The 113545-nt window shown below is 63.8% G+C and carries 110 protein-coding genes, 3 tRNA genes, 2 pseudogenes and 2 riboswitches (1 of these 117 only partly in view); of the genes and pseudogenes, 53 read left to right on the top strand and 62 right to left on the bottom strand.

Annotated elements, in window-relative coordinates:
• Positions 1–150 precede the first annotated feature (150 nt).
• Positions 151–1020 (top strand): LysR substrate-binding domain-containing protein, encoded by an 870-nt coding sequence (locus tag NY023_RS10910; RefSeq protein WP_013972053.1) that lies wholly within the window; start codon positions 151–153, stop codon positions 1018–1020.
• A 200-nt stretch (positions 1021–1220) separates the two neighbouring features.
• Complete coding sequence (locus NY023_RS10905; RefSeq protein WP_038409294.1) at positions 1221–1592, top strand: DUF2784 domain-containing protein; 372 nt, start codon at positions 1221–1223, stop codon at positions 1590–1592.
• On the opposite strand, the gene tam is transcribed toward NY023_RS10905, so the two are convergent.
• The 3 genes from tam to NY023_RS10890 all read right to left on the bottom strand — a co-directional run bounded on the left by tam (position 1582) and on the right by NY023_RS10890 (position 4022).
• A complete protein-coding gene (gene tam / locus NY023_RS10900) occupies positions 1582–2358 on the bottom strand; it encodes a trans-aconitate 2-methyltransferase (RefSeq protein ID WP_038409292.1) in 777 nt (258 codons plus the stop codon). The genes NY023_RS10905 and tam overlap by 11 nt on opposite strands.
• A gap of 129 nt (positions 2359–2487) precedes the next feature.
• Positions 2488–3897: an amino acid permease gene (locus tag NY023_RS10895; RefSeq protein WP_013972050.1), complete on the bottom strand. Its 1410-nt coding sequence runs from the start codon at positions 3895–3897 to the stop codon at positions 2488–2490.
• Positions 3897–4022, bottom strand: a complete 126-nt coding sequence (locus NY023_RS10890) for a hypothetical protein (protein ID WP_023661944.1) — start codon at positions 4020–4022, stop codon at positions 3897–3899. The genes NY023_RS10895 and NY023_RS10890 overlap by 1 nt, the downstream gene beginning before the upstream one ends.
• A 197-nt stretch (positions 4023–4219) precedes the next feature.
• On the opposite strand from NY023_RS10890, the gene NY023_RS10885 reads away from it, so the two are divergent.
• Positions 4220–5644, top strand: coding sequence for a PLP-dependent aminotransferase family protein (locus NY023_RS10885; RefSeq protein ID WP_013972049.1), 1425 nt, complete (start codon positions 4220–4222; stop codon positions 5642–5644).
• A gap of 178 nt (positions 5645–5822) precedes the next feature.
• Here the strand turns inward: NY023_RS10885 and NY023_RS10880 are convergent, their stop codons facing one another.
• The 4 genes from NY023_RS10880 to NY023_RS10865 all read right to left on the bottom strand — a co-directional run bounded on the left by NY023_RS10880 (position 5823) and on the right by NY023_RS10865 (position 9999).
• Positions 5823–6155 (bottom strand): EF-hand domain-containing protein, encoded by a 333-nt coding sequence (locus NY023_RS10880; protein ID WP_038409291.1) that lies wholly within the window; start codon positions 6153–6155, stop codon positions 5823–5825.
• A 245-nt stretch (positions 6156–6400) separates the two neighbouring features.
• Positions 6401–7423, bottom strand: a complete 1023-nt coding sequence (locus NY023_RS10875) for a histone deacetylase family protein (protein WP_013972048.1) — start codon at positions 7421–7423, stop codon at positions 6401–6403.
• The gene (locus NY023_RS10870; protein WP_013972047.1) at positions 7423–8664 is read right to left on the bottom strand and encodes a Zn-dependent hydrolase; all 1242 of its coding nucleotides are present in this window, start codon (positions 8662–8664) and stop codon (positions 7423–7425) included. Before NY023_RS10870 ends, NY023_RS10875 begins: the two co-directional genes overlap by 1 nt.
• A 30-nt stretch (positions 8665–8694) precedes the next feature.
• Positions 8695–9999: an MFS transporter gene (locus NY023_RS10865; protein ID WP_013972046.1), complete on the bottom strand. Its 1305-nt coding sequence runs from the start codon at positions 9997–9999 to the stop codon at positions 8695–8697.
• A gap of 291 nt (positions 10000–10290) precedes the next feature.
• Between NY023_RS10865 and NY023_RS10860 the strand changes: the two genes are divergently transcribed.
• Together NY023_RS10860 and NY023_RS10855 are read left to right on the top strand one after the other, a co-directional pair.
• On the top strand, positions 10291–11199 hold the full coding sequence (locus NY023_RS10860) for a LysR family transcriptional regulator (RefSeq protein WP_013972045.1): 909 nt from the start codon (positions 10291–10293) through the stop codon (positions 11197–11199).
• Positions 11200–11287: 88 nt separating this feature from the next.
• Entirely contained in the window at positions 11288–11683 is a 396-nt protein-coding gene (locus NY023_RS10855; RefSeq protein ID WP_023662326.1) for a hypothetical protein, read from the top strand.
• Positions 11684–11721: 38 nt separating this feature from the next.
• On the opposite strand, the gene NY023_RS10850 is transcribed toward NY023_RS10855, so the two are convergent.
• From NY023_RS10850 to NY023_RS10835, 4 genes are all read right to left on the bottom strand, one after another.
• Positions 11722–12003, bottom strand: coding sequence for a type II toxin-antitoxin system RelE family toxin (locus NY023_RS10850; protein WP_003259987.1), 282 nt, complete (start codon positions 12001–12003; stop codon positions 11722–11724).
• Positions 11993–12238: a type II toxin-antitoxin system Phd/YefM family antitoxin gene (locus tag NY023_RS10845; RefSeq protein ID WP_013972043.1), complete on the bottom strand. Its 246-nt coding sequence runs from the start codon at positions 12236–12238 to the stop codon at positions 11993–11995. Before NY023_RS10845 ends, NY023_RS10850 begins: the two co-directional genes overlap by 11 nt.
• 243 nt (positions 12239–12481) lie before the next feature.
• Positions 12482–13588, bottom strand: coding sequence for an alkene reductase (locus NY023_RS10840; protein ID WP_031325095.1), 1107 nt, complete (start codon positions 13586–13588; stop codon positions 12482–12484).
• Between the two features lie 30 nt (positions 13589–13618).
• Complete coding sequence (locus tag NY023_RS10835; RefSeq protein WP_013972041.1) at positions 13619–14812, bottom strand: MFS transporter; 1194 nt, start codon at positions 14810–14812, stop codon at positions 13619–13621.
• 362 nt (positions 14813–15174) lie between these two features.
• Between NY023_RS10835 and NY023_RS10830 the strand changes: the two genes are divergently transcribed.
• The gene (locus NY023_RS10830) at positions 15175–16161 is read left to right on the top strand and encodes a zinc-binding dehydrogenase (protein WP_013972040.1); all 987 of its coding nucleotides are present in this window, start codon (positions 15175–15177) and stop codon (positions 16159–16161) included.
• A 107-nt stretch (positions 16162–16268) separates the two neighbouring features.
• Entirely contained in the window at positions 16269–16811 is a 543-nt protein-coding gene (locus NY023_RS10825) for a WYL domain-containing protein (protein ID WP_013972039.1), read from the top strand.
• Between the two features lie 82 nt (positions 16812–16893).
• Here NY023_RS10825 and NY023_RS10820 read toward each other — a convergent pair whose 3' ends face one another.
• From NY023_RS10820 to NY023_RS10810, 3 genes are read right to left on the bottom strand one after another with little or no spacing between them, the layout of a single operon-like run.
• Complete coding sequence (locus tag NY023_RS10820) at positions 16894–17670, bottom strand: SDR family oxidoreductase (protein ID WP_013972038.1); 777 nt, start codon at positions 17668–17670, stop codon at positions 16894–16896.
• 33 nt (positions 17671–17703) lie between these two features.
• Positions 17704–18018, bottom strand: a complete 315-nt coding sequence (locus tag NY023_RS10815; RefSeq protein ID WP_013972037.1) for an NIPSNAP family protein — start codon at positions 18016–18018, stop codon at positions 17704–17706.
• A gap of 21 nt (positions 18019–18039) precedes the next feature.
• On the bottom strand, positions 18040–19203 hold the full coding sequence (locus NY023_RS10810; RefSeq protein WP_013972036.1) for an iron-containing alcohol dehydrogenase: 1164 nt from the start codon (positions 19201–19203) through the stop codon (positions 18040–18042).
• A 265-nt stretch (positions 19204–19468) separates the two neighbouring features.
• On the opposite strand from NY023_RS10810, the gene NY023_RS10805 reads away from it, so the two are divergent.
• The gene (locus NY023_RS10805) at positions 19469–20773 is read left to right on the top strand and encodes an MFS transporter (RefSeq protein ID WP_013972035.1); all 1305 of its coding nucleotides are present in this window, start codon (positions 19469–19471) and stop codon (positions 20771–20773) included.
• 948 nt (positions 20774–21721) lie between these two features.
• Here NY023_RS10805 and NY023_RS10800 read toward each other — a convergent pair.
• The 3 genes from NY023_RS10800 to NY023_RS10790 all read right to left on the bottom strand — a co-directional run bounded on the left by NY023_RS10800 (position 21722) and on the right by NY023_RS10790 (position 23857).
• A complete protein-coding gene (locus NY023_RS10800) occupies positions 21722–22642 on the bottom strand; it encodes a LysR family transcriptional regulator (RefSeq protein ID WP_013972034.1) in 921 nt (306 codons plus the stop codon).
• A 111-nt stretch (positions 22643–22753) separates the two neighbouring features.
• Positions 22754–23476 carry a hypothetical protein gene (locus NY023_RS10795; RefSeq protein ID WP_023662503.1) on the bottom strand — a complete coding sequence of 241 codons (723 nt, stop codon included), beginning with the start codon at positions 23474–23476 and terminating at the stop codon, positions 22754–22756.
• Positions 23477–23554: 78 nt separating this feature from the next.
• Positions 23555–23857 carry a DUF3077 domain-containing protein gene (locus NY023_RS10790; RefSeq protein ID WP_044046961.1) on the bottom strand — a complete coding sequence of 101 codons (303 nt, stop codon included), beginning with the start codon at positions 23855–23857 and terminating at the stop codon, positions 23555–23557.
• 197 nt (positions 23858–24054) lie between these two features.
• Between NY023_RS10790 and NY023_RS10785 the strand changes: the two genes are divergently transcribed.
• Positions 24055–24678 carry a glutathione S-transferase family protein gene (locus NY023_RS10785; protein WP_023662501.1) on the top strand — a complete coding sequence of 208 codons (624 nt, stop codon included), beginning with the start codon at positions 24055–24057 and terminating at the stop codon, positions 24676–24678.
• Positions 24679–24831: 153 nt separating this feature from the next.
• On the opposite strand, the gene NY023_RS10780 is transcribed toward NY023_RS10785, so the two are convergent.
• The gene (locus tag NY023_RS10780; protein WP_013972030.1) at positions 24832–26007 is read right to left on the bottom strand and encodes an MFS transporter; all 1176 of its coding nucleotides are present in this window, start codon (positions 26005–26007) and stop codon (positions 24832–24834) included.
• A 94-nt stretch (positions 26008–26101) separates the two neighbouring features.
• Between NY023_RS10780 and NY023_RS10775 the strand changes: the two genes are divergently transcribed.
• The 3 genes from NY023_RS10775 to NY023_RS10765 all read left to right on the top strand — a co-directional run bounded on the left by NY023_RS10775 (position 26102) and on the right by NY023_RS10765 (position 28793).
• On the top strand, positions 26102–27016 hold the full coding sequence (locus tag NY023_RS10775) for a LysR substrate-binding domain-containing protein (protein ID WP_024086760.1): 915 nt from the start codon (positions 26102–26104) through the stop codon (positions 27014–27016).
• Positions 27017–27230: 214 nt separating this feature from the next.
• Positions 27231–27722 carry a DUF1543 domain-containing protein gene (locus tag NY023_RS10770; RefSeq protein ID WP_013972028.1) on the top strand — a complete coding sequence of 164 codons (492 nt, stop codon included), beginning with the start codon at positions 27231–27233 and terminating at the stop codon, positions 27720–27722.
• Between the two features lie 84 nt (positions 27723–27806).
• Positions 27807–28793: a 5'-nucleotidase gene (locus tag NY023_RS10765; protein ID WP_013972027.1), complete on the top strand. Its 987-nt coding sequence runs from the start codon at positions 27807–27809 to the stop codon at positions 28791–28793.
• 116 nt (positions 28794–28909) lie between these two features.
• On the opposite strand, the gene NY023_RS10760 is transcribed toward NY023_RS10765, so the two are convergent.
• Positions 28910–29551 carry an HD domain-containing protein gene (locus NY023_RS10760; RefSeq protein WP_013972026.1) on the bottom strand — a complete coding sequence of 214 codons (642 nt, stop codon included), beginning with the start codon at positions 29549–29551 and terminating at the stop codon, positions 28910–28912.
• A gap of 130 nt (positions 29552–29681) precedes the next feature.
• Here NY023_RS10760 and NY023_RS10755 point away from each other — a divergent pair, with 130 nt between their 5' ends.
• Entirely contained in the window at positions 29682–30653 is a 972-nt protein-coding gene (locus NY023_RS10755) for a GlxA family transcriptional regulator (RefSeq protein WP_044046960.1), read from the top strand.
• An 80-nt stretch (positions 30654–30733) separates the two neighbouring features.
• On the opposite strand, the gene NY023_RS10750 is transcribed toward NY023_RS10755, so the two are convergent.
• Together NY023_RS10750 and NY023_RS10745 are read right to left on the bottom strand one after the other, a co-directional pair.
• Positions 30734–30895, bottom strand: coding sequence for a hypothetical protein (locus NY023_RS10750; protein ID WP_024086757.1), 162 nt, complete (start codon positions 30893–30895; stop codon positions 30734–30736).
• Positions 30896–31067: 172 nt separating this feature from the next.
• The gene (locus NY023_RS10745; RefSeq protein WP_015269926.1) at positions 31068–31514 is read right to left on the bottom strand and encodes a hypothetical protein; all 447 of its coding nucleotides are present in this window, start codon (positions 31512–31514) and stop codon (positions 31068–31070) included.
• A 166-nt stretch (positions 31515–31680) separates the two neighbouring features.
• Here NY023_RS10745 and NY023_RS10740 point away from each other — a divergent pair, with 166 nt between their 5' ends.
• From NY023_RS10740 to NY023_RS10730, 3 genes are all read left to right on the top strand, one after another.
• Positions 31681–33438 (top strand): OPT family oligopeptide transporter, encoded by a 1758-nt coding sequence (locus NY023_RS10740; RefSeq protein ID WP_024086756.1) that lies wholly within the window; start codon positions 31681–31683, stop codon positions 33436–33438.
• Between the two features lie 169 nt (positions 33439–33607).
• Positions 33608–34885 carry a bifunctional O-acetylhomoserine aminocarboxypropyltransferase/cysteine synthase gene (locus tag NY023_RS10735; RefSeq protein ID WP_013972022.1) on the top strand — a complete coding sequence of 426 codons (1278 nt, stop codon included), beginning with the start codon at positions 33608–33610 and terminating at the stop codon, positions 34883–34885.
• 64 nt (positions 34886–34949) lie between these two features.
• Positions 34950–35714: a hypothetical protein gene (locus tag NY023_RS10730; protein ID WP_038409274.1), complete on the top strand. Its 765-nt coding sequence runs from the start codon at positions 34950–34952 to the stop codon at positions 35712–35714.
• Between the two features lie 349 nt (positions 35715–36063).
• Here NY023_RS10730 and NY023_RS10725 read toward each other — a convergent pair whose 3' ends face one another.
• Together NY023_RS10725 and NY023_RS10720 are read right to left on the bottom strand one after the other, a co-directional pair.
• A complete protein-coding gene (locus tag NY023_RS10725; protein WP_169775263.1) occupies positions 36064–36243 on the bottom strand; it encodes a hypothetical protein in 180 nt (59 codons plus the stop codon).
• Positions 36244–36339: 96 nt separating this feature from the next.
• Positions 36340–36507 carry a hypothetical protein gene (locus tag NY023_RS10720; protein ID WP_023660823.1) on the bottom strand — a complete coding sequence of 56 codons (168 nt, stop codon included), beginning with the start codon at positions 36505–36507 and terminating at the stop codon, positions 36340–36342.
• 245 nt (positions 36508–36752) lie between these two features.
• Here NY023_RS10720 and NY023_RS10715 point away from each other — a divergent pair, with 245 nt between their 5' ends.
• The 5 genes from NY023_RS10715 (at position 36753) to NY023_RS10695 (ending at position 43235) form a co-directional block, all read left to right on the top strand.
• Complete coding sequence (locus tag NY023_RS10715) at positions 36753–39971, top strand: T6SS effector BTH_I2691 family protein (RefSeq protein WP_041506094.1); 3219 nt, start codon at positions 36753–36755, stop codon at positions 39969–39971.
• Entirely contained in the window at positions 39968–40768 is an 801-nt protein-coding gene (locus tag NY023_RS10710) for a DUF6708 domain-containing protein (protein ID WP_023660822.1), read from the top strand. Before NY023_RS10715 ends, NY023_RS10710 begins: the two co-directional genes overlap by 4 nt.
• A gap of 163 nt (positions 40769–40931) precedes the next feature.
• On the top strand, positions 40932–41732 hold the full coding sequence (locus tag NY023_RS10705; protein WP_235208035.1) for a DUF6708 domain-containing protein: 801 nt from the start codon (positions 40932–40934) through the stop codon (positions 41730–41732).
• A 122-nt stretch (positions 41733–41854) separates the two neighbouring features.
• The gene (locus tag NY023_RS10700; protein ID WP_013972018.1) at positions 41855–42490 is read left to right on the top strand and encodes a DUF1326 domain-containing protein; all 636 of its coding nucleotides are present in this window, start codon (positions 41855–41857) and stop codon (positions 42488–42490) included.
• A complete protein-coding gene (locus NY023_RS10695) occupies positions 42471–43235 on the top strand; it encodes a DUF2182 domain-containing protein (RefSeq protein WP_044046959.1) in 765 nt (254 codons plus the stop codon). The genes NY023_RS10700 and NY023_RS10695 overlap by 20 nt, the downstream gene beginning before the upstream one ends.
• 58 nt (positions 43236–43293) lie before the next feature.
• On the opposite strand, the gene NY023_RS10690 is transcribed toward NY023_RS10695, so the two are convergent.
• The 3 genes from NY023_RS10690 to NY023_RS10680 form a co-directional block, all read right to left on the bottom strand.
• The gene (locus tag NY023_RS10690; protein ID WP_013972016.1) at positions 43294–44868 is read right to left on the bottom strand and encodes an aldehyde dehydrogenase (NADP(+)); all 1575 of its coding nucleotides are present in this window, start codon (positions 44866–44868) and stop codon (positions 43294–43296) included.
• Positions 44869–45077: 209 nt separating this feature from the next.
• Positions 45078–46067: an AraD1 family protein gene (gene araD1 / locus NY023_RS10685; RefSeq protein WP_013972015.1), complete on the bottom strand. Its 990-nt coding sequence runs from the start codon at positions 46065–46067 to the stop codon at positions 45078–45080.
• A gap of 28 nt (positions 46068–46095) precedes the next feature.
• A complete protein-coding gene (locus NY023_RS10680; protein ID WP_013972014.1) occupies positions 46096–47403 on the bottom strand; it encodes an MFS transporter in 1308 nt (435 codons plus the stop codon).
• A gap of 184 nt (positions 47404–47587) precedes the next feature.
• Between NY023_RS10680 and NY023_RS10675 the strand changes: the two genes are divergently transcribed.
• Entirely contained in the window at positions 47588–49321 is a 1734-nt protein-coding gene (locus NY023_RS10675) for an IlvD/Edd family dehydratase (protein WP_013972013.1), read from the top strand.
• 1022 nt (positions 49322–50343) lie between these two features.
• Positions 50344–51066 (top strand): FadR/GntR family transcriptional regulator, encoded by a 723-nt coding sequence (locus NY023_RS10670; protein WP_024086746.1) that lies wholly within the window; start codon positions 50344–50346, stop codon positions 51064–51066.
• A gap of 39 nt (positions 51067–51105) precedes the next feature.
• On the opposite strand, the gene glsB is transcribed toward NY023_RS10670, so the two are convergent.
• Complete coding sequence (glsB, locus tag NY023_RS10665; protein WP_013972011.1) at positions 51106–52014, bottom strand: glutaminase B; 909 nt, start codon at positions 52012–52014, stop codon at positions 51106–51108.
• Between the two features lie 200 nt (positions 52015–52214).
• Between glsB and NY023_RS10660 the strand changes: the two genes are divergently transcribed.
• The 4 genes from NY023_RS10660 to NY023_RS10645 all read left to right on the top strand — a co-directional run bounded on the left by NY023_RS10660 (position 52215) and on the right by NY023_RS10645 (position 56026).
• The gene (locus NY023_RS10660) at positions 52215–53252 is read left to right on the top strand and encodes a sensor domain-containing diguanylate cyclase (RefSeq protein ID WP_316927896.1); all 1038 of its coding nucleotides are present in this window, start codon (positions 52215–52217) and stop codon (positions 53250–53252) included.
• Positions 53253–53422: 170 nt separating this feature from the next.
• On the top strand, positions 53423–54922 hold the full coding sequence (gene istA, locus NY023_RS10655) for an IS21 family transposase (RefSeq protein ID WP_169725187.1): 1500 nt from the start codon (positions 53423–53425) through the stop codon (positions 54920–54922).
• Entirely contained in the window at positions 54915–55715 is an 801-nt protein-coding gene (gene istB / locus NY023_RS10650; protein WP_013970780.1) for an IS21-like element helper ATPase IstB, read from the top strand. Before istA ends, istB begins: the two co-directional genes overlap by 8 nt.
• 182 nt (positions 55716–55897) lie before the next feature.
• Entirely contained in the window at positions 55898–56026 is a 129-nt protein-coding gene (locus tag NY023_RS10645) for a hypothetical protein (RefSeq protein WP_274378287.1), read from the top strand.
• Positions 56027–56083: 57 nt separating this feature from the next.
• Here the strand turns inward: NY023_RS10645 and NY023_RS10640 are convergent.
• The 10 genes and pseudogenes from NY023_RS10640 to thrS form a co-directional block, all read right to left on the bottom strand.
• Positions 56084–56361 (bottom strand): annotated as a pseudogene (locus NY023_RS10640) (hypothetical protein); the annotation flags it as partial.
• Between the two features lie 292 nt (positions 56362–56653).
• A tRNA-Pro gene (locus NY023_RS10635) sits at positions 56654–56730 on the bottom strand.
• 114 nt (positions 56731–56844) lie between these two features.
• Positions 56845–57201 (bottom strand): MerR family transcriptional regulator, encoded by a 357-nt coding sequence (locus tag NY023_RS10630; RefSeq protein ID WP_044046958.1) that lies wholly within the window; start codon positions 57199–57201, stop codon positions 56845–56847.
• Positions 57182–57484 carry an integration host factor subunit alpha gene (gene ihfA / locus NY023_RS10625; protein ID WP_003250679.1) on the bottom strand — a complete coding sequence of 101 codons (303 nt, stop codon included), beginning with the start codon at positions 57482–57484 and terminating at the stop codon, positions 57182–57184. The genes NY023_RS10630 and ihfA overlap by 20 nt, the downstream gene beginning before the upstream one ends.
• A gap of 4 nt (positions 57485–57488) precedes the next feature.
• A complete protein-coding gene (pheT, locus tag NY023_RS10620) occupies positions 57489–59870 on the bottom strand; it encodes a phenylalanine--tRNA ligase subunit beta (RefSeq protein ID WP_013972007.1) in 2382 nt (793 codons plus the stop codon).
• Positions 59871–59901: 31 nt separating this feature from the next.
• Positions 59902–60918: a phenylalanine--tRNA ligase subunit alpha gene (gene pheS / locus NY023_RS10615; RefSeq protein WP_013972006.1), complete on the bottom strand. Its 1017-nt coding sequence runs from the start codon at positions 60916–60918 to the stop codon at positions 59902–59904.
• Positions 60919–61027: 109 nt separating this feature from the next.
• Positions 61028–61384 (bottom strand): 50S ribosomal protein L20, encoded by a 357-nt coding sequence (gene rplT / locus NY023_RS10610; RefSeq protein ID WP_003250671.1) that lies wholly within the window; start codon positions 61382–61384, stop codon positions 61028–61030.
• Between the two features lie 27 nt (positions 61385–61411).
• Positions 61412–61606, bottom strand: a complete 195-nt coding sequence (gene rpmI / locus NY023_RS10605; protein ID WP_003250667.1) for a 50S ribosomal protein L35 — start codon at positions 61604–61606, stop codon at positions 61412–61414.
• 61 nt (positions 61607–61667) lie between these two features.
• On the bottom strand, positions 61668–62219 hold the full coding sequence (infC, locus tag NY023_RS10600; protein ID WP_013972005.1) for a translation initiation factor IF-3: 552 nt from the start codon (positions 62217–62219) through the stop codon (positions 61668–61670).
• Positions 62219–64141, bottom strand: coding sequence for a threonine--tRNA ligase (gene thrS / locus NY023_RS10595; protein WP_013972004.1), 1923 nt, complete (start codon positions 64139–64141; stop codon positions 62219–62221). The genes infC and thrS overlap by 1 nt, the downstream gene beginning before the upstream one ends.
• Before the next feature lie 338 nt (positions 64142–64479).
• Between thrS and NY023_RS10590 the strand changes: the two genes are divergently transcribed.
• Together NY023_RS10590 and NY023_RS10585 are read left to right on the top strand one after the other, a co-directional pair.
• On the top strand, positions 64480–64785 hold the full coding sequence (locus NY023_RS10590; RefSeq protein ID WP_013972003.1) for a hypothetical protein: 306 nt from the start codon (positions 64480–64482) through the stop codon (positions 64783–64785).
• Between the two features lie 162 nt (positions 64786–64947).
• Complete coding sequence (locus NY023_RS10585; RefSeq protein WP_003250656.1) at positions 64948–65160, top strand: cold-shock protein; 213 nt, start codon at positions 64948–64950, stop codon at positions 65158–65160.
• Between the two features lie 223 nt (positions 65161–65383).
• Here NY023_RS10585 and NY023_RS10580 read toward each other — a convergent pair whose 3' ends face one another.
• Entirely contained in the window at positions 65384–65704 is a 321-nt protein-coding gene (locus NY023_RS10580; protein ID WP_003260961.1) for an I78 family peptidase inhibitor, read from the bottom strand.
• A gap of 276 nt (positions 65705–65980) precedes the next feature.
• Between NY023_RS10580 and NY023_RS10575 the strand changes: the two genes are divergently transcribed.
• Positions 65981–66193, top strand: a complete 213-nt coding sequence (locus NY023_RS10575) for a hypothetical protein (protein WP_003260960.1) — start codon at positions 65981–65983, stop codon at positions 66191–66193.
• On the opposite strand, the gene NY023_RS10570 is transcribed toward NY023_RS10575, so the two are convergent.
• From NY023_RS10570 to NY023_RS10540, 7 genes are all read right to left on the bottom strand, one after another.
• Complete coding sequence (locus NY023_RS10570; RefSeq protein ID WP_044046957.1) at positions 66165–67166, bottom strand: nucleoside hydrolase; 1002 nt, start codon at positions 67164–67166, stop codon at positions 66165–66167. The genes NY023_RS10575 and NY023_RS10570 overlap by 29 nt on opposite strands.
• Before the next feature lie 164 nt (positions 67167–67330).
• The gene (rbsD, locus tag NY023_RS10565) at positions 67331–67729 is read right to left on the bottom strand and encodes a D-ribose pyranase (protein WP_013972001.1); all 399 of its coding nucleotides are present in this window, start codon (positions 67727–67729) and stop codon (positions 67331–67333) included.
• A complete protein-coding gene (gene rbsK / locus NY023_RS10560; RefSeq protein ID WP_013972000.1) occupies positions 67726–68634 on the bottom strand; it encodes a ribokinase in 909 nt (302 codons plus the stop codon). Before rbsK ends, rbsD begins: the two co-directional genes overlap by 4 nt.
• 15 nt (positions 68635–68649) lie before the next feature.
• Positions 68650–69672, bottom strand: a complete 1023-nt coding sequence (locus NY023_RS10555) for a LacI family DNA-binding transcriptional regulator (protein WP_044046956.1) — start codon at positions 69670–69672, stop codon at positions 68650–68652.
• 4 nt (positions 69673–69676) lie between these two features.
• Entirely contained in the window at positions 69677–70672 is a 996-nt protein-coding gene (locus NY023_RS10550; protein WP_013971998.1) for an ABC transporter permease, read from the bottom strand.
• Positions 70669–72222: a sugar ABC transporter ATP-binding protein gene (locus NY023_RS10545; RefSeq protein ID WP_013971997.1), complete on the bottom strand. Its 1554-nt coding sequence runs from the start codon at positions 72220–72222 to the stop codon at positions 70669–70671. Before NY023_RS10545 ends, NY023_RS10550 begins: the two co-directional genes overlap by 4 nt.
• A gap of 21 nt (positions 72223–72243) precedes the next feature.
• Positions 72244–73200, bottom strand: a complete 957-nt coding sequence (locus tag NY023_RS10540; protein ID WP_013971996.1) for a sugar ABC transporter substrate-binding protein — start codon at positions 73198–73200, stop codon at positions 72244–72246.
• 406 nt (positions 73201–73606) lie between these two features.
• Here NY023_RS10540 and NY023_RS10535 point away from each other — a divergent pair, with 406 nt between their 5' ends.
• Together NY023_RS10535 and NY023_RS10530 are read left to right on the top strand one after the other, a co-directional pair.
• The gene (locus tag NY023_RS10535; protein ID WP_013971995.1) at positions 73607–74695 is read left to right on the top strand and encodes an asparaginase; all 1089 of its coding nucleotides are present in this window, start codon (positions 73607–73609) and stop codon (positions 74693–74695) included.
• 125 nt (positions 74696–74820) lie between these two features.
• Positions 74821–75063: a DUF1654 domain-containing protein gene (locus NY023_RS10530; protein WP_003260955.1), complete on the top strand. Its 243-nt coding sequence runs from the start codon at positions 74821–74823 to the stop codon at positions 75061–75063.
• A gap of 12 nt (positions 75064–75075) precedes the next feature.
• Here the strand turns inward: NY023_RS10530 and NY023_RS10525 are convergent, their stop codons facing one another.
• From NY023_RS10525 to NY023_RS10510, 4 genes are all read right to left on the bottom strand, one after another.
• Entirely contained in the window at positions 75076–75501 is a 426-nt protein-coding gene (locus tag NY023_RS10525; RefSeq protein WP_003260953.1) for an HD domain-containing protein, read from the bottom strand.
• 240 nt (positions 75502–75741) lie between these two features.
• Entirely contained in the window at positions 75742–76311 is a 570-nt protein-coding gene (locus NY023_RS10520; RefSeq protein ID WP_003260952.1) for an SPOR domain-containing protein, read from the bottom strand.
• Between the two features lie 131 nt (positions 76312–76442).
• A tRNA-Val gene (locus NY023_RS10515) sits at positions 76443–76519 on the bottom strand.
• Positions 76520–76685: 166 nt separating this feature from the next.
• Positions 76686–76762, bottom strand: a tRNA-Val gene (locus NY023_RS10510).
• Between the two features lie 203 nt (positions 76763–76965).
• Here NY023_RS10510 and NY023_RS10505 point away from each other — a divergent pair.
• Positions 76966–78249: an FAD-binding oxidoreductase gene (locus tag NY023_RS10505; protein ID WP_316927895.1), complete on the top strand. Its 1284-nt coding sequence runs from the start codon at positions 76966–76968 to the stop codon at positions 78247–78249.
• Between the two features lie 120 nt (positions 78250–78369).
• Here the strand turns inward: NY023_RS10505 and NY023_RS10500 are convergent, their stop codons facing one another.
• The gene (locus NY023_RS10500) at positions 78370–79104 is read right to left on the bottom strand and encodes a peptidase C39 family protein (protein WP_013971993.1); all 735 of its coding nucleotides are present in this window, start codon (positions 79102–79104) and stop codon (positions 78370–78372) included.
• A 165-nt stretch (positions 79105–79269) separates the two neighbouring features.
• Between NY023_RS10500 and NY023_RS10495 the strand changes: the two genes are divergently transcribed.
• A complete protein-coding gene (locus NY023_RS10495) occupies positions 79270–79446 on the top strand; it encodes a hypothetical protein (protein WP_015269782.1) in 177 nt (58 codons plus the stop codon).
• Positions 79447–79577: 131 nt separating this feature from the next.
• On the opposite strand, the gene NY023_RS10490 is transcribed toward NY023_RS10495, so the two are convergent.
• Entirely contained in the window at positions 79578–80330 is a 753-nt protein-coding gene (locus NY023_RS10490; RefSeq protein WP_003260907.1) for a TerC family protein, read from the bottom strand.
• Between the two features lie 29 nt (positions 80331–80359).
• Complete coding sequence (locus tag NY023_RS10485) at positions 80360–80599, bottom strand: hypothetical protein (protein ID WP_013971991.1); 240 nt, start codon at positions 80597–80599, stop codon at positions 80360–80362.
• A 134-nt stretch (positions 80600–80733) separates the two neighbouring features.
• Here NY023_RS10485 and nhaR point away from each other — a divergent pair, with 134 nt between their 5' ends.
• The 13 genes and pseudogenes from nhaR to NY023_RS10420 all read left to right on the top strand — a co-directional run bounded on the left by nhaR (position 80734) and on the right by NY023_RS10420 (position 97712).
• Positions 80734–81627, top strand: a complete 894-nt coding sequence (nhaR, locus tag NY023_RS10480) for a transcriptional activator NhaR (protein ID WP_013971990.1) — start codon at positions 80734–80736, stop codon at positions 81625–81627.
• A 35-nt stretch (positions 81628–81662) separates the two neighbouring features.
• A riboswitch (cobalamin riboswitch) is annotated at positions 81663–81871 on the top strand.
• A 108-nt stretch (positions 81872–81979) separates the two neighbouring features.
• The gene (locus NY023_RS10475; RefSeq protein WP_013971989.1) at positions 81980–84106 is read left to right on the top strand and encodes a TonB-dependent receptor; all 2127 of its coding nucleotides are present in this window, start codon (positions 81980–81982) and stop codon (positions 84104–84106) included.
• 203 nt (positions 84107–84309) lie between these two features.
• Positions 84310–85476, top strand: a complete 1167-nt coding sequence (locus NY023_RS10470) for a DUF1624 domain-containing protein (RefSeq protein ID WP_013971988.1) — start codon at positions 84310–84312, stop codon at positions 85474–85476.
• A 28-nt stretch (positions 85477–85504) separates the two neighbouring features.
• Positions 85505–85703: riboswitch (cobalamin riboswitch) on the top strand.
• 110 nt (positions 85704–85813) lie between these two features.
• Complete coding sequence (locus NY023_RS10465; protein WP_013971987.1) at positions 85814–86824, top strand: ABC transporter substrate-binding protein; 1011 nt, start codon at positions 85814–85816, stop codon at positions 86822–86824.
• Positions 86824–87840 carry a FecCD family ABC transporter permease gene (locus NY023_RS10460; protein WP_013971986.1) on the top strand — a complete coding sequence of 339 codons (1017 nt, stop codon included), beginning with the start codon at positions 86824–86826 and terminating at the stop codon, positions 87838–87840. Before NY023_RS10465 ends, NY023_RS10460 begins: the two co-directional genes overlap by 1 nt.
• Positions 87837–88625: an ABC transporter ATP-binding protein gene (locus tag NY023_RS10455; protein ID WP_013971985.1), complete on the top strand. Its 789-nt coding sequence runs from the start codon at positions 87837–87839 to the stop codon at positions 88623–88625. The genes NY023_RS10460 and NY023_RS10455 overlap by 4 nt, the downstream gene beginning before the upstream one ends.
• Positions 88626–88641: 16 nt before the next feature.
• On the top strand, positions 88642–89982 hold the full coding sequence (locus NY023_RS10450; protein WP_013971984.1) for an OprD family porin: 1341 nt from the start codon (positions 88642–88644) through the stop codon (positions 89980–89982).
• Positions 89983–90195: 213 nt separating this feature from the next.
• Entirely contained in the window at positions 90196–90675 is a 480-nt protein-coding gene (locus NY023_RS10445) for a hypothetical protein (RefSeq protein ID WP_023661090.1), read from the top strand.
• A 78-nt stretch (positions 90676–90753) separates the two neighbouring features.
• Entirely contained in the window at positions 90754–92325 is a 1572-nt protein-coding gene (locus NY023_RS10440; protein WP_038409256.1) for a sensor domain-containing diguanylate cyclase, read from the top strand.
• 228 nt (positions 92326–92553) lie between these two features.
• On the top strand, positions 92554–93330 hold the full coding sequence (locus NY023_RS10435; protein ID WP_039614116.1) for a ParA family protein: 777 nt from the start codon (positions 92554–92556) through the stop codon (positions 93328–93330).
• A gap of 83 nt (positions 93331–93413) precedes the next feature.
• Positions 93414–93824, top strand: coding sequence for a DUF2946 family protein (locus tag NY023_RS10430; protein ID WP_013971980.1), 411 nt, complete (start codon positions 93414–93416; stop codon positions 93822–93824).
• Positions 93825–93894: 70 nt separating this feature from the next.
• A pseudogene (locus NY023_RS10425) lies at positions 93895–96045 on the top strand (TonB-dependent receptor).
• A 329-nt stretch (positions 96046–96374) separates the two neighbouring features.
• Complete coding sequence (locus NY023_RS10420; RefSeq protein ID WP_013971979.1) at positions 96375–97712, top strand: MFS transporter; 1338 nt, start codon at positions 96375–96377, stop codon at positions 97710–97712.
• 161 nt (positions 97713–97873) lie between these two features.
• Here the strand turns inward: NY023_RS10420 and NY023_RS10415 are convergent, their stop codons facing one another.
• The 3 genes from NY023_RS10415 to NY023_RS10405 are packed head-to-tail and all read right to left on the bottom strand — an operon-like array spanning position 97874 to position 103482.
• On the bottom strand, positions 97874–101020 hold the full coding sequence (locus NY023_RS10415; protein WP_013971978.1) for an efflux RND transporter permease subunit: 3147 nt from the start codon (positions 101018–101020) through the stop codon (positions 97874–97876).
• 16 nt (positions 101021–101036) lie between these two features.
• A complete protein-coding gene (locus NY023_RS10410) occupies positions 101037–102236 on the bottom strand; it encodes an efflux RND transporter periplasmic adaptor subunit (RefSeq protein ID WP_013971977.1) in 1200 nt (399 codons plus the stop codon).
• Positions 102229–103482, bottom strand: coding sequence for a TolC family protein (locus NY023_RS10405; protein WP_013971976.1), 1254 nt, complete (start codon positions 103480–103482; stop codon positions 102229–102231). Before NY023_RS10405 ends, NY023_RS10410 begins: the two co-directional genes overlap by 8 nt.
• A gap of 216 nt (positions 103483–103698) precedes the next feature.
• On the opposite strand from NY023_RS10405, the gene aroQ reads away from it, so the two are divergent.
• Positions 103699–104148: a type II 3-dehydroquinate dehydratase gene (gene aroQ / locus NY023_RS10400; protein ID WP_013971975.1), complete on the top strand. Its 450-nt coding sequence runs from the start codon at positions 103699–103701 to the stop codon at positions 104146–104148.
• On the top strand, positions 104145–104993 hold the full coding sequence (locus NY023_RS10395; RefSeq protein ID WP_013971974.1) for a shikimate dehydrogenase: 849 nt from the start codon (positions 104145–104147) through the stop codon (positions 104991–104993). Before aroQ ends, NY023_RS10395 begins: the two co-directional genes overlap by 4 nt.
• 119 nt (positions 104994–105112) lie before the next feature.
• On the opposite strand, the gene NY023_RS10390 is transcribed toward NY023_RS10395, so the two are convergent.
• Both NY023_RS10390 and NY023_RS10385 read right to left on the bottom strand, forming a co-directional pair.
• A complete protein-coding gene (locus NY023_RS10390) occupies positions 105113–105649 on the bottom strand; it encodes a thioredoxin family protein (RefSeq protein WP_013971973.1) in 537 nt (178 codons plus the stop codon).
• Positions 105639–105914 (bottom strand): DUF2790 domain-containing protein, encoded by a 276-nt coding sequence (locus tag NY023_RS10385; protein ID WP_013971972.1) that lies wholly within the window; start codon positions 105912–105914, stop codon positions 105639–105641. Before NY023_RS10385 ends, NY023_RS10390 begins: the two co-directional genes overlap by 11 nt.
• A gap of 220 nt (positions 105915–106134) precedes the next feature.
• Between NY023_RS10385 and NY023_RS10380 the strand changes: the two genes are divergently transcribed.
• The 4 genes from NY023_RS10380 (at position 106135) to NY023_RS10365 (ending at position 109524) form a co-directional block, all read left to right on the top strand.
• Positions 106135–106875, top strand: a complete 741-nt coding sequence (locus NY023_RS10380; RefSeq protein ID WP_003250463.1) for a response regulator — start codon at positions 106135–106137, stop codon at positions 106873–106875.
• Positions 106872–108158 carry a sensor histidine kinase gene (locus NY023_RS10375; protein WP_013971971.1) on the top strand — a complete coding sequence of 429 codons (1287 nt, stop codon included), beginning with the start codon at positions 106872–106874 and terminating at the stop codon, positions 108156–108158. Before NY023_RS10380 ends, NY023_RS10375 begins: the two co-directional genes overlap by 4 nt.
• A gap of 245 nt (positions 108159–108403) precedes the next feature.
• Positions 108404–109021 carry a ferric reductase-like transmembrane domain-containing protein gene (locus NY023_RS10370; RefSeq protein ID WP_013971970.1) on the top strand — a complete coding sequence of 206 codons (618 nt, stop codon included), beginning with the start codon at positions 108404–108406 and terminating at the stop codon, positions 109019–109021.
• 14 nt (positions 109022–109035) lie between these two features.
• Positions 109036–109524: a DoxX family protein gene (locus tag NY023_RS10365; protein ID WP_013971969.1), complete on the top strand. Its 489-nt coding sequence runs from the start codon at positions 109036–109038 to the stop codon at positions 109522–109524.
• A 121-nt stretch (positions 109525–109645) separates the two neighbouring features.
• On the opposite strand, the gene NY023_RS10360 is transcribed toward NY023_RS10365, so the two are convergent.
• The 5 genes from NY023_RS10360 to NY023_RS10340 form a co-directional block, all read right to left on the bottom strand.
• On the bottom strand, positions 109646–110344 hold the full coding sequence (locus tag NY023_RS10360) for a DUF2063 domain-containing protein (protein ID WP_013971968.1): 699 nt from the start codon (positions 110342–110344) through the stop codon (positions 109646–109648).
• Positions 110337–111185, bottom strand: coding sequence for a DUF692 domain-containing protein (locus NY023_RS10355; protein WP_049798439.1), 849 nt, complete (start codon positions 111183–111185; stop codon positions 110337–110339). Before NY023_RS10355 ends, NY023_RS10360 begins: the two co-directional genes overlap by 8 nt.
• 76 nt (positions 111186–111261) lie before the next feature.
• On the bottom strand, positions 111262–111753 hold the full coding sequence (locus NY023_RS10350; protein ID WP_013971966.1) for a hypothetical protein: 492 nt from the start codon (positions 111751–111753) through the stop codon (positions 111262–111264).
• Positions 111754–111916: 163 nt separating this feature from the next.
• Entirely contained in the window at positions 111917–112480 is a 564-nt protein-coding gene (locus NY023_RS10345) for a DUF4174 domain-containing protein (RefSeq protein ID WP_024086659.1), read from the bottom strand.
• Between the two features lie 198 nt (positions 112481–112678).
• Positions 112679–113545: the end of an NEL-type E3 ubiquitin ligase domain-containing protein gene (locus NY023_RS10340; protein WP_238531261.1), read on the bottom strand. Its footprint extends 3597 nt past the window's final position; 867 of the gene's 4464 nt are visible here — the last part of the coding sequence; its start codon lies off the right edge, out of view; the stop codon is at positions 112679–112681.

Genomic DNA, 113545 nt, shown 5'->3' with positions numbered 1-113545 from the left:
GGGTCAGATGGCGCCGTTTGGGTGCCATGGCCCTGGTCGGCACTTGTGGTGCCAGCGTCGGGCTGACATGCATGGAAACAGTTGCGCTAAGATAAATAAAATCGATTTATCGTATTTCACACATAAGCCCAGCTTGTTACTGAGGTCGTCATGTCGGTTTCCCACGCACAACTCAAGGCCTTCCACGCCGTGGCGGTTCACGGCAGCTTTACCCGCGCCGCCGAAAAGCTGTTTCTTACCCAGCCCGCGGTGTCGGACCAGGTGCGCAAACTGGAGGAGCGCTTCGGCGTCTTGCTGTTCCACCGCAACAAGCGTTCGGTGCAGCTCACCGACCTCGGCGAACGCCTGCTGGGCATCAGCCAGCGCCTTTTCGCCTGCGAGGCCGAGGCCCATGAACTGCTGCAGGATTCGCGTGCGCTGCACACCGGCAGCCTGGTGCTGGCGGTGGACGCGCCGGTGCACGTGCTGCCGCAGATCGCCCGCTTCTGCCAGCGCTACCCGGGCATCCAGGTCAAGATCGAGACCGGCAACACCGACGAGTCGCTGGCCCGGCTGTTCAGCTACCAGGCCGACCTGGCCCTGCTGGGGCGGGACGTCGACGATGAGCGGCTGCACTGCCTGCCGCTGCGTCGCGACCCGATGGTGGCGTTTGTCTCGCACCAGCACCCCTGGGCCAGCCGCGGCGCGATCAGCCTGGCGGATCTGGACGATACGCCGCTGGTACTGCGCGAGCCCGGGTCGGTGACGCGGCAGACGCTGGAAGAAGAAATGCAACGGGCCGGGCTGCGGATTCGCCCGGCGATCCAGGTGGAAGGCCGGGAAGCGGCGCGGGAGGCGGTGGTGGTGGGGATTGGTGTGGGGGTGGTGTCGGCGGCTGAGTTTGGTGCGGATGCGCGGGTGTGCGCGTTGCCGATCGTCGATTGCCAGCGGCACCTGACCGAGACACTGGTGTGCCTGAGCGAGCAGCGCACGCGGCGGGTGGTGGCGACCTTCCTGCAGATGGTGGAGGAAGGGTTGTAAGCCTGTGCCGGCCTCTTCGCGGGTGAACCCGCTCCCACAGGGGCCGCACTAAGGCTCAGATTGGCACGGTACCTGTGGGAGACCAATGCAGGCAGCTCTCAAGCTCTGTGGAGTACCTGTGGGAGCGGGTTCACCCGCGAAGAGGCCAGCACAGGCAACCCAACTATGCTGGGATAACCTCAACCCTCGGCACACAACCCATGCTCTACCGCCTTGCCGCCGACACCCTGGTCCTGCTGCACCTGCTCTTCATCCTGCTGGTGCTGTTCGGCGGCCTGCTGGTACTGCGCTGGCGCCCTGCCCTGCTGCTGCACCTGCCGGCGATGGCCTGGGGCCTGGCGGTGGAATGCCTGCACCTGGGCTGCCCGCTGACCACCTGGGAAAACCGCATGCGCAGCGCGGCTGGTGACGCGGGCTATCAGGGCGGCTTCGTCGAGCACTACATCTGGCCGTTGATCTACCCCGCCGGGCTGACACCGCACATCCAGCTGCTGCTGGGCACGTTCGTGCTGCTGCTCAACCTCGGCGTCTACGGTTACGTGGCCTGGTGCTGGCGCCGTCCTAGCGGGTAGCGATCACGAACAGCCGCGGGAACGGCAACAGCACCTTGCCATCGGTGGCCGGCGGGTAGTCGCGCTGCATCGCTTGCAGGTACATCTGCAGGAAATCCGCCTGCTCCTGCTCCTCCAACCGCCCCAGGTACGGTCGCAAGGCCGAACCCTTGAACCATTCCACCACGGCTTCGGCACCGCCGGCCAAAGGGTGATGATAGGTGGTACGCCACACATCCACCCGCGCACACAACGGGCTGAGCAGATCGTAGTAGAACGCCGCGTTGTGCCGTGGCGGCAGCTGGAAATCGGCGAACTTCGCCGCCCAGGGGCCCTGGCTGGCGATTTCGCGCAGTTGCCGGTGGGCCGGCTCATCCAGGTTGTCCGGGGTCTGCACGGCCAGGCTGGCACCTTCGCTCAGCTGGCGCACCAGGTGCGGGTACAGCGAGGCGTGGTCGGGTACCCATTGCAGCGAGGCATTGGCCAGGATCAGGTCCTGCGGCTCGGGGGCGGACCAGCCGGCAATGTCAGCGATGACCGTGCGCACCCGGGGGATGCACAGCCGTTTACGCTCGCGGGCCTTGTCGATCATGTCCGGGTCGCTGTCCAGGGCCGTCACCTGGGCATCCGGGTAACGTTGCAGCAGCACCTCGGTGGAATTGCCAGGGCCACAGCCCAGGTCGGTGGCGTGGCGTACCGGGCGTGCCGGAACAGTGGCCAGCAGGTCACGCACCGCGCGGGTACGCTCGTCTTCGAATTGCGAATACTGGGTGGCGGACCAGGCCATGTGAAGCTCCTTTGGGCGGGCAATGTGTTCAGCATATGCCATGTAACAGGCGGCCATATACCCCTGGCCCAATAACGCAAAACGGCCGGGTCCCCGAGGGAGCCGGCCGTTTCGAGAAGCGAGTGACGCTTAGTGCTGCTTGCCAGTACGGATCTGGTGCACTACACCCATCGCCACCACGATTGCCGCGGCGATACCGGTGGAAATCACCAGGATCTGGTAGTCAGGCATGAAGGCCATGGTCACCAGAGCAGCCACGATGAACGCGATCACCAGGTAGGTCAGCCATGGGAACAGCCACATCTTCAGGCGTACTTCCTTGCCTTCGGCAACCAGCTTGCGGCGCATGCGCAGCTGCGAGAAAGCAATCACCAGGTACACCAGCAGGGCGATCATGCCGGTGGTGTTCATCAGGGTTTCCAGCACGTCTTTCGGGCGTAGGGTCTCGCTGAAGTTGATCAGCGCACACACCACGGCCACGGCGCACGAACCCATGATCGCGTACACCGGTACACCGGTGCCGGCGCGGGTGATCTTGAAGAACGACGGCGCGTCGCCACGCTGGGCCAGGGAGAACAGCATGCGCGAAGCAGTGTAGTGGCCCGAGATCAGGCAGCTGCTCACCGAGGTCAGCACCACGAAGTTCATCAGCAGCTCGGCATACGGCACGCCCAGCAGCTCCAGGGTGCGGCGGTAGGCGCCATAGCCGGAAACGCCCAGGTGCGGATCGTTCCACGGTACCAGGCAGACGATCAGGAAGATCGAACCCACGTAGAACAGGCACACACGCCAGACCACCGAGTTGGTCGCCTTGACGATCTGCGCAGCCGGGTCCTTGGCTTCGGAAGCGGCGATGGTGACGATTTCCGCACCGAGGAAGGCGAACATCACCCCGAGCAAGGCACCGATCACTGTAGTGATGCCATTGGGCATGAAGCCTTCGGCGGTGAGGTGGCTGATGCCACGCACTTCACCGAACTGCCAGATGTTCAGCACGGCAGCGGTACACACGATCAGGAAGCAGACAATCGCGATCACCTTGATCAAGGCGAACCAGAACTCGAACTCACCGTAGTGCTTGACGTTGAAGAAGTTGACGGTGATCAGCAACAGGGTCGTGGCCAGCACGAACACGTTGACGCTGACGTCGGGGAAGAAACCATGCAGGATCTTGCCCGCCACATAAGCTTCCCAGGCCATGAGGATGACCCAGTACCACCAGTACAGCCAGCCGATGGTGAAACCGGCCCAACGGCCGATGGCGCGATCGGCGTAGGTGGAGAACGAACCGGTGTCTGGCGAGGAAGTCGCCATTTCACCCAGCATGCGCATGATCAGTACCACCAGGATGCCGCCTGCCAGGTAGGCCAGCACAGCAGCTGGGCCGGCGCTGTGAATCACGCTGCCGGAACCGACGAACAAGGCGCCGCCGATAACCCCGGCGATCGACATCATCGTCAGGTGGCGCGACTTGAGCGAGGCACTGAGCTTGCTCTCATGCCCGCTTTTCGCGGTGGTGGTTGTGGATGTTGCGTCCATCAGTTGTGTACCCCGTGCTTCTTTTTATCCAAGGAAAACTGTGAAACCCCGATGGCTGGCGGTTTCACGTACATCAGTGCTAATGCGCGCAGGATGGTGTGAGCGAACACACGCAGGCCTTCCATGGCGGCCTGCTGACGCGCCCCAGGGCAGGCGCCTGGAGCGAACTGAACATGCTTTAGGTGGCGATATCTGACACCTAATGTAAAAATGTCCGACGCAGAGAGCCATGCACAGTGGCATGAAACTCGCACTGCACTGTACAGGTCGCCCTTGCAATACACCTTGCAAACGCCGGGCGATACGCAACCTGAAGGCCCAAATGTTCGAATTACATCCAGACTCCTCGACCCCGCTGGTGAACCAGATCATCGACGGGCTGCGCGAGCTGATCGACAACCAGACCCTCAAGCCAGGCGCCAAGGTCCCCTCGATCCGCGCCTTTGCCGCGAGCTATTCGGTGAGCACCTTCACCGTGGTCGAGGCCTACGACCGTCTGGTCGCCCAGGGCCTGCTGGTGAGCCGGGGCAATGCGGGGTTCTTCGTCAACCGCGCGGCGGGCGAATTGCTCGACCCGCACAACGCCGAGGCCGACACCAGTCGACCAACGTTCAACTCCGAGTGGTACCTGCAGCAGATCTTCGAAATCCGCCAATTGCCGTTCAAGCCCGGGTGCGGCTGGCTGCCCAACGACTGGATGTATGAAGACGGCCTGCGCCGCGGCCTGCGCCAGGTGGCCGGCAGCCCGCTGGAGCTGTCGGGCTACGGCGACCCCATGGGCCTGATGGAGCTGCGTGCACTGACCGCACAGAACCTGCAGCAGGAACTGTCGATCGTTGCCAACCCGGCGCAGCTGATGCTTACCCATGGCGCCAGCCAGGCCCTGGACCTGGCCGCGCGCACCCTGGTGCGCCCGGGCGACGTGGTGCTGGTGGACGACCCCGGCTACCCCAACCTGATGAGCATCCTGCGCACCCAGGGCGCGACCCTGGTCGGCGTGCCGCGCACACCGGCCGGCTACGACCTGAACCAGCTGGAACAGTTGCTCACCCACCACCGCCCCACTGCATTCTTCACCCAGCCGCACCTGCACAGCCCGACCTGCTCGCGCACGCCGCTACCGCAGCTGCACCGCCTGCTGCAACTGGCCAGCCAGCACGGCTTCCGCCTGGTGGAGAACAACCTGTACGCCGACATGGTCGCCGAACCGCAGCCGTGCCTGGCCAGCCTGGACCACCTGCAGCAGGTGGTATACGTGGGCAGCTACTCCAAGAGCATTTCGCCCAATGTGCGGGTCGGCTACATGCTGGCCAACCCCGAGCTGATGCAGAAGCTGCTGCACCTGAAGATGCGCTCTGGCCTGACCACTTCGCAGGTGATGGAGCGCGTGGTGTATGCCGCGATCATCGACGGGCGTTGGCGCAAGCACCTCAAGCGCCTGCGCCAGCGTTTGGCCGAGGCGCACCAGGAAGTTGGCCGGCATCTGCATCGGTTGGGCTTCGAGCTGTTCATCGAGTCGGATGAAGGGATGTATATCTGGACCCGCCACCCGGCGATTCCAGACAGTGCGGCGTTGCTGGATGATGCGCTGGAGAAAGGCATCATGCTCGGGCCTGGGCAGTTGTTCATGGTCGATGCCAAAGCGACCGGGTGGATGCGGTTCAACGTGGCGTTCAGTACCGAGCCGACGATGTGGGAGTTGCTGGAGAAAGTGTTGGTGAAGCATGTGCGGCGGGGTGGGGTGTAACGGATTGCGGGGTGTTCGCCACAACACCTTCAGCGCCTATGAGATTGAGCGCCGCCCGCGCGGCGCTTCGCAGCACAAGGCTGCTCCTACATCTGTTTCGGGCCAATCTCGCGAATGGGCTGCAAAGCAGCCCAGCGATATGCACAACCTCCTGTCAGGCTCGAAGCCTACCAGGCCTTTACTCCAACTCTACTGCAACAGGAATCTTCGACAGTGCGGCCTTGAACTCATCGAACGAAATATAGCCATCACGATTGGTATCATTAAAAGCCAAGCATTTTTTCTGTAAGTACGTGAACTTCTGGGCAACCTGCTTGAGCTTTTCCTCCAGCAGCCTGTGCTGCTCATCGAGGTAAGCGCGTTCAAAATGCAGGCGATCAAGCTGCCCTTTGAAATATTCCAACACCTCATCGTTGGAAACTTTGCCATCCCGATCTGAGTCCACCTCCGCATAATCCAGCAGGATCGGCAGGTCGAGCAAATTGGTGTTGGCGACTTTTACACTTCCCATGATCAATCTCCGAAAGAACAGTGAATTCCCTGTACTGCGGCGACAGACTCACACGCTCTCCGAAGCCGGACAACTGACAAAAATATCAGTTGCCCCGTGTCTTTATTCTGGACTAATGGCATTGCCCTCGGCTGCCCCGACCCGCTAACCGGTAAACAACCACTCGAAGGCGATGGCGTACCCGTGGGAGCGGGTTCACCCGCGAAGAGGCCGGCAGCCATTCCTCAGCTGCCGGCCCCTGGCACTTATCGCCAGTCCGCCTTGTCGGCAAAAAACGCCTGCGCGTTCGCCTCCAGGCTCTCCAGGTGATACCCCCCTTCCTGCACGATCAGGCACGGCAAGCGCATCGCCCGAATCCGCTCGCCCAATACCGCAAACCCTTCAGTCGTCACCGCCACCTTGCTCTGCGGGTCGAGTTCGTAGATATCGAACCCCAGCGACAACACCAGCACCTCGGCGCCAAAGTCCTTCACCGCCGCCAGCGCGATCTCCAGCTGGCCCATGAAGTCCGCTTCGCTAGCCCCATGCGCCATCGGCAAGTTGAGGTTGTACCCCTCCCCCGCACCGCTGCCACGCTCGTCCGCGAACCCGGCCACACCCGGGTAAAAGTTGGTGGGGTCGCCATGCACCGACACATACAGCACATCCCGGCGGTCGTAGAAGATTTCCTGAATCCCCTGCCCGTGGTGCATGTCGGTATCGAGGATGGCCACGCGGCTGTAGCGGCTGCGCAAGGCCTGGGCAGCGACAGCGGCGTTGTTGATGTAGCAGAAACCACCGGCCGCATCGAAGCGCGCATGGTGGCCTGGCGGCCGGCACAGGGCATAGGCCGCCGGCTCGCCGTCGAGAATGGCCTTGGCACCGGCCACTGCGCTTTGCGCAGACCAATAGGCCGAGCGCCAGGTGTGTTCGCCTACAGGGCAGCTGCCGTCAGCCAGGTAGCGCCCGGCCTGGGCGAGGATGCCGCGCAAGGCGTTGGGTTCACGCACGAAGATGTTGGACATGACCTCGTCGCCCCAGTCCTCGGGCACTTCCTTCCAGCGCGCATGGGCCTCTTCGAGGAAGGCCAGGTAGGCCTCGCCATGCACTGCCTTGAGCGGTTCGAGGCCGGCGTCCTCCGGCTGACGGATGTCGAAGCCCAGATCCTTGGCCGCCTGCAGCAGGCGCTGGGCGCGTTCGGGGACTTCCTGCGGGGTGCGCATGGCGCCGCGCGAGTAGTAGCTGCGTGGGTGGTGCAGCAGTTGTTCGGGGTGGAAGTAACAACGCATCAGGCATCTCCCTGTTCGATACGGCCCGCGCGGGCCAGCACGGCATTGAGCAGTACATCGGCACCCTGGCGGGCGTCGTCGGGCAACACGTCTTCGGCTTCGTTGTGGCTCAGGCCGCCGACACAGGGAATGAACACCATGGCGGTCGGGCAGTAGCGGGCCAGCAGGATGGCGTCGTGGCCGGCGCCGCTGACGATCGACTGCTGGGCATAGCCCAGGCCATCCACCGCCTGCTGCACGGCGGCTACGCAATCGGCATCGAATGGCGTGGCCGGGCTTGTCCAGTGGCGCTCGATACGCACCTGCAACCCGCGCTGATTGGCGATGGCTTGCAGCTTCAACCTCAGGTCGCGTTCCATCGCCTCGATGGCTTCATCCCGGTGATGACGCAGGTCGACGGTGAACTGCAGCAGCCCCGGAATGGTGTTGCGCGAGGACTTGGCAATGGACAGTTCACCCACCGTGGTCAGGCCTTCAGGGACAAAATCGGCAGCCAGTTGCTCGACCGCCTGGATCATCCGTGCGGTGCCGAACAGGGCATCCTTGCGCAGCGGCATCGGCGTGGTGCCGGCATGTGCGGCCATGCCTTCGACCGTGACGTCGAGCCATCGGAGAGCCTGCCCGCCGCTGACCACGCCAATGGCCTTGGCGTTGTCTTCAAGGATCGGACCTTGCTCGATATGCGCCTCGAAATAGGCATCGACCTGGCCGCCAAGCGAGCGCCGGCCGGCGTAACCAATGCGTTGCAGTTCGTCGGCGACGCTGATGCCATTGGCATCGCGAATGGCCAGCGCTTCGTCCAGTGCCAGGGTGCCGGTGAACACCGCCGAGCCGAACATGGCCGGGGTGAAGCGGGCGCCCTCCTCGTTGGTCCATACGGCGATTTCCAGCGGTTTGCGCGTCTGGATGTTCAGATCATTGAGCCGGCGCACCACTTCAAGGCCTGCCAGCACACCGTAAACGCCATCGAAACGGCCGCCCTCAGGTTGGGTGTCGAGGTGGCTGCCCATCATCACCGGCGCTGCATCGGGGTCGCTGCCAGCGCGGCGGGCGAACAGGTTGCCGATGGCATCCACAGTCAGCGTCAGGCCGGCTTCGCGGCACCAGTGGCTGAACAGTTCACGGCCAGCCTTGTCCTCGTCGCTCAGGGCCAGGCGGCAGCTGCCGCCACGGGCGGTAGCGCCGATTTCGGCCATGGCCATCAGGCTCGCCCACAGGCGTTCGCCATTGCTTTTCAACATGTGCGGGTACTCCAGAAAAAAGCGGTTCGATCAGGCCAGTTCCAGGCGCTGGCTGCGGGCGTACTGGCGCGCCAGGGCGAGCACGCAGACCAGCGAAATGGTTGCGATCAAGGTGTAGAACACCGCCATCGGCCACCATTGGCCGGTGAAGGTGTGGGCCAGCCACGTACCGATCAGCGGGGTCAGGCCGCCCGCGATGGCGCCGCAGATCTGGTAGGCCAGGGAAATGGCGGTGTAGCGCACGCGGGTGTCGAACATGCCGCTGACATAGCCGGCGATCACCGCGTAGAACGACGCCATGCACGCGGCTGCCAGGGCGATGCCGAGCACGATCAACGGGCCCTGGCCCGAGCTGACCAGCACGAACATCGGGTAAGGCGAGGCCATCGCCAGCAACGCGACCAGGGCCAGGAAGCGGGTAGCGCCGATTTTTTCCGATAGCCAGGCGGCCAACGGCTGCACGCAGAACTGGATGATCGCCACGAAGAACAGGCACTCCAGGATCAAGGAGCGCTCCAGGTGCAATTGCGTGGTGGTGTAGCTGATCATGAAGGTGTTGGTGAAGTAGACCCCGGCAATACCCAGGGTATTGGCACCGATGCACAGCAACAGCGGGCGCCAGGCCGTGCGCAACACTTCGAATACCGGGGCCTGCTCCTTGCGCCGGGCCTTTTCCGCCTGCTCGCGGCTGGCGATGAACTCGGGTGACTCATTCACCCCCAGGCGAATCGCCAGGCCCACCAGCAGCAACAGCGCGCTGGCCAGGAACGGCACGCGCCAGCCCCAGTTCATCAGGTCTTCTTCCGGCAGGCGGGTGACCGCGCCGAAGGCCAGCAGCGACAGGATCAGGCCCGCCGGGCTGCCCAGCTGGGCGAACGAAGCGAAGAAGTTGCGCCGGCCCTTGGGTGCATGCTCACCGGCCATCAGCACCGCCCCGCCCCACTCACCGCCCACGGCAATACCCTGGACGATGCGCAGCAGGATCAGCAGTACCGGCGCGGTGGCGCCGATTTGTGCGTAGGTCGGCAGCAGGCCGATGCCCACGGTGACGATGCCCATCATCAGCAAGGTGATGACCAGCGACTTCTTGCGGCCGATACGGTCGCCCACGTGGCCGAAAACGATGCCCCCCAGCGGCCGGGCGAAGAAGCCGACGGCGAAGGTACCGAACGCGGCCATGGTGCTGAACAGGCTGTTGTCGGAGGGGAAGAACAGCGCGCCGAACACCAGGGCGGCGGCGGTGGCGTAGATGTAGAAGTCGTACCACTCGATCATGGTACCGATGAACGCGGCGGCGGCGGCACGGCGTGGCTGGGGGGAAGCGGTGGGCTTCATGGGGGCTCCTTTGCTTGTTGTTCTGGCAGGAGTTGTCAGGGGCACGGGGGCGCTCTTGTGGCGCTTGGCCTGTTGGTCTGGTGTCAGCTTCTTCGCGGGTAAACCCGCTCCCACAGGGCTTGCACAAGGTCTGCAAGCGCTGCAGTACCTGTGGGAGCGGGTTTACCCGCGAAGAAGCCAACACCGATTCGGCAGGCCTCGATATCTGCGATTTATCGGCCCGGGGCTATGATTAGTCAATTTTCTATTTATTATTCGAAATATTAGCCTTGCTTATTATCGAGCCCTGCCATGCCCGACCGTCTGCTCAACGACCGCCTCGACTGGAACCTGCTGCGCACCTTCCGGGTCATCGGCCAGGAGCTGTCCATCAGCCGTGCTGCCGCCCGCCTGCACCTCACCCAGCCGGCAGTGAGCCAGGCGCTCAAGCGCCTTGAAGAACAGCTTGGCCGCCAACTGATCGCCCGCCGCGGGCCGCGCTTCGTGCTGACGGAAATGGGCGAGCAGCTGTTCCAGCTGGCTGGCGAGGTCTATGGGCAGATGTCGCAGATCGGCGGCTTGCTGGAGCAACCGGCGGACGAACTGGTGGGCAAGGTACGCCTGCTGATGATCAGCCGTATCGTCAACGAACACTTCGACGACTTCCTCGCCGACTTCCACCGCCAGCACCCGCGGGTGGAGCTGGAGATCGACGTGATGCGCAGCTCCGACATCGTTGCCGCCCTGCAGGAGAAAACCGCCACGGCGGGCCTCAGCCTTAACCGGCGTGCGCAGCCACGGCTGGAGCAACGGTTGTTCCTGCGCCAGCGCTATGCGTTCTTCTGTGGCAAGCACCATGCCCTGTTCGGCCAGGACGAAGGCGACCTGCAGCGGGAGAATTTCGTCAGTTTCACCAGTGACCAGATTGGCGGAATGCTGTCGCCACTGACCATTTTCCGCGACCAGCAGGGGTTTGCCGGGCGGATCGTGGCCTCGTCACCAAGCCTTGAGGAGGTACGCCGGCTGGTGATTGCCGGGTTTGGCATAGGTTGCCTGCCCGAGCATGTGGTAGCGCCGGATGTAGACGCCGGGTTGCTGTGGAAGCTGCCGCCGCAGGAAGGGATTGCCGATGTGGATATCCACCTGTTGTGGAACAGGGAGCAGCGCTTCAGCCGCGCGGAAGAGGTGTTTATCGAGGCGTTGCAGCACAGCCTTGACTGAACGCAGAGCTGGGGTCGACGAGCACTGGACACGATAGTGGCCAATTAGTAGCATCCAGCCCAACTGAACATTACGGACAATCTCAGTCATGGATCGAGCTACCGGGGTCATTCGACGCCCTATTCATCACCCCATCCGCCCCTTGATCACTTGGGAAGAAGCATGGAAGGGGCCCGACGAGGGCTTGATCCGCTGCTGGGAGATTGGCCGTGAGCGGGCTCTGGCCCAGCCAGAACTTGCCCGGCACTGCGCCGATGGCGCACTCCCGGTGCTAGGTTGGAAAGGTGGCCATGATCGCGCATTGAAGAAACCGATGAAGTACGGTTCGTTCAAGTACCTGGCGCAATGGCAGGGCCTTCGCGGCGAGGATCTGTTCATCGATACGCGAACAGAGCTCACCCTGACCTGTAATCACACCGGCATGCTGACAACGTTCACACCGGACCAGGAAAAATACGCCAACGCTGTGATGCTGATGGAATAGCAACGAGGAACAGAGGGATGGCTACACCGTGATGATGTTTACCGCTTCTGAGCGGATCGATACACCTCGCTACGCTCGCGTTTGCCAACCGATACCACCACTACAACGATCCGCTCGTCCTCGACTCGATAGACGAGGCGATATCCAGAGGCCTTGAGCTTGATTTTGTAGTGGTTCGGCAGGTCACGCAGCGCGTCGGCCTGTACCTTGGGTGACTGCAGGCGCTCGGCGAGTTTTTTCTTGATCTGTTCGCGCACGGTGTGGCCTAGCTTGCCCCACTCTTTCAGTGCCGAAGGCAGGAATTCGAGTTTATAGGTCATCCAGGGATACCGGTACGCCTTTTTCACCCAACCTCGACTTGGCCAGTTCGCTCAATTCGAGATCTTCCAAGCGTTCCATCATGGCCTCGTACAGTTCGGCCGGCACCATGTAACCCATCACGCGGTTGTGATTGAGCACGGCGACGGGCATACCCGCAGCGCCGGTCATCACCGCGGATGGGTTCTTTTTCAGTTCCGACACGCTTACGGCCACGTCAGCGAATATGTTTTGCATGTTTTCACCCTCAAAAGAGAGCCATATTTTGGTCCATATATAGGACACAAACAAGTCGTCACTGCTCAAGCACAGAGGTGAGACACGACAGGCGAAATGCCGTCTTTTTGGGAGATCGCCCAGCCCTCTGAATCCAACGCGGTGCATGGCACCGGCTGCGCCGGTGTTCGCGGCTAAAGCCGCTCCCACAGGGTCCCTGCTAACTCAATGAGTCATTTGCAGTTCCATGAGGAGCGATCGGGGTCAGGCTGTTGCCAGTGCCGGGTAGTCGGTCAGGCCATGGGCATCACCACCGAACAGCGTGGCCCGTTCGTGCTCGGCCAGGGGCGCATTCAGCTTCAGCCGCGCCGGCAGGTCCGGGTTGGCCACGAATGGCCGGCCGAAGCCGACCAGGTCAGCCCAGCCCTCCTCCAGCGCGCGCCGTGCACGTTCGCCGGTGTATTTGCCGGCATACACCATCACCCCGGGGAACACCGCCCGCAGCTGTTGCTTGAAGTCCACCGGCATGTCCGGCGCGTCATCCCAGTCGGCTTCGGCAATGTGCAGGTAGCCGATGCCGATTTCGCCCAGGCGCTTGGCCGCTGCGGTATAGGTGGTGACCGGGTCGGCGTCGACACAGCCATTGAGCGTGGTCAGCGGCGCCAGGCGTACGCCTACACGCTGGGCGTCGCCGGTACCTTCGACCAGCGCACGGGTGACCAGGTCGAGGAAACGCAGGCGGTTTTCCAGCGAACCGCCGAAGCGGTCGGTGCGGTCGTTGGCGCCGGAATCGAGGAACTGGTTGACCAGGTAACCGTTGGCCGCGTGCAACTCGACACCGTCAAAACCGGCGGCCATGGCGTTGCGCGCAGCCTGGCGGTATTGCTCGATGATCTCGGCAATTTCCGCTTCGCTCAACGCGCGCGGCTTGGAAGCCTGGACAAAGCCTGGCGTGCCGTCGGCATTGTCGATGAACACATTCACGCCTTCAGCCTGCATCGCCGAGGACGACACCGGTGCCTGGCCACCAAGCAGGCTGCTGTGGCTGAGGCGGCCGACGTGCCAGAGCTGGGCGAACATGCGCCCGCCCGCGGCATGCACAGCCTCGGTGACCAGGCGCCAGCCGTCGATCTGCGCCTGGGTGTGGATACCCGGGGTGCGGGCGTAACCCTTGCCCAGTGGCGAGATCCAGGTGCCTTCACTGACGATCAGCCCGGCACTGGCGCGTTGTGCGTAGTACTCGGCCATCAGCGCGGTCGGTACATCGCCAGGCTGGGCAGCGCGGGAGCGGGTCATCGGTGGCATCAGCACGCGGTTGGGCAGGTTGAGGGCGCCGAATTGCAGGGGTTGGAACAGTGGATCTTGAGCCATTGCGAGCATCTCCGTAAGGCGAATCAGGGGTCAGGCGCGGCTGACGACAGGTTGTGACTGGGCAGGTACGCGGCGGTCGAGGCGGCCGCTGTACAGGGTCAGGGCCAGGGCACCGAGGGTGACCAGCGCGGCAATCCATGGGGTGTGCCCGAGGCCGAGTTGTTGCACCACCTGGGCACCGCCCCAGGAGCCACCGGCCACACCCAGGTTGAAGGCGGCGATGTTGAAACCGGCCGCCACGTCGACTGCGTCGGGGGCGACCTTTTCCGCCTGCTGCACCACGTACACCTGCAGGCCCGGCACATTGCCGAAGGCCACCGCGCCCCAGGCCAGTACGGTGATTACCACCAGCACCGGATGCGGCGCGGTGAAGGTCAGCGCCAGCAGCACCACGGCCAGCAGCAGGAAGATGATCGACAGTGCCTTGACCGGGCCTTTGCGGTCGGCCAGGCGGCCGCCCCAGATGTTGCCCAGGGCAACCGAAACGCCGTAGGCGAGCAGCACCAGGGCGACGCTGTTGGCGCCGAAGCCGGCGATGTCCTGCAGGATCGGGGCAAGGAAGGTAAAGGCGATCAGCGAGCCGCCGTAACCCACGGCAGTCATGGCATACACCAGCAGCAGGCGCGGTTGCAGCATCACCCGCAGTTGGCGCAGCAGCGGTGCCGGCTGGCTGTGCTGGATGCGCTTGGGCACGAACAGCAGTGCGCCGAGCAGCGCTACCAGGCCGAAGGCAGCCACCACCAGGAAGGTCACGCGCCAGCCGAAGTGCTGGCCGATGAAGGTACCCAGCGGGATACCGGTGACGAAGGCCACGGTCATGCCACTGAACATGGTGGCGATGGCGCTGGCGGCTTTTTCTTTCGGCACCAGGCTGGTGGCGATGATCGAGCCGACCGAGAAGAACACCCCGTGGGCCAGGCCGGTGAGGATGCGCGCCATGATCAGCGATTCGTAGCTGGGCGCCTGCCAGGCCACCAGGTTACCGGCGGTGAACAGCGCCATCAGGCCGACCAGCAGCAGCTTGCGCGGGACGCGGCCGGTCATGGCGGTGAGCAAGGGCGCGCCGATGGCGACGCTGAGGGCGTAAAGGCTTACCAGCAGGCCGGCCGAAGGCAGTGTCACTGCCAGATCATTGGCGATGGTCGGGATGAGGCCGACGATCACGAACTCCGTGGTGCCGATGGCGAAAGCCGCCAGGGTCAGGGCTAACAAGGCGAGAGGCATTTGAGAATCACCTGTGGAAGGTTGGGATGGATGGATTCTCGGGGGGACGTGGGGACGGGAAAAAGATGGGCGCGGGACAATGAGTTTTGATCTGGAAGCAAAGGTTGCGATGGGGCTGTTGCGAAAGGGTCAATCTTTTGTGTTGCCTGACAGACGCATTCGCGGGCACGCCCGCTCCCACCGGAATTGCACAGGCTCCGGGCTGGTGCTGTACCTGTAGGAGCTGGCTTGCCTGCGATGGGCCGCCCAGCGGCCCCGCTTTTTTGTCCTCCAGTCAAAACACCTTGCCCTCACCGCACCTTTTTCCCACGCCCGATCCCCGCTAGCCTGCCGCCCACACCCGTCTCGTAAGGACCCGCACCATGCCAACCCATCATCAAGCCTGGGCCTGGACCCCGAACGCCGGCCTCGACGGCCTGCAACTGCTGCGTAAACCCCTGCCACAACCCGGCCCCGGTGAGGTGCTGGTGGCCAACCGCGCCATTGCCCTCAACCCGGTGGACTGGAAAATCTGCGAGTGGGGCCACCCGGCCTGGCAGCAGGGCACGGTCCCGGGCGTGGATGGCGCCGGTGTGGTAGTCGCCGTTGGCGCAGGCGTCGACATGCCGTTGGGCAGCCGCGTCGCCTACCACCAATCGCTGGCGCGTGACGGCAGTTTTGCCGAGCACTGCCTGCTCGATGCAAGCCTGGTCATGCACATCCCCAGCGCGCTCAGCGACACTGCCGCGGCCGCCGTGCCCTGCCCCGCCCTGACCGCCTGGCAGGCCCTGGCCAAGGTACCCGAAGGTGCCAGCCGCGACGTGCTGGTGATCGGCGCCGGTGGCGCGGTGGGCTTCTACCTCGCGCAGCTGGCCGCGCAGCGTGGCCTGCGCGTGTGGGCCAGTGCCGGCCAACACCACCACGCCTCGCTCAAGGCCCTCGGTGTGAGCGGGGTGTTCGACTACCACGACGCCGACTGGCAGAACCAACTGCAGGCCGCCCTGGGCGAGCGCCCGCTGCATGCCCTGTTCGACACCGTCAGCGGCGCCCATGCCGGCAGCCTGGCCCACCTGCTCGGCTACAACGGCCACCTCGTGTGCATCCAGGACCGCCAGGAAACCGCACCAACGCCCGCTTTCAGCACGGCGATCTCGCTGCATGAAGTGGCGCTCAACAGCATTCATGCCTACGGCCAATTGGCAGACCGCCAAGCCCTGCGCGTGGCCGGTGAAAAATTGCTGCAGGCCATTGCCGATGGTCGCCTGATCGCGCCACAGCGCCGCGAGTTCACCTTCTCGGCTTTGCCACAGGCTCTGCGGCAGCTGAAAGAGGGCCAAGGCACAGGCAAATGGGTGACGCGCCTGGACTGAACGCCAAATGCGAAAACTTGGATCCCATTCTGCTACAAGGTATGCTGAGCAATAGCTAAACGCCACTACTTAGGCAGGCTTCGTGCCTGCCTTCAAGGACGAGCCCTTTGCCCAGCCACCCTACCCGCCACACCATCGCCCGCCAGTGGCAGCTGCTAAAGCTGCTGCCAGGCCGTCACCCGGGGATGAGTTCCACCCAGTTGCAGGCCGCCCTGACCACCGTTGGCTATATCACCAGCAAACGCACGGTCGAACGCGACCTGGTCGAACTCGCGGCACTGTTCCCGCTGCAGTGCAACAGCAAAGGCATGCCCTACGGCTGGTACTGGCAAGCGGGCCTGAACCCTGGCGAAGCGCAACAGCTGCAGCCCGATGCGCTCTCACCTGCGGAACAGGTCGAGTTGCACGCCTGGGTCGATGATGCCCTTGCCCGGCGCCTTGAGGCGTCGCCACTGTCGGCAGATATGCAACTGACGCTGCAGGCGGAAGGTGGTGCCACCCTGGTAGCTACCGTCGACGACAACCGCTCGCTGATGGGCTGGCTGCTGTCCCAGGCCGGCTCGATCCGCGTGCAGGCGCCGCAGGCATTGCGACAGGCCATGCTCGTGCAGTTGCGCCAGAGCCTGGCGCTGCACGAGGGTGGTTGTTGACCGGCAAGAACACCAACCCCGTGGCGATTCACTGACTATCAGTGCCAATGGGCACTGACCTGTAGGAGCAGCGTTGGGGCCGTCAGAACGTGCCGGGGAACGCCCCGCCATCGATCAACAGGTTCTGCCCGGTGATGTAGCCGGCATGCGCACTGCACAGGAACGCGCAGTAAGCGCCGAACTCACCCGCGCCGCCAAAGCGTGCCGCCGGGATGGCCTTGCGCCGCGACTGGGCGGTGGCTTCCACATCGCCACCTGCCGCTTTCAGGGTCTTCTGCAGGCGCGCCGTGTCGAACGCCCCAGGCAGCAGGTTATTCAACGTCACGTTGCGGCCCGCCAGGCGCTGCTGACGGGCCAGGCCGGCGATGAAGCCGGTAAGGCCACTGCGCGCACCATTGGACAAGCCAAGAATATCGATCGGCGCCTTCACCGCACCGGAGGTGATGTTCACCACCCGGCCAAACCCGCGCTCGGCCATGCCATCGACCACCGCCTTGATCAGCTCGATGGGGGTAAGCATGTTGGCGTCCAGTGCCTTCAGCCAGTCCTCGCGGCCCCAGTCGCGGAAGTCGCCCGGGGGCGGGCCACCGGCATTGTTGACCAGGATATCCACCTGCGGGCAGGCTGCCAGCAGCGCCTGGCGCACCTCGGCGTCGGCGACATCACCGGCCACGGTGCGCACCTCGATGCCCGGGCAGGCCGCGCGCAACTCGGCGGCGGTCTGCTCCAGGGTGGCCTGGGTGCGGGCATTGATGACCAGGTTGACGCCTTCTTTGCCCAGCGCTTCGGCGCAGCCTTTGCCCAGACCCTGGCTGGCCGCGCAGACGATGGCCCAGCGGCCGGTAATGCCTAGATCCATTGGGTTGCTCCTTGATGCAATGCTGTTACAGGGTCACTGGATCGGCGAAAACGCGGCAGGCATCAACAGCTTCGATTCCATCCGCACCAGCATCGGGAAGGCCACCGGGATGAAGCGCTCCAGCCAGTCCGCATCGCGGTACAGGGCGGCGCGGCGCTCGATGCGGTCGTCAAGGCTCTCGTAGGCCCAGATGTGCACCACCTGGTTCAGTTCGCCGATCTCGGTGTACCACCAGCCCACCAGCTTGGCGTAGCGCGAGATCACCGGCAAGCCTTCCTTTTCGAAGTGCTCCAGGTATTGCTTCATCTTGCCGATGTGCAGGGTGTAGGTACGCATTTCATAGAACATGGTAGTGGTTCCGTTAAAGGTTCAGAGGCTGCCGTGGTAGGCATCGGTGATCAGGCGCTCGACATCGCGCGCGGTGGTCAGGCGTGGGTTGACCAGCACGTTGCCGCTGCGCATCGAGTCGCTGACCATCTGCGGCAGGAACTCCAGGTCCACGCCCAGTTCACGGATGGTCGCGGGAATGCCGATGGCCTGGTTCAGGGCCACCACCGCATCCACCGTGCGCGCCGCGGCCTGCTCCACGCTGAGCCCGGTCACATCGGCGCCCAGGGCAATGGCGATGTCACGGAAGCGCTCCGGGCAGGCCGGCAGGTTGAACTTGATCACGTAAGGCAGCAGGGCGGCGTTGGCGATGCCATGGGGAATGTTGAACACCCCGCCGAAGGTGTGGGAAATGGCATGCACGTTGCCCAGCTTGGATTGCGAGAACGCCACCCCGGCCAGGAACGAGCCCAGCAGCATCTGCTCACGGGCCGCCATGTCGGTGCCGACGAAGTAGGTTTTTTCCAGGCTGCCGGCAATCATGCGAATGGCTTGCAGGGCCATGGCCTGGCTGATCGGGTTGGCCTGGCGCGACACATACGACTCGATGGCGTGGGTCAGGGCGTCCATGCCGGTGGCGGCGGTAATGGCCGCAGGCAGCTTCAGGGTCAGTGCCGGGTCGAGGATGGCCAGGCGCGGGAACAGCCGCGGGCTGACAATCACCGTCTTGAACAGCGTGCGCTTGTTGGTGAACACGGTCGACGCGGTGCATTCGCTGCCGGTACCGGAGGTGGTCGGGATGGCGAAGATCGGCAGCGGCGGCTGGGTCAGTTTGTCGTAGCCCTCGTAGTCGAGGATGTTGCCAGGGTTGGTGGCCATCGCCGCCACGCCCTTGGCGGTGTCGATGCTGCTGCCGCCGCCCACGCCGATCACGGCGGTGCAGTCGCGCTCTTTCAGCAGCGCCACGGCAGCGTCCAGCACGTCGGTGCTGGGGTTGGCTTCAACGGCGCAGAACAGCTGGTAGTCGATGCCCGCCTGCTCCAGCGAGGCGAAGAAGCCGGCCAGGATGCCTGCATCGATCAGGCCCTGGTCGGTGACCACCAGCAGGGTGCCGTCCACGTACGGCTTGAGTAGCGCACCGGCCTGGTCGGCCAGGCCCGCGCCACATTTGGCAATGGTGGGGAAATGGAACTGGAATTGGCTCATGAGGGGTCCTCAGGCTACTGCGTTGTTCTTGTTGTGCCCGCCGTGACGCTGGCGGGCCGTGCCGAGCCAATCTAGAGCGCGGGCCAGGGCCGCCGATAATGAAAAGAGCTGATCCGCCAATAACCACTGCTTATCCCCCGCCGGGTAATAAGCAGGCGTTATTGGCGGATCAGCTCTTTTCATTACCTGCACTGCCGGCAGCGCTCCAACAATCGGCCTGCGTAGTTGCTACGCCTCCCGATAATCACAACAACGAGCTCCTGCGATGAAGACCATCCCCTCCCCGGCCGACCTGGCGCTGCCCGCTGCGGCCCCGATGACCACGGTGCGCTGGCGCATCTTCCTGATCCTGTTGCTGCTGACCGCAATCAACTACATCGACCGCGCCTCGCTGTCGGTGGCGCTGCCGCTGATCGCCCCTGAATTCAACCTGACGCCGGCCATGGAAGGGCTGATGCTCAGTGCGTTCTTCTGGTCCTATGCCTTGATGCAGATCCCAGGCGGCATGCTGCTGGACCGCTTCCACACCCGCGGCATCATTGGCGCGGCAACCGTGGCCTGGGGCCTGTTCCAGGCACTGGGCGCGGCCTCGCACAACTGGCTGGTACTGCTGCTGACGCGCATCGGCCTGGGCGTGGCCGAGTCGCCGATCATGCCCGCCGGGGCCAAGCTCAATGGCGCCTGGCTGACGCCTAACGAACGTGGCCGTGGCGCGGTGCTGGTGGATGGCGGAGCGCCGCTGGGCAGCGCCCTGGGGGCGATCCTGATTTCCGGGCTGATTGCCTGGCTGGGTTCGTGGCGGTTGGCCTTCGTGGTGGCAGGGGTCGGCACCGTATTGGCCGGCATCCTGGCGTGGAAGTACATCCGCAACCACCCCAGCGAGCATCCGGGGGTCAACGAGGCCGAACTGCGCCACATCACCGAAGGCAACGCCAGCGCCCACGCAGCGGCAGCCAAGGCCAGCCTGCCGCTGCGCGAGCTGCTCAAGGACCGTTCGATCTTTGCCATGTTCGCCGGCTACAGCTGCATCCTGGCGGTGTTCTACGGCCTGCTGACCTGGATGCCGAGCTACCTGCACAAGGCCCACGGTCTGAACATCTCGGCCATGGGCGGGGCGACCTTCCTGATCTTCATGTGCGGGTTTGTCGGCGAACTGATCGGCGGCTGGATCGGTGACCGCTGGCGGGCTAGCGGCGCCTCGCCGAACCTGGTGATGCGCACCATGTTCAGCGGTTCGGCTCTGGTGGCGGCGCTGTGCATCCTGGCGGCAGCCTATGTGGGCGAGACCGTCGCGGTGATCAGCCTGCTGTGCGTGGCGATGTTCTTCATCCGTTGGTGCGGGATGTACTGGTGCCTGCCGGCGATCATCGGCGGGCCGTCGCGCACCGGCGTGCTGGGTGGCACCATGAACTTCTGCGGCAACATGGCCGGGGTGCTGGTGCCGATCGTGATCGGGCTGATCGTGCAGTTCACCGGGGATTACTTCTTTGCGCTGATCTTCTTTGTGGTGGCTGCGGTGTTGATTGCGGTGTTTTCCAGTTTGATCGATTACCGCGAGCGGCAGTTCTGAGGCAGGGATTGCGAGATCCCTGTGGCAGCGGCTTCAGCCGCGAACACCGGCGCAGCCGGTGCCATCACCGCGTCGCCTGCTTCGCGGGTGAACCCGCTCCCACAGGGACGGCGCAGGCTTCGGGCTCGCGCTGTACCTGTGGGAGCGGCTTCAGCCGCGAACACCGGCGCAGCCGGTGCCATCCACTGCGTCGCCTGCTTCGCGGGCTTGCCCGCCCCCCACAGGTACAGCGCAGGCTTCGGGCTCGCGCTGTACCTGTGGGGGCGGCTTCAGCCGCGAACACCGGCGCAGCCGGTGCCATCCACCGCGTCGCCTGCTTCGCGGGCTTGCCCGCTCCCACAGGTACGGCGCAGGCTTCGGGCTCGCGCTGTACCTGTGGGAGCGGCTTCAGCCGCGAACACCGGCGCAGCCGGTGCCATCCACTGCGTCGCCTGCTTCGCGGGCTTGCCCGCCCCCCACAGGTACAGCGCAGGCTTCGGGCTCGCGCTGTACCTGTGGGAGCGGCCGTGGCCGCGAACACCGGCGTAGCCAGTGCCATCCACCGCGTCGCTTGCTTCGCGGGCTTGCCCGCTCCCACAGGTACGGCGCAGGCTTCGGGCTCGCGCTGTACCTGTGGGAGCGGCCGTGGCCGCGAACACCGGCGTAGCCGGTGCCATCTACCGCGTCGCTTGCTTCGCGGGCTTGCCCGCTCCCACAGGTACGGCGCAGGCTTCGGGTTCACGCTGTACCTGTGGGAGCGGCTTCAGCCGCGAACACCGGCGTAGCCGGTGCCATCCACCGCGTCGCCTGCTTCGCGGGCTTGCCCGCTCCCACAGGTACGGCGCAGGCTTCGGGCTCGCGCTGTACCTGTGGGAGCGGCCGTGGCCGCGAACACCGGCGTAGCCGGTGCCATCCACCGCGTCGCTTGCTTCGCTGGCTTGCCCGCTACCATAGGGGTCGCAACAGGGCTCAACCGGCCGTAAGTTCCTCCACCAGCAACCGCGCCGCCGGCGATAGCGGCGCTGCCACCCGGTGCACGATCCCGAACGGCTCGCTCAGTGCCCGCAGCTTCACTGCCAGCGACACCAGCAACCCGCGCTGCTCGGCAAAGGCCGCCACGGCGCTGGGGATCACCGCCACCAGTGTCGGGTCGCCTTCCAGCAGCATGAAGGTGGCAAAGGTGGAGAAGGTTTCCAGCGGGTAGCGTGGCACCTCCACCCCCGCCTCGCTCAACTCACGCTCCAGCGCCTGGCGCATGGGCATGTTGGCCGGGTAGACAATCCAGCGGTACTGGCTCAGGTCACCAACTTCCAGCGTCGCCGCCCCGGCCAGCGGGTGCTGCGGGTGCGCGACCACCGCCAGCGGCTCCTGGGCCAGTTCGACAAAGGCGTAGTCCGCCGCATTGCGGCCCAGCCCTGGCCGGCAGATGGCCAGGTCCAGGCGCCCTTCATCAAGCTGGGCCAGCAGGTTGGCACTGGTGTTCTCGGCGATCTCCACCGCCAGTTGCGGCTGCTTGCGGCGCAACCGCCCGAGGGCACCGACCAGGGTCGGCATGGCACCCATGATGCTACCCACCGCCAGCCGCCCACCCTGGCCCTGGACGATGCCCAGCACCTCCTCGCGCAAATGCCCCAGGTCACTGTGAATCAACCGCGCATATCGCACCACGCAACGGCCCACGTCATTGGCCACCAGGCCGCTGGGCAGGCGCTGGAACAACGGCACACCCAGCACCTCCTCCACCTCGCGCAAGGCCTTGGTGGCCCCGGGCTGGGAAATCGCCATGGCCTCCGCCGCCTTGTGCAGGGAGCTGCAACGGTCCAGTTCGATGAGCAGGCGTAACTGACGCAGGCGCAGGCGGGAAAAAATGGAGTCCAGGGAGGGGATCATCGGGCAGGCTCGGCATGGGTCTTGTAATGCCGAGCACTATAGAGGGTTGTCAACGGGCGATTGTTGAGTTTGCGGCAAATGTCCTTTGCCCTGAAGACACGCCCGGCAAGCTCACGCCACGCGGCGACGCGACAGGCAGGCATACCCCAGGCCCAAAACGCTGGCCGCCAATACGCCCAGCAACATCATCAGCTCGCGGCTGTAGCGGGCCACCCAGGCCGGGATACCGATGACCTCGCGGTAAACCTGTATGTCAGCGTTGCCATCGGCGTGACTGATGCTGACCCCGCCCTGGCGGATCTGCGAATAGTCTGCATCGAAATACACCCATACCTTGCATACGCCACCCGGCTCGATGGTGGGGATGTCCGCTTGCATGGTAGAGGTTTCCACGATGGTGTCATTGCCAGCTGCATCGCGCACCTGCACCAGGCCTTTCGCCGGCAGGCGGATTTTCACCTGGCGTACCTGCGCATCACCACGGTTGCGCAGCTCGATGAGCAGACCGGTACGGTGATCGACCAGCCCGGCCTCGAAGGGCTTGGCGAACAGCTGGGCATACGGCGCCTGGGCCATTTCGATCAGCCGCTCGACCTGATCGTGGCTCAGCCCGCCCTCGCTGATGGCATTGATACGCCCCTGCAACTGCTCGTACTTGAGCTGTTCGCTGGCTTTGGTGATGCGTTCGCTGAACTGGCTGGGATAGGTGAGATAGGCATAGGTCAGCGATGCCTCCAGGCGCGGGTTGCCCCTGAGCAACCCATAGGCGGCCAGCAGGACCATCAGGCCAAGCAGCACGGCTACGAGGAGTTTCCCCACCTTGTCCCAGCTCAATGCGAACTTCCTTCTGTCGTGATACAGAGATTCAAACTGACCAAGGGTGCCAAGTTCATGGTCCCCAGGCAAGCCTGACTAAGGCTCCTGCTCGCCTCCCCGAGCCTGGCGCAACTGCTGCAACTGGCCGTCGATCAGCGCCTTGGCCATGCCTGCCAGGTAGTACGTGGCCTGCATCATCGCCTTGCGGTCACCGGGCCGGTCGATGGCCTTGCGGGCGAGTTCGGTAATGCAGCCCATGATGCTCGAGGCCTCCATCAATGCCGTGCGCATCGGCAACTGCGCGTTCATCTGCACCAGTTCGGCACCGCCGTTGCCAAAACGACCCGCTGCACGCACGACATTGAGATTGCCGCCTTCTTTCGGAGTGTCTTTGTCCATGTCCATTTCCTCGGGTTACGAGGGTGCAGAGACTAGGGCGCTGCCTGCCCCGCCACAATAACCTTGGGGGTGGAAAGGCTTACTTTCGGAAATGGACTACAAGAACCCTACAAAGAGGACGCTCCGCCACCACGCTGGCTCTTGACCGCCAAGCGGCAGTGACGGACGATCAATCCCCCCTCACAAGGATGAACACCATGCTACGGATATTGGGCAGAGCCTCCTCCATCAATGTACGAAAAGTCCTGTGGGCATGCGCCGAGTTCGAGGTCGCGTTCGAGCGCGAAGACTGGGGGGCGGGCTTCAAGCCCACGGACAGCGCCGAATTCCTTGCGTTGAACCCGAACGCCATGATCCCGGTGATCCAGGATGGCGATTTCACCCTGTGGGAATCCAACAGCATCATCCGCTACCTGGCCACGCGCTATGGTGCCACCGCGTTCTACCCGGGCGAGGCCCAGGCGCGGGCCAGGATCGACCAGTGGATCGACTGGCAGGCCTCGGACCTCAACCGTTCCTGGAGCTACGCGTTCATGTCGCTGGTCAGGCACTCGCCGGCCCACCAGGACCCACAGGCCCTGGCCGCCGGCTGCGCGGACTGGGCGCGCTACATGCATATTCTCGACCGCCAGCTGGCAAGCACCGGTGCCTACGTGGCCGGCAGCCAGTTCACCTTGGCCGACATCCCCATTGGCCTGTCGGTCAACCGCTGGTTCGAAACGCCGTTAGAGCACCCGCACCTGCCGGCCGTGCGCGATTATTACGAGCGGCTGAGCGAGCGCCCGGCCTATCACCTGCATGGCCGTAACGGTACGCCGTGATGGCAACAGATTGACGACCGGGGCAAGACCGTGGGGCTGCTTTGCAGCCCATCGCGACACAAGGCCGCTCCCACAAGTACTGCCAGCGCGTTCCCTGTGGGAGCGGCCTTGTGTCGCGAAAGGGGCGCAAAGCGCCCCCAGGATCTCAAGCCCTTACACTGCTGCCCGATCCCCCAACGCCACCGCCCGCCCACGCCAGGCAAACATCAATACCATCACCAACCCAACCGCCGCCATCGCCGCCCCCGCCAGGGAAACCGCCGAATACCCAAGCCCCGCATTGATCACCGCCCCACCCAGCGCCGCACCAATCGCGTTACCCAGGTTGAACGCCCCGATATTCACCGCCGACGCCAGGTTGGGCGCATCCTTGGCCGCCTCCATCACCCGCATCTGCAGCGGCGGCACCAGGGCAAAGCTGGCAGCGCCCCATACCAGGATCGCCAGCGCAGTCGGCAGCGGCCAGTCCATCACCAGCGGGAACACCAGCAACACCGCAATCAGCACGGCCAGCGACAGCATCAGGGTACGGTCGATCGAGCGGTCCGCCGCCTTGCCACCCCACACGTTGCCCAAGGTCAGGCCGACACCGAACAACACCAGCATGGCCGTGACGAAGGTGGTGGACGCTGCCGCCTCGCTCTGCAGGATCGGCGCGATATAGGTGAATACCGTGAACATCGCACTGGAGCCCACCACGGTCAGCAGCAATGCCGCCAGCACCGGCCCGCGGCCCAGCACGCGGATTTCGGCCATGGCCCCACCAGCCTTGGGCGACGGCACATTAGGCAGTGCGTACCAAAGGGTGGTCATTGCCACCAGGCCGAGCCCGGCGATGCCCCAGAAGGCCGTGCGCCAGCCCAGCATTTCACCGAACCAGGTCGCCAGCGGCACACCGCCGATGGTGGCCAGGGTCAACCCCATGAACATGGCGGCCACGGCCCCGGCGCGCTTCTCGGGCGGTACCACGCTGGCCGCGACGATCGAACCGATGCCGAAGAACGCACCGTGGTTCAGCGAGGTGACCACACGGGCGACCAGCAGGCTGGCATAGTCGCTGGCCAGGGCCGACATCAGGTTGCCGAGGGTGAAGATGGCCATCAACCCGATCAGCAGGTAACGCCGCGGGATCTTCACCGTGGCCAGGGTCATCAGCGGTGCACCGATAAGCACACCGATCGCATAGGCACTGACCAACAGCCCGGCTGCGGGGATGGAGACGCCCAGGTCGGTGGCGATGCTGGGTAACATGCCCATGGGGGCAAACTCGGTGACACCGATGCCGAAGGCACCGATGGCGAGCGCGACAAGAGGTGGATTGATACGCATGGCAAGCTCCTTATCTGTGCTGCAAATGCTACGATCCGAAGCTGAGCCGCACTAGACTGCATTTTTGCGAACCACCTTTGCTCATGAGGCACAAATGGACTTCAGTGGAAGATCCGGAGAGATGGAAATCTTTGCCAAGGTGGCCCAGGAGGGCAGCCTGTCCGCCGCCGCCCGCGCGCTTGGCCTGACGCCGTCGGCGGTGAGCCGCATCCTCGCGCGGACCGAACAGCGCCTGGGCACCCGCCTGCTGCTGCGTACCACCCGGGCGATCACCCTCACGCCTGAGGGCGAAGCGTATCTGCGCGGTGCACGGCGGGTGCTGGCCGACATGCTCGAAGTGGAAGAGGCCATCACCGACCAGGGTGTGCCCCGCGGGCGCTTGCGGGTCAGCGCAGCGCTGGGCCATGGCCGGCTGACCGTGGTGCCGCTGCTGGCGGCGTTCAGCGCGCGCTACCCGCAGGTGCTGGTCGACCTTACCCTCAGCGACGAAGTGGCCGACATTCTCGGCGGCCAGGCCGATGTGGCGCTGCGCTTCGGCCACCTGCCGGACAGCTCGTTGAGCGCCCGTGCCATTGGCGAAACCGGCCAGGTGATCGTCGCCTCGCCCGAGTACCTGGCGCGCTGCGGTACGCCGCTTGTGCCAGAGGACCTGGCCCGGCACAACTGCCTGCGTTTCAACTTCCGCCGCGCCGCACCCGACTGGCCGTTCCGTCGCGACGGGCAGGCATTCTCGTTGAAGGTGACGGGCAATATCGAATGCAGCAGCGGCGAGGCCCTGGCGCAGTTGGCCAGGCTCGGCGCCGGCGTGGCGCGCATCGGTACCTTTACCGTGGCCGATGACCTGGCCAACGGGCAGCTGGTGCCGTTGCTGGAGGCGTACAACCCCGGTGATCGCGAGCCGATCCATGCGGTGTTCGTCGGCGGCCCGGCGATGCCGGCGCGGGTGCGGGTGTTCGTGGATTTTCTGGTAGAGCAACTGTCAGGCCGGAGCTGTCGCGCAGAGAACTGAATGCGCAAACGGTACGCGTACCCTGTGGGAGCGGCTTTAGCCGCGAAGAATCCAACACAGTGCCTGGCACCGGCTGCGCCGGTGTTCGCGGCTAAAGCCGCTCCCACAGGGGCCCTGCTAATTCAGTGAGTCCTGTGCAGTTCCATGAAAGCGGCATCCGCGAATCAGGCAGTACAATGCCGCATTCTTACGTTAGCCCCGCAAAGGACCGCCCATGCTTTACGTCGTCATGCTCGGAGGCCGCCACCCAGGCGCCAAGATCGAAGTTCACGATGTGGTGTTCGCCCTGGCCGACACCTTCGAACAGGCCTACCCGCAGTTGCGCCAAGCCTGGTTCGGCAGCCCGAAAGGTTTGCACATCGATTCATGGCTGGAAGTGCATGGTGTCGACGGCCAGCGCATCGAACTGCGCCCGCACGCCCCCGCCCCCGGTGCGCTGCGCCTGTACTTCATCAACCTCGGTGGTTATGAACGCGAAGTATTCGGCGAGGCCCACCGCTACCTGCTGGTCACCGCCCACAGCAAGACCGAGGCCAAGGCCCTGGGCAAGCAACGCATGCAGGCGGACTGGCTGAAGCCGCATACCGATGCCTTGCTGGATGTCGACGACTGCCTGGCGATCGACCAGGTGGCAGGGCAGTTCGTGCACCTGGTCGAAGGGGCGCATGAGCCGCTGATGGTGCGTAGTGACTACATCCTCATCTGATGCCGATAGCGCCTGTGGGTACTGAGGGCTTTCGTCACAGCGCACGGGTACACTTGCCTTCAGCTCACGCTCAGGAGTTGTTTCATGCCCTACCCCATCGAACAGAAACTGGTCATCGGCGTTGCTTCGAGTGCGCTGTTCGACCTCACCGTCTCGGACGACATCTACCAGACCGAGGGCGTCGAGGCTTACCGTCAGCACCAGCAGCAGAACCTGGACGAGCCCTTCCCCAAGGGCGTGGCGTTCCCGTTCATTCGCCGCTTCCTGAGCATCAACCAGGCCTTCCCCGAGCAGTTGCCGGTGGAGGTGGTGCTGCTGTCGCGCAATTCGCCGGAGACCGGCCTGCGGGTGTTTCGCTCGATCAACCACTACCAGCTGGACATCACCCGCGCGGCATTCATGTCGGGCCGCTCGCCCTACGAGTACATCCCGGCGTTCAATGCCTCGCTGTTCCTAAGTGCCAACGAGGAAGATGTACAGAAAGCCATCGACGCCAACTACCCCGCCGGGCGGGTGCTGCCGACACGCATCTACGATGACGAGATCGACACCGAATTGCGGGTGGCCTTCGACTTTGACGGGGTGATTGCCGATGACGAGGCCGAGCGCGTGTACAAGCGCGACGACAACCTGGACGAGTTTCAGGAGCATGAACGTGTGCGCAAGGGGATCCCGCATTCGCCGGGGCCCTTGGCGGACCTGTACCGCAAGCTTTCGCTGATTCGCATGCTCGAGGACCGCAAGTTGGCCGAAGACCCGGCGTACAAGCGCATCTTGCGGATCGCCATCGTGACGGCGCGCAATGCCCCTTCGCATGAGCGGGTGGTGACGACGCTGAAGGACTGGGGCGTATCGCCGGACGAGTGCTTCTTTCTAGGCGGGATGGAGAAACCCAGGGTGCTGTCGATACTGAAGCCACATGTGTTCTTTGATGACCAGCGCAGCCACCTGCAGTCACCGGCGGGGGACTTGCCGATGGTGCATGTGCCGTTCGGGGTGGCGAATCGCGAGCGCTCGGCGGCGGACTCTGCGCTCGACGTGCCAGCTCCCACTTCGAGAGCACCGGTTTGATCTGATGCGCAACCTGTGGGAGCGGGCACGCCCGCGAAGGGCCGCAAAGCGGCCCCAATCTGTTTAGCTGACAGGCACCAGGGCCTGCCAACACCGGCAGCACCAGCCCGCTTTACTCAGCTCGCCCAGCAGGACTGCCGAATGACGCTGCAGAAATTCCCAGGCCGGAATGCAGGCTCCTTGTCCGCGATCACATCCGCCTTCACGTTGCCAAACGTGGTCTGCGGCTTGTGCCGGATGCCGTCGTAAAACGCCTGGATGATCGCCTCCTTGAACCGCTCCCCACGCGGGTGCGCCTGGACCACGGCATCCCGCGCGGCAATCCCCAGCCCATCGTGGTGCAGCCCCAGCACATCCGTCTCTACCCCCGCCGTGACCAGGGCGATCAGCGGGTGCATGTGCTCTGGAATGCCCGGCGTGGTATGCAGCGCGATCGCCGTCCACACACGCTCGACATCGCGCTCGTCCACGCCGTGGCGCTGGAGGAAATCGCGCGCCGCATTGGCACCGTCCACCTCGAAGCGGCAGCAATCGCTGCTGTGCTGATGGGTCAGGCCCATGTCATGGAACATGCAGCCTGCGTACAACAGTTCACTGTCGTAACGCAGCCCCAGCCGCTGCCCGGCAAGGGCCGCGAAGTAGAACACCCGGCTGGAGTGGTGGAACAGCAAAGGGGAAGCCGTGTCACGGACGAGCTCGGTGATTTCCCGAGCCATGGCGCTGTCGGGCACCTGGATACCGGCGATGGATGAAGACATGGTCGCTCCTGGGTGGGTTGATGACGAGCCCAGTCTGCGGTCGTGGGCCAATGTCCTCAATTGACTTGTACAGCCAAATACTGCCATTGTCGGCGGATTACGGACTTGCGGCGCAACGCCCGGAGCCACCATGCCCTCTGCCCCCATCACGGTCGCCATACTGGCCATGCCCGGCGTACAACTGCTGGATGCCTGCGGCCCGCTCGATGTATTCGCAGAAGCCAACCGTCAGGCCGGCCGTGAAGCCTATCGCCTGCTGTTGCTGGCCTGCGAACCGGGGCCGCTGGTGAGCTCTTCCGGTACGCGCCTGGTCGCCCACGGCTGGATCGGCGAAGACCTGGAAGCCATCGACACCTTGCTGGTCGCCGGCACACCGCAGGCTGCCGAGCAATACCTGCGCCCCGGCATTCTCGACTGGCTGCGGCAACGCGCGGGCGCTTGCCGGCGTTACGGCTCGGTGTGCACGGGGGCGTTTGCCCTGGCGGCTGCCGGGTTGCTGGATGACCGGCGTGTGACCACCCATTGGGCCGTGGCGCAGCCGTTGGCCGAGCGTTATCCGCGGGTACAGGTGGATGCCGATGCCATTCAGGTGCATGACGGCAACCTGCGTACCGCTGCGGGGGTAACGGCCGGGCTGGACCTGGCACTGGCCCTGGTGGAAGAAGACCTGGGGCGGGATATTGCCAAGCAGGTTGCCGGGCATCTGGTGATGTACTTCAAGCGGCCTGGCGGGCAGCTGCAGTTCAGCCGGCAAGGTGGGACATCACCGGTCGGGCGTTCGGCATTGCAGGGGTTGCAGCGTTACGTGGCCGCCAACCCTGCACTGGACCACGGGGTTGCCAGCCTGGCTGCGCGGGTTGGGCTGAGCCCGAGGCATTTTGCACGGGTGTTTCAGAGTGATGTGGGCATGACCCCGGCCGCATGGGTGGAGCTGGCGCGGGTGAATGCTGCGCGGGCGCGGCTGGAGGCTGGGCGAGAGGCACCGAAGCAGGTGGCGGCGCTGTGCGGGTTTGCCAATGCAGATACGTTGCGGCGGGCGTTCGTGAAACATGTGGGGGTTACGCCGGCGGAGTATCGCAAGCGGTTTGGGCGGTCGGGATGAAATGAACCGTGTTATGTGCGCTCGCGCCGGGTACGCTTTAGCGTCCCGGCCGAGGCTGTGCGCTCCATCGCTAGGTCAGCTTAGCGAGGGCCACCGCCCTGATGGCCGCCAAAGCCACCGCCGCCACCGTGGCCACCACCATGACCACCGCCACCACCCGGCGGCATGAACATCCAGCAGCCTGACAAGGCCGATACCAGCGCCGCAACCAGGGCTGCGCGGAAAAGGTGTTTCGACTTCATTGGAACGCTCCACAAGGCTAGATCTGCTGCCTGCCATTACCAGGTTCGGCAGCGGGCGGATTCTAGAGTGACAGCGTGATGGCCTAGGGATACTTTGCATATCTTTACAGTCGTACTGGCAATCGGGGAGGACCGTTGCCTGTGATTGCGGCTTGCATGCCTGTAGAGCAGGCTAGCCCATCCGCCAATCATCGCCCGGCATGATACGCCGCATGAACTCATCGAAAAGCGGCACAGTGAACGCCGTATCACCGTGGTTCGGGCTGTAGATCATCCCTTTCTCGATCAATGCACTGCGCAGTGGTGCGAGCGTGGAAACCTTCCGCGCCAGGCTGGCCGCGATATCACCAGAACGATGAGGGCCGGCCCCCAGATCCGCCATGCCACGCAGGTACTTCTTTTCCGCAAGCGTAAGGCGGTCAAAGCGCACCCGGAAGAAGCTCTCATCCAGTGTGGCAATCGCCTGCTCTGAAGCGGTTTCGACATCAGCGCTGGTGATGGGGCTCTGCGAGGCTACATCCCATGAGTGCTTGCCCCACTCCTGACTTATACCAAGATTAGGAAAGTTATCGAATTTAGATAACTTCACTAATCTCTCTTGATTCGGCAGTGTCAGCAAGAGCGGGCCCCTGTGCGCAGCACTTTTCTTGAGACCCGCCGGTGTAACCGCTAGCACTTCCGGGCTATTGCCGGACACCTTTCACAACCAGAAGCGACAGTGAACCTTTGTGGCAGCAGTGGCTCAGTTGTGCAAAGCGCGCTTACCACTCCGACAAGGGATTGCCATGAGAGATGCCCCCTCCACCGCCCTTCCCCAGGCTCGCATCGAACGTGAACTAAGCCCGCGGGCGGTGCTCACCGGCGTAGTGCTGGGCATTCTGCTGACACCCTCGAATGTATACGCGGGCCTTCGGATCGGCTGGTCGTTCAACATGTCGATCATCGCCTTGCTGGTCGGCTTCACCCTGTGGCAGGGCCTGGCGGGGCGCAGCAAGGGCCGGCCCGCATGGACGTTGCACGAAAGCAACATCAACCAGACAGTGGCCTCGGCCGCCGCTTCCATCGTTTCTGGCGGGCTGGTCGCGCCGATCCCCGCCTATACCCTGCTCACCGGTCACCAGCTGGACCCACTGCCGATGATGGCCTGGGTGTTCTCCGTGAGCTTCCTGGGCATCTGGATCGCCTGGTATCTGCGCCCCGCCCTGCTCGATGACCATGGCCTGAAGTTCCCTGAGGGCATGGCGACCCTGGAGACATTGCAGCAGATCTACCGCCACGGCCACGAAGCCATGATGCGGATAAAGGTGCTGTGCAGCGCCGCGTTGCTGTCGGGGCTGGTGAAGTGGATTGACGGGTTTGTCTGGACGATACCGCGCTGGGCACCCTCGCCTGTGCTCGAGCGCCTGACCTTCACGCTCGACCCTTCGCTGATGCTGGTCGGCTTCGGCGGCATCATCGGCATCCGCGTGGGCCTGACGCTGCTGTTCGGCGCCGCGCTGGCCTGGGGCGGGCTGGCACCGTGGCTGATCGACCATGCCCTGGTGGTATTGGCCCCGAACGCCAGCGGCCCACAGTTCGCCGCCCTGGTGGAATGGCTGTTGTGGCCGGGCGTCAGCCTGATGGTATGCGCAACCCTGACGTCATTGTCGGTCCGCCTGTTGCAAATGCCCCGGCAGAGGCCCACCGCCCCGCTGGCAAGTCGGGCAGCGCACACCCGTGGGCGGTTTCCCCTGGCACCTGCGTGCGGGCTGTTATTGTCCATTACGCTGGTGGTGGCGTTACAGGCGTTGCTGTTCGGCATCGACTGGTGGATGGCGCTGTTGAGCATTCCCTTGGCGATATGCCTTGCGGTGGTCGCCGCGCGCGTGGTCGGCGCCACCGGTATTGCGCCGATCGGCGCCATCGGCAAGCTGTCGCAGCTCAGCTTTGGCCTGGTCGCCCCGGGCCAGGTGGCCATCAACCTGATGAGCGCCAACACTGCCGGCGGCGCGGCCGGGCAAGCCACCGACCTGATGAACGACTTCAAGGTTGGCCAGGCGATCGGCACCACGCCACACAAGCAACTGATTGCACAGTGCCTGGGCATCCTCATCGGCAGCGTGGTGGGCGTGCTGGTGTACCTGGTGCTGATTCCCGATCCGCAGACCCTGCTGCTCACCGAGCAATGGCCCGCACCGGCCGTGGCAACCTGGAAGGCCGTGGCCCAGACCCTGATGCAGGGGCTGGGGGCGCTGTCGCCGGAGCTGCGCTGGGCGATCGTGGCCGGCAGCGCGGCAGGCGTCCTGCTGGGCACGCTGGACAGCCTGCTGCCGCAATGGGTAGCGCGTTGGCTGCCGAGTACCGGCGCACTGGGGCTGGCGTTCATACTGCCGGCATCGATCAGCATGATGATGGGGCTCGGCGCGGTGGTCACCTGGCTGGTCGGTTGCCGTTGGCCGAGCGTTACAGAGCGGTTTGCGATCACGGCCGCAGCGGGGCTGATTGCCGGGGAAAGCATTACCGGGGTGGCGGCATCGTTCTGGGAGATGGTGCGAATGCTGTAGCGGTTGGCATGGCGGGGCCATGCTGCACCGGCGCGCCATTTACAACGTTCTAACGCGCCCTTGAATGCGATGGGCTGTTGTCGAGCAGCCCATCGCGCGTTCACCCTTGACCCACACCCTCCCCCCGCCACATGCTCGATCGCTCCACCCACGCTCAAGGAACGATTGCATGAAGCTGGAAACCCTCGCTATCCACGCAGGCTTCAGCCCCGACCCGACCACCCGGGCAGTGGCCGTACCGATCTACCAGACCACTTCCTTCGCCTTCGACGACACCCAACACGGCGCCGACCTGTTCGACCTGAAGGTGGCCGGCAACATCTACTCGCGCATCATGAACCCCACCAACGACGTGCTCGAGCAGCGCATGGCCGCCCTGGAGGGCGGGGTTGGCGCGCTGGCGGTGGCCTCGGGCATGGCGGCCATCACCTACGCCATCCAGACCGTCGCCGAGGCCGGCGACAACATTGTCTCGGTGGCCAAGCTGTACGGCGGCACCTACAACCTGCTGGCCCACACCCTGCCACGCATGGGCATCCATACCCGCTTCGCCGCCCATGACGACATCGCCGCCCTCGAAGCGCTGATCGATTCGCGCACCAAGGCGGTGTTCTGCGAGTCCATCGGCAACCCTGCCGGCAATATCGTCGACATCGCCGCGCTGGCCGAGGCCGCCCACCGCCATGGTGTGCCGCTGATCGTCGACAACACCGTGGCCACCCCGGTGCTGTGCCGGCCGTTCGAGCACGGTGCCGATATCGTCGTGCACTCGCTGACCAAGTACATCGGCGGCCATGGCACCAGCATCGGCGGCATCGTCATCGACTCCGGCAAGTTCCCCTGGGCGGACAACAAGGAGCGCTTCGCCCTGCTCAACACCCCCGACCCGTCCTACCATGGTGTCACTTACACCGAAGCCTTCGGCCCCGCCGCCTTCATCGGCCGCTGCCGCGTGGTGCCATTGCGCAATACTGGCGCGGCGCTGTCGCCGTTCAACGCCTTCCTGATCCTGCAAGGCCTGGAAACCTTGGCATTGCGCATGGAACGCCACACCGAGAACGCGCTGAAGGTCGCCCGTTACCTGCAAGCCCACGAGCAGGTAGCGTGGGTGAAATATGCAGGGCTGCCTGACCACCCCGAGCATGAACTGGCCCAGCGCTACACCGGCGGCAAACCAGCGTCGATCCTGTCGTTCGGCATCAAGGGCGGCCAGGCGGCCGGTGCGCGCTTCATCGATGCGTTGCAGCTGGTGGTGCGCCTGGTGAACATCGGCGACGCCAAGTCGCTGGCCTGCCACCCCGCCTCTACCACCCACCGCCAGCTCAATGACGAGGAGCTGGAAAAGGCCGGCGTGCCACGGGACATGGTGCGCCTGTCGATCGGCATCGAGCACAGCGACGATATCATCGCCGACCTGGCCCAGGCGCTGGAGGCCAGCCGCGGTTGATTCATCTGCGCCCTACCCAATGCCTACGGCGGGCGCACCTTTCGCACATCTGGATAGCCCTGCGATGACCCTGTTCTACCTCAAGCTGATCGTCACCCCGCTCCTGATGTGGGCCATCTCCCTCGCCTCGCGTCGCTGGGGTGGCCTGCTCGGCGGGTTGCTGTCCGGCCTGCCGATCACTTCGGCCTTGGTAATGACCTTCCTGTGCCTGGAACAGGGCACGGCCTTTGCCTTGGGTGCGGTGCCCGGCGCGCTGGGCGGCCTGGCGGCGGTGCAGGCCACGTACACCTTCTACCTGTTCGCCACACGCAGGCTCGGCATCGGCTGGGCTGTATTGCTGGCGATGCTGTTCTATGGCGTCGCGGCCTACGCGTTTACACACGGGGGCAACCTGTACCTGTCGATTGCCGTGGCGCTGGTGCTGATCGGCGTGCTGATACGCGCCAGCGGCCGCGAGCCCAGGCCGGACACCCTGGTCCGGCCCCGGCATCGATTTTGGGAAATCCCTCTGCGCATGGTGTCTGCCACTTCGTTGCTGATGATCACCACAAGCCTGGCCAACTGGCTGGGCCCGGCGACCAGCGGGATGCTGGCGCCGATCCCGGTGATTGCCTGGCCGCTAGTGGTGTTCGCCCATGTGCAGACTGGCCGTGCAGGAATGGCGGCGATGGTGCGGGGCAATGCGATCGGGGCGGTGGGGGTGATTGCGTTTTATCTGGTATTGGCAGGGCTGCTCGATGCCTGGGGTGTCGCAATCGCCATCAGCCTGGCCATGCTTTGTGCCGTGGTCCTGACCGTGGGGCTGGCGGCTGCGTTGCGACGGGGGTGATACACCGGCGCGCATGCCAGGGGGCTGCTGCGCAGCCCATCGCAGGCAAGCCAGCTCCTACAGGATCACTACAACCTTCAAGGCAGATGCAGTACCTGTGGGAGCTGGCGTGCCCGCGAACACCGGCGTAGCCGGTGCCAGCCACCGCGCTGGATTCTTCGCGGGCTTGCCCGCTCCCACAGGATCACCACAACCTTCAAGGCAGCCACAGGATCACCACAACCTTCAAGGCAGCCGCAGTACCTGTGGGAGCGGGTTCACCCGCGAACACCGGCGCAGCCGGTGCCATACACCGAGTTGGATTCTTCGCGGGTAAACCCGCTCCCACAGGGGCCTGCCCTATCAATGGTCATTCCCTGCGCTGATCCAGGTCTACCGCAGGCTGTTCCACGCTCTGCCGGCCGTCATCAGCCAAGTTGTCTTCCTCCTGCCAATCACCACCCTCTTCTTCGTTCATGAGCGGGTCGTCATCAGGGTCGGGTATGGTCGGGCGGTCGGGGTCAACGGCCGGGTCGGGTGAAGTGGGCATTTCCGGGTTCGTGCCGCCTTGTGCATTCGGGTTGGGGCTCATCGCTGCATACCTCGCAAGAAAGATGTGAACCGCATTCGTTTTGGCCAAATCCCGTCAGCGAGGCTGCGGGTGCTCGGCAGAAACCGAATTGTTTGCCTGCACGTCCTCCATCTCCTCCTCGATCGGGCCTTCGTCATCCGAAGGTAGCGGGACCTCTCCGTCACCGCTGCCGGGCTGGGATTCGGTTTGCTCGAGGCCGGGGTCATTCTGATCGTTTGCCATGGACGTTCTCCTGGGTTTGCGCGTTGATCGCGCATACAGATCGGACGGAAAACGGACACCAGCAGTGCCTTGGGCTCGACAGGTGGCGCAAAAGGCCGGGGTACCGATCATGACCCCATATAGAGCTAAACCATTATTCAGAGACGTTTCCTACAAGGTTTTGGGAAGCCCAAAGCCTCTCTGGAAAGCGATTCCCCGTTAGTGTTCAGGGGTCGACAAGGACCTGTCCAACACTAGGATCGCTCATGACCATCAGCCAACGTATTGCCCTCGCGATCGCCGAAGCCGGGCTGCCGCACGACCAGTGCATGTTCTGCGAGCGCCAGGGCCTGCCGATCCTGCCGCTGCGCCGCGCCCTGGTGCCCGATGCCCGCCCCGAGTGTGTCTCCACCGTGGCGGATAACCGGCATATCTCGACAAAGATCGGCTTGCGCACCTTGCGCAGGGGCTTCCTGTATGTGCTGCTCGACCAGCAGGTCTGGCATGCCTATGCCGTCAGCGAGCAAGGTCATCTGCGCCGCTTCAACCCTTACGAGCCGCCAGATGGCCCGCCTTCGCCGCTGCCCGAAAAATGCGTGAACGCAGATCACGACATTCCTTCGGCCTTTCTCAACCTCGATACCGGCAGGTACACCAGCGCCTGGCTGGCCTTCTCCAGTGACGCCTGGCCGGTGAGCGTGCTGAACGCCTACAAGAGCGGCGCGTCGCCTGCGCATCGCTTCGAGGGCCTGGACCTGATCCAGGCCCGCAGCAATCCCGAACTGCTGGGCATCGCCATGACGCCCGATAAGCTTGGGGTCGACCAGCAGGTGTTCGAGTATGCCCAGCATGGCTGCGCCCCCTTCGACAGTGCGCACGGCTTCCACAGCCGCTGGTTGCGCCGGTTCGCCCTGCGCGGCTATCTGGTCAATGCGATCAACCGGCACCAGCTGGAAAACGGCGTGCTGGCGGTGGTGCTCGACGACACCGTCGGGCTGATTCAGGAGTACAACCATCAGCGCCTGAACTGGGTACTGAAGCGTCAGGCCTGGCGTGAAGAACCGATGCGGGCCTATCAGTTGCAGACCTCGCAGATCCTGCAGATCATTCGTGCCACGCACAGGGAATGGGCGGCGCAGAAGGTGCCGTCGCTGGAACCGATGACGGGCGATGGGCCGCCGGTGTTCACCGACCCGGCAGTCGAGCGGCAGCTGTTGGTCGAGCGTGCGCAGCAGGAGAGTGACGAGCGGCTTGAAGAGCGCTACCACGAACCGCAGCGGGCCGCGTTCCAGGCTGAATATGAGCAGCAGGAGCGTGAGTTTCAGCGTTACATCGACAAGGATGCCCAGGCGTACGTTGCCTTGTTCGATACGCCCATGTTCAAGGTGGCCGAGGCATACGACTACGACGGTAACGATCGTGAGTCCGGGGTGGCCTACGCCAAGACCATGGCCCTGTGCCTGGGCGGCGGGGTTACGGAAGCTGTCGTCCCCCGTCTTGAACCGCATGTTCCCGCTTCCGGCACCAGCGAACTGCTCTGGCTGAAATGGCTGCAGGACCCTGACAGCCCGCCCTACCGCGCCTTGCTGATACGCGACCAGGCACTGCTGGCCGGGCTGCTGCCCAGTTTCTCCGCCACAGAAGCGATCAACTGGAACGACAGCGACAAGCTTTACGGCATGCTGAGCAAGATCATCGCCAGCGATGACGCCGGCTTGCGCACGCGCAATACCCTCAAACAGGCCATTGCTGAAACGCAGGGTGCGCTCAATGCGGCCAGTCAGCGGCTGGCGCCATGTCTATCGCCAGGTATTCAGAAGGCCGTGCGGCATCTGAACAGCGCCACGCAGTTTCTCTACAACGGCGTCCATCTGATCGAGTTGGAAGTGAAGATGAAGCTGGGCGAGTACTACGCCTTGCAGAGCGCCCACTTGCGTGAGTTGCAGCACAAGGCCAATGCGTCGATCGCCGAGGCGCGGGACCGGATGCGCCGCAATATCGATGACTTCGAGTTTGGCTCGATGAAGGCCATGCGCAAGGTGCGGCCGATCATCCAGCACGGGCTGATGAGCCTGGCCGTGCTCGACCCGCGGTTCACCAATTCGATGATCAGCGTGACGGTGTGGGTCGAGGGCAAGGCCGAGGAAGTGCATGGGCGGTTGTTCAAGGAGGCCAGCATGGGGGTAACCCAGGCGAGCAGCGCGGCGCAGCTTGCCCTGGTGGATATCTCGGTGGCAGCGGGGACGCTGGAAGCCGATGCGCGCAAATTATTGCAGGGGATGAAGATCACGTCGCAGCAGGCGGCCCGATTGGTAAAAACCGGTTTTTCCGGGTTGCGCGGGATTGCTGGTAGCTGGGAAGTCCTGCTGGCGATTGGCGGGTTGTATCTGCAGCAGGACAGCCTGGGCAGGAATCAGGAAAAGGCGGAGACAGAGGTTGGGCCGAAGGCGCATGAGGCCAGGTTGGCGTTGCAAGGATCGCAGTTGGGCCTGTTGGGAGGGCAAATCGAACTGGTTGGGCTCATTTTGAGATCAAGCGCTGGTCTACTGAATTTGGCGCGGGCAAAGGGTGTTGCAGCCAGTGGGGGGGCCTTGATAAGGCTTGGTGCTTTGGTAAGTGTGGTTGCAGGGGTCTTTGATACGGCTCAAGCAATCAATGCCATGAGGCGCACCGCCGCTGCGGGTGATGATGTAGCGTACTACCAACATCTAACTTCAGCCTTTTTTTATGCGGCTGGAACTATCGCGTTCGGAGTCGCAGTACTCAACCCGTTATTTTTCGGCCCGCTGGGATTGGCGATAGCCCTCACGCTTGCTGCTTATCAACTAAGCAAACGGGCTGAGAAAAATGAATCAACTGATTTGGAACGCTGGGTAAGGCGGTGCTGCTTTGGAAAGGCAGACGAAAAGCCGAGCATTCATTGGAATTCCCCAGAACATGCGGATATCGCTTTTGCCGAACTCAATGCTGCCACGTTAGGGGTGCAGGCGAAGTTGCACTTTGAGTCGCACGTGGCAACTGATCCAGGTCTTCCGAAAATCGGTGGCTTGATTAGTGTCGAAATAATGAGGGAGCTAAAATTCTTGATCGCTTTGCCTATGTACGACGAGCGGTCTTCGGGATATCACTGGAAATTGATCGTGCATCGTCACGGTGATGGCCATCACCCTGATTACGTTGGCGGGGAAACTATTGCTTCGGGCAATTTCTTTGCAAACTCTGAAGAGCCTCTCTCACCGTCCTCTTCATTTTCCAGCTTTACATCGCCGCGAATACCCGACCACGACCGCAATTATTCAATCAGCGAGAAGCGAAAACCTTACCCTGCGGGGCTCAGTCAGTTAGAAATTTCTGGCTCGATATCGCTCATGGCAACTATAGGAAACCACACGATACTGGCAGCTACGCTGGTGGTGATGTACTGGCCGGATCGGAGCTTGCCAGGTGGGTATATTGAGATTTGTGCCAGGGAGATTAACGAGTGAAGCGTGATGGTAAAGTTCTGTGGGAGCGCGCTTTAGGCTGGAGTCATGACCTTCCCAAGGTAGATGAAGTGCCAAAGTGGCGGGAAGTGTGGGCAAGTGTCAAACCGTCGCCCAACTACTTCGATGATGTTTATCTCGAGTTACCTCGGAGTAGCATTATCCTCCGAGGTGTCATATTTTTAGTTGGGATTCCGGGGTTGATTTTTATTCTGGGATTGACGCTTTGCCTCTACTGGAGTCTTTTGCATGACGGTTGGCAGCGCGATTGGCTAATAAACATATCAATAATTTTTCCTCCGGCAATACTATGGGCTTTGATTCCCTATGTCAGACTTGATCTGGTTACGCCTAGAGATGAGCCAATTCGCTTCAATCGACTCCGCCAAAAGATATACATTTATGAGTTTCGATATGACCGCATATTCATCTTCAGCCGCAAACGATGGGGCGTCAAACCGGTCGCCTACAACTGGGACGACGTAACCGCCGAAGTCTACCGAGTCTACGCCCCCGGTCACGGCGGCCTGATCGAGAACGTCATGCTGTCGATCCGCAACCCAGAAACCAACGAAGTCATCGACCGCGTGTTCTTCACTCACGACCTCTACCACGGCGAAGCCTACTGGGCCATCGCCCGGCTATTCATGCAGCAAGGCCCCAAAGCCCTGCCGGAGTTCGTGCACCCACCCCGTGACTGGAACGACGACGATGGCCTGAGCCACATGCATTGCCTGGCACCCAAGGTTCATTGGCCGGAGGATATTGACCGCGAATCCCGTACTGCCCCATCTGAATGAGAAGGCCGATGCCCCCGGGCCTAGAAGTATAGGCTGCCATAGGTTGCGGCAGCCTCTCTGCTCCCGCAAGGCCCCTGCACAGCTAGGCCCTACGGCAAGCTGCTACACGCTCTGCCTAGATGCCAAGTGGGTACATTGAGATTTGTGCCAAGGAGATTAGCGAGTGAAGCGTGATGATAAAGTTTTGTGCGAGCGCGCTTTAGGCTGGAGCCATGACCTTCCCACGGTGCATGAAGTTCCAAAGTGGCGGGAAGTGTGGACGAGTGTCAAGCCGTCGCCAAACTATTTCGATGATGTATATCTCGAGTTACCGCGGAGCAGCACCATCCTTCGAGGTGTTATATTTTTGATTGGGGTTCCGGGTTTGCTATTTGCTTTAGGAGTTACGCTTTACTTATACTGGAGCCTTTTGCATGGCAGTTGGCCGCGCGACTGGCTTACAAACATATCAATAGCTCTTCTTCCGGTAGCATTATGGGCTTTGACTGCCTACGTCAGGCTTGATCTGGTTGCCCCTAGAGACGAGCCAATTCGCTTCAATCGACTACGCCAAAAAATATATATTTATGAGTTTCGATATGACCGTATCTTCATCTTCAGTCGCAAACGATGGGGCGTCAAGCCGGTCGCCTACAACTGGGAGGACGTAACCGCCGAAGTCTACCGAGTCTACGCCCCCGGCCACGGTGGCCTGATCGAAAACGTCATGCTGTCGGTCCGCAACCCGGAAACCAACGAAGTCATCGACCGTGTGTTCTTCACCTATGACCTCTACAAAGGCGAAGCCTACTGGGCCATCGCCCGACTATTCATGCAGCAAGGCCCCGAAGCCCTGCCGAAGTTCGTACACCCACCCCGTGACTGGAACGATGACGATGGCCTGAGCCACATGCATTGCCTGGCACCCAAGGTTCATTGGCCGGAGGACATTGACCGTGAATCCCGCACTGCCCCATCTGACTGAGGAGGCCGATGCTTTGAAGCAGTGGTTTTATACGGCCCGTGACAGATGCCGAATCTATCTAAATATGGCGGCATGATCCGGAACTAAACTAACAAGTGGCACTTGTTTGCGAGGATAGGATCATGGCCTATGTCGATTGGCGATTGCGCGGCGCAGGGGTCGACCTTTGCAACTGCGATTATGGCTGCCCCTGCCAGTTCAATGCCTTGCCCACCCATGGCACTTGCGAAGCGGCAGTGGGCTATCACATTGAGGAGGGGTACTTCGACGAGGTGTCGCTGGCCGGCTTGAATGTGGCCTGCACCTTCGCCTGGCCTGGGCCCATCCACGAGGGCGGTGGGCAATGCCAGGCCTTTATCGATGAACGCGCCAGTGATGCCCAGCGCCAGGCATTGCTGACCATTCTCAGCGGCCAGGAACAGGAACCCACGGCCTTCTTCGCCATTTTCGCCAGCACGGTGCAGACCATGCACGCACCGCAGTTCGTGCCGGTTGAGGTGCACACCGACCGCGCCGCACTGACCGCCAGCATCCACGTGCCCGGGGTGCTGGATGGCCGGGCCGAGCCGATCCGCAACCCCGTGGACGGATCGGTGCACCGGGCCAGGCTGGTGCTGCCAGAGGGCTTCGAGTTCGGCGAGACGGACTGCGCCAGCGCCACCTTCAACTGCTCCGGGGCGGTGAAGCTGGACTATGCCGGGCGCAACGCCATGCTCTACGACCTGGATATGGGGCCAAATGGCATCATCCGCGGCTAGTCGCTGGCCAGCCCCGGGCGCGCTGCTGACCGGCGCGCTGGTGCTGATGATCAGCGCGCTGGGTTGGTGGTGGCACGTCGAGCAGGCAACGACCATGGCGGCAATGGGCGAGATGCAGATGCCACCCACCGCCTGGTGGTCGCGCCAGGGCGTGCTGACCCTGCTGATGTGGTTGGCGATGATGCAGGCGATGATGCTGCCGGCCGCCCTGCCGGTGTTCCTGATTTACCGACGCTGCCTGCTGCGCGACAGCGCCGGCCCATTCAAGCTGCTGCTGTTCTGCGCGGCCTATGCGCTGCTCTGGTGTGGCTTCGCCCTGCTGATGACCCTGCTGCAGGCCCTTGGCGAATGGCTTGGCTGGCTCGATCCCATGACCCTGCGCCTGCCACCGCTCATGGGTGCGCTACTGCTTCTGCTGGCCGGTGGCTACCAGATGAGCCAGGGCAAGGCCGCTTGCCTGGAGCATTGCCAGAGCCCGCTGTTCTTTCTTCAGCACAATGTACGCCCGGGCCTTGGCGGCGCCTGGAGGCTGGGGTTGCAGCATGGCCTGTACTGCATCGGTTGCTGCTGGGCGCTGATGCTGGTGCTGCTGGTGGTTGGCGCCATGAGCCTGTGGGGCATGGCCGCGCTGGCGATGCTGGTTCTGGCGGAGAAAGTGTTGCGGTTGGGCGCGGCCTGGCGCCGCTACAGTGGCGCCCTGCTTATCGCTGGTGGACTGCTGCTGGCGCTCTGGCCGCATATCTGACAACCCGCCCGGGCCTACCCGGGCGGAGTGCAGCGGTACCACGCCGAAGCCCTTGGCGTCAGGCCAGCGCCTCGCGGCTGTGCTGGCCGTCGACCAGGCGTTGCAGGCCCAGCGGGTTGGCGTTTTTCAGGGCGTCGGGCAGCAGCGCATCCGGGTAGTCCTGGTAGCACACCGGCCGCAGGAAGCGGTCGATGGCCAAGGTGCCGACCGAGGTCCCACGGGCATCGGACGTGGCCGGGTATGGCCCGCCATGCACCATGGCATCGCACACTTCGACACCGGTCGGGTAACCATTGACCAGCAGGCGCCCGGCCTTGCGCTGCAGCAGCGGCACCAGCGCGGCGAAGCGCTGCAGGTCTTGTGGCTCGGCAATCAGCGTTGCAGTCAGCTGCCCGTGCAAGGCTTGCAGCGCGCGGCGCAGTTCGGCTTCGTCGGCCACCGCCACGGCCACCGTGGCCGGCCCGAACACCTCCTCCTGAAGCAACGCATCACCGTCAAGCAGCAGGCTCACATCCGCCTGGAACAGCTGCGCCTGCGCCTGGTCGCCAGCCTGGTCGGCGCCGGCCAGATGACGCACGCCCGGGTGCTGGTGCAGGCGTTGCACGCCCTGGGCATAGCTGCGCAATGTACCGGCATTGAGCATGGTCTGCCCGGGCTGGTCGGCCAGCTGCGCACCAAGGGCCGCCAGGAAGTTGCTGAACGCTTCGCCGGCAATACCGATGACCAGCCCGGGGTTGGTGCAGAACTGCCCGCAGCCCAGCACCACCGAACCGGCCAGCTCCCTGGCTACCTGCTCGCCCCTGGCCTGCAAGGCCGCAGGCAAGACCAGCACCGGGTTGATGCTGCTCATTTCGGCGAACACCGGAATCGGCTGCGGGCGCGCTGCAGTCAGCTCGCACAGCGCACGGCCGCCCTTGAGCGAACCGGTGAAGCCCACGGCCTGGATCGCCGGGTGGCGCACCAGCGCTTCGCCGACACCGGCACCGTAGATCATGTTGAACACGCCCGCGGGCATGCCGGTGGCCACCACTGCCCGCTCGATGGCCTCGGCCACCCGTTCGGCAGTAGCCATATGGCCGCTGTGCGCCTTCACCACCACCGGGCAACCGGCGGCCAGCGCCGCGGCGGTATCACCCCCAGCGGTGGAGAAGGCCAGCGGGAAGTTGCTGGCGCCGAACACGGCTACCGGGCCGACGCCGGTACGGTACTGGCGCAGGTCGGGGCGCGGCAGCGGCTGACGCTGGGGTTGGGCACGGTCGATGCGAGCACCCAAGTAGTCGCCACGACGAAGCACCGAGGCGAACAGACGCATCTGGTTGCTGGTGCGCGCGCGTTCGCCCTGGATGCGCCCGGCCGGCAGTGCGGTTTCGCGGCACACGGTGGCGACAAAACTGTCGTCCAGCGCATCCAGCTGGTCGGCAATGGCATCGAGGAACTGCGCACGGCGCTGCGGCGCCAGGGCGTTGTATTCGGCGAAGGCCGCTTCGGCAGCCTGCGCGGCGGCGTCCACTTCCTCCGGGGTGGCTTGGGCAAAGGCCTGCGGGAGGGCTTCGCCGGTGCGCGCGTCGAGGCTTTGCAGGCGCACGCTGCCGGCAGCGCTGCGCTGGCCGCCAATGAAGTTGCTTCCGGTCATGGTTGGCTCCTGTAATGAGGAAAGAAGATTCAAAGGTTCATGTCAGCCATGAAGTGCACATGCCCCGCCATGTCAGCAGGGCCCCTGTGGGAGCGGCTTCAGCCGCGAACACCGGCGTAGCCGGTGCCATGCACCGCGCCGGGCCCTTCGCGGCTAAAGCCGCTCCCACAGGTACGCGGGCGAACCCGACACACTGCTCGCCTGACTGCTCAAAGGCTTTTCACCACCCCAGGGCGAACCTGCCCAGGCGCGGCGGCAATGCCATTGCGCAGCGGCTGGCCGAAGGCGTCGAGGCTGACTTCGAAGGTGTCGCCCGGGCGCGCCTGGATGCCGTCGGCGAACGACAGCGTGGCGGTGCCGAAGTAATGCACGTGGATATCACCGGGGCGCAGGAACTGGGTGTACTTGAAGTGGTGAAATTCAAGGTTCTCGAAGCTGTGGCACATGTTCTGCTCGCCCGACAGGAACGGCTTGCGCCACAGCTCCTGCCCGTCGCGCAGGATGCGGCTGGTGCCTTCCAGGTGGGCCGGCAGCGCACCCAGGCGCAGCTCTGGGCCGAAGCTGCAGGCGCGCAGTTTGGAATGGGCCAGGTACAGGTAGTTGCGCCGCTCCATCACATGGTCGGAAAACTCGTTGCCCAACGCATAGCCAAGGCGGTAAGGCGTGCCGTCGGCACCGATCAGGTACAGCCCGACCAGCTCTGGCTCCTCGCCGGCATCCTCGGCGAACGCCGGCAGCGGCAGGTCGGCGCCAGGGCGCACGACGATGCCACCGTCGCCCTTGTAGAACCACTCCGGCTGCGCGCCCTCCTCGCCTGCCGGCGGCCGACCGCCATCGAGGCCCCACTGGAACATGCGCATGCTATCGGTCACCGCGCCTTCGGCCTGCTGCTGATGCATCTTGTCGCGGGTTGCGGCGCTGCCCAGGTGGGTCAGCCCGGTGCCGGTGACCAGGCAGTGCGCCGGGTCCGGGTGGTCCAGTGGCGGCAACACGCGGCCTTCGGCCAGCAGGGCCAGGTAGTCGTGGCGCTCGCTCAGGCCGGCAGCCTGCACTTCAGCGGCCAGGTCACGGCCGGCGGCAATGGCTTGCAGGGCCAGCTCGCGGGTGCTGCCAGCGCCCTGAACCTGCAGGGCGTAATTGCCTTCCACCACGCCCACGCAGCGCTCGCCGGTGGCGGTTTCAAATTGGATCAATCGCATGTTTGTGCTCGCTTCTCGGTTGCGAAAATTAGCGGGAGGCTTCGGCTGCCCGCGAGGAAGCCAGGCGCTGGCGGCGCTCCAGGCGGTTGTAGACAACCCCGGTGAGCAACAGCCCGAACAGCATCACCACGGCCAGGAAATACAGCCCCGACGAAAGTTGCCCGGTGTGCTCCTTGAGCGCGCCGATACCGAACGGGCCCAGGTAGCCGCCGAGGTTGCCGATCGAGTTGATCAAGGCGATGCCGGCTGCAGCGCTGGCCCCGGAGAAGAAACGGCCCGGCAAGGTCCAGAAAATGGCGGTGCAGGAGAACAACGCGAATGCCACCAGGCACAGCGCTGCCAGCTGCATGACCGGCACGCTAAGCCAGGCACTGAAGAACAGGCCGATCGCACCCAGGGCATACAGCAGGCCAAGATGGCCATAGCGGTCGTTCAGGCGGTCGGAGCTGCGCGGCACGATCAGCAGGCCGATGATGCCGAACAGGTAAGGCACGGCCGAAACGAAACCGGTGACCAGGTCACTGCCGCCAAACTGGTGGATCAGCGTGGGCAGCCAAAGGCCCAGGCCGTAAATGCTCAGGGTTACCGGCAGGTAGAACAGCGCCAGCAACAGCACCCGGCTGTCCTTCAGGGCATGCAACGGATTGCCATGGCGGGTCTGGCCGAACTCGCGCAGGTCATTGGCCAGCTGTTCCTGCAGCCAGCTGCGCTGTTCGTCGCTGAGCCAGCGCACCTTGGCCGGGCTGTCTGGCAGCAGGCGCAGGGTCGGCCAGGCCAGCAGCACCGCGGGGGTACCGATGCAGATGAACAGCCATTGCCAGCCATGCAGGCCGTAGATGCCATCGAGCCCCAGCAGCGCGCCCGAGAGCGGCCCGGTGATCAGCATCGCCAGCGGCTGGGAGAGGATGAAGAAGCCGAGGATCTTGCCGCGATGGCGCACCGGGTACCACTGGGTGATGTAGTAAAGCACGCCCGGGAAGAAGCCCGCCTCGGCCGCCCCCAGCAGAAAGCGCATCACGTAGAAACCGTTGGGCCCGGTAACGAACGCCATGCCGACGGTGATCGCGCCCCAGGTAACCAGGATGCGGGCGAACCAGCGGCGCGCGCCAAAGCGGTCGAGCAACAGGTTGCTCGGCACCTCGAACAGGAAGTAACCAATGAAGAAGAGCCCGGCGCCAAGGCCGTAGGCCGCGTCACCCAGGCCGATGTCGGCGCCCATGTGCAGCTTGGCGAAGCCCACCGCGGAACGGTCGACATAGGCCACCAGGTAAAGCAGTACCAGAAAAGGGATGAGTTTCAGTGTGATCAGGCGGACGAGCCGCTGCTCCTGAATCATGGCGATGTCTCCAATTGTTCTTGTAATGGGTACAGCACCTGGCCGGGGACTTTTTGGCAGACCTCTGACCTGGGTGAATGATCTTATAGTATTACTAATTGAGCCAACAAGCCTTCACAGAGACCATTTTTATCAGTACAGTCGATCTCACAACGACAAATAGTAATACTAATTAGGTGTTCCCATGTCTGATAGCAAACGCCCACTGCGCTCCGCCCAATGGTTCGGCACCGCCGACAAGAACGGTTTCATGTACCGCAGCTGGATGAAGAACCAGGGTATTCCGGACCACGAATTCCAGGGCAAGCCGATCATCGGCATCTGCAACACCTGGTCGGAGCTGACCCCGTGCAACGCGCACTTCCGCAAGATTGCCGAACACGTCAAGAAGGGCGTGCTGGAGGCTGGCGGCTTCCCGGTGGAGTTCCCGGTGTTCTCCAGCGGCGAGTCCAACCTGCGCCCCACCGCCATGCTCACCCGCAACCTGGCGAGCATGGATGTGGAGGAAGCGATCCGTGGCAACCCGGTGGACGCTGTGGTGCTGCTGACCGGCTGTGACAAGACCACCCCGGCGCTGCTGATGGGCGCGGCGAGCTGTGACGTGCCGGCGATCGTGGTTACCGGCGGGCCGATGCTGAACGGCAAGCACAAAGGCAAGGACATTGGCGCCGGCACCATCGTCTGGCAGATGCACGAGGCCTACAAGGCCGGCCAGATCGACCTCAATGAGTTCCTCTCGGCCGAGGCCGGCATGTCGCGCTCGGCAGGTACCTGCAACACCATGGGCACCGCCTCGACCATGGCCTGCATGGCCGAAGCGCTGGGCACCTCGCTGCCGCACAACGCCGCCATTCCGGCGGTGGATGCACGGCGCTACGTGCTGGCCCACCTGTCGGGCATGCGCATTGTCGACATGGTGCGCGAAGACCTGCGCCTGTCGAAAATCCTCACCCGCGAAGCCTTCGAGAACGCCATCCGCGTCAACGCCGCCATCGGTGGCTCGACCAACGCGGTGATTCACCTGAAGGCCATCGCCGGGCGTATCGGCGTGGACCTGCAGCTGGAAGACTGGACCCGTATCGGCCGTGGTACGCCAACCCTGGTCGACCTGCAGCCTTCGGGCCGTTTTCTGATGGAAGAGTTCTACTACGCCGGCGGCCTGCCTGCGGTCATCCGCCGCCTGGGCGAACACGGCCTGCTGCCCAACCCTGCCGCGCTGACGGCCAACGGCAAGAGCCTGTGGGACAACTGCCAGGCCGCACCGCTGTATGACGAAGAGGTGATCCGCCCGATCGACAAGCCGCTGGTGGCCGATGGCGGCATCTGCATCCTGCGCGGCAACCTGGCGCCCAAGGGCGCCGTGCTCAAGCCCTCGGCCGCCACCCCGGCGCTGATGCAGCATCGTGGCCGCGCCGTCGTGTTCGAGAACTTCGACGACTACAAGGCACGCATCAACGACCCCGAGCTGGATGTGGATGCCAGTTCCGTGCTGGTGATGAAGCACTGCGGGCCCAAGGGCTACCCGGGCATGGCCGAGGTCGGCAACATGGGCCTGCCGGCCAAGCTGCTGGCCCAGGGCGTGACCGACATGGTGCGTATTTCCGATGCCCGCATGAGCGGCACCGCCTACGGCACCGTGGTGCTGCACGTGGCGCCGGAAGCGGCAGCTGGCGGGCCGTTGGCTGCCGTGCGCGAAGGCGACTGGATCGAACTGGATTGCAAGGAAGGCCGCCTGCACCTGGACATTTCCGACGAGGAACTGGCCGGCCGCCTGGCTGACCTGCAAGCCCCGCCGCAGTTGATCAGCGGTGGTTACGCCAGGCTGTACCTGGACCACGTCATGCAGGCCGATGAGGGTTGCGACTTCGACTTCCTGGTCGGATGCCGCGGGGCGGCGGTGCCCAAGCACTCGCACTAAGAGCGTCATTGGGGCTGCTGCGCAGCCCATCGCAGGCAAGCCGGGCTCCCACAGGGACCGCGAAAGTCTCCAGGTATGCGCCGTATCTGTGGGAGCGGCTTCAGCCGCGAACACCGGCAAAGCCGGTGCCATCCTCCGCGTCGCCTGCTTCGCGGGCGCGCCCGCTCCCACAGGTCCGGCGCAGGCTTCAGGCTCACGCGGTACCTGTGGGAGCGGCCGTGGCCGCGAACACCGGCGCAGCCGGTGCCATCCTCCGCGTCGCCTGCTTCGCGGGTGAACCCGCTCCCACAGGGACGGCGCAGGCTTCAGGCTCACGCTGTACCTGTAGGAGCGGCTTCAGCCGCGAACACCGGCGTAGCCGGTGCCATCCACCGCGTCGCCTGCTTCGCGGGTGAACCCGCTCCCACAGGGACGGCGCAGGCTTCAGGCTCACGCGGTACCTGTGGGAGCGGCCGTGGCCGCGAACACCGGCGCAGCCCGGTGCCATCCTCCGCGTCGCCTGCTTCGCGGGTGAACCCGCTCCCACAGGGACGGCACAGGCTTCAGGCTCACGCTGTACCTGTAGGAGCGGCTTCAGCCGCGAACACCGGCGTAGCCGGTGCCATCCACCGCGTCGCCTGCTTCGCGGGTGAACCCGCTCCCACAGGGACGGCGCAGGCTTCAGGCTCACGCGGTACCTGTGGGAGCGGCCGTGGCCGCGAACACCGGCGCAGCCGGTGCCATCCACTGCGTCGCCTGCTTCGCGGGTGAACCCGCTCCCACAGGGACGGCGCAGGCTTCAGGCTCACGCGGTACCTGTAGGAGCGGCTTCAGCCGCGAACACCGGCGCAGCCGGTGCCATCCACCGCGTCGCCTGCTTCGCGGGTGAACCCGCTCCCACAGGGACGGCGCAGGCTTCAGGCTCACGCGGTACCTGTGGGAGCGGCCGTGGCCGCGAACACCGGCGCAGCCGGTGCCATGCACCGCGTCGACGCGCTAATGCTATGATGCTGCCCCCGCCCGAAGGATCCGCCCCGCCCCACATGAACTACCGCCAACCCACCACGCGCAAGAGCATGCACGCCACCCTGGTCCAGGACCTTGGCGTACAGATCGTATCCGGCCAACTCGCACCCGGGCAGAAGCTGCCTTCCGAGGCCAGCCTGTGCGAAGCCTACGCGATCAGCCGGCCGGTGTTCCGCGAGGCGATGCGCGCCCTTACCGCCAAGGGCCTGATCGAGGCCCGCCCGCGGGTGGGTACCCTGGTTCGGCCGCGCCATGACTGGCACATGCTCGACCCGGACGTGCTGCACTGGCTGATGCAGGCCACGCCACAGCAGGAATTCTTCAACATGCTAAGCAGCGTACGTTGGGTCATCGAACCCGCCGCCGCCGCACTGGCCGCCACCAACGCCAGCGCCGACGACGTCGATTCGATCGCCGAGGCCTACCAGCGCATGGAAGCCGCCCGCAACCATGAAGAGCGCCTGCAACCGGACCTGGACTTCCACGCCCGTATCGCCGACGCCACCCACAACGACCTGCTGGCCTACCTGTGCAACATGCTGTCGATGGCGCTGCGCGAGTCGGTGCGCTACTCCAACCAGCGGGCGAATTTCGACGAACTCGCCCTGCCCCGCCACAAGGCGATTCTGACCGCTATCCAGAACGGTGACGCGCTGGGCGCGCGGCATGCTTCACTGGTACAGCTTGAAGATGCCCGCGTGGCGCTGGCCAAGGTACTGGGGCAGGACCCGACAAGCTGAGGTATCGACCGGGCCCACCTCAGCCACCGGGCCCGCCGATCAGAACACCGACCAGCCGATCCGCGAACTGAGCAGTTCGAGCGCCGCCATCCCGGCCAGCGAGTTACCCGCCGCATTCAACTCCGGTGACCACACGCACACAGTGAATTGCCCCGGCACGATGGCCACAATCCCGCCCCCCACGCCACTCTTGCCCGGCAACCCTACCCGATAGGCGAAATTCCCTGCTTCGTCATACAACCCGCTAGTGGCCATGATCGAGTTCACCTGCTGGGTCTGGCGCCGGGTCAGAATCTGCTCACCACTGTGCTTGCAGAACCCATCGTTAGCCAGGAAACAGAACGCCCGGGCCAGGTCCAGGCAATTCATCTGCAGCGCGCAATAGCTGAAATAGCTGCGCAGTACCGTTTCCACCTCGTTATGGAAGTTGCCGAACGACTGCATCAGGTAAGCCATGGCCGCGTTACGCGCACGGAACTGATACTCCGAGTCGGCAACGCGGGCATCGATCGAGATGTGCGGATTGCCCGATAGCCGCCGCACGAAATCGCGCATCGACAACGTAGGTGCAGCGAAGCGCGACTGGTTGATGTCGCAGATCACCAACGCACCCGCATTGATAAAGGGGTTGCGCGGCCGACCGCGTTCGAACTCCAGCTGCACCAGCGAGTTGAACGGCTGGCCGGAAGGCTCATGGCCAAGCCGCTGCCAAATGGCTTCCCCGGAGTGCCCAATCGCCTGCACCAGGCTGAACACCTTGGAAATACTCTGCACCGAGAACGGCACCAGCGCGTCGCCTGCACAGTAATAGCTGCCATCGTTGCCATAGACCGCGATGCCCAGCTGGTTCGCCGGCACATCGGCCAGCGCGGGAATGTAGTCAGCCACTTTGCCCTTGCCGATCAAGGGACGTACTTCTTCGAGAATCTCGTTCAACAGCGTTTGCATGGAAGGCCCTGTATCAGTCCCCAGACGACGGCTAAGGGGTAGCATCCTTGACGAAGATCGAGCGAAAGAAATCACACTCCCGGCAAGAAATTGTCGGCCGACCGTGCATCACGCCATGGCCTATGCTGTGCTTGTTTCGACGGTATACAGCCCGCGCACCCGCCAGGTACCCAAGCCAACCAAGGAACGGAGGACCCACAATGCCAGCTTGCCCCTTGCCCGCTGACGAAGCGCTGCGCCAGCGCACGCTCGACGACATGAACCTGGTCGACACGCCAGCCGAGCATTACCTGGATACCCTGGTGCGGCTCACCCAGGACCTGGCCCATGTGGACACTGTGCTTATCAGCCTGATCGACCAGGACCGACAGTGGTTCAAGGCCCGCATAGGCCTTGAGGCAAGCGAGACGACGCGCAGTGTTTCGTTCTGCGGCTACGCCATTCTCGGCGAGGATACCCTGATGGTGCCCGACGCCAAGTGCGACAGGCGCTTCGTCGACAACCCGCTCGTGCTGAACGCGCCCTACATCCGCTTTTACGCCGGCCACCCCTTGCGCGCCGGCAACGGTAAAGCCATCGGCACGCTGTGCATGTTCGACCCGCGCCCGCGTGTGCTCAGCGAGGCTCAGCAAGCGAACTTCAGGGACCTGGCCACGCTCGCCGAGGGGTATCTGCAGCTGCGTACCTTGGCCCAGGTGAACCGCGATCTGCGGCTTGAAATGGATCGCGAGCAGCGCAAAGCCCTGCTCGACCCTTTGACACAACTGTGGAACCGCGGCGCGTTGTCGGCGTTTGAAGCGCATGAACGGCGATTGGCCGAGGTGAACGGCTTACAGCTGGGTGCGGTTTATGCCGACCTGGACCACTTCAAGTCCATCAACGACAAGTACGGCCATGGCGGCGGAGACAAGGTGCTGTGCGAAACGGCCCGTCGCCTGCGCGCTGCACTGCGCCCCGATGACCTGGTGGTGCGCCATGGGGGTGAGGAGTTTGTTGCAATTTTGCAGGTGAAGGACAGCGAAGAGCTGACCCGTATTGCTGAGCGGATTCGCGAACAGGTGGGTGCCAGCCCGATGCAGTTGCCCTGTGGCCAGTTGAACGTAACCCTGAGCATCGGGTGCACGCTGTTTGCCAAGGGTGAAACGCTGGATGACGCACTGGAACGCGCTGACAAGGGACTTTATGACGCCAAACAGAATGGACGAAACCGGGTTGTCTACATAGCGCCACCTCTCTGAGACGAGCACGATCCGGGCCGTGCGGCATCTCTTCTCGCCTCTCAGCCCGGCTATTTGTTGCCGCTGACCGAAAACTGACCCAGTTTCGCCCGTTGTGCTGACTGAAAACTGACCCAGGTGTTCCACTGCACCTGCTCAATTTTTGAGCAGGAGAACACAGGGTGATCAGCATGGAAATGATGGGCAAAATTCGGCGGATGTATTTCCGCGACAAGCTGTCGTTGCATGAGATAGCCAAGCGCACCGGACTGTCGCGCAACACCATCCGAAAATGGGTCAGAGCGCCGGAGTCCAAACAGCCGGTTTATCAGCGTCGAGCCGTGTTCAACAAGCTCAGTCCCTTTCACGAGATGTTGGAGCAAGCGCTGCGGGCTGATGCCTTAAGGGCCAAGCAACATCGTCGCAGTGCCAAGGCGCTGCTGGCCATGATCCGCGCTGAAGGCTATGACGGCGGCTACAGCCAGCTCACTGCCTTCGTTCGTCATTGGCGCGGAGAGCAAGGCAAGGCGGTACGGGCATTTGTGCCGTTGGCATTCGCCTTGGGCGAGGCCTTCCAGTTCGATTGGAGCGAGGAAGGCCTGCTGGTTGGCGGTGTTTTCAGGCGCGTCCAGGTCGCGCACATGAAGCTATGTGCCAGCCGAGCTTTCTGGCTAGTGGCCTATCCCAGCCAAGGGCATGAAATGCTGTTCGATGCCCATACCCGCTCATTCGCCGCCTTAGGTGGCGTGCCGCGTCGCGGCATCTACGACAACATGAAAACTGCGGTCGACAAGGTCTCCAAGGGTAAAGGCCGCACGGTCAATGCTCGCTTCATGGTGATGTGCTCGCACTACCTGTTCGACCCGGACTTCTGCAACGTAGCGTCCGGCTGGGAAAAAGGTATCGTCGAAAAGAATGTCCAAGACAGTCGGCGCCGCATCTGGCTGTCCGCCCGCGACAATACTTTCCATAGCTTCGAAGAGTTGAATGCCTGGCTTGCCCAGCGCTGCCGGGCTCTCTGGCATGAGCTGATTCATCCGCAGTACAACGGCCTTACCGTCGCAGAAGTCTTGGAATTGGAGCGCGTCGAAATGATGCCGATGCCGACGCCTTTCGACGGATATGTAGAACGCACGGTTCGCGTTTCCAGCACCTGTCTGATCAACGTGGCTCGCAACCGCTATTCAGTACCCTGTGAGCGTGTTGGCCAGTGGGTCAGCAGTCGGCTCTATCCCTCGCGAATCGTCGTGATTGCCGATGAGGGTGTGATTGCTAGCCATGAGCGCCTGTTTGATCGCGATCAGGTCAGCTACGACTGGCAACACTACATCCCCCTCATTGAACGCAAACCGGGGGCCCTACGCAATGGTGCCCCGTTTGCCGATCTGCCTAAGCCACTACGCCTGCTCAGGCGCGGGCTGCTGCGGAATCTACAGGGTGACCGGGTTATGACCCAGGTCTTGGCCGCCGTGCCCATCGCTGGCCTGGATGCTGTTCTCGTAGCGGTTGAGCTGGTTTTGGAGTCTGGCAGCCTGAGCGCTGACCACATCCTCAACATCGTGGCCCGTCTGACCGCTCGTGAAGCACCACCCTCGGTCGAAACCAACCTGCAACTGAACGTTACCCCTGTTGCCAATACCGCACGCTATGACCGGTTGCGCAGCACGGATGAGGAGGTGCGCAATGCGTGATCTCACAGAGGAACTCAAAGACTTACGCCTGCACGGCATGGCCGATGCCTGGGCAGAGCTGGCCGCACAAGGCGAATCTTCCACTGCGTCATCGAAATGGCTGATCGAGCATCTCCTTGATCAAGAGCACGCCGACCGAGCAGTACGCTCGGTGCATCATCAGATGAGCATGGCGAAACTGCCCATGCACCGTGACCTGGCTGGCTTCGACTTCGGTGTATCCAGCGCCGATGTCCGATTGATCAGGGAACTGTCCACTCTGGCCTTCACCGACACAGCGCAAAATGTGGTGTTCATCGGTGGCCCTGGCACCGGTAAAACGCACCTCGCTACTGCCTTGGCAGTGGCCGGCATCACCCAACATAACAAGCGTGTGCGTTTTCACTCCACAGTCGATCTGGTCAACCTGCTGGAGCGTGAAAAACATGAGGGCAAGACAGGGCGTATCGCCCGAGGACTACTGCGTGCAGATCTGGTAATCCTTGATGAGCTTGGCTACCTACCTTTCAGTCAGAGCGGCGGAGCCCTGCTGTTCCACCTGCTTTCGAAGCTTTACGAGCACACCAGCGTGATCATCACCACCAACCTCAGCTTCGCCGAGTGGTCGAGCGTATTTGGCGACGCCAAGATGACCACGGCCTTGCTCGACCGATTGACACACCACTGCCACATCGTCGAGACGGGGAATGAATCATACCGCCTGCAAAACAGCACCTTGGTGGCCAAGACCAAGATCCAGGCGAGGGAGCGCAGACGGCAGGATGTCGAGGAATCGGAGGACGACCCGTTTTGACCTCTTTGGGCTGGCCTTGCTGAGTGCAGGGTCAGCACTTTCACGACGCTGTCGACTGCTAGGCTTATCCACAATTGCCGGGGTCTAAATCGGCAAGCAGCCCTGGGTCATTTTTCAATCGGCAGGGTGGGTCAGTTTTCAATCAGCGCCGACACTCCACTGACAAGAAGCAGGTCAACGTCATGCTCTCGAAAGCAGTAATTGCCCAGCTGGATGCGCTAGCAGAGAAGCATGGCCTGAAACGCGCTCAAGTCATTGAAAGCCTGGTTAGGATGGAGGCCGATGCAGGCGTGTACCTGGCCGAAAGCTAGCCATTGGATCGTAGCAGCTGCCGTCTTGCGATTGCAGGGCAGCCCGGCCTCCCGCTAGTTGAGGCACAGCCGTGGAGTCCCTCTGCGGCCCCTGCGTACGCTGTATGCCTGAACGACCTGCCGATCCAGTTCGGTTCTTCACCAGTGCCACATTGACGCCCCACAAGAGCACCAGGCGCAGTAGCCACTGCGGACGATGCCCAACAAGCGGCACATAGCCCGACTCGGAAAGTGCGCAGCAGCCTTTTTACGATGGCCATCTCCTCAGCTTGCTCGGCCAAAGCCAGCGCTTCGTCCTTATAGGCTTGGGAATAGCGGGTGCGGGCCTGTTTCATCAAAAAGAGGGGGTGCCATTGCCCCCCTCGCGCCAGGTATCGCTTAACGGGGTGCACACCGGGACTGGGCAAGATCAGTCACCCCGAAGAGCAAAGCACCGGTACCCGAGCAGCAGAAAATCCAAGAGCTGGAAGCCAGGATCAACCGACCGGAACGGGAGAAAACGATCCTATAAAAACAATAGAGGATATCGGTGGGGCAAAAAGTGGGGCAAAAATAAGAGCACCAACAAAACCATCAGACATAAAAAAATCCAGTCACCGCTAAGTGACTGGATTTTCTAGGGTATTTTGGTCGGGACGGAGTGATTCGAACACTCGACCCCTTGCACCCCATGCAAGTGCGCTACCGGGCTGCGCTACGCCCCGACTGGGCTTTGAAGCATATTCTCAATCCTACCGAGAACGTTGAAGAATGTACCCTAACCTCCTGATAAATGAAAGCTTTTTCTCAAAAAATTTTCCATTCACCAGCAACCCAGGTCACTTCTTCAACACCACCAACACATCCTCCAACTCGACAATCATCTGCCGAATCAGCTGCTTGTACTGGCTAGACTCATCCTTGGCCTCATCACTGGAAAGCCTCAACCGAGCCCCGCCAATGGTGAACCCCTGTTCATAAAGCAGCGCACGAATCTGGCGAATCATCAGCACATCCTGCCGCTGATAATACCGCCGGTTCCCCCGCCGCTTCACGGGATTGAGCTGATCGAACTCCTGCTCCCAATACCGCAGCACGTGCGGTTTTACCGCACAAAGCTCACTCACTTCACCAATGGTGAAGTACCTTTTGCCCGGTATGGGGGGCAGTTCGTCGTTATGGCTTGGTTCCAGCATAGGCCTCAACCCGGGCCTTCAACTTCTGCCCTGGACGAAAGGTGACGACGCGCCGTGCGGTGATCGGGATTTCTTCCCCTGTCTTGGGGTTGCGGCCCGGCCGCTGGCGTTTGTCGCGAAGGTCGAAGTTGCCGAAACCGGACAGCTTGACCTGCTCGTTCTCTTCAAGTGCGTGCCGAATTTCTTCAAAAAACAGCTCGACCAGCTCCTTGGCCTCACGCTTGTTAAGCCCCAGCTCCTCGTACAGCCTTTCGGCCATCTCAGCTTTCGTCAGAGCACCCATGCCGTTATTTCCTTAACGTGGTGTTCAACCTTTGTTCGAGCGAGGTGAGGATGTTTTGCAGTGCGGCGTTCACCTCATCGTCGTTAAGAGTGCGCGATGGATGCTGCCAGGTCAAGCCGACGGCAAGGCTTTTTCTATCAGGATCAATGCCTTTACCTTGGTAGACATCAAACAGCCTGAGGTCTGTGAGCCATTCGCCTGCATTGTCACGAATTACTTCAAGCACCGAGCTAGAAGCTACATCACGTCCTGCAATCAAAGCCAGGTCGCGGCGGGTTTCCGGGAACTTGGACAGCTCGCTGAATTTCGGCAGGCGGCCTTCGACCACGTCGCCCAGCACCAGCTCGAACAGGAACACCGGGCGGTCCAGGTCCAGGGCTTTTGCCAGCTCTGGGTGGATGGCGCCGAGGTAGCCGACCAGCTTGCCGTCACGCTCGATGGCGGCGGTCTGGCCTGGGTGCAGGGCTGGGTGCTTGCCGGCGCTGAAGGTGAAGTCGCTCAGGGCGCCGGAGTAGCCCAGCAGGGCTTCCACGTCGGCCTTCACATCGAAGAAGTCGACGCCGTCGCGGCCGTTGGCCCAGCCTTCTGGCAGGCGGCTGCCGGTGACAACGCCGGCGATCATCGGCTGCTGCTTCAGGTCGCCGAGCTGGCCGACGAAGCGCAGGCCGCTTTCGAACAGGCGCACGCGGTCTTGCTGGCGGTTCAGGTTGTGCTGCAGTGCCTTGACCAGGCCCGGCCACAGGGACGCGCGCATGGCGGCCATGTCGCTGGAGATGGGGTTGGCCAGCAGCAGCGGCTCTACGCCCGGGCTGAACAGTTCGAACAGTTTCGGGTCGATGAAGCTGTAGGTGATGGCTTCCTGGTAGCCGCGGGCAACCAGCAGGCGGCGCAGGGTCGGCAGGTCACCGCGGGTTTCCGGCTTGCCCTGGGGGGCCAGGCGGGCTTGCGGGTAGCGAACCGGCAGGTTGTTGTAGCCGTACAGGCGGGCCAGCTCTTCGATCAGGTCCACTTCCAGGCTGATGTCGAAGCGGTGGCTTGGGACGTTGACGGTCCACTGCCCTTCCCCATCGCGAGTCGTGGTCAGTTCCAAAGCGTTGAGCAGTTGCTCGACCTGGGCTGGGTCCATTTCCATGCCGAGCATCTGAGTGATGCGTTCGGCGCGCAGGGTGACCGGGGCCACTTGCGGCAGGTGCTGCTCGCTGACGGCCTCGACGACCGGGCCGGCTTCGCCGCCGACGATGTCCAGCAGCAGCTGAGTGGCGCGCTCCATGGCTTCGCGGGCCAGCTGCGAGTCTACGCCGCGCTCGTAGCGGTGCGAGGCGTCGGTGTGCAGGCCGTAGGAGCGGGCTTTACCGGCGACGGAGATCGGCTCGAAGAAGGCGCTTTCCAGGAACAGGTCGCGGGTTTTTTCGGTGTTCACACCGCTGTGCTCGCCACCCATGACGCCGGCGATGGCCAGGGCGCGGGTGTGGTCGGCGATTACCAGGGTGTCGGCGCGCAGGGCAACTTCCTGGCCGTCGAGCAGGACGAGCTTCTCGCCCTCTTCGGCCATGCGTACGCGGATGCCGCCGTTGATTTCTGCCAGGTCGAAGGCGTGCATCGGCTGGCCGAGTTCGAGCATCACGTAGTTGGTGATGTCGACGGCGGCGTCGATGCTGCGCACGTCGCTGCGGCGCAGGCGTTCGACCATCCACAGCGGGGTCGGCTTGCTCAGGTCGACGTTGCGGATGACGCGGCCCAGGTAGCGTGGGCAGGCAGCCGGGGCGCTGACTTCGACCGGGCGCACTTCGTCGTGGGCAGCCGGTACGGCTGGCACTACCGGGCGGGTGACCGGGGTGTCGTACAGGGCGCTGACGTCACGGGCAAGACCTGCGATGGACAGGCAGTCGCCGCGGTTGGGGGTGAGGCCGATTTCGATGCTGGCGTCGTCCAGGCTCAGGTACTGGCGAATGTCTTCGCCAACCGGGGCGTCGGCAGCCAGTTCCAGCAGGCCGTCGTTCTCTTCGCTGATTTGCAGCTCGGCAGCCGAGCACAGCATGCCGAAGGACTCGACGCCGCGCAGCTTGGCCTTCTTGATCTTGAAGTCGCCTGGCAGTTCGGCGCCGATCATGGCGAACGGGATCTTGATGCCTGGGCGGGCGTTAGGGGCGCCGCACACGACCTGGAAGGTTTCCTGGCCGTTGCTTACCTGGCACACGCGCAGCTTGTCGGCGTCCGGGTGTTGTTCGGTGGCGAGGATTTCGCCCACGACGATGCCGCTGAACTGGCCGGCAGCGGGGGTAACGCTGTCGACTTCGAGGCCGGCCATGGACAGGCGGGCGACCAGTTCGTCACGGGAGACTTGCGGGTTTACCCAACCGCGCAGCCACTGTTCACTGAATTTCATGCTGTTCTCCTAGAATGTGCGTCGATTGGGCCTAGCGGAATTGGGCAAGGAACCGCAGGTCGTTATCGAAGAACAGACGCAAATCGTTGACGCCGTAGCGCAGCATGGCCAGGCGCTCGGCGCCCATGCCGAAGGCGAAGCCCTGGAACTCTTCAGGGTCGATGCCGGACATGCGCAGCACGTTCGGGTGCACCATGCCGCAGCCCATCACTTCCAGCCAGCCGGTCTGCTTGCACACGCGGCAGCCTTTGCCGGAACACATCACGCACTGGATGTCGACTTCGGCGGACGGCTCGGTGAAGGGGAAGAACGATGGGCGGAAACGTACCGCCAGTTCTTTTTCGAAGAACACGCGCAGGAACTCTTCGATGGTGCCCTTGAGGTCGGCGAAGTTGATATCGCGATCGATCAGCAGGCCTTCGACCTGGTGGAACATCGGCGAGTGGGTGATATCCGAGTCGCAGCGGTATACGCGGCCCGGGCAGACAATGCGGATTGGCGGCTGGGTGGACTCCATGGTCCGCACCTGCACCGGCGAGGTGTGGGTGCGCAGCAGCATGTTGGCATTGAAGTAGAAGGTGTCGTGCATCGCCCGGGCCGGGTGGTGGCCGGGGATGTTGAGCGCTTCGAAGTTGTGGTAGTCGTCTTCCACCTCTGGGCCTTCGGCAATGCCGTAACCGATGTGGGTGAAGAACTGCTCGATGCGCTCGAGTGTACGTGTGATCGGGTGCAGGCCACCGGTGGCCTGGCCGCGGCCTGGCAGGGTGACGTCAATGCATTCGGCAGCCAGGCGAGCGCTGAGCTCGGCTTCTTCGAAGGCGGCCTTGCGGGCATTGAGCACAACGGTAACGCGCTCTTTGGCGTCGTTGATCAGCGCGCCGACTTTCGGCCGCTCTTCGGCTGGCAGGTTGCCCAGGGTCTTCATCACCTGGGTCAGCTCGCCTTTCTTGCCGAGATAGTTCACCCGGATCTGTTCCAGGGTATTGATGTCTTCAGCGCGCTCCACGGCCTCTAGGGCTTGGGAGACCAACGCATCCAGGTTTTCCATGTACAGACTCCAGATACGAAAATAGGGGAAGAGCTTTGAAGGCTCTTCCCCTATCGATGACGTTCAATGCCCGACGGCGCTAGCGCCGCCGGGTGATTGTCGCGGGTACTTAAGCCAGAACGGCTTTAGCTTTCTCGACAATCGCAGCAAACGCCGCTTTTTCGTTCACTGCCAGATCGGCCAGAACCTTACGGTCGATTTCGATCGAAGCCTTTTTCAGGCCAGCAATCAGACGGCTGTAGGACAGACCGTTGGTGCGGGCACCGGCGTTGATACGAGCGATCCACAGTGCGCGGAACTGACGCTTCTTCTGACGACGGTCACGGTAGGCATATTGACCTGCCTTGATGACAGCCTGCTTGGCAACGCGGAATACGCGCGAGCGTGCACCGTAGTAGCCTTTAGCCAGTTTCAGAATTTTCTTGTGACGCTTACGAGCGATGACGCCACGCTTAACACGAGCCATGAGTAACTTCCTCTATCTAAACCAGAATTAACGTACGCGCAGCATGCGCTCGACTTTTGCCACGTCAGACGGGTGCAGCAGGCTGGCACCGCGCAGTTGACGCTTACGCTTGGTCGACATTTTGGTCAGGATGTGGCTCTTGAAAGCGTGCTTGTGCTTGAAGCCGGAAGCGGTCTTCAGGAAGCGCTTCGCAGCACCGCTCTTGGTTTTCATTTTTGGCATGTTGGAACTCCGCATTCGATAAAATTACACAATAATCATCAGGCCTGCCGTGCCCGGGAGATTACTTCTTCTTTTTGGGGGCGATGACCATCATAAGCTGGCGTCCTTCCATCTTCGGATGCTGCTCAACGGAGCCGTATTCGGCGAGGTCGGCTTCGACCCGCTTCAACAGCTCCATGCCCAGCTCCTGGTGGGCCATCTCACGGCCGCGGAATCTCAGAGAGATCTTGGCCTTGTCCCCATCGGTAAGGAAACGTACCAGGTTGCGTAGTTTTACCTGGTAATCCCCTTCTTCCGTCCCTGGACGAAACTTGATTTCTTTGATCTGGATCTGCTTCTGGTTTTTCTTGGCTTCGTTGGCCTGCTTCTTCTTCTCGAAGAGGTGCTTGCCGTAGTCCATCACCTTGCAGACGGGCGGTTGCGCGTCGGCGGAGATTTCCACCAGATCCAGCTTCGCTTCATCAGCGATACGAAGCGCTTCATCAATCGAGACGATGCCAATCTGCTCGCCGTCAGCGCCAATTAACCGAACCTCGCGTGCCGAGATATTCTCGTTGATCGGGGCTTTCGGTGCAGTTCGTTTATCGTTTCTCATTTCACGCTTAATAGTCATTACTCCGATTCTAGGCGACCGCGCTGGGCAACAGCGCTGTTGAGCAGCTGCGTGAATTCAGCCACCGGCATGGAGCCGAGGTCTTTGCCTTCACGGGTGCGTACGGCGACGGTCTGCGTTTCGACTTCGCGATCCCCTATAACCAAAAGGTACGGGACCTTGAGCAAAGTATGCTCGCGGATTTTAAAGCCGATCTTCTCATTTCTCAAGTCCGACTTGGCACGGAAACCGCTACCGTTCAGGGTATTTTCCACCTCGAGGGCGAAATCGGCCTGCTTGTCGGTGATATTCATGATCACGGCCTGGGTTGGGGCCAGCCAGGCCGGGAACACGCCGGCGTAGTGCTCGATCAGCATGCCGATGAAGCGCTCGAACGAACCGAGGATGGCGCGGTGCAGCATGACCGGGCGAACTCGGCTGTTATCTTCGGCGATGTAGCTGGCATCCAGGCGTTCTGGCAGGTTCGGGTCGTACTGCAGGGTACCGCACTGCCAGTTACGGCCGAGGCAGTCGCGCAGGGTGAACTCGATCTTCGGGCCGTAGAAGGCGCCCTCGCCCGGCTGGTATTCCCACTCCAGGCCCGATTCGTTCAAGGCGTCGGCCAGTGCGCCTTCGGCACGGTCCCACAGCTCTTCGGAACCCACGCGCTTGGCCGGGCGGGTCGACAGCTTCATGGCGATGTCGGTGAAGCCGAAGTCCTTGTACACGTCCAGGGTCAGCTTGATGAAGTCGGCGGCTTCTTTCTTTACCTGTTCTTCGGTGCAGAAGATGTGCGCGTCGTCCTGCACGAAGCCACGCACGCGCATGATGCCGTGCAGGGCGCCGGACGGCTCGTTACGGTGGCAGGCACCGAACTCGGCCAGGCGCAGCGGCAGGTCGCGGTAGCTCTTCAGGCCCTGGTTGAACACCTGCACGTGGCACGGGCAGTTCATCGGCTTGACCGCGTAGTCACGGCTTTCCGACGAAGTGGTGAACATGTTCTCGGCGTAGTTGGACCAGTGGCCGGAACGCTCCCAGAGAATGCGGTCGACAACCTGCGGGGTCTTGATTTCCTGGTAGCCGTTGACGCGCTGGACCTGGCGCATGTACTGCTCGAGTACCTGGTACACGGTCCAGCCGTTGGCGTGCCAGAACACCATGCCCGGGGCTTCTTCCTGCAGGTGGAACAGGTCGAGCTGCTTGCCGATCTTGCGGTGGTCGCGTTTTTCGGCTTCTTCGATGCGCTGGATGTACGCAGCCAGCTGCTTCTTGTCGGCCCAGGCGGTGCCGTACACGCGTTGCAGCTGCTCGTTCTTGGCATCACCGCGCCAGTAGGCGCCGGACAGCTTGGTCAGTTTGAATGCCTTGAGGAAGCGGGTGTTCGGCACGTGCGGGCCGCGGCACATGTCGACGTATTCTTCGTGGTAGTACAGGCCCATGGCCTGCTCGTCCGGCATGTCTTCGACCAGGCGCAGCTTGTAGTCTTCGCCACGGGCCTTGAACACGTCGATGACTTCGGCGCGCGGGGTCACCTTCTTGATGACGTCGTAGTCCTTGTCGATCAGCTCCATCATGCGCTTTTCGATGGCGGCCATGTCTTCAGGGGTGAAGGGGCGCTCGTAGGCGATGTCGTAGTAGAAGCCTTCGTCGATGACCGGGCCGATCACCATCTTGGCGGTCGGGTACAGCTGTTTCACCGCGTGGCCGACCAGGTGGGCGCACGAGTGACGGATGATCTCCAGTCCCTCTTCATCTTTAGGGGTGATGATCTGCAGGGTGGCGTCGTTGCTGATCAGGTCGCAGGCATCGACCAGTTTGCCGTCGACCTTGCCGGCCACGGTGGCCTTGGCCAGGCCGGCGCCGATGGAAGCGGCGACTTCGGCTACGGATACGGCATGATCGAACGAACGTTGACTGCCATCGGGAAGAGTAATAACGGGCATGGCGCCTCCTCTCCTAGTGGTGACCCCTACCAAAGGTCACGTGGGTTGGGATGAGCCAGTACAAGATCCGACCTGCCTTCCCGCAACGGGAAGCCTGCCTCACAGTGGCAGAAGCCTTTCGGCTTGCCAGGGACGAACCAGAGTGACTGGAAAGAAAAAAGATAGCTGCAAGCTGCAAGTTGTCAGCTGCAAGCCGGGCATGCTAGCACGCGGGTTGCACGCCAGGCAGAAATATTTGGAAATTACGCCGCAGCGGTGAACTAACGCGGAAAAATTCCTATCAGACCTTGGGAAGCAACCTACTCTTGATGAGACCTTAACCCAAGGAGTAATTGGTTATGCGAGTTCCGTCTCTTCTGGCCCTGGCGGCCGCTGGGGCCCTGCTGCTGCCCATGGCTGCGAACGCCGGCAACTTCCCGGCCGGGAAGGAAGCTGCCTACATGACCCAGTGCACGCAAGTGGCTCAAGGCCAAGGCGTTGACGCTGCGACCGCGAAAAAACACTGCGACTGTGGCGCGCAAACCATCAAAAAGAATTTCACCGACGCGGAAATTGCCGACCTCGACAGCAACGATGGCGTGGACGCCAAGCTGATGCAGAAGGCCCAGATGGTCGTGAAACAGGCCTGTGCACCGAAGAGCTGAAACCTTAAAGCCAGAGCAGACCAGCCATTCTTTGAGCTGGATCAACATCCTGCGAAGGTAAAAGGCGCTAGATGCGCAGAATTAGACTATGATGTGTTCCGTGCTCCGTAGCCTCGGCCGCATTGCACCACTGAAAAAACTAAATGTTCTGGAGATTCACCCATGTCCAATCGCCAACAAGGCACCGTCAAATGGTTCAATGATGAGAAAGGCTACGGCTTCATCACCCCAGCAGGCGGCGGCGACGACCTGTTCGTTCACTTCAAGGCCATCGAATCTGACGGCTTCAAGAGCCTGAAAGAAGGCCAGACTGTTTCCTTCGTCGCCGAGCGCGGCCAGAAGGGCATGCAGGCTGCACAGGTTCGTCCGGAGTAATTCGGATAGCTGTAAAAAAACCCGCCCTTGTGGCGGGTTTTTTTATGGGTGCTGCATGGGTTGAAGGGGTTGGCCCATGCGGGCGCGGCTTTTTTTGTGGGAGCGGCCTTGTGTCGCGAAAGGGGCGCGTAGCGGCCCCAGGGTTTCAGCTCTGCAGCCTATAATGCCGGGGCCGCTTTGCGGCCCTTTCGCGACACAAGGCCGCTCCCACAAGGACCGCGTATCAACCGCAGTTGACGCGAACCACCTTGCCCTGCTCGTCCACATTCAGGTTCAAGCGCTCGGAGCGGTACTCCAGGGTAACCACGTCGTGCGGCTTGAGAATGCGGGCCATCTGCGAGCCACTGGCCTTGCGCGCCTGCTCCAGCAGCTCGGCGCTGGCCGGCTTGCCAATGGCGAAATCGGCGCCGCTGGCTTCGCAGCGGCCATCGTTGCCTGCCGGCGTGGCTGGCGCAGCGCCACCAGCAGAATTGCCACCAGTGCTGCAACCAGCCAGGACAGCAGCCACCGCCAGGGTTGCCAGGTAAGCACGGGTACGGAACATGAAGCCTCCTAAATCGGTCCGGGAACTGTCTGATCCGACAGTTCCGCTGATCTTTTGTTGCAAAACCGGTCAAGTCTGCCTGAACTCGCCAGCCGAGGCGAAAACGCAATCGTGACCGGATTTTGCACAACCCGCTGCGTTTGCCATATGCTTAAGCCGCAAGGTCACTGACGCAAAGTCATGATTTAGTGCAAGAAGTGGAGCGCACCCCGCCTCCATCGAACACCAGGGTCAGGTGTTCGCCCCTTCGTCCCGGGCCCCAAGCGAGAGCCTTTCATGAGCAGCCACAGCATCGAAGCCGATATCAAGGTCAAATGGGCCGAAGGCCAGAGCGCGTACAGCCCTGGCACGCCGGAGGAGTTGCTGCTGATTGCCATCGACCTGCTGGTGCGCGATCGCGGCGCCGAGGCGGCACGCAGCTTCTTCGACCAGGTGTTCGAGCGCTACGCGCCGCACACGGCTATTCCAATCGCGCCAAACGGGCGCTGAGCAGGTCGAACAGGCCCTGGGCATCGCCCTCCTCCACCCACATCACGTTGGCGGGCTGCTTGAGCACGCCGTACCAGTCGGCAAGGGTCTGGCCGAAGCTGGGGCCTTCGCGGCTGTCGATGCTCATATGGATGCGCCGGCCGCTGAACAGCTCGGGCTTGAGCAGGTAGGCGATGACGCTGGCGTCGTGCACCGGGCCGCCGGGCATGCCGTACAGGTCCATGTCGTGGGTGATGTAGGCGTTGAGGATATCCACCACCCGTTTGCTGGCCTGGTTGTTCACCGCCGCCAGTTGCTTGAGGCGGGCGTCGCTGGTCAGCAGTTTGTGGGTGACGTCCAGCGGCAGATAGATCAGTTGCACGCCGCTGGCCAGCACCACTTCGGCGGCATGTGGGTCGGCATAGAGGTTGAATTCCGCCGCCGGGGTGATGTTGCCGCCGTTGAAATGGGCACCGCCCATGACCACCACCTGCTTGATGCCTTTGGCGATGTCCGGGCGCTGGATCAGCGCCAGGGCCAGGTTGGTCTGTGGGCCGAGCATGGCGATGGTGATGCTGTGGGGCTTGGCGGTGCCAAGGGTGTCGACCAGGTATTGCACGGCATTGCCTTGGGCCAGCGGCGCTTTCGGTTCGTGGACCTGGATGCCGGTGAGGCCTTCTTCGCCGTGCACGTCGGCGGCGTAGATCGGCTTGCGTACCAGCGGGCGAGCGGCGCCGGCGTACACGGGGATGTCTTCGCGGCCGGCCCATTCGCGGGCCAGGCGGGCGTTGCGCGAGGTCTTTTCCAGGCGCACGTTGCCGGCCACGGTCGTGATGGCGCGGATGTTGAGCTCGTCGGGCGAGGCCATGGCCAGAAACAGCGCGACCACGTCGTCGGCGCCGGGGTCGGTGTCGATGATCAGGTCGATGGGGGCGGCCTGGAGGGTGGTGGCTGCAACCATGAGGGCGATTCCTTGTAGCAGGGGTTTGAGCATGGGTGGCACTCCTGTTGCCTGGATTGGTATTCCTGATACACCGCAAATCCCTGTGGGAGCGGGTTTACCCGCGAAGAAGGCAGCGCGGTGGATGGCACCGGCTTCGCCGGTGTTCGCGGGTGAACCCGCTCCCACAGGGGTTCTGCACTGGCTAGGACGACGAGCTAGAAAGTCACGCCGGAAATCAGCGCGATGTTGCTGTAGGGCTGGCACTCGCCAGTACGCACTACCGCACGGGCACTGCGTGTCAATGCCTTGAAATCTTCATGGCTCAGCCATTCGCGCTTGCCCACCTTGCCCTTCAGCCGCTCGATCTCGACCAGCGCCGGCGGCACCACTTTCTGCATCTCTTCGGCCAGCACGTGGCGCTCTACCTGCAACTCGCTCAGCACAACCCGCAACACGCTGGCGAAGTCCGGCAAGCCAGGCGTGACGGCCAGGTCGATCAGTTCGACGCCCGGCGGCACCGGCAGCCCGGCATCGCCGATCACCAGGATGTCGCCATGCCCCATGCCGGCGATGGTCCGCGAGAGGGCAACGTTCAGCAGCGGGGTCTTCTTCATGGCGCAAGCTCCGCCAGGTAGGGAATCGACGGCTGGGCGCCGGCGCGGGTAACCGACAGGGCTGCGGCGCGCTGGCCGAAAGCGATGGCTTCGCCCTCCCCCAGGCCGCGCACCAGGCCAGCGGCAAAGCCGCCGATGAAGGTATCGCCGGCTGCCGTGGTGTCCAGCGGCTGCACCACCGGCGCGGGGAAGTGCTGGTGGCCCTGCGGGGTGACCAGCAAGGCCCCTTGCGCACCCAGGGTAATGATCACTTTGCCCGCGCCCAGCTGCAGCAAGCGCTCGCCGGCACGTCGGGCGCTGTCCAGGTCAGTCACCGCCACGCCGGTTAGTGCTTCGGCCTCGCTTTCGTTGGGCGTCAGGTAGTCGATGTGGGCGAACCAGTCCGCCGGCAAGGGGCCGGTCGCCGGCGCCGGGTTCAGGATTACCCGCTTGCCCAGCTCGCGCCCCCTGGCCAGGGTCCAGGCCACGGTGTCGGCCGGTACTTCCAGCTGGCAGATGATCACCTCGGCCGCCTGCAGCAGCGCATCGAACCGCTGCACCGACTGCGGCGTCAGCAGGCCGTTGCCACCGGGGATGATGACGATGCAGTTCTGGCTGGCGGCATCCACGGTGATCAGCGCCACCCCGCTGGACACGCCCTGGCAGGTGGTGACGCCCTGGCAGTCGATGCCTTCCACATACAGGGCCCGGTGCAGTTGTCGACCATAGTCATCGTCGCCAACGTTGCCGATCATCGCCACGCTGCCGCCCAGGCGCGCCACGGCCACTGCCTGGTTGGCCCCCTTGCCGCCCGGCACGGTGAAAAAGCTTTCGCCGGGGAGTGTTTCGCCGGCCCGGGGCAGGCGCTGCGCGCGGGCCACCAGGTCCATGTTGAGGCTACCGACCACCACAACCTTGGCATTCATGACATTTCCTTAGCATCAGCGGTAATCGTTGAACAGGTCCGGGCGCGGCCCGGTGGACTCGCGCAGCACAATGCGCGGGGCGACGATGCGTTGCTCTGCCACGCCCTGCCGGGGGGTGCCGATACGCGCCAGCAACAGCGACGCGGCGCTCTCGCCCAGCTCGCGAATCGACTGGCCCACCGTGGTCAACGGCGGGTACACGTAACGGCTGAGCTCGATGTCGTCGAAGCCGATCACCGACAGCTCGCCGGGCACGTTGATATTGCGTTCAGCCGCGGCACGCAGCACACCGAAGCCGATCATGTCGTTGCCGGCAAAAATCGCCGTAGGCCGCTTGCCCTCCAGCAGCCGGCCTGCGGCTGCATGGCCGCCGGGGCTGGTGAAATCGCAGTGCAGCACGCGGTCGTTGCGCACCGGCACACCGGCTTCGGCCATGGCGCGGCGGAAGCCGCTCAGGCGCAGCTGGGTCACACCGGTCTCGGCGGGGCCGCCGATATAGGCGATGTCATGGTGACCAAGTTCCAGCAGGTGCTGGGTGGCCAGGAAGGCGCCCTGCTCGTGGTCGATGCGCACCAGGTCGGCATCGACACCGTCCAGTTCGCGGTCGACGATCACCATGGGCGTGCGCACGCCAGCCAGGCTTTGCAGCAGGTCGCTGTCCTGCCCTACCGAAGCCACTACCAGGCCGTCGATGCGCTTTTCCAGCAGCACGCGCAGGTAGCTGCGCTGCTTTTGCGGGTTGTCGTCGGAGTTGCACAGGATCACGCAGTAGCCGTTGCGTTCGCAGGCGTCTTCGATGCCCCGCGCCAGCTCGGCGAAGTACGGGTTGACGCTGTTGGGTACCAGCAGGCCGATGGTGGCCGTGCTGCGCGCCTTCAGCGAGCGGGCCACGGCGCTGGGTACGTAGTCGAGTTCGGCGATGGCGGCTTCGACTTTCAACCGCACCTGCTCGCTGACCGGCCGGGTCTTGTTCAGCACATGGGACACGGTGGTGTAGGAAATGCCCGCCAGTGCCGCGACGTCTTTGATGGTTGCCATGTTTTCAGTTCCGCCGGCCTGCACGCCGGCTACGGTAAGTGTCGAGCACCACGGCGATGACGATCACCGCCCCGGTGATGATGCGTTTGGTCGGTTCGCTGGCACCGATCTGCGCCAGCCCTGCGGCCAGCACCGAAATGATCAGCACGCCAAAGAATGTGCTGATGACCGAGCCGCGCCCGCCCATCAGGCTGGTGCCGCCAATCACCACGGCGGCGATCACCTGCAGCTCCAGGCCGGAGCCGGCATTGGGGTCGGCGGCTTCCAGGCGCGAGATCTGGAACAGCGCGGCCAGGCCGGCGAGCAGGCCCATCAGGGCGAACACCAGCACCTTGTACGGGCGCGGGTCGATGCCGGCCAGGCGCACGGCCTCTTCGTTGGTGCCGATGCCGATCAGGTAGCGGCCGAACACCGTGCGGGTCAGCACCAACTGGGCCAGCACGATCACCAGCAAGGCGATGATGAACGCCGGCGAGATGCCGAATGCGATGGGGTTGGAGAACCAGGCATAGGCATCGCCGATATAGGCGGTGCGCGAGTCGGTGAACTGGTAGGCCAGGCCGCGGGCCATTTCCAGCACCCCGAGCGAAACGATGAACGACGGAATGCGCCAGGCCACGGTGACGCCGCCGGTGATGCTGCCGGCCATCGCGGCCACGGCCATGCCCAGCAGGGCTGAAGGCAGCACGCCCCAGCCCCAGCCGAGGATCGCCACACTGACCGTGGACGCCGCCAGCGCCAGTACCGAGCCCACCGACAGGTCGATGCCGCCGATGATCAGCACGAAGGTCATGCCCACCGCCAGTACCATCAGGTCGGGGATCTGGTTGGCCAGGGTACTGAAGGTGTTGTACGACCAGAAGTGGCTGCTAAGGAACGAGAACAGCACGATCATCGCCAGCAAGGCGCCGGCCAGGCCCAGGTAGGTACCCAGGCCAAGATAGGTGCCACTGCGGCGCACCGGTGCGGCGCCTTGGCTGTCGAACGGGGTGGTTTTCATGCATCCATCCTGGGAGCTGCTTCATGCAGCAGTGCGTCACGTTTCTGATAACCGGCAAAGGCCGCGGCCAGCAACTGGTCCTGGCTCCAATGGTCCCGCTCGAAGGTGTCGATCAGGCGACCGGCCGACAGCACGGCGATGCGGTCGCATATCAGCATCAGCTCGCGCAGGTCGCTGGACACCACCACCAGGGCCTTGCCCTGGCGCGCCAGCTCGGCCAGCAGGCCATAGATGTCGAACTTGGCGCCGACGTCGATGCCACGGGTGGGCTCGTCGAACAGCAGCACCTGGCAATCGCGTTCCAGCCAGCGGCCGATCACCACCTTCTGCTGATTGCCGCCAGACAGCTCGCCTACCACCTGCTGCGGGCCGGCACTGCGAATGCGCATGGCCTGGATCTGGCGTTCGGCCAATGCCGCTTCGGCTTCGCCATCGAGCACCCCGGCCCGTGATACCGCACCGAGGTTGCCCAGGGCGATATTCGCGCTGATCGACTGCGTCAGCAGCAGGCCCTCGCCTTTGCGGTCTTCGGTGATCAGCGCGATACCGGCCTGCACCGCAGCCTTGGGCGAGTCGATGGTGACAGCCTTGGGCGGCTGGCCGAGGGCGATGCTGCCGCTGTCGGCACGGTCGGCGCCGTAGATCAGGCGCAGCAGTTCGGTACGGCCGGCACCGATCAGGCCGGAAATGCCGAAGATCTCCCCTGCCCTGACCTCGAACGACACTTCACGCACCTTGTCGGCACGGCTGAGCCTGTCGACCTTGAGCAGCGCCGTGCCGATCTGCCGGCGGCCCAGGTCGATATGCTCGCCCAGCTCGCGGCCGACCATCAGGTTGACCAGTTCGGCGCTGCTGTAGCGCTGGATCGGTTCGTCGCACATCAGCTTGCCGTCGCGCAGCACGACGATGCGCTGGGCCACGCGCTGCAGTTCTTCCAGGCGATGGGAGATGTAGACGATGGCCACGCCACGTTGGCGCAGGCGCTCGATCTGGGTGAACAGCAGCTCCACTTCGCGCGCGGTGAGCATGGCGGTGGGCTCGTCGAAGATCAGCACATGGCAGTCGCCAATCAGGTTGCGGGCGATCTCGACCATCTGCTGATGGCCGATGCCCAGCTCGCCGACCGGGGTGTCCGGGTCGATGGCGTCGAGGCCGACCTGGGCCATGGCGGCCGTGGCCAGTTGGCGCAGGCGCTTCTGGCTGATCCAACCGAAGCGGCCGGGCAGGTTGTCGAGGAACAGGTTTTCCGCGACGGTCAGCGTGGGCAGCAGGTTGAGTTCCTGCATGACCATGCGCACGCCAAGGCGCTCAGCCTCGCTGCGGCTGCCAGGCGCGTAGGCCTGGCCGCGGTAGCGCATGTGCCCGGTGGTGGGGGTTTCCAGGCCACTGATGAGCTTGGACAGGGTGCTTTTGCCGGCGCCGTTCTCGCCGGTCAGGGCCAGCACTTCGCCGGCACGCAGGTTCAGGCTGACCTCGCCGAGCACGGGCTGGGCGTAGGTCTTGCCTAGGCCGCTGGCGGCGAGCACTACTTCGTTGGCCGATGCAGGCATGGCCGTTTCTCCTGCCAGCGATCAGGGCTTGGTGATGAGTTGGACCGGGGTCTGGATGACGTTGTCGGCATCCACGTCGGGTTTCTCGCCCTTGACCATTTTCAGCGCCGCCTGGATGCCGTACACCGCCTGCTGGCTGGCCGCCTGGTCGAGGGTTGCGAGCACACGGCCATCGGCGAGCATCGGCTTGATGGCGTTGATGTTGTCGTAGCCCACCACTTGCACCTGGCCGGTCTTGCCGGCGGCACGCACGGCCGACACGGCGCCCAGGGCCATGCTGTCGTTGCCGGCCAGCAGGGCTTTCAGGTCGGGGTATTCGTTGAGCATGGAGGCGGCGACGGCGTTGCCTTTGTCGATTTCCCAGTTGCCGCTCTGCACCGATACGATCTTGATCTGCGCGGCGTCCATGGCGTCCTTGAAGCCGGCGGTACGCTGCTGGGCGTTGGTGGTGGTCGGCACGCCTTCGATGATGCCGACCTGGTCGCCGGCCTTGAGCTTCTCGTTGGCCAGGTAGTCACCGACCAGGCGCGCGCCCTTGCGGTTGTCGGGGCCCACGAAGGGTACGCTGATGCCTTTGCTCTTGAGCAATTCAGGGTCCAGGCGGTTGTCGATGTTGATCACCACAACGCCCTGGTCCATGGCCTTCTTCACCGCCGATACCAGCGCCTTGGAGTCGGCCGGGGCAATGACCAGGGCCTTGGCGCCCGCATTGACCATCTGCTCGACGATGCGGATCTGCTCGCCGGTGTCGGTCTCGTTCTTGATGCCGTTGGCGATCAGTTCGAATTCATCGGCGTGGGCTTTCTGGTAATCCTTGGCGCCGTCTTCCATGGTGCGGAAGAACTCGTTGGCCAGCGACTTCATGACCAGGGCGACCTTGGGCTTGTCTTCGGCGTGGGCGGGAGAAAATGGCAGGGCCAGGGACAGCGAGGAAATGACCGCGAGGGCCAGCAGACGACCGGGGAACGGCAGTTTCATGGACGATGACTCCGAATCTTGTGTTTTTTGTCGGATCGCAAACGTTTGCGTTGCCTAACTATGGAAACAGGACCGGGGTTTGTCAAATCCGTTTGGCTGTCGGAGGTCAAGTCGAGCTTGGCGCAGTTTATCCGGATTTTTTCCGAAAAGCCGAACGTCTTTTCCTGCGTTTGTTCGGAATCTCGAATGGAACGCACCTTCATGTGGGGGCGGCCTTGTGTCGCGAAAGGGCCACAAGGCGGCCCCGGCAATGTGTGTTGTTGCGCCGGAATCCGGGGCCCCTGCGCGCCCCTTTCGCGACACAAGGCCGCTCCCACAAGGGCCGTGCGCGCAACTGGTACGAAACCTGCCTTGCACCCTGTGCGACAAAACAACCATCTCATTAGGAAGAGAGAGAACAATAACGATGAATGCCGCACTGAAAATCTTCGCCCCCAGCGCACTCGCCGTACTGCTGGCCATTCCAGCCACCGTTTCGGCCAAAGAGGCGGAAACCCAGCAGAAGCTGGCCAACGTGGTCATCCTCGCCACCGGCGGCACCATTGCCGGCGCTGGCGCCAGCGCTGCCAACAGCGCCACCTACCAGGCCGCCAAGGTGGGCGTCGACAAGCTGATCGCCGGCGTACCGGAGCTGGCCGACCTGGCCAACGTACGCGGCGAGCAGGTCATGCAGATCGCCTCTGAGAGCATTTCCAACGACGACCTGCTCAAGTTGGGCAAACGCGTTGCCGAACTCGCCGAAAGCAAGGACGTCGACGGTATCGTCATCACCCACGGCACCGACACCCTGGAAGAGACCGCCTACTTCCTCAACCTGGTGGAAAAGACCGACAAGCCGATCGTGGTCGTCGGTTCGATGCGCCCGGGCACCGCCATGTCCGCCGACGGCATGCTCAACCTTTACAACGCCGTGGCCGTGGCCAGCGACAAGCAGTCGCGCGGCAAGGGCGTGCTGGTGACCATGAATGACGAGATCCAGTCCGGGCGCGATGTCAGCAAGGCAGTGAACATCAAGACCGAAGCCTTCAAGAGCGCCTGGGGCCCGATGGGCATGGTGGTGGAAGGCAAGTCGTACTGGTTCCGCCTGCCGGCCAAGCGCCACACGGTCAACTCCGAGTTCGACATCAAGCAGATCAGCAGCCTGCCGCAGGTGGATATCGCCTATGGCTATGGCAACGTCACCGACACCGCCTACAAAGCACTGGCGCAGAACGGCGCCAAGGCACTGATCCATGCCGGTACCGGCAACGGTTCGGTGTCGTCGCGGGTGGTGCCGGCGCTGCAGGAGCTGCGCAAGAACGGCGTGCAGATCATTCGCTCGTCGCACGTCAACCAGGGTGGCTTCGTGCTGCGCAACGCCGAGCAGCCGGATGACAAGAACGACTGGGTCGTGGCCCACGACCTGAACCCGCAGAAAGCGCGGATTCTGGCGACGGTGGCGATGACCAGGACCCAGGACAGCAAGGAGCTGCAGCGCATCTTCTGGGAGTACTGATCGCCAGCCGCCCCCTGAAATGCAAACAGCCCCGCTGCCCTGGCGGGGCGTTTGCTGTCTGACTGTTGCGAAATTACTTACAGTGAAATACTGTATGCGCATACAGCAAAAACAAGGAAACACTTGTGTCCAGCACCGCCTCCGCCACCCCAAGCAGCTATGAACAACTGGGTATGCGCATTCAGAAAATCATCAACAGCCCCACTGCCCAGCGCAGCCGTGCGGCGTTGATCTTCCGTCTGGAGCAGGAAACCCCGGAAGATTGGGAAACCCTGCTAGAGGAAATCGCCGAAAACGATAACGTCACCCTCGCCCACCGCGACGATGGCGGCGTGCAGATTTTCTGGACGGTACCGAAGGAAGACTGACTGCATTCAGCCTCAAGCCAAGGCCTGCAGGTAGGCGCTGGCTTCGCGGTAACGCGCCAGCCGCGCCAGGTCGGTGGGGCCTGGGCACGGGATGCGCGAAAGGTCGCTGTTGTCGGCCAGATCGGCCAGCTTGACGGTGCGCGCCAGCGGGTCACCGCCCAGGCGCACCACGAAGTCCTGGTAGGCCTCGCCCTCACGGCGGCTGAGCGCCAGCAAGGCGGCAAGGATTTTCAGCGCGAAACCCTCGCGCGCCAGGTCGGACAGGGTCAGCGGGGTGTCTTCGATCACATCGTGCAGCACCGCGACAATCCGTTGTTCGGTTGTGGAAACCCGCATCATCACGCGTAGCGGGTGGAGGATATAAGCGGCCCCACCCTTGTCGTATTGCCCTTCATGCGCCCTGGCGGCCACGGCAATGGCCCGCTCCAGTGTAGACATGAGGCCCTCCCCGTTCGGCTTCTTCCTGACAAGCATAGCCAAAACTGTGCGGACAATGTCTAACGCGCGTGTGACTGCTCGAAATCCGGAAGCTGGCGCACGCCCTGTAGGAGCGGCCTTGCGTCGCGACGGGCTGCGAAGCAGCCCCGGGATTTCGGCATCACAGCAGATTCTGTGGGGCTGCTTCGCAGCCCGTCGCGACACAAGGCCGCTCCTACAGCCCCCACTCACACAGAGTTTTCAGCGCGCTGCGCCGTGCTGAATCACCACCGAATCGGTACCCAGCTTGGCCATCACCTCGGCCTTGCGCGCTTCGGCTTCCTCACGGGTGGGGAATGGCCCCATCAGCACCACCGGCTTGCCGTCGCGGTACTCCACCGAGGACGGGATGCCCTTTTCGATCAGGCGTGCGGTCATGTCGCTGAGCGCGCCCATGTTTGCACCCTGGATCACTTCCACATCCCAGCCTTGCGGGGCCGGCTGGCCAGCCAGGGCCTCGGCGCGGCGCTGCAGCTCGGCGCCGCCGCACATCTCGCGGATGCGCAGGTTGTTGCCGCTGTCGTCGACGATGATTTCGTACTGGCCATCGCGCTTGATGGCCACGTAGCTGCGGTAGGCCTCGTACTGCCCGGCATCATCCTTGCCACGGACCTGGCCACAAATGGTGCCCTGGGTGTCGATCCGAACGTTGCCGAACTTGGCGGTCTTGGGGTTGTGCAGGTGTTCGGCCACCTGTTTGTGCACGCCTTCGACCTCGTTCTCACAGCCCGCCAGGGCGAGCACTGCCATTACCACAGCCAGTTTGCGCACGCGTGTACCTCCAGATTCGAAGGGGCGGATTCTAGCACGCCGGGCAATGCCCCGAACCGCGACCAAACGTTACACGCTGCTTCATGCGCACAGCAAAAAGGGCGATCATTACTGATCGCCCTTTTTCGATTTGGTAGGCACAATTGGACTCGAACCAACGACCCCCACCATGTCAAGGTGGTGCTCTAACCAACTGAGCTATGTGCCTGTCGTGTGGTGCGCATATTAGTGATCAAATGCGTACCTGTAAAGCGTTTTTTTCAGAAAAATCAAAAACTTTGCGAATTCGTGCATAAGGGCCTGCTGCGCAGCACCAGGCCGCGAGAACCCAATGAAAAAAGGGGTGACCCTTGCGGATCACCCCTTCTTCGATTTGGTAGGCACAATTGGACTCGAACCAACGACCCCCACCATGTCAAGGTGGTGCTCTAACCAACTGAGCTATGTGCCTGTCGTGTGGTGCGCATTCTACCCATTCCAAAAACCCTGTCAACACTTTTTTTCGCGCTAACTTACTGAATCTTAAACTCTTTATAGAAAAGTGCGCTGGCGGGGACCGAGTAAAGGATTTTCAACGGACGACTAGCGGGTGTTTATTATTATTGATAGCATCGGTACATTCGTTAAAAATATAAAACACGAGGTTCCTGCAGCATGGCTAACACCCCCTACCCCCAGTCCTACTACGCCGCCTCGGCCAACCCGGTGCCGCCACGTCCGGCGCTGCAGGGTGAGGTGGAAACCGATGTGTGCATCATCGGCGCCGGCTACACCGGCCTGTCCAGCGCCCTGTTCCTACTGGAGAACGGCTTCAAGGTCAGCATCGTCGAAGCAGCCAAGGTCGGCTTCGGCGCATCGGGCCGCAACGGCGGCCAGATCGTCAACAGCTACAGCCGCGACATCGACGTCATCGAGCGCACCGTCGGCCCCAAGCAGGCCCAACTGCTGGGCTACATGGCCTTCGAAGGCGGGCGCATCATTCGTGAGCGCGTGGCCAAGTACAACATCCAGTGCGACCTGAAGGACGGTGGCGTGTTCGCTGCCCTCACCAGCAAGCAGATGGGCCACCTGGAGTCGCAAAAGCGCCTGTGGGAACGCTTCGGCCACAACCAGCTGGAGCTGATGGACCAGAAGCGCATCCGCGAAGTGGTCGCCTGCGACAACTATGTGGGCGGCATGCTGGACATGAGCGGCGGCCACATCCACCCGCTGAACCTGGCCCTGGGCGAAGCCGCTGCGGTCGAGTCGCTGGGCGGCATCATCTATGAGCAAACCCCGGCCGTACGCATCGAGCGCGGCGCCAACCCGGTGGTGCACACCCCGCAGGGCAAGGTCCGCGCCAAGTTCATCATCGTCGCCGGCAACGCCTACCTGGGCAACCTGGTGCCGGAGCTGGCCAGCAAGTCCATGCCATGCGGCACCCAGGTGATCACCACCGAACCGCTGGGCGACGAACTGGCGCGCACCCTGCTGCCGCAGGACTACTGCGTCGAGGATTGCAACTACCTGCTCGACTACTACCGCCTGACCAGCGACAAGCGCCTGATCTTCGGTGGTGGCGTGGTGTACGGCGCGCGTGACCCGGCCAACATCGAGGCGATCATCCGTCCGAAGATGCTCAAGGCCTTCCCGCAACTGAAAAACGTGAAGATCGACTACGCCTGGACCGGCAACTTCCTGCTGACCCTGTCGCGTCTGCCACAGGTTGGCCGTATCGGCGACAATATCTACTACTCCCAGGGCTGCTCGGGTCACGGCGTGACCTACACCCACCTGGCGGGCAAGGTGCTGGCCGAGGCCATGCGTGGCCAGGCCGAGCGTTTCGACGCCTTCGCCGGCCTGCCGCACTACCCGTTCCCGGGTGGCCAGATGCTGCGCGTGCCGTTCAGCGCCATTGGCGCCTGGTACTACAGCCTGCGCGATCGCCTGGGCTTCTGATGTAGGCAGGGCTGGCCTCTTCGCGGGTAAACCCGCTCCCACAGGGACATCACTGGACCTGAGGGCAGCGGGTTTCCTGTGGGAGCGGGTTTACCCGCGAAAGGGCCGGTACAGACAAAGCTATTTGTTCAGGCTACTCACAGCCTGCTTCGCCGCAATCTCCTGCCCCGCCCGGGCCAGTTCATCGGCAGCCTGCAACCAGCGCTGGCGGTCCACCTGGGCTGGCAGCTGCCGAGGTGGCTGTACCAGCACCGCCCAGCTCCCAAGCTTCGCCCACGCCGAGGCAAAATCATCGAACGCCATCAACTGCCGCCGGTGCATGCCCGAGCGCAACAGCACCCGCTGCTTGTAGCGGTCGTAGCCGATCAGCACGGCGTAGCGTGGCTCGCTCCACCAGGCCGAACCATCCTCGTAACGCAGCAGCACCGGGTTGCCCGCCGCCACCTGGGTCAACAGCGCGTCCAGCTGCTTGTCCAGCGGATACACCACCATGCCGTAGTCGCGCGCCACCCGTGGGATGCCTGTGTCCAGCGCCTCGGCGCCCTGCGGCAGGTTCAGCGGCTTGTCCAGCAGCCCCGGCGTGATCGGAGCCCCCTGTTGCGACAGCACCGCCGCCAATGCCATGGCCCCGCTGTGGTTGGCGTTGCCACGGTAGAACGGCACGCTGCTGATCTCGACCCGCTGCGGCAGGCCCTTGAGGTTGCCGGAGGGTGCGCTGGCGCAACCGGCCAGGCTGGCTGCAACCAGGCAGGCAGCCAGCAGCCGACGAGGGATGGTCTTGAACGAAGGTTGCTGCATGGACACTCGCTTGCTCCAACGCCGGGCAGGCAGCGCCCGGCTCTGGCCACCGATCATAGGTCGGACAGCGGCGCGGGTATAGTCCGACACCGCTTAGGAGCAAATCGGACCAAGCAATAGACCTTTGGTCAATGGAACGTCACAGGCGAAAGACTAGACTAAAGCAGTGTCTGGAAGGCCAGCGTCGGCGACCGAGCGCGGCCCGTAGAGATGGAGGCACAGATGAGCCTGACCATGGCAATCCTCATGCTGGTTGGCATGTGGCTGAGCGTTGCAGCCGCCATGCTATGGGGTGTACTGCGTATCGTGCGGCGTCATTCCCACCACCACCTGCCACCGCAGGCCCCCGCCAAGCCACAGCCTGTGCGCCGGTCGCGGCGGCATGCCGGGGTGCACTGATTCAGAGATTTCCGAGGCCCATTCGCGGGTGAACCCGCTCCCACAAGGTCCTCCGCTGCCTTCAGAAACGGCGGGGACCTGTGGGAGCGGGTTCACCCGCGAACGGGGCGCAAGCGCCCCGCTTTTTCACATCAACCTTCAGCCGCCTCACGCTTCAACCGTGCCCGACGGGCCAGGATGTTGAGGATCTCGATCGCCGTCGAGAAGGCCATGGCCGCGTACACATAACCCTTCGGTACATGGGCGCCGAAACCTTCGGCGATCAGCGTCATGCCGATCATGATCAGGAAGCCCAGGGCCAGCATCACCACGGTCGGGTTGTCGTTGATGAAGTTGGCCAACGGGTCGGCGGCCACCATCATGACGATCACGGCAGTGATAACGGCAATGATCATGATAGGCAGGTGCTCGGTCATGCCCACGGCGGTGATGATGCTGTCGACCGAGAAGACGATGTCCAGCAGCAGGATCTGGAAGATCGCCGCGGCAAAGCCCAGGGTAACCGTCGACGACACCTTGGCTTCTTCCTTGGCCCCGTGCGGGTCGACGTTCTCGTGGATTTCCTTGGTCGCCTTCCACAGCAGGAACAGGCCACCGGCAATCAGGATCACGTCCTTCCAGGAGAAGGCATTGCCGAACACTTCGAACACCGGGTCGGTCAGCTGGACGATCCAGGCCACCGTGCTGAGCAAGGCCAGGCGCATGACCAGGGCCATGCTGATACCGATACGGCGCGCCTTGGAGCGGTACTCCACCGGCAGCTTGTTGGTCAGGATGGAGATGAAGATCAGGTTGTCGATGCCCAGCACGACTTCCATGGCCACCAGCGTAGCCAGGGCAACCCAGGCGGTAGGGCTAGCGACGAGTTCCAGCAAGTATTCCATTGTTCAAATCCTGCAGCAGCGGTTGGGGGTCAGATTTCCTGGGTGTCTTCTTTCTTGTAGGCGTCCTTGGGCTTGTGCCCTTCGCTGCCGATGGCCTCGCTCAACGCCTGCTGTGCGGCCTTGTTGGTGTCGTCGATGGCCTGCTTGGCCGACTGTGCGGCCTGGTCGAGCATCTGCTGGGCGGATTTCTCGGCCTGCTCGCAACCGGCCAGGGTGAACAGGGCCAAGGCCAGCACCAGCGGCGTGCCGATGGATTTTAGTTGCAGCATGGGTTCCTCGCTTTTCATGTTCCGGCGGCGCACACGGCGCCTGATGGAGTCGCATTCTAAAGAGCGCAACACATCCGGAAAATTCGTATTTTCAGCGGTTATACTTCGGTTTTTACGAATCCGGAACGATACCGATGCTCAACTATCGGCAGTTGCACTACTTCTGGGCCGTGGCCAAGACCGGCAGCATCGCCCGCGCCAGCGAACAGTTGAACCTGACCCCGCAAACCATCAGCGGGCAGATCAGCCTGTTCGAACAGACCTACGGCCTGGAGTTGTTCCAGCGCGTGGGGCGCCAGCTGGAACTGACCGAAACCGGGCGCCAGACGCTGATCTATGCCGAGCAGATGTTCCAGCTGGGAAGCGAACTGGAGGCCATGCTGCGGGCCGGCCCGCAGGAGCAGATCCTGTTCCGCGTGGGTGTGGCGGACGTGGTACCCAAGTCCATCGTCTACCGCCTGCTGGCACCGACCATGGAGCTGGACGACGTGCTGCGCATCAACTGCCGCGAAGACAAGCTCGAACGGCTGCTGGCCGACCTGGCGATCCAGCGCCTGGACCTGGTGATTTCCGACAGCCCCATGCCCAGCCACCTGGACATCAAGGGCTATAGCCAGAAACTGGGCGAATGCGGGTTGAGCTTCTTCGCCACCCCGGCGCTGGCACACCGCCTGGAAGGCCCCTTCCCCGCCTGCCTGCAGGATGCGCCATTGCTTATCCCCGGGCAGGAAACCGTGGTACGCAGCCGCCTGCTGCGCTGGCTGGGTGAGCAGCAGGTGCAGCCACGAATCGTGGGCGAGTTCGATGACAGTGCCTTGATGCAGGCATTCGGGCAGTCGGGCAGCGGCATCTTCGTCGCGCCCAGCGTGATCGCCGAGGAAGTGTGCCGCCAGTATGGCGTGGAGCTGATCGGGCAGACCGAGGCGGTGCACGAGTCGTTCTATGCCATTTCAGTGGAGCGCAAGGTCAAGCACCCGGGGATCGTGGCGATTACCGAGGGGGCGCGACGAGAGTTGTTTCATTGGTAGCAGGCAGATTTGACGCCTCCCGCGTTTCAATGGTCATATGCCCGCCAGTTTCAGGTGCCCTGCGCCGCCGCGCGCAGGGTGAAACGGGAAGCCGGTGCGTCGTGTTGCCCACGATAAGTCCGGCGCTGCCCCCGCAACGGTAAGCGAGCGAACCCTTCGAGATACCACTGTGCACTTGCATGGGAAGGTGAAGGTTTCATGCCCCTCGCAAGCCCGGAGACCGGCCTGGAGCTTCACTTGGCAACCCGCGGTGGGCGGGCGCAGGCCGGTATCCGTGCGTGCGCCTGCGTGCACGGTGCGCCTTTGCGTGTTTTCCACCGGGATCCATTCATTCCTGCAGTAGTGGAACGACATGTCCCGTATCTTCAAGCTTCACCCCCTGGCGGCCTGCCTGGCCGTTTCCCTGCCGGCCCTGGCCGATGACCTCGAGCGACAACCACTGGCCCTGCCCTCCACGGCCATCACCGACACGCTCGACAGCCACGCCATCGACCTGGCCACACCGACCCAGGCTGGTTCGCGCCTGGGCCTCAGCGCCCTGGAGACACCGGCCAGCACCAGCAGCATCAGCGCCGAGCAGATCCAGCAGCGCAACAACCTCACCGTGCAGGACGCGGTGACCCGCTCACCGGGCATCAGCTACATCGGCTCCCCGGGCGACGGCGGCACGGGGCTGTCCGCCCGCGGCTTTACCGGGCACGGCTCGGTGATGACCTTGTTCGACGGCGCACGCCTGTACACCGGTGCCGGCACCCAGACGTTCCCGGTCGACCCGTGGATGGTCGAGCGCATCGATGTCATTCGCGGCCCGGCCTCGGTGCTGTATGGCGAAGGCGCCACCGGGGCAGTGGTCAACGTGATCCCGAAAAAGCCGTTTGCCGGCGAGGTACGCAACTACCTGCGCCTGGGCTACGGTTCGTGGGACCGCCAGCAGCTCGGCCTGGACAGCGGCGGCAGCCTCGGTGAGCGCCTGAGCTACCGCCTGGCCCTGAACCAGCAAACCGGTAACGGTTGGGTCGACCGCACCCCGTCACGCAGCCTGGCGCTGAGCGCCGCGCTGCGCTTCGATGCCAGCGACGACCTCAGCTTCACCCTCGCCCACGACCGCGGCGATGCGCAGCCTGCCAACTACTACGGCACCCCGCTGATCGACGGCCACTACCGCAGCAGCCTGCGCAAGAAGAACTACAACGTGCAGGACGACGTGCAGCATTACGTCGATGAATGGACCCGCCTGAATACCGACTGGACGTTGAACGATCACCTCAGCGCCAGCAACCAGCTGTACTACATCAAGAGCCGCCGTCACTGGCGCAATGCCGAGGAGTACAGCTGGGATGCAGGGCGCCAGCAGCTGCTGCGCGGCAGCTATCTGCAGATCAAGCACAACCAGGAACAGTTCGGCGACCGACAGGCCTTCACCCTCGACCACAGGCTGTTTGGCCTGGCCAGCAAGACCGTGGTCGGCGCCGAGTACAACAAGGTCCGCTTCAACGTCGACAGCAACGCGCCCTACAACGATGTGGGCGGTGACTACGTCGACCCGTGGCAGCCGCAACCAGGCTGGTTCCACAGCGCCTCGCCGTTACGCCCGCAAACGCTGTCCACCACCCACACCTTTGCCCTGTTTGCCGAAAACCGCCTGCAGTTGAGCGATCGCCTGTCGCTGGTCACCGGCGTGCGCCGCGACCAGAACCACATCGACCAGGAAAAACTGACCACCGACAGCCGCAGCGACCGCAGCCTGCAAGGCGGCAACTGGCGTGCCGGGCTGGTGTTTGCGGTCAGCGACGACCTGTCGCTGTATGGCCAGTACTCCACCAGCGAGGATGGGGTCGACAACCTCATCAGCCTCAGCGCCAACCAGATGCACTATGACCTGACCGAGGCCAGGCAGACCGAAGTGGGCCTGAAGCAGCGCTTCTGGGAAGGGCGTGGCGAATGGACATTGGCGGCCTACCACATCGTCAAGAAGAAGCTGCTGGTGGATGACCCGGTCACCCACGAGAAGCAGCAGGCTGGCCAGCAGACGTCCGATGGCCTGGAGGCAACCCTGGAACTGGCGCTGGCGCACCAGTGGCAGGTGTCGGCCAATGCGGCGATCGTGCGCGCAAGGTACGACGACTTCGACGAAATGGTCGGTGCCGTGGCGCAGGACCGTGCGGGCAATCGCCCGGCCAATGTCCCGCGGCGTACCGCCAACCTGTGGCTGAGCAAAGGCTTCGGCCAGCGGCTAAAGGCCGGCATTGGCGCGCGTTATGTGGACGAGCGCTATGCCAATACCGCCAACACCCAGAGCGCCCCCGGCTACACCGTGGTGGATGCCGACATCGGCTGGCAGGTGTTGCCGGATGTGCGGCTAGGGTTGCAGTTGAACAACCTGTTCGACCGTGAGTATGTGCAGTCGGCGTTCAGTGGCCAGCAGTGGCTGATGGGGATGCCACGATCGTACTTTGCGACGGTGGATTACAGCTTCTGATCTGGCCTGCCTGCACCGGCCTCTTCGCGGGTAAACCCGCTCCCACAGGGATATCACAGAATTCGAATACGGTGATGTACCTGTGGGAGCGGGTTTACCCGCGAAGAGGCCGGCACAGGTAGCACAAAAACATCTACCGTCCCGTCACACTTTAGTTATAAGATAACGTTTCAGTTGACATCCATTCCTATCAGCGACCTCCCATGACAAGCGCCAGTGCCACCCCCACCCTGCTCACCCAGCGCCTGCAGAGCATCGACGCCCTGCGCGGCCTGGTAATCCTGTTCATGCTCCTGGACCACGTTCGTGAAACCTTCTTTCTGCACCGCCAGGTCAGTGACCCGATGGCCATCGATACCACCGAGCCCACGCTGTTCTTCAGCCGCACCCTGGCCCATCTGTGCGCGCCGGTGTTCGTCTTGCTGACCGGCCTTTCAGCCTGGCTGTACGGCGAGAAACACCAGGGCCGCGGCGATGTCTCGGCGTTCCTGTTCAAGCGCGGGCTGTTCCTGGTGGTGCTGGAGTTCACCCTGGTCAATTTCGCCTGGACCTTCCAGCTGCCGCCCAGCGTCATCTACCTGCAAGTGATCTGGGCCATCGGCGTGAGCATGATCGCCCTGTCGCTGCTGGTGTGGTTGCCACGTGCCGCCCTGATCGCCGTGGGCGCAATCATCATCGCCGGCCACAACCTGCTCGATGGCCTGCACTTCGGGGTCGAATCCGCCCTGCACGTGCCATGGGCGATCCTGCATGACCGGGGCTGGCTGGAGTTCTCCGAAAGCCTGCGCCTGCGCACCTCCTACCCGGTGCTGCCGTGGATCGGTGTCATCGCCCTGGGCTACGGCCTGGGCCCTTGGTTCGCCCGTGGCAGCGAGGCCGGCCAACGCCAGCATCGCCTGCTGCTGGCCGGGCTGATCGCGCTGCTGGGCTTTGTCGTGTTGCGCCTGGTCAACGGCTACGGCGAGGCGCCATGGAGCGTTTACCCGACCGTCACGCAAACCCTGATGAGCTTCTTCAACATCACCAAGTACCCGCCATCGCTGCTGTTCCTGGCCCTGACCCTGGGCTGTGGCCTGCTGTTGCTGCGCGCCTTCGAACGCGCCGGCCAGGCCCGCTGGATCAGTGCCCTGGCGGTGTTCGGCGCGGCACCGATGTTCTTCTACCTGCTGCACCTGTATGTACTGAAGCTGCTGTACCTGACCAGCGTGGCGCTGTTCGGCCGCAACCATGGCGACTACTTCGGCTTCGATGGCATCGCCGCGGTGTGGCTGGGGGCAGTGCTGCTGGCAGTTTCGCTGTACCTGCCGGTGCGCTGGTTCGCCCGCCTGAAGGCGCGGCGGCGCGACATCACCTGGCTGAAGTACTTCTGAAAAGCGTTTTCACCCGGCGGCACGATGGTCTACCATGCCGGCCGCCGGTTTCCACCACGGAATCAATAGGGAATCCCAGGCCCGCCAATTCGGGCCAAACGGAACTGCCCCCGCAACTGTAGGTGCCGAGCCTGCTCCATCAATGCCACTGGGCCACGAACCCGGGAAGGCCGGAGCCAGGCCATGACGCACCAGTCAGGAGACCTGCCGGCCTACATTCACCAACCGGCGGGGTGTCCGGGATTGGCCATCAGTGTTGCCCCTGCCGCCAGCGGGGGCTCGGCGATGCCTGTCCGTGCGTTCCTCACCCGAACTGTCCGATAGGAGATCGCCCAGCATGCTGCCCCGTTTTGCCACCCTGCTCGCCGGCCTCGGCCTCACCGGCCTGGCCCAGGCTGCTGCCACCCACTACCCGCTGACGGTCGACAACTGCGGCAAGCCGCAAACCTTCGCCCAGGCGCCGCAACGCGCGGTCACCATTGGCCAGGCCAGTACCGAGATGCTCTACGCGCTGGGGCTGGGCGACAAACTGGCGGCCACCTCGCTGTGGTTCAACAATGTGCTGCCCGAGTACCAGGTACAGAACGCCAAGGTGCCGCGCCTGGCCGACAACGAGCCCAGCTTTGAGGCGGTAGTAGGCAAGCGCCCGCAACTGGTGACGGTGCAGTTCGAATGGATGGTCGGTGCCCAGGGGGCGGTCGCCACCCGCGAACAGTTCGATGAACTGGGCATCCCCACCTACCTGCTGCCATCGGACTGCGAAGGCAAGGACAACCTGGTGGGTGCCGATGGCACCCGCCTGCAGGCGTTTCAGGTCGACACTATCTACAAGAGCGTCAGCCAACTGGCGGCAATCTTCGACGTGCAAGACCGTGGTACGGCCCTGAATGCCGAGCTCAGAGGCCGCCTGGACAGTGCCAAGGCGCAACTGGCCGACAAGGACCTGTCCGCCACCTCGGCGCTGTTCTGGTTCTCCAGCGCCGATCTGCACATCGACCCCTATGTGGCGGGCCGTCAGGGGGTCGCCGACTTCATGCTGCGCACCCTTGGCGTGCGCAACGTGGTCGAGTCCAGCGAAGAATGGCCGACCGTAGGCTGGGAAACCCTGGCCAAGGCCAACCCCACCTGGCTGATCATTGCCCGCATGGACCGCCGCCGCTACCCCGCCGACGACTACCAGAAGAAGCTGGCATTCCTGCGTAGCGACCCGGTGACGCGCAACATGGACGCGGTGAAGCACGACCGCATCATCATCCTCGACGCCGACGCCATGCAGGCCGGGATTCGCTTGTTCAGCGGCCTGCAGACACTGGCCGCCGCCTTCGCCAGCGGCAAAGCAGCCCAGTGATGATGCGCCTGCTACCCTGCATCGCCGTTGCCCTGGCCGCCCTGTTGGCGGCCCTGCTGGCCGGCACCGCCATCGGCGAAACCAACCTGTCGCCCGGCGTGGTCGGCCAGGTACTGGCCAACCACCTGTGGCAGGCCGGCTACCCGGTCGACCCGATCGACGCCGGCATCGTCTGGAACTACCGCCTGCCCCGCACCCTGGTTGCCGCGGCCTGCGGCGCCGGCCTGGCCACCTGCGGCGTGATCCTCCAGGCACTGTTGCGCAACCCGTTGGCCGAGCCTTACCTGCTGGGGCTGTCCGCCGGCGCCTCGACCGGTGCGGTGCTGGTGGGCCTGCTGGGCTTCGGCAGCCTGGCGCTGAGCATGTCCGGCGGCGCGTTCATCGGTGCCCTGGCAGCGTTCGCTTTGGTACTGTTGCTGGCCCGGGCAGCCGGCCCCAGCAGCAACAATGCCCAGGTGATCCTTGCCGGGATCGCCGGCTCGCAACTGTTCAACGCCCTTACCGCCTTCCTCATCACCATGTCGGCCACCGCCGAGCAGGCGCGCGGCATCCTGTTCTGGCTGCTGGGTAACCTCAGTGGCGTACGTTGGCCTTCGGTGTGGCTGGCCGTGCCAGTTGTACTGTTCGGGCTGTTGGTGTGCCTGTGGCATCGCCGTGCCTTGGATGCCTTCACCTTCGGTGCCGACTCGGCGGCGTCGCTGGGCATCCCGGTGCGGCGTACCCAGTTGCTGCTGATCAGCTGCGCGGCGCTGGTGACCGCCGTGATGGTGTCCATCGTCGGCGCCATCGGTTTTGTCGGGCTGGTGATCCCCCATGCGCTGCGCCTGCTGCTCGGCCCCGGGCACAGCCGCCTGCTGCCCGCCAGCGCACTGGGCGGAGCACTGTTCCTGATTGCCGCCGACATCCTGTCGCGCATCTTGATCCCTGGCCAGGTGATCCCCGTGGGCGTAGTCACAGCGCTGCTCGGCGCACCGGTCTTCGCGCTGATCCTGGTCAGCCGCCGGGGGCGCCCATGACGGTCATGACGGCGCTACAGATGGCCCCCTTGAGTTGCCAGAACCTGGGGCTGCAACTGGCCAGCAATACCGTGCTCAGCGATATCGAACTGAGCGTTGTCGCCGGTGAAACCCTGGGCGTCGTCGGCCCCAACGGTTCCGGCAAGTCCTCGCTGCTGAAGGTGCTGGCCGGGCTGCGCAAGCCAGGCAACGGCAGCGTGCAGTTGCTGGGCGAACCGCTGGCACAGTTGCCCCGCCGCCATGTCGCCCAGGCCTTGGCGCTGGTCGAACAGCAGGCCGACACCCTCGATGCGATCAGCGTGTTCGATGCCGTTGCCCTGGGCCGCACCCCCTGGCTGTCGGCGCTGGCGCCGTTCTCCCGGGAAGACCGCGCGATCGTCGAGCAGGCCCTGGCCGACCTCGACGCTTTGCACCTGCGCGCACGCCTTTGGGGGTCGCTGTCCGGGGGCGAGCGCCAGCGGGTGCACATCGCCCGAGCCCTGGCACAGCGGCCGCAGGTGCTGCTGCTGGACGAGCCGACCAACCACCTGGATATCCAGCACCAGCTGAGCCTGTTGCAACAGGTGCAGGCCTTGCCGGTGACCACCCTGGTGGCCCTGCACGACCTCAATCAGGCGCTCACCTGCGACCGCGTAGCGGTGCTCGACAAAGGCCGACTGGTCGCCCTCGGCAAACCGCTCGAGGTGCTCACCCCCGAGCGCCTGCTGAACACTTTCGGCGTGCATGCCCACTACCTCATCGACCCCTTCGACGGCGCGCACATCTTGCGTTTGCGCGCCCCCTGAACAGGAAGTTCTGCCTATGCCGCGCCCTGTCGCCCTGCTGCTCGCCAGCGCCCTGCTCGCGCCCCCTGCGCTGGCCGACTCCGCCCAATCGCAAAGCAACGGTTTTGTCGAGGATGGCCGCTGGAGCCTGCTCAACCGCAGCGTATTCGACCAGCGCGACTACAAGCATGGCGGGCGCAACAGTGCCGGGCGCAACGCCTACAAGCCGCGCGATGAACGTAGCGGCAAGGCCGAGGAATGGGCCTATGGCCTGATGGGCACCTTCCGGTCCGGTTTCACCCAGGGGCTGATCGGTGTCGGGGTCGACGCCCACGCCTACCTGGGCGTGCAACTCGACAGCGGCGGCGGGCGCGTGGGCAAGGCACGCTTGCTCGGGGTGGATAACGAGGGGCACCCGAAGAACGAATACAGCCGTGCCGGCGCAGCATTGAAACTGCGCATGGCCGATACCGTGCTGTCCTACGGTGAGCAACGGGTCAAGACCCCGGTGTTCAGTTCATCCGACAGCCGCCTGCTACCCGAGACAGCGACCGGGTTCTTCCTTGACAGCACCGAGTTCGACGACCTCAGGCTGGTGGCCGGGCACTTCAATGAAAACACCGACCGCAATGCATCCAGCCACGACCAGGGCTTCGTGGTGAACTACTCCAATGGCCGCCAAGGCAACAGCTTCGACCTGGCCGGCGTGGTGTGGAACCCCGGCGCCGCCTTCAGCGGCAGCCTGTACACCTCACGTTACCAGGACAGCTGGAACCAGCATTACCTGGGCAGCACCCTAAGCCATGCCCTGGATGAGCGCCGCAGCCTCACCCTCGACCTCAACCTTTACCGCACCACCGACACCGGCAAGGCGCTGTCCGGGCGCATCGACAACACCACCTGGAGCCTGGTCTCGCGTTACGACCATGGGCCGCACGGTTTCAGCCTGGGCTGGCAGCAGGTGGACGGCAACACGCCATTCGACTACGTGACCCGAGGGGCGATCTTCATTGCCAACGCGGTGCAGATGTCGGACTTCAACGCGCCGAACGAAAAGTCGTGGCAGGCGCGCTATGACCTGAACATGGGCGCCTACGGCGTGCCGGGGTTGAACCTGACGGCGTTGTACGTGCGCGGGTTCGATATCGACGGTACCCATGTCGACCCTGCGGGAGGGTATGCCTACCTGGGGTATGGCAAGGGGGGCAAGCATTGGGAGCGCGACCTGGAGGCACGCTATGTGGTGCAGAGCGGCAAGGCCAAAGGCACCGCGTTTTCGCTGCGGCATAACGTGCATCGGGGCAATACGGCACAGGCGGAGCTGGATGGGGACCAGATACGCTTGGCGGTGGAATGGCCGTTGGGGGGTGGGTTCTGATGTTTCTCGTGACCTGAAAAATCCTGGGGCCGCTGCGCGCCCCTTTCGCGACACAAGGCCGCTCCCACAGGTGCAATGCACCTTCAGAAACCTGTGACGGCCTTGTGGGAGCGGCCTTGTGTCGCGATGGGCCGCACAGCGGCCCCCAAAATACATCAGGCAACCACAACTGCCGTATAATCGGCAGCACTCACTGCCCAACCAGGCCACACCATGCCTCGCCTCCAGAAGTTGCTGTTGCCCCTGCTGCTGACTGCAGCCCTCACCGCCTGCGACCAGAAACCCTCCCGCGAAGAACAGATCCTGGCCCAGCTGCCGCTGCAGGATGCCTACACGCACAACATCGAGCGCATGGCCGCGCTGCTCGGCCGCACGCACCCGCAGCTATCGCAGGCGACCATCCAGGGCGTGCTGCGCAAGCACCTGACGGTCGAGGACCAGCGCCAGGACCTGTTCCGCCTGTACAGCGAAAAGAACTTCAGCGATGCCGAGTTCGCCACCATCGTCGAGGCCACCCAGGACCCGGCGAAGGCCCACGCCCTGGAAGACACCGAGGCCGGCAAACGCCTGAGCGAGAAGCTCACTGCCCTGATGCGCGAATCGGCCCGCGACGCAAAGGTGCAGGCCTTGGCGCAGCAGCGCATGCAACAGGTTGAAGACGAGCTGGACGCGCTGGAAAACGCAGGCTCCTGAACGCAGTTCCCCACTGCGCCCATAACGCGTAATGTTGCCCACATTTCGTAGCCGGTTTTTGATCACTCGAGGTCAGGATTGTCACACACCAAGCACGGATTGCGTCTGGATCTACGCACACTCATTCTGGTGCTTTGCGCCCTTACCGCCGTGGTGATGCTGTGCGCCAGCTATTTCGCCAGCTACCGGGTGCAACGCCAATTGCTGATCGACCACGCCCTGGAAGCCAACCGGGTGTATGCGATGAAGCTGGCCAGCATTACCGAGACTTTTATCGGCAACGCCTTGCAACAGCTGTCGTTCAGCGCGGGCGTGCAAGGCCGCCAGCTGGGTGACGCCGTCGCCCTGCAGGCGGAGGCCGAGCGTGTCCTGAGCCAGAGCATGGCCTTCAATTCCACGTTCGTGATCGATGCCAACGGGGTGCTGCTGGCGGTTTCTCCCGCCCCCTTGCGGCACCTGGTCGGCAGGCACATGCATTCTCCCGGTGTCCAGGAGGCGCTACAGGCGCGCCGCCCACTGGTGTCGACGCCCTACATTTCGGCGGCCAACAACCTGGTGGTAGCGCTGTCGCAACCCATTTACGACAGCAACGGCCGCTACCTGGGGTATGTCGGCGGCAGCCTGTACCTGCGTGAACACAACATTCTCAACAGCCTGCTGGGCGAGCATTTCTACAAGGACGGTTCCTACCTGTACGTGGTCGACCGCAACCGCCGTCTGCTGTACCACCCCGACAGTCAGCGGGTGGGTACGGTGGTTGAGGGCAATGCACTGATCGACCAGCTGGCGGGCCTGGGCAATGGTACCCGGCAATTGACCAACAGCCTCGGCGTGGAAATGCTCGCCGGATACGCCACCGTGCCCAGCGCCGGTTGGGGCGTGGTGGCGCAGCAGCCGCTGACCCAGACGGTGATGCCACTGAGCCATCTGATCCTCAACGTGGTCGGCACCTCCGCGCCGTTGGCTCTCGTGGGCAGCATGCTGCTGTGGTGGCTGGCCATGACCATCGCTCGGCCGCTGTGGCAGCTGGCCGCCGGCGCCCGCTCGATGGATCGGGCCGGCACTGCCGAACGCCTGCATCGGGTACCGGCCTGGTATTTCGAGGCGGCCGAGTTGAAGCGCGCGCTGCTGTTCGGGCTGAACCTGCTGCATGAGCGCATCGGTCGGCTCAACCGCGACGCCCAGACCGACCCGCTGACCGGCCTGGGCAACCGCCGCAGCCTGGAGTTCAGCCTGTCGTTGCTGGAAGCCGAAGGCCGGCCGTTTGCGGCCATCGTGCTGGATGTCGACCATTTCAAGCGGGTAAACGACTGCCACGGGCACGAGGTGGGTGACCAGGTGTTGCGCCGGTTGGCGGAGCTGATGCGCCGCTGCTGCCGCGAGGGTGACCTGCTGTGCCGCACCGGCGGCGAGGAGTTCCTGATGCTGCTGCCGGGGGCTAGCCTGGAAGTTGCGGCAGGGGTGGCCGAGCGGCTGCGGCTAACGGTGCAGGATACGCCGGTGGAGCCGGTGGGCGCGGTGACGGTGTCGCTGGGGGTGGCGCATTGGGATGGCGAGGCCGAGAGCGAACCGGGGGATGCGTTCAGCGAGGCTGACCGGGCGCTTTACCGGGCCAAGCAGGAGGGGCGCAATCGGGTGGTTGTTGCCTGAGCGCCCTTGCTTGCCTGTTCCGGCCTCTTCGCGGGTAAACCCGCTCCCACAGGTACCCCGCAGCCCTCAAGGGCGGTGCATAACCTGTAGGAGCGGGTTCACCCGCGAAAGGGCCGGAACACACAATAATGAATGGGCAGGTTGTAACATTCATTGTCATGAAACTGTCTTGTTACAGTCATAGGATTGACCCCAACCTGACATTTTCACTTCATGGATGAACGTCTGATGCGTCGTGTGGTTTTCAATCAGAAAGGTGGCGTCGGCAAGTCCAGCATCGCCTGCAACCTGGCCGCAGCCAGTGCCGCCGAAGGCTACCGGACCTTGCTGGTCGACCTCGACCCGCAGGCCAATGCCACCTACTACCTGACCGGGCTGGTCAATGACGCTATTCCTTCCGGCATCGCCGATTTCTTCCGCCAGACCTTGTCGCCGGTCACCGCTGCCGGCAAGAAGCACCGGGTGGCGATCACCGAGACCCGCTACCGCAACCTGCACCTGGTCACCGCCAGCCCCGACCTCAGCGACCTGCAAGGGAAGCTGGATCGCAAGTTCAAGATCAACAAGCTGCGCAAGCTGCTGGTGGAGCTGGGCGAGGACTACGAGCGGATCTACATCGACACCCCACCGGCGCTCAACTTCTATACCTTCAGCGCGCTGGTAGCGGCCGAGCGGCTGTTGATTCCGTTCGACTGCGACAGTTTCTCGCGCCAGGCCCTGCACAACGTCATGGCCGAGGTCGAAGAACTGCGCCAGGACCACAACCCGGCGCTGCTGGTGGAAGGTGTTGTGGTCAACCAGTTCGCCGGGCGCACCGCACTGCACCAGACCCTGGTCGAGCAATTGCGCAGCGAGGGCATGCCGGTGCTGCCGGTATACCTTAGCCATTCGATCAAGATGCGTGAGTCGCACCATACCTCGGTGCCGCTGGTGCACCTGGCGCCGCGGCACAAATTGGCGCTGGAGTTCGTCGATTTGCTGGATGTACTGGAGCGCGCGGCCTGACAGAACCCCGGGGCGCAAAGCGCCGCAAAATATCAAGGCCGAAGCACTACCCGACCGTTCGTCCGGGTGGTAGATTCGCCGCCATGAAAACCACCCGGCATACCCGCACGCTGACCGCCTGGACGCTCTACGCCAGCGTCCTGTTCAGCCTGGTTCTGTGTGGCCTGCACCATGGCCAGATGGGTGGCCTGCGCCTGGCCGGCCTGGAAGGCGGTTTCTGCTCGATCAACAGCGAACACGGCGTAGCCATCGACCTGGAGGGCGCTGGCGGCGACCAGCACATGGCCCAGCTCGATTGCCCGGTGTGCTCCTCGTTCGGCCTGGCCGTGCCGCTCAGCAGCAGCGGCTGGTCGTTCACCCCGGCGCAAGCCGTGGCCACCTCGCCCATCGTGGTGCGCAGCTGGGCGCAACCGCCGCCGCGTTATCAACGCCCCGCCCTCAACCCCCGCGCCTCCCCTGCCACCTTCCCCGCAGCCGTACCTCATTTCGCCTGACCTCAGCCGGGCGCGCCTGACTGTGCGCGTTCGCGGTCAGCCATGACCTTTGCGTGGAAGACACACCAACATGCTTCGCAAAACCTCCCTGGTGCTCCTCATGGGCACCTGCAACCTTGCCTGGGCGGATGCTGCCCCGGTAGAACTGAGCGCCACCACCATCGACGGTGAACGCGACGCCCCCAGCGGCGTGCAACTGGACGAGCCGATCCGCACTGGCTCGCGCCTGGGCCTCACCGCGCGGGAAACGCCAGCCTCGGTCAGCGTCTCGGACCGTCGCCTGATCGAAGAGCGCGGCGCCAAGGACAGCCAGGACGTGATCAACGCCATGACCGGCGTCAACGCCTCGGCCAACCCGGGCTTTGGCGGCTTCGTCGCCTACCGCGGCTTCACCCAGAACCAGGTCACCCAGTTGTACAACGGCATCAACCTGGGCTACAGCAGCGCCACCCGGCCAGTGGATGCCTGGGTACTCGACCGCGTCGAATTGATTGGCGGCCCGTCGTCGTTCCTGCATGGTGCCGGCGCGGTCGGCGGCTCGATCAACTACATCACCAAGTTGGCCAGCCGCGATCAGCAGACCATCGACGGCCGTATCCGCCATGGCAGCTTCGACGACAGCGAAGTGGCGTTCGGCATCAACCAGGCTCTGGCCAGCAACCCCGCCGATGCCCACCACTTCATGCGCCTGGACTTCAGCCGCGGGCATGGCAACGGCTACATCGACCGCAACGAACGGCACACAGACAGCCTGGCTTTTTCGTTGCTGAGCGACCTCACGCCCAACCTCACCCACACCCTGGCCCTGGAATACCAGGAAGACCGCGAAGACAGCCCTTACTGGGGCTCGCCGATCCTGCCCGGGCGCAGCACGATGAAGATCGACAACAGCCGCCGCTTCGAAAACTACAACGTCGGCGACGGCCGCTATGAGCAGCGGGTACGCTGGCTACGCTCGATCCTCGACTACCAGCTCAGCGACAGCACCAGCGTGCAGAACACGCTGTACCACTACAACGCCCAGCGCGACTACCGCAACCTCGAACGCTACAGCTACACCAGCGATGGCAAGGTACGACGCAGCAGCCCTTACCTGCAGCGCCACGACCAGAACCTGCTGGGTGACCGCATCGAGCTGCGCCACGACAACCAGCTGTTCGGCCTGGCCAGCCAGTGGTCGCTGGGGCTGGAGTACTCGCGCATGCGCCAGACCCTCTACCCCACCTCAAGCAGCTGGAGCGACGTGGTCGATGCCGAGCACTTCGCCCCCGGCAGCTTCGACGACATCCCCGGGGTGAATGCCGGCCTGACCAAGCAACGCCGTCACGAGGTGACCAACCGCGCGGTGTTTGCCGAAAACCGCCTGCAACTCACCGAACGCCTGGCCCTGCTGACCGCCCTGCGCTACGACTACCTGGACATGCAGGTGACCAACTACGGCGCGGTGACGCCAACCTCGCCGGCGTTCTTCGAACGCCGCTGGGAACCGCTTTCCGGGCGTATCGGCCTGACTTATGCGCTGACCCCGTCCGCCAGCGTCTATGCGCAGTACAGTACCTCTGCCGACCTGCCGGCAGGCTCGCTGGCGGCGGCGACCTATTCCAACGTCGGGATGTTCGACCTGTCCAAGGGCGAGCAGTAGGAAGTGGGCAGCAAGTTCGACTTTCTCGACGGGCGCGGTGCGGCCACGCTGGCGCTGTACCAGATCGTGCGCAAGGACTTTGCCGTGCGCGACTCCAACGATGCCAACCTCACGGTCCAGGCCGGGCAGCAGACCTCGCGTGGCGTCGAGCTGTCCGGGCGCCTGCAGGTGACGCCGAAGCTGCTGGCCGAGGCCAACTATGCCTATGTCGATGCGCAGTACGACGAGTTCAACGAGGCGGTCAACGGCGTGTCGGTATCGCGCAAGGGCAACGCACCGGTGAACGTACCGGCCAACGTCGCCAACCTGTGGCTGACCTACAGCCTGACCCCGGCGTGGTCGGTGGGGGCAGACGGGCGCTACGTGGGCTCGGTGTATGCCGACAACGCCAACAGCCTCAAGGCCCCGGCCTACACCCTGTTCGGCGCGTTCGCCCGCTACCGGCTGGATGAACACACCACGCTCACCGGTCGGGTACGCAACCTGACCGACGAGGTGTATGCCAAGCAGGCCTACAACAGCCAGTACTACATGGGGCCGCCGCGCACCTTCGAACTGGCGCTGGACATGCGTTTCTGAGCGCATGGCCTGTCTTGCATGAACATCCCGGCCTGCATTGGCTCTTGTGGGAGCGGCCTTGCGTCGCGAAAGGGCCGCAAAGCGGCCCCGGCGATGTCAGTGGCGAAGCTGCAATCGAGGGGCTGCTGCGCAGCCCTTTCGCGACACAAGGCCGCTCCCACAGTGGACCGTGCCAAGCGAACAGCTCGCGGTTGAATCAGGTATCCCGAGGTCGCCCTCGACAAAGCGTCCTCCAGCACCCGGCGATCTACTGGCAAGCACAACAATGATGGCGCTGCACGACAGCGCCACTTTCATCATGCCTGCCAATGGAACCGGAGAGCACTCGCATGCCCACACCTCACGAGGTATCCCCCGCCACCCTGCGCCGGGTGATCGCCGCCTCGGCCATCGGCAATTTCGTCGAATGGTTCGACTTCGCCGTCTACGGCTTTCTCGCAACCCTGATCGCCAGCCAGTTCTTCGCCAGCGAAGACGCCAGCGTGGCCTTGCTGAAGACCTTTGCGGTGTTCGCCGTGGCCTTCGCCCTGCGCCCGCTGGGCGGCATCGTGTTCGGCGCGCTGGGTGACCGCCTGGGGCGCAAGCGCATCCTGTCGCTGACCATCCTGCTGATGGCCGGCTCCACTACCCTCATCGGCCTGCTGCCGACCTACGCCAGCATCGGCCTGGCAGCCCCCGCGCTGCTGACCCTGGCGCGCTGCCTGCAGGGCTTTTCTGCCGGTGGCGAGTATGCCGGGGCCTGCGCCTACCTGATGGAGCACGCGCCCAACGACAAGCGCGCCTTCTATGGCAGCTTCGTGCCGGTGTCGACCTTTTCCGCCTTTGCCTGCGCGGCGGTGATCGCTTATGGCCTGGAAGCCAGCCTGTCGGCCGAGGCGATGAATGCATGGGGTTGGCGCATCCCGTTCCTGATCGCCGCGCCGTTGGGGCTGGTCGGCCTGTACCTGCGCTGGCGCATGGAAGAAACACCGGCGTTCCGCGAAGCCATCGCCCAAGGCAAGGAGCATGAACATTCGCCGCTCAAGGAAACCCTGCGCAACCATGGTCGGGCGATCCGCAACCTGGGGGCTTTCATCTCGCTGACCGCGCTGTCGTTCTACATGTTCACCACCTACTTCGCCACCTACCTGCAACTGGTCGGCAACCTGACCCGCGCGCAATCGCTGCTGGTGACCACCGTGGCCCTGCTGTTCGCCGCAGTCGGCTGCCCGCTGGCCGGAGCGTTCTCGGACCGCGTGGGGCGACGCAAGACCATCGGCTTTACCTGCCTGTGGGTGATGCTGTGCGTGTTCCCGGCGTACTGGCTGGCCAGTTCCGGCTCGATGCCCGGTGCACTGCTGGGAGTGATCCTGCTGGCGGTGGGAGCGCTGTGCAGTGGCGTGGTCACGGCGGCATTGCTGTCGGAAAGCTTCCCCACCCGCACCCGCTATACCGCTTCGGCAATTACCTACAATGTGGCCTATACACTGTTTGGCGGCACCGCGCCGCTGGTGGCGACCTGGCTGATTGGGCAGACCGGCAGCAGCCTGGCACCGGCGTTCTACCTGGTGGTGATTGCGCTGGTGGCGTTGGTGGGTGGGTTGGCCTTGCCGGAAACTTCGCGGATTTCGTTGCATGATGAGGCGGGAACGGAGAGCGCGCGGCCCGGAGCCCGTAGTACCGTTTGATATTTTGGGGGCTGCTTTGCAGCCCTTCGCGGCGGTTCGGCGTCCCGACTTGCCCGCTCCCACAGGGATCGCGCAAACCATGGGTTCAGCGACACACCTGTGGGAGCGGGCAAGTCGGGACGCCGAACCGCCGCGAAGGGCCGCAAAGCGGCCCCCGGATCTCAACCCTCCTGCACCTCTTCCCGCCGATACGCCCACTGATACAACGCCGGCAACACCAGCAAAGTCAGTGCGGTGGACGACAGAATCCCGCCAATCACCACGGTCGCCAGCGGCCTTTGCACCTCGGCCCCGGTCCCGGTAGCCAAGGCCATCGGGATGAACCCCAGCGACGCCACCAGGGCCGTCATCAGCACCGGCCGCAAGCGCGTCAGCGCGCCCTCCTCGACCGCTGCCCGCAGCGTGCGCCCCTCCTCCCGCAAGCTACGGATAAAGGCGATCATCACCAGCCCGTTGAGCACCGCCACCCCTGACAAGGCAATGAACCCCACGCCAGCGGATATGGACAACGGAATGTCCCGCAACCACAGCGCCAGCACCCCGCCGGTAAGGGCGAACGGGATGCCGGTGAACACCAGCAGGCCATCCCTGAGGTTGTTGAACATCATCAGCAACAGCGCCATGACCAACAGCAAGGCCACCGGCACCACCACCTGCAGGCGCTCGGCCGCCGACTGCAGCTGCTCGAACTGTCCGCCCCAGCGGGTCCAGTAACCCGGCGGTATCTGCACCTGCTGGATCAGCGTCTGTTCTGCCTCCTCGACGAACGAGCCCAGGTCACGCCCGCGCACGTTGGCACTGACCACCACCACCCGCTTGCCGTCCTCGCGGCTGACCTGGTTCGGCCCCAGCTGCAGTTTCAGCGCGGCCACCTGCGACAGCGGGATGAAGCCGATCTGCCCGGCACCCGCAGCAGCACTGGCCGGCACCGGAATCAGCAGGCTGGCCAGCCCGTCGACATCGGTGCGCAGGGTTTCCGACAGGCGCACCACCATGTCGAAACGGCGGTCACCTTCGTACAGCGTGCCGGCCGTGCGGCCACCCACGGCAATGGCAATGGCGTCCTGCACATCGCCCACGTTCAGGCCATGGCGGGCCGCCTTGTCGCGGTCGATATCGATGGTCAGCACCGGCAGACCGGTAGTCTGCTCGACCTTTACCTCGGACGCGCCCGGCACGCCTTGCAGGCTGCTGGCGATCTGCGCTGCGGTGCGGTTGAGCACGTCCATGTCATCACCGAACAGCTTCACCGCTACATCGCTGCGCACACCGGAAATCAGCTCGTTGAAGCGCAGCTGGATCGGCTGCGACAGCTCGTGGTTGCTGCCCGGCACGCTGGCGGCGGCGCGTTGTACCTCGGCGATCAGCTCATCACGCGGCTTGCCCGGGTCGGCCCATTGCTCACGCGGGCGTAGCATCACATAGGCGTCGGAAATGTTCGGCGGCATCGGGTCGGAGGCGATCTCGGCGGTGCCGGTGCGGGCGAACACCCGTTCCACTTCCGGCACCTGGGCGATGATCGCCTGCTCCAGGCGCTGCTGCATGTCGACCGACTGCGACAGGCTTGTGCCCGGCACGCGCAGGGCCTGCAGGGCAAAGTCGCCTTCGCTGAGGCTGGGGATGAACTCGCTGCCCATGCGGCTGGCCATCACCCCGGACAACAACACCAAGGTAGCGGCGGCAGCGAATGCCAGCTTGCGCCGGCCCAGCACCCAGGCCAGCACCGGGGCATAGCGCTGACGCGCCGTGCGCATTACCAGGCCTTCCTCTTCCTTGACCTTGCCGGTGACGAACAGGGCAATGGCCGCCGGCACGAAGGTAACCGAGAGGATCATGGCACCAAGCAGGGCGATGACCACGGTAAAGGCCATAGGGTGGAACATCTTGCCCTCCACCCCGGTCAGGGCAAAGATCGGCAGGTACACCACCATGATGATCAGCTGGCCGTAGATCAGCGGCCGGCGCGCCTCACGGGCGGCAGCGAACACTTCATGAAAGCGCTCGGTGCGGGTCAGCATGCGGCCATGGCGTTGCTGGGCGTGGGCCAGGCGGCGGATGGCGTTTTCCACGATCACCACCGCGCCGTCGACGATGATGCCGAAGTCCAGTGCGCCCAGGCTCATCAGGTTGGCACTGACCTTGTTGCTGAACATGCCGGTGAAGGTAAACAGCATCGACAACGGAATGACCATGGCGGTGATCAGTGCAGCGCGGATGTTGCCCAGGAACAGGAACAACACGGCGATGACCAGGATGGCGCCCTCGACCAGGTTCTTCTTCACCGTGGCGATGGCCTTTTCCACCAGGTTGGTGCGGTCGTACACCGTCACCGCGACCACGCCCTTGGGCAGGTTGCGGTTGATCTCGACCAGCTTGACGGCGACCGCCTGGGCCACCGTGCGGCTGTTCTCGCCAATCAGCATGAACACCGTGCCCAGCACCACTTCCCGGCCGTTTTCGGTGGCCGCGCCCGAGCGCAGCTCTTCGCCCAGGCCGACCTGGGCAACATGGCTGACGCGGATTGGCGTGCCATCGACACCGGAGATGACGATATTGGCGATGTCCTCGGCCGACGCCACCTGGCCTGGCGCGCGAATCAGCAACTGCTCGCCATTGCGCTCGATGTAGCCGGCGCCGACGTTGGCGTTGTTGCGCTCCAGCGCCGCGATCAGGTCGTTGAGGGTGAGTTTGTAGGCCGCCAGGCGCTTGGGCTCCGGCGCAATCAAGTACTGCTTGGCATGGCCGCCGATGCTGTTGACCTCGGCCACCCCGGGCACGTTGCGCAACTGCGGCTTGATGATCCAGTCCTGAATCACCCGCAAGTCGGTCGGGGTGTAGGGTGTGCCGTCCTCCTTCAGCGCGCCCTGCTCGGCTTCCACCGTCCACAGGAAGATTTCACCCAGCCCGGTGGAAATCGGCCCCATGCCCGCTTCGATGCCAGCGGGCAACTGCTCACGCGCCACTTGCAGGCGCTCGTTGACCAGTTGGCGGGCGAAGAACAGGTCGGTGCCGTCGTCGAAAATGACCGTGACCTGCGACAGGCCCGAGCGCGACAGCGAGCGGGTCTGCTTGAGCCCGGGCAGGCCGGCCATGGCGGTCTCGATGGCGAAGGAGATGCGCTGCTCGGTCTCCAGCGGCGAATAGCCGGGCGCGGCGGTATTGATCTGCACCTGGACGTTGGTAATGTCCGGTACAGCGTCGATCGGCAGTTTCTGGTAGCTGTGGATACCCACCGCGGCCATCAGGACCACGGCCAGCATCACCACCAGGCGCTGCTCGATGGCGAATTGGATCAGGCGTTCGAACATGCAGGCGTCCCCGTGATCAATGGCTGTGCTCGGCCGAGCCCTTGCCCAGCTCAGACTTGAGGACAAAGCTGCCGGCAGCGGCCACCTGGGTTCCGGCGGCAAGGCCGGTGGTGATTTCCACCAGACCGGCGTCGCGGCGGCCAGCCTTCACCGGACGGGCTTCGAAGCCTTCCTCGGTACGGGCAAACACCACGGTCTGCTCTTCCCAGGATTGCAATGCGCTTTCTGGTACCACCACGGCGGCGTTGAAGCGTTCGACGCTGACCGCGACGTTGACGAACAACCCAGGGCGCCAGGCGCCGTTGGGGTTGGCCAGCGTGGCGCGGACAGTGGCGGCACGGTTCTGCTCGCCGAGCAGCCTGCCGACGTAGTTGACCTTGCCCTCAACCTGGGCGCCCAGGTCCGGCGCGCTGACCGTGACATTGCGGCCGGTGGTCACCTTGTCCAGGTCGCGCGGGGCGACGGCGAAGGTGGCCCAGACCCGGCTCAGGTCAGACAGGGTGAAGGCATTGCTGGTCTCATCGACCACCTCACCCACGGTCAGGTGCTTTTCCACCACCACTGCATCGAACGGCGCGCGCAGTTCATAGCGGTTGCCGGCACCGGCCGGGCCCACGGCGGCGACCTTCTGCCGGGCGTTGGCCAAGGCAATCTCCGCTTCCTGCAACGCCTGGCGGGCCTGCAGGTAATCCTGCTCGGCGCTGATGCGTTCCTGCCACAGCTGCTGTTCGCGCTGGAAGGTCAGGCGCGCCAGTTCCAGGCGGCGCTGGGCAGCCTGCTGTTCGCTGCGCAGGTCGGAAATCTGCTGGCTGGCAATTACCGCCAGCACCTGACCACGCTTGACCGCCTGGCCCAGTTCGGCTTGCACTGACTCGACCACACCGGGCACGCGTGGCACGACGTGGGCAGTGCGGTCCTCGTCGAAGCGGATTTCACCCGGGAAGCTGATGGCGGTGCCCAGTTCACGAGGGCCGGCATCGGCCAGTTGCACACCGGCAGCTTCGATCTGGGCGATGGACAGGTGCAGCTTGCCCGCCTCTTCTTCGTGATCTTCACCGGCCTGCTCCTCGCCGTGGCCATGGGTGTCTTCGCCGTGGTCGTCGTGCCGGGCTTCAGTGCTCGATGCGTTGCCGAGGTTGCCGGTCCAGGCCAGGCCACCCAGGCCAAGCGCGGCAATGGTGGCAGCCAGAATGGCTATCTTGCGTGTGTTAGTCATTGTTGCTCCTGCTGTTCAATTTGTTGCTCAGGCCATCGAGGTCGCCATAGATCCGCTCGACCTGCGCCCGCGCGTCGGTCGCCGAGGCCAGTGCGTCGAGGTACAACCCGCGCGCCTCGATCAGCGTGCGCTGGGCGTCGAGCACATCGAGGAAGGCGAACTTGCCCATTTCGAAACCACGTGTGGCGGTGTCCACGGCCTGCTGGGCAGACGGCAGGATGGTGCGGTCATAGGCCTGCACTTCCTGCATGGCAGTGACCCACTGGCTGACGGCGCTGCGGGTTTCACTGCGCAGGCGAAGCCCCACGGCGTTGCGCAGGTCACGCGCCTGGTCGGCACGGCGGGCCGCGGCCAGCACGTTGCCCTGGTTGCGGTCGAACAGCGGCAAGGGCATCGACAGGCCCACCACATTGACCCGCTCGCGGTCTTCGCGGCTGTACTGGCTGCCAAGGCTGACGGTGAGGTTGGGAATACGCAGGGCCTTTTCCGATCCCAGGGACGCTTCGCCGCGCTCGACCTGGGCGGCGGCCAGGCGCCATTCGGCCGTTTGCTCGACCTGGTCGAGCAGGGCATCGGCGCTAGGCGCATCACCCGGGGACAGGTTGGCTGCCTGCAACTGTTCGAACCTTGCCAGCGGGCTGCCGGTCAACCGTGCCAGGGCCTGGTAGGCCACACTGCGCTGGGTTTGCGCACGGCGCACTTCAGCCTGGGCCTGGGCCAACTGCACCTGGGCCCGGGTGGCCTCAACGGGCGATGACTGGCCAGCGGTCACCCGCCCCTGCACCACTCGCAGCCCACGCTCGGTCAACGCCTGCGATTGCTGCGCCAAATCCAGCGCGGTCTGTGCGCGCAGGGCCGCGTGGAAGGCCTGTATCACATCGGCGCGCAGGCCGTTGCGCTGGCGTTCCAGGCCCAGCTGGGCAATGGCCTGGCCAGCACCGGCCACGGCGACACGTGCGCCGCGCTTGCCGCCCAGCTCCAGCGGTTGGCTAAGGGTGACCGTGGTGGTGCTGGTGTCATGGCGAGTGTCCTCGACCTCCCAGGACAGCTCCGGGTTGGGGATGAGCCCGGCCTGGCGCCGTTCGCCATCGGCAATGCCGATTTCCCGTCCGGCTGCGGCCAGCTCCGGGTTCTGGGCAAAGGCGGCGTCTAGCGCCTGGGGCAGGCTCAGGCTCTGGCTGGCCTGGGCAGTGCCGGCGCCAGCCAGCAACAGGCAGAGCAAGGCGGTCTTGCGGGGGATGGGCACGAAACAGGTCCTCGTCGGCGAGATTTGCCGAGGGACTGTAGAAAGCCGCGCTTATCGGGGCGGTGGCGGGAGAATTACAATTTTGTAATCCAGTCTGAGTTGCTGAGGGTTCGATAATCGCCCACTTTCCGGGTACAGCGGTTTAGTCCAATTGACTAAACTAACCAGGCGGTACAAAACTAGGAAGCATCCAACAACAACAAAGCGATGCCCGTCATGAAGCCCCTTATTCTCGTACTCAACGGCCCCAACCTGAACATGCTGGGCACCCGCGAGCCTGCCCAGTACGGCCACGAAACCCTCGCCGACCTGGCCCAGGGTTGTGCCGACACCGCCCATTCCCTCGGCCTGGAAATCGAATTCCGCCAAACCAACCACGAAGGCGAACTGATCGACTGGATCCATGCCGCCCGTGGCCGCTGCGCCGGCATCGTGATCAACCCCGGCGCCTGGACCCACACCTCGGTGGCCATCCGCGATGCCCTGGTGGCCGGCGAAGTGCCGGTTATCGAAGTGCACCTGTCCAACGTGCACAAGCGCGAACCGTTCCGTCACCTGTCGTTCATATCGTCCATCGCCGTCGGGGTCATCTGCGGCCTGGGCAGCCATGGCTATCGCATGGCCATCAGCCACTTTGCCGAAATGTTGCAGGAGCGCAGCGCATGAGCCAGCAAGCCATCCTCGCCGGCCTGATCGGCCGCGGCATCCAACTGTCGCGCACCCCTGCCCTGCACGAACACGAAGGTGATGCCCAGGCGCTGCGCTACCTGTACCGGCTGATCGATGCCGACCAGCTGCAACTGGATGACAGCGCCCTGCCCGGCCTGCTCGATGCCGCCCAGCACACCGGTTTCACCGGGCTCAACATCACCTACCCGTTCAAGCAGGCGATCCTGCCGCTGCTCGACGAACTGTCGGACGAAGCCCGCGGCATCGGTGCGGTGAACACCGTGGTGCTCAAGGACGGCAAGCGGGTCGGCCACAACACCGACTGCCTGGGCTTTGCCGAAGGCTTGCGCCGTGGCCTGCCGGATGTGGCACGGCGCCAGGTAGTGCAGATGGGTGCCGGTGGCGCAGGTTCGGCCGTGGCCCATGCCCTGCTGGGTGAAGGGGTCGAGCGGCTGGTACTGTTCGAAGTGGACGTGGCCCGTGCACAGGCCCTGGTGGACAACCTGAATGCCCATTTCGGTGCCGGGCGCGCCGTTGTCGGCACCGACCTGGCCACGGCCCTGACCGAGGCGGACGGGCTGGTCAACACCACACCGGTGGGCATGGCCAAGCTGCCGGGCACACCGCTGCCGGTGGAGCTGCTGCATGCTCGCCTGTGGGTGGCGGAGATCATCTACTTCCCGCTGGAGACCGAACTGCTGCGCGCCGCCCGGGCACTGGGCTGCCGCACCCTGGATGGCAGCAACATGGCCGTGTTCCAGGCGGTGAAGGCGTTCGAGCTGTTCAGCGGGCGCCAAGCGGATGCGGCGCGGATGCAGGCGCACTTTGCCAGTTTCACCTGACAGACAGGTGTCGGCTTCTTCGCGGGCTTGCCCGCTCCCACAGGTGCTGCGCAAATTTCACTGATTACGCAAATCCCTGTGGGAGCGGGCAAGCCCGCGAAGAGGCCGGCACAGACAACTCACCCTTTTTCATCCAGCAACGCCTGTATCACCTGCTCCTGCCCACCATAATCCCCCTCGCCAAAGTGCACATGGCGCACCTGCCCCTTGCGGTCGACAAAGTAATGCGCCGGCCAGAACTGGTTGCCCCAGGCATTCCACACCTTGTAGTCGTTATCCACCGCCACCGGATAAGCGATCCCCAGGCTGGCCACCTTGTCACGCAAGGTGCCTACATCGTGCTCGTAGTCGTACTCCGGGGTGTGCACACCGACCACCACCAGGCCCTGGTCGGCATAGCGCCGCGCCCATTCGTTCACATGCGGCAGGCTTCGCCGGCAGTTGATGCAGTCCCAGGTCCAGAAGTCCACCAGCACCACCTTGCCCTTGAGCCCGGGGCCATCCAGCGGCGCCGAGTTAAGCCACTGGCTGGCGCCGGACAGCGACGGCATGGCACCGTAGCTGTCGCGGGCCATCAGGTGCCCGCCCAGCCCCAGGCCCGCCAGCGCCAGGGCAATGCCGCCAACCTTCAACAACAAGCGGCGATCAATTCTCATGGCAACCGCCGGTGGCATAGGTGCGGTACTGCACGCTCTGTTGCTGGCCCTTGGAGTCGAGGTAGTCCATGCGGGTGTTCACCAGGCCGCAGGCGTCGCTCTGGTCATCCTGTATCGACAGCACTTTCTTCACATCCAGGTGGTCACCGTAGCGGTACTGCATGACCCCGCTGTTGTCCATCGGCATGGTGGAGGCCTGGGCGGCAATGGCGCCGAAGCTGAGCACGGCGAACAGGCTGGCACGGGCGAAGCTATTGAAGTTCATGGCATCTCTCCTGTGTAACGCTTGAGGGTGGGGAGTTGTGCTCCCCGGTCGAGAGCCATTTCACGCCGGCCAGGTATCCCGTATGTGTCGCCCGAAGCTGTGATGTGCTTCCTCCTGTGTCTGTACACCTGCCAGATACACTGCAATACAAACCCCCGCAGGCAAGCGCGAACGCGCTCGGTACACTGCGCCCATCCCCTCTTGCACAGGAACGCAGCGCATGGAACACGTCGATCACATCCTGATCGTCGACGACGACCGCGAAATCCGCGAACTGGTCGGCAACTACCTGAAGAAGAACGGCCTGCGCACCAGCATCGTCGCCGACGGCCGGCAGATGCGCGCCTTTCTCGAAGCCAACAGCGTCGACCTGATCGTCCTGGACATCATGATGCCCGGCGACGACGGCCTGCTGTTGTGCCGCGAGCTGCGCGCCGGCAAGCACCGCAATACCCCGGTGCTGATGCTGACCGCCCGCAACGACGAAACCGACCGCATCATCGGCCTGGAAATGGGCGCCGACGACTACCTGACCAAGCCGTTCTCGGCCCGCGAACTGTTGGCCCGCATCAACGCCGTGCTGCGCCGCACGCGCATGCTGCCGCCCAACCTGACCATCAGCGAAAGCAGCCGCCTGCTCGGCTTCGGCCAGTGGCGGCTGGACACCACCGCGCGCCACCTGCTCGACAGCGAAGGCACCCTGGTAGCCCTGAGCGGTGCCGAATACCGCCTGCTGCGGGTGTTTCTCGACCACCCGCAGCGGGTGCTCAGCCGTGAGCAGTTGCTCAACCTGACCCAGGGCCGCGAAGCCGACATCTTCGACCGCTCCATCGACCTGCTGGTCAGCCGCCTGCGCCAGCGCCTGGGTGACGACGCCCGCGAACCCAGCTGCATCAAGACCGTGCGCAGCGAGGGCTACGTGTTCTCGCTGCCGGTGCAACTGCTCGAGTCGCCATCATGAAGTGGCCACGTACCCTGGCCTCGCGCCTGGCACTGATCTTCTTCACCGGCCTGGTGCTGGCCTACGGCCTGTCGTTCGGCCTGCAAGCGTACGAGCGCTACATCAGCAGCCGCTCGATGATGCTCAGCACCCTGGAGCAGGACGTGGCCACCTCGGTGGCCATCCTCGACCGCCTGCCCGCGGCCGAGCGCGCCGCCTGGCTGCCGCGTCTGGAGCGGCGTACCTACCGCTACCGGCTGGACCAGGGCCTGGCGGGCGAAGCCATGCCGACCAGCGACCCGCCCATGGCCGCCGACTCGATCGTCAAGGCCATTGGTGCCGACTATCGGCTTTCCTTCCAGGAAATCCCCGGCCCGAATGCGCACTTCCAGGCACACCTGACCCTGGCCGATGGCGCACCGCTGACCATCGACGTTACCCCATCGCCGGTCCCGGTGGCACGTTGGCTGCCCGTGGTGTTGCTGATCCAGTTGGCCGTGCTGTTGCTATGCACCTGGCTGGCGGTACGACTGGCGATCGGCCCGCTGACCCGCCTGGCCCGTGCGGTGGACAACCTCGACCCGGACAAGCCTGGCGTGCAGCTGGATGAAAGCGGCCCGCGCGAGGTGCGCTACGCCGCCGTGGCCTTCAACGCCCTGCAGGCGCGCATCGCAGCCTACCTCAAGGAACGTATGCAGTTGCTGGCGGCCATCTCCCACGACCTGCAAACACCGATCACGCGCATGAAGCTGCGTGTCGAAGTGATGGACGAAGGGGTGGAAAAGGACAAACTGTGGGGCGACCTGGGTGAAATGGAACACCTGGTGCGCGAAGGCGTGGCTTATGCCCGCAGCATGGACACCAGCACCGAGGCCCCGTGCCGGGTCAACCTCGATGCCTTTCTCGACAGCCTGGTGTTCGACTACCAGGACAGTGGCGCCCAGGTCGAGCGCCATGGCAGCAGCGGCAGCCTGCTGGAAACCCGCCCGCATGCCCTGCGCCGGGTGCTGGTGAACCTGGTGGACAATGCCCTCAAGTTTGCCGGTGCTGCCGAACTGGAGGTGTGCCGCGAGGGCGACAGCACCGTGATCCGCGTGCTCGACAACGGGCCAGGCATACCCGGCGGCGAACTGGATGAAGTGCTCAAGCCGTTCTATCGCGTGGAAGGTTCACGCAACCGCAGCACCGGCGGCACCGGGCTGGGATTGGCGATTGCCCACCAGCTGATCCAGGCCATGGGCGGCCGACTGACCCTGAGCAACCGCGCAGGCGGTGGGCTGTGCGCGCAGATCGAGCTCAAATGACAGTTTGTGGGAGCGGCCTTGCGTCGCGATAGGGCTGCGCAGCAGCCCCAGGTTTTCAGCTTCGTCGCATGAATTGCCGGGGCCGCTTTGCGGCCCTTTCGCGACGCAAGGCCGCTCCCACAAAAAGCAGGTGGCGCTTGAGGTATCAGTACACTCCGATACACAACCCCACCACCGCCGACACACTGCAGATACCCCACCCCGACACACTCCCGGTCACACAACCACACCCGGGAGCCTCCCTGATGAAACCCCTCACCCTTCCCTCCGGCTGGAAGCTGTTCGCCACGCTCGCCGGCCTGACCCTGGCAATGACCGCCGTGGTCCTGGCCAGCCAACCTGATCCGGACGGCCTGCGCAGCGCGATCCGTGCCACTGCGCGCAGCTCCTTCGCGCTATTCCTGCTGGCCTTTCTGGCCTCGTCGCTGGTGACCTTGCTGCCTGGCACCAGCAGCCGCCGCATCCTCCAGGAACGGCGCTATCTGGGGTTGGCATTCGCCTTTTCCCACACCGTGCACGGCGTACTGATCTACCGCTATGCCCAGCAATTCCCCGAGCTGTTCTGGGCCGGCCGCACGTTCACTTCCAGCCTGCCCGGCACCCTCGGCTACCTGTTCCTGCTGCTGCTCACCATCACCTCGTTCAAGGCCCCGATGCGCCTGTTGGGTGGCCGTGCCTGGCAGGCCCTGCACAGTACCGGCATGTGGGTACTGGCCGCGGTGTTCTGCCTGTCGTTCTACAAACGCATCCCCATGGGCGGCTGGTACCCGCTGGCGTTCGCCCTGATGTTCAGCGCCATCGCCGTCAAGCTCACCGCCAAGCTGGCCCGTCAGCAACGCCGTAACGCCCGTGCCCTTTCCTGAAGAGAGAAACCAGCATGACCACCTTGACCCGCACCCTGACCACCTTCGACCGCTTCGGTACCTGGAGCGCCGACCTGCCGTTGCGGCTGTTTCTGGCCTGGGAGTTTTTCGAATCCGGCTGGGAGAAATTCAATGGCAGCAACTGGTTCGCCGACCTGCAGGCGAACTTCCCGTTCCCCTTCAACCTGCTGCCTGCAGAGCTGAACTGGCAGCTGTCGATGTGGGCGGAGCTGATCCTGCCGTTACTGCTGTTGTTGGGGCTAGGTACCCGGCTGGCCTCGTTGGGGCTGATGGTGGTGACCGTGGTGGCGATTGCCGCGGTGCATTGGCCGGCGCACTGGTCGAGCCTGGCCGAACTGGCCCAAGGGTATGCGATTACCGACCAAGGCTTTGGCAACTTCAAGTTGCCGCTGATCTACCTGGTGGCGTTGCTGCCACTGCTGCTGAACGGGGCTGGGCGGTTGAGCCTGGATCACTGGCTCAGAGGGCGGTTCTGCAGGTGATATTGCCGGGGCTGCCTTGCAGCCCATCGCGACACAAGGCCGCTCCCACAGGGGATCGCGTACCTCTGTAGGAGCGGCCTTGTGTCGCGATAGGGGCGCAAGGCGCCCCCCGTACCCGCACTCAACATGTACCGATGATGACTCCCTGCTCGCGCAGCCCCTCCAGCAAGGCCAACCCCTCTCCCACAGCACCGCCCAACGCCTGCAACCGCGCCCGCCCACTGCCCTGCTCCAGCGCCAGCAACCGGTACGCCAGCGGCGCCAGGCGCGCGAAGCGCACCTTCAGCCCTGCATCGCGATAAACCAGTAACAAGGTCGGCGCCTCTGGCGCCACCGCTGGCTGGTAATCCGCCCCGATCCGCTCCACCGGCCAGCGATAGGCCAACACCCGCGCCACACACGACAACAGTGGCTCCCCTTCCAGCAGGTCGCCTGCCGGGTCATGGGCCGGGTCCTGCGCATCGCTCAGATACAACTGCGCCTCGACCCACTCATAGTGCGCCAGCTCCAGCTGCCAGGGCGCATCCAGCTCGACACCCTGCAGGTAGTCGACGAACGCCTCGGCAATCTCGGTGAACAACGGTGTCTGGCTGCGATAGTTGGCATAGAAGTCTCGCACTCGGGCATGCCAGCGCGGTTCGCCCAACGCCTGGCGCATCACCGGAAAACTGCCGGCCAGCAAACCTTCGATAGCACCATAGAAAAGCTCGCGGTAAACCTTCAGGCGCCGGGCCTCCACGCCCGGCGGCGGTGCATGGCGCTGCGGGTCACGCAGGTGTCGGGCCAAGGTGTACTGCTGCTCACGCAAGGTCTCATTCATCTGCATGCCCTCCAGAAGCACGCTGCACAGTACGGATGCGCGCCGTTTCGGCGAGCAGTTCGACCAGCGGCGGGTAGTTGAAATCACGCTCGAGTACCGTCGGTTGCACACCGAAACGCTTACAGGCGACCGCGTACAGCGCCCACACATCCTCCTTCACCGCAGCCCCATGGGTGTCTACCTTGAGGTCCGGCGCTTCATCGTAATGGCCAGCCACGTGCATGCCGGTCACCCGCGCCTGGGGCAAGCCCGCAAGGAACTCGCGGGCGTCGTAGCCGTGATTGCAGGCATTGACGAAGACGTTGTTGACGTCCAGCAGCAGGTCGCAGTCGGCCTCATCGAGTACCGCGCGGATGAACTCGAGTTCACTCATCGCCTGGTACGGTGCGGCGTAGTAGCTGATGTTTTCCACGGCAATGCGCCGCTCCAGGTATTCCTGGGCCTGGCGAATCCGCGCGGCCACATGGCGCACCGCTTCGTCGGTGAATGGAATGGGCATCAGGTCGTACAGGTGCCCGTCATCACTGCAGTAGCTCAGGTGCTCGCTGTACAGGCGCACCTGGTGGCGATCGAGAAACTGGCGTGTCTGGCCAAGGAAATGGCGGTCCAGCGGCTCGCTGCCACCCAGCGACAACGACAGCCCGTGGCAGGTAATGGCAAAACGCTCGGCCAACTGCGCCAGGCCCTTGCCGTAGGCACCGCCCACGGCAACCCAGTTTTCCGGTGCGCATTCCAGGAAGTCCACGGCGCCAGCCTCCATGGCCAGCAGTTCCGGCAGCAGGCCGCGACGCAGGCCTAGCCCTGCCTCTAAAGGTACAGGGGACAAAGATGTGGGGTGCATGAAAAGGTCTCCGCAACAGGCACAACGCCCCGCCTGACCAGCAGGAGGGGCGTTGCGCGGTTCATGGGGCAGAAGGTCAGGACTTGCCGGTCAGGTGGCTGAACAAGCCTTCGGGCATGGCCTTGCCATTAGCCTGGTAGATCGCCTTGAGGTGATCCGCCGCCTCCTGTTCGGAGATGAAGCCATCATGGTTGCTGTCGATCTTGTCGAAGTCGCCGGCACGGTCCTTGGCCACCGCCAGGAACTCGTCGCGCGAGACCTTGCCGTCGTGGTTGCTGTCGGTCTTGGCGAACGAGGCATCACCACACTTGCCCTCGCCACACTTGCCTTCGGCACCGGCCTTGGCGCTGGCGCCGCACTTGCCCTCACCGCATTTGCCTTCTCCCTGGGTGGCCTTGGCGCTGCCACCACATTTGCCTTCACCACACTTGCCCTCGCCTGCCACCTTGGCCGAAGCCAGCTGGTAACCCTGGGCCAACGGCTCGACGGCAAAGGCGCTGCTGCTCAATGCCATGCTGCCGATCAGGGCAGCGCCGAGCAGGCCGAGGGTGTTTCGTACTTGAGTCATGGTGTCGCTCCACTGTGGTTGGAATGTGGAGCCATTAGGCCGTTGCGGTATGTCGTGGATGTATCGCGCGGGGGGCGGTTTTGTATGGGAATGGGTCTGCAGCGTGGGCAGATACAGTGGGATACACGACGGCCCCAAGGTGCCTCGGGGCCGTCGTGCAGGGTCAGTCCTCCAGCGGCTTGGGCGGCGCGGCAGGTTTGGCGGGCTTGGCGGGCTTGGCGGGCTTGCTGTCCTTGGCCTTGGGTTCCGGTGCCGCCGCTGCCACAGGCTCCGGCGCCGACACGGCTTTTTCGCTGGCGGGCAGATCATCGACCGCCTTGAGGATCACCTGCGGGTCGATAGCCCCTCCCTCTTCGTCGTCCTTGAGCATGTGCCGCTCACCGTCCTTGCCCACCAGGATCACCTTGGTGCCTTTGCTGGCACCCAGCTTCAACTCGCGGATCAGGGCCATGGTGGTCTGCTGCTCGAGGTTCTTGTCCTCACGCTTGCCCATCATGTTGGCAACGCTGTACACCACCAGGTTGCGCTCTTTGAAGGCGGCCTGGGTGGCCGGGTCCTTGAGGGCCTCGTTCAACCCACGCAAGGTCGGGTCGGCGCTGCTGGGCGCAATGACGACCAAGGGCCTGGCCTTGCCCAGTTCCTTGGCCAGCGGCGCGTCACTGTCGGCAGCAAACACAGGGCCGACGAGCGCGAGCAAGGTGGCGAGGGTCAGTGACCGGACGAGCATGCGTATCTCCTTATTCTCTCGATAAACCAGAAGACTACAGATCAGGGCGAAAGATCCGACGGGCGAGCGTAAACCAGCACGAGGCCTCCATGTTTGAATGAACAGTAACCGGCGGTTACCAAGTGCGCTCATTCCCTGTCCCGAGCCCCCAAAATACGTCTATCACGCGTAAATTGAGCATAGTCCAATGCGCCCTTGTCATACCCACCGTCGCAGAGCCTCGTTGGTCAGTTGGAGTTCGGTTTGTTCCGTCCACTCATTGACCTGCGCCTGCAACCTTTCGGAGGACTTTGCATCAGCATCTTCCGCCAACTGGTCGTAAAAACGCTGCGGCACTTCCAGTTCGCGTACATAACGTCGCTCGAGATAATTTTTCCAGAACGGTTGCTGGGCCATCCACACCGGCAGCGATCCAGGCTCGTTAAGTCTTACCTGCTCAGCGGCGCGCATGACCGAAGCGTCATCCAGGTGCGGGATCGCGGGGTGGAGCATGCTTCGCGCGTTGTCAAGCAGGTCCAGCCTCTCGCGCAAGCGGATCGAGTAGGCAAGCACCCACTCGATGGACTCGCTCGCCCAACCAGCAGCCTCAGCCTCGCGCAAAGCGATGAAGTCAAGTTCCCTTTGCCTCCACAACTGCCGCGCCAGTTTCACCAGGACTTGTTCCTTGTTGCCAGAAGGGGCAGCCTGCTCGGCTTCCCACACATAGTATCGAATTTCAAGCTGCTGGAAGACAACCGTGGCATTGTCGGGGCAGTTCTCAACCAGTGCAAAGGGGAAAATTTCATTGGCCAGTGCTGGAGAGTTGTCCACCTTTTCCATCATGGTCAGAACGCGTGAGGCCAGCAATTCCCCATATCGAGGATGGGTGAAGTCTCGCGAGCGCGTGAGCTGTTTCAGCAGTCGCATGAAGTTCGTCACTCCATCCATTTGCTCGATACTGCTCCACAGGATACCCAGAATTTCGCGCCTATCGTCTTGCAGGCGGTTCAGGGGGTCCAGGGGGTGCAGGCGGTCCATCCACATAAACTTTTGAGGAACTGAACTATCCTCCGGAATTTTCCAGGC

This window comes from Pseudomonas sp. NBB (assembly GCF_032701105.1).
In the GTDB taxonomy this organism is placed as follows: domain Bacteria; phylum Pseudomonadota; class Gammaproteobacteria; order Pseudomonadales; family Pseudomonadaceae; genus Aquipseudomonas; species Aquipseudomonas asiatica.
Note: the sequence above shows the minus strand (reverse complement) of the source record. Positions and strands in the feature narration are given on the sequence as shown.

Coding starts and splice junctions, on each gene's coding strand:
- NY023_RS10910 (WP_013972053.1), top strand. CDS start 151: ATGTCGGTTTCCCACGCACAACTCAAGGCCTTCCACGCCGTGGCGGTT.
- NY023_RS10905 (WP_038409294.1), top strand. CDS start 1,221: ATGCTCTACCGCCTTGCCGCCGACACCCTGGTCCTGCTGCACCTGCTC.
- tam (WP_038409292.1), bottom strand. CDS start 2,358: ATGGCCTGGTCCGCCACCCAGTATTCGCAATTCGAAGACGAGCGTACC.
- NY023_RS10895 (WP_013972050.1), bottom strand. CDS start 3,897: ATGGACGCAACATCCACAACCACCACCGCGAAAAGCGGGCATGAGAGC.
- NY023_RS10890 (WP_023661944.1), bottom strand. CDS start 4,022: ATGGAAGGCCTGCGTGTGTTCGCTCACACCATCCTGCGCGCATTAGCA.
- NY023_RS10885 (WP_013972049.1), top strand. CDS start 4,220: ATGTTCGAATTACATCCAGACTCCTCGACCCCGCTGGTGAACCAGATC.
- NY023_RS10880 (WP_038409291.1), bottom strand. CDS start 6,155: ATGGGAAGTGTAAAAGTCGCCAACACCAATTTGCTCGACCTGCCGATC.
- NY023_RS10875 (WP_013972048.1), bottom strand. CDS start 7,423: ATGCGTTGTTACTTCCACCCCGAACAACTGCTGCACCACCCACGCAGC.
- NY023_RS10870 (WP_013972047.1), bottom strand. CDS start 8,664: ATGTTGAAAAGCAATGGCGAACGCCTGTGGGCGAGCCTGATGGCCATG.
- NY023_RS10865 (WP_013972046.1), bottom strand. CDS start 9,999: ATGAAGCCCACCGCTTCCCCCCAGCCACGCCGTGCCGCCGCCGCCGCG.
- NY023_RS10860 (WP_013972045.1), top strand. CDS start 10,291: ATGCCCGACCGTCTGCTCAACGACCGCCTCGACTGGAACCTGCTGCGC.
- NY023_RS10855 (WP_023662326.1), top strand. CDS start 11,288: ATGGATCGAGCTACCGGGGTCATTCGACGCCCTATTCATCACCCCATC.
- NY023_RS10850 (WP_003259987.1), bottom strand. CDS start 12,003: ATGACCTATAAACTCGAATTCCTGCCTTCGGCACTGAAAGAGTGGGGC.
- NY023_RS10845 (WP_013972043.1), bottom strand. CDS start 12,238: ATGCAAAACATATTCGCTGACGTGGCCGTAAGCGTGTCGGAACTGAAA.
- NY023_RS10840 (WP_031325095.1), bottom strand. CDS start 13,588: ATGGCTCAAGATCCACTGTTCCAACCCCTGCAATTCGGCGCCCTCAAC.
- NY023_RS10835 (WP_013972041.1), bottom strand. CDS start 14,812: ATGCCTCTCGCCTTGTTAGCCCTGACCCTGGCGGCTTTCGCCATCGGC.
- NY023_RS10830 (WP_013972040.1), top strand. CDS start 15,175: ATGCCAACCCATCATCAAGCCTGGGCCTGGACCCCGAACGCCGGCCTC.
- NY023_RS10820 (WP_013972038.1), bottom strand. CDS start 17,670: ATGGATCTAGGCATTACCGGCCGCTGGGCCATCGTCTGCGCGGCCAGC.
- NY023_RS10815 (WP_013972037.1), bottom strand. CDS start 18,018: ATGTTCTATGAAATGCGTACCTACACCCTGCACATCGGCAAGATGAAG.
- NY023_RS10810 (WP_013972036.1), bottom strand. CDS start 19,203: ATGAGCCAATTCCAGTTCCATTTCCCCACCATTGCCAAATGTGGCGCG.
- NY023_RS10805 (WP_013972035.1), top strand. CDS start 19,469: ATGAAGACCATCCCCTCCCCGGCCGACCTGGCGCTGCCCGCTGCGGCC.
- NY023_RS10800 (WP_013972034.1), bottom strand. CDS start 22,642: ATGATCCCCTCCCTGGACTCCATTTTTTCCCGCCTGCGCCTGCGTCAG.
- NY023_RS10790 (WP_044046961.1), bottom strand. CDS start 23,857: ATGGACAAAGACACTCCGAAAGAAGGCGGCAATCTCAATGTCGTGCGT.
- NY023_RS10785 (WP_023662501.1), top strand. CDS start 24,055: ATGCTACGGATATTGGGCAGAGCCTCCTCCATCAATGTACGAAAAGTC.
- NY023_RS10780 (WP_013972030.1), bottom strand. CDS start 26,007: ATGCGTATCAATCCACCTCTTGTCGCGCTCGCCATCGGTGCCTTCGGC.
- NY023_RS10775 (WP_024086760.1), top strand. CDS start 26,102: ATGGACTTCAGTGGAAGATCCGGAGAGATGGAAATCTTTGCCAAGGTG.
- NY023_RS10770 (WP_013972028.1), top strand. CDS start 27,231: ATGCTTTACGTCGTCATGCTCGGAGGCCGCCACCCAGGCGCCAAGATC.
- NY023_RS10765 (WP_013972027.1), top strand. CDS start 27,807: ATGCCCTACCCCATCGAACAGAAACTGGTCATCGGCGTTGCTTCGAGT.
- NY023_RS10760 (WP_013972026.1), bottom strand. CDS start 29,551: ATGTCTTCATCCATCGCCGGTATCCAGGTGCCCGACAGCGCCATGGCT.
- NY023_RS10755 (WP_044046960.1), top strand. CDS start 29,682: ATGCCCTCTGCCCCCATCACGGTCGCCATACTGGCCATGCCCGGCGTA.
- NY023_RS10750 (WP_024086757.1), bottom strand. CDS start 30,895: ATGAAGTCGAAACACCTTTTCCGCGCAGCCCTGGTTGCGGCGCTGGTA.
- NY023_RS10740 (WP_024086756.1), top strand. CDS start 31,681: ATGAGAGATGCCCCCTCCACCGCCCTTCCCCAGGCTCGCATCGAACGT.
- NY023_RS10735 (WP_013972022.1), top strand. CDS start 33,608: ATGAAGCTGGAAACCCTCGCTATCCACGCAGGCTTCAGCCCCGACCCG.
- NY023_RS10730 (WP_038409274.1), top strand. CDS start 34,950: ATGACCCTGTTCTACCTCAAGCTGATCGTCACCCCGCTCCTGATGTGG.
- NY023_RS10725 (WP_169775263.1), bottom strand. CDS start 36,243: ATGCCCACTTCACCCGACCCGGCCGTTGACCCCGACCGCCCGACCATA.
- NY023_RS10720 (WP_023660823.1), bottom strand. CDS start 36,507: ATGGCAAACGATCAGAATGACCCCGGCCTCGAGCAAACCGAATCCCAG.
- NY023_RS10715 (WP_041506094.1), top strand. CDS start 36,753: ATGACCATCAGCCAACGTATTGCCCTCGCGATCGCCGAAGCCGGGCTG.
- NY023_RS10700 (WP_013972018.1), top strand. CDS start 41,855: ATGGCCTATGTCGATTGGCGATTGCGCGGCGCAGGGGTCGACCTTTGC.
- NY023_RS10695 (WP_044046959.1), top strand. CDS start 42,471: ATGGCATCATCCGCGGCTAGTCGCTGGCCAGCCCCGGGCGCGCTGCTG.
- NY023_RS10690 (WP_013972016.1), bottom strand. CDS start 44,868: ATGACCGGAAGCAACTTCATTGGCGGCCAGCGCAGCGCTGCCGGCAGC.
- araD1 (WP_013972015.1), bottom strand. CDS start 46,067: ATGCGATTGATCCAATTTGAAACCGCCACCGGCGAGCGCTGCGTGGGC.
- NY023_RS10680 (WP_013972014.1), bottom strand. CDS start 47,403: ATGATTCAGGAGCAGCGGCTCGTCCGCCTGATCACACTGAAACTCATC.
- NY023_RS10675 (WP_013972013.1), top strand. CDS start 47,588: ATGTCTGATAGCAAACGCCCACTGCGCTCCGCCCAATGGTTCGGCACC.
- NY023_RS10670 (WP_024086746.1), top strand. CDS start 50,344: ATGAACTACCGCCAACCCACCACGCGCAAGAGCATGCACGCCACCCTG.
- glsB (WP_013972011.1), bottom strand. CDS start 52,014: ATGCAAACGCTGTTGAACGAGATTCTCGAAGAAGTACGTCCCTTGATC.
- NY023_RS10660 (WP_316927896.1), top strand. CDS start 52,215: ATGCCAGCTTGCCCCTTGCCCGCTGACGAAGCGCTGCGCCAGCGCACG.
- istA (WP_169725187.1), top strand. CDS start 53,423: ATGGAAATGATGGGCAAAATTCGGCGGATGTATTTCCGCGACAAGCTG.
- istB (WP_013970780.1), top strand. CDS start 54,915: ATGCGTGATCTCACAGAGGAACTCAAAGACTTACGCCTGCACGGCATG.
- NY023_RS10645 (WP_274378287.1), top strand. CDS start 55,898: ATGCTCTCGAAAGCAGTAATTGCCCAGCTGGATGCGCTAGCAGAGAAG.
- NY023_RS10630 (WP_044046958.1), bottom strand. CDS start 57,201: ATGCTGGAACCAAGCCATAACGACGAACTGCCCCCCATACCGGGCAAA.
- ihfA (WP_003250679.1), bottom strand. CDS start 57,484: ATGGGTGCTCTGACGAAAGCTGAGATGGCCGAAAGGCTGTACGAGGAG.
- pheT (WP_013972007.1), bottom strand. CDS start 59,870: ATGAAATTCAGTGAACAGTGGCTGCGCGGTTGGGTAAACCCGCAAGTC.
- pheS (WP_013972006.1), bottom strand. CDS start 60,918: ATGGAAAACCTGGATGCGTTGGTCTCCCAAGCCCTAGAGGCCGTGGAG.
- rplT (WP_003250671.1), bottom strand. CDS start 61,384: ATGGCTCGTGTTAAGCGTGGCGTCATCGCTCGTAAGCGTCACAAGAAA.
- rpmI (WP_003250667.1), bottom strand. CDS start 61,606: ATGCCAAAAATGAAAACCAAGAGCGGTGCTGCGAAGCGCTTCCTGAAG.
- infC (WP_013972005.1), bottom strand. CDS start 62,219: ATGACTATTAAGCGTGAAATGAGAAACGATAAACGAACTGCACCGAAA.
- thrS (WP_013972004.1), bottom strand. CDS start 64,141: ATGCCCGTTATTACTCTTCCCGATGGCAGTCAACGTTCGTTCGATCAT.
- NY023_RS10590 (WP_013972003.1), top strand. CDS start 64,480: ATGCGAGTTCCGTCTCTTCTGGCCCTGGCGGCCGCTGGGGCCCTGCTG.
- NY023_RS10585 (WP_003250656.1), top strand. CDS start 64,948: ATGTCCAATCGCCAACAAGGCACCGTCAAATGGTTCAATGATGAGAAA.
- NY023_RS10580 (WP_003260961.1), bottom strand. CDS start 65,704: ATGTTCCGTACCCGTGCTTACCTGGCAACCCTGGCGGTGGCTGCTGTC.
- NY023_RS10575 (WP_003260960.1), top strand. CDS start 65,981: ATGAGCAGCCACAGCATCGAAGCCGATATCAAGGTCAAATGGGCCGAA.
- NY023_RS10570 (WP_044046957.1), bottom strand. CDS start 67,166: ATGCTCAAACCCCTGCTACAAGGAATCGCCCTCATGGTTGCAGCCACC.
- rbsD (WP_013972001.1), bottom strand. CDS start 67,729: ATGAAGAAGACCCCGCTGCTGAACGTTGCCCTCTCGCGGACCATCGCC.
- rbsK (WP_013972000.1), bottom strand. CDS start 68,634: ATGAATGCCAAGGTTGTGGTGGTCGGTAGCCTCAACATGGACCTGGTG.
- NY023_RS10555 (WP_044046956.1), bottom strand. CDS start 69,672: ATGGCAACCATCAAAGACGTCGCGGCACTGGCGGGCATTTCCTACACC.
- NY023_RS10550 (WP_013971998.1), bottom strand. CDS start 70,672: ATGAAAACCACCCCGTTCGACAGCCAAGGCGCCGCACCGGTGCGCCGC.
- NY023_RS10545 (WP_013971997.1), bottom strand. CDS start 72,222: ATGCCTGCATCGGCCAACGAAGTAGTGCTCGCCGCCAGCGGCCTAGGC.
- NY023_RS10540 (WP_013971996.1), bottom strand. CDS start 73,200: ATGAAACTGCCGTTCCCCGGTCGTCTGCTGGCCCTCGCGGTCATTTCC.
- NY023_RS10535 (WP_013971995.1), top strand. CDS start 73,607: ATGAATGCCGCACTGAAAATCTTCGCCCCCAGCGCACTCGCCGTACTG.
- NY023_RS10525 (WP_003260953.1), bottom strand. CDS start 75,501: ATGTCTACACTGGAGCGGGCCATTGCCGTGGCCGCCAGGGCGCATGAA.
- NY023_RS10505 (WP_316927895.1), top strand. CDS start 76,966: ATGGCTAACACCCCCTACCCCCAGTCCTACTACGCCGCCTCGGCCAAC.
- NY023_RS10500 (WP_013971993.1), bottom strand. CDS start 79,104: ATGATCGGTGGCCAGAGCCGGGCGCTGCCTGCCCGGCGTTGGAGCAAG.
- NY023_RS10495 (WP_015269782.1), top strand. CDS start 79,270: ATGAGCCTGACCATGGCAATCCTCATGCTGGTTGGCATGTGGCTGAGC.
- NY023_RS10490 (WP_003260907.1), bottom strand. CDS start 80,330: ATGGAATACTTGCTGGAACTCGTCGCTAGCCCTACCGCCTGGGTTGCC.
- NY023_RS10485 (WP_013971991.1), bottom strand. CDS start 80,599: ATGCTGCAACTAAAATCCATCGGCACGCCGCTGGTGCTGGCCTTGGCC.
- nhaR (WP_013971990.1), top strand. CDS start 80,734: ATGCTCAACTATCGGCAGTTGCACTACTTCTGGGCCGTGGCCAAGACC.
- NY023_RS10475 (WP_013971989.1), top strand. CDS start 81,980: ATGTCCCGTATCTTCAAGCTTCACCCCCTGGCGGCCTGCCTGGCCGTT.
- NY023_RS10470 (WP_013971988.1), top strand. CDS start 84,310: ATGACAAGCGCCAGTGCCACCCCCACCCTGCTCACCCAGCGCCTGCAG.
- NY023_RS10465 (WP_013971987.1), top strand. CDS start 85,814: ATGCTGCCCCGTTTTGCCACCCTGCTCGCCGGCCTCGGCCTCACCGGC.
- NY023_RS10460 (WP_013971986.1), top strand. CDS start 86,824: ATGATGCGCCTGCTACCCTGCATCGCCGTTGCCCTGGCCGCCCTGTTG.
- NY023_RS10455 (WP_013971985.1), top strand. CDS start 87,837: ATGACGGTCATGACGGCGCTACAGATGGCCCCCTTGAGTTGCCAGAAC.
- NY023_RS10450 (WP_013971984.1), top strand. CDS start 88,642: ATGCCGCGCCCTGTCGCCCTGCTGCTCGCCAGCGCCCTGCTCGCGCCC.
- NY023_RS10445 (WP_023661090.1), top strand. CDS start 90,196: ATGCCTCGCCTCCAGAAGTTGCTGTTGCCCCTGCTGCTGACTGCAGCC.
- NY023_RS10435 (WP_039614116.1), top strand. CDS start 92,554: ATGCGTCGTGTGGTTTTCAATCAGAAAGGTGGCGTCGGCAAGTCCAGC.
- NY023_RS10430 (WP_013971980.1), top strand. CDS start 93,414: ATGAAAACCACCCGGCATACCCGCACGCTGACCGCCTGGACGCTCTAC.
- NY023_RS10420 (WP_013971979.1), top strand. CDS start 96,375: ATGCCCACACCTCACGAGGTATCCCCCGCCACCCTGCGCCGGGTGATC.
- NY023_RS10415 (WP_013971978.1), bottom strand. CDS start 101,020: ATGTTCGAACGCCTGATCCAATTCGCCATCGAGCAGCGCCTGGTGGTG.
- NY023_RS10410 (WP_013971977.1), bottom strand. CDS start 102,236: ATGACTAACACACGCAAGATAGCCATTCTGGCTGCCACCATTGCCGCG.
- aroQ (WP_013971975.1), top strand. CDS start 103,699: ATGAAGCCCCTTATTCTCGTACTCAACGGCCCCAACCTGAACATGCTG.
- NY023_RS10395 (WP_013971974.1), top strand. CDS start 104,145: ATGAGCCAGCAAGCCATCCTCGCCGGCCTGATCGGCCGCGGCATCCAA.
- NY023_RS10390 (WP_013971973.1), bottom strand. CDS start 105,649: ATGAGAATTGATCGCCGCTTGTTGTTGAAGGTTGGCGGCATTGCCCTG.
- NY023_RS10385 (WP_013971972.1), bottom strand. CDS start 105,914: ATGAACTTCAATAGCTTCGCCCGTGCCAGCCTGTTCGCCGTGCTCAGC.
- NY023_RS10380 (WP_003250463.1), top strand. CDS start 106,135: ATGGAACACGTCGATCACATCCTGATCGTCGACGACGACCGCGAAATC.
- NY023_RS10375 (WP_013971971.1), top strand. CDS start 106,872: ATGAAGTGGCCACGTACCCTGGCCTCGCGCCTGGCACTGATCTTCTTC.
- NY023_RS10370 (WP_013971970.1), top strand. CDS start 108,404: ATGAAACCCCTCACCCTTCCCTCCGGCTGGAAGCTGTTCGCCACGCTC.
- NY023_RS10365 (WP_013971969.1), top strand. CDS start 109,036: ATGACCACCTTGACCCGCACCCTGACCACCTTCGACCGCTTCGGTACC.
- NY023_RS10360 (WP_013971968.1), bottom strand. CDS start 110,344: ATGAATGAGACCTTGCGTGAGCAGCAGTACACCTTGGCCCGACACCTG.
- NY023_RS10355 (WP_049798439.1), bottom strand. CDS start 111,185: ATGCACCCCACATCTTTGTCCCCTGTACCTTTAGAGGCAGGGCTAGGC.
- NY023_RS10350 (WP_013971966.1), bottom strand. CDS start 111,753: ATGACTCAAGTACGAAACACCCTCGGCCTGCTCGGCGCTGCCCTGATC.
- NY023_RS10345 (WP_024086659.1), bottom strand. CDS start 112,480: ATGCTCGTCCGGTCACTGACCCTCGCCACCTTGCTCGCGCTCGTCGGC.